A 115,343-nucleotide genomic window follows, 5' to 3' on the forward strand; every position below is an offset into this window, starting at 1 on the left:
CAACTACGGGCCGGCCAGCGTGCACATGCTCGCCTACCTCTTCAACCCGCTCGACGGCGGGATAATCGCGGAGACCGCGCGCATCCGCGACGGTAGGCTGCACCGCGCCGAGCGGATCGTGGAGAAGATCGGCGAGGACTACGACCTCAGCTGGGCCGACGTTCTCGAGCAGTCGAGTGACGGCGGCACTCTCGGTCGACCCCATATCGCGGATGCCCTGGTCGCCCGCGGATTCGTCTCCAGTCGCGAAGAAGCCTTCGAGAGCATCCTCAACTGGCGTGGACCGTATTACGAGAAGTACTACGCGCCGTCCCCGCTCGAGGGTGTGGCGATGATCGTCGGTGCCGGGGGAGTTCCGGTGCTCGCGCATCCCGCCACCCACGGACGGTATCGCGTCATCGAGGAGAGCGCCATTGCCGAACTGGTGGAGGCGGGCCTCGCCGGTCTCGAGATCCATCACCGTGACAACACCGCCGAAGGCAAGCGCTGGCTGTTCGAGCTCGCGGACACCTTCGACCTGATCGTGACCGGGTCGAGCGACTACCACGGCGAGGGCAAGCCGAATCGGCTCGGGGAGCACCGCACCTCGCCAGAGTCCCTCGAGCGCATCATCGCGCTCGGCACCGGCACCACGCCGTTCTCCGGCTGAGCGCGCCGCGCCCGCTCCGCGTGGGCGATTGTGCCCGTTCGCGGCGAGTGTTGCTGCTCGAGCAGGAACAAACGCCACGAACGGGCACAATCGCCGGATGTTGCGGAGCGCGCGCTCCCGCACGCAGGAGCGCCCGCGCGACCGGAGTCGGCGGGGCGTTCGGGCGTTCGTGGCTCGCGGGAGCTGACGGGCTGCTGACTACGCGGCGGGCGGCGGCGTGGGGTTGCCGGCGCCACCACGGCGCGAACGGGTGCGACGGCGACGCGTGGGCGAGGTGCCGTCGTGCGTTCCGCCACCCTCGGCGCTCTCGCGCACGACATCCGTGGTGCCGTGATTGCGCTCGCGCGGCGGGCGCGAGCCGGAGGTGCTGGCGCGGTCGCCGCCGGAGCGGTTGGCGTCGCGGCCCCCACCCGAGCGGTTGCCATCGCGGCCGCCGGAACGACCACCGCGGTCGCCCTCGGTCACGCGGGGCTCGCGCGGACGCACGGGACCCGCGCCGGGCAGGCGACCCTTGGTGCCCTCCGGGATGTCGAGGTCGCTGTAGAGGTGCGGCGAGGAAGAGTAGGTCTCGACCGGCTCCGGCTGCTTCATCTCGAGGGCCCGGTCGATGAGAGCCCACTTGTGCAGGTCATCCCAGTCCACGAAGGTGACCGCGATGCCGGTCTTGCCGGCGCGTCCGGTGCGGCCGGCGCGGTGCAGGTACGTGTCGTGGTCGTCGGGCACGGTGTGGTTGATGACGTGGGTGACGTCATTGACGTCGATGCCGCGAGCCGCGACATCCGTGGCAATGAGGATGTCTTTCTTGCCGGCCTTGAACGCGGCCATGGCCCGCTCGCGCTGGTCCTGGTTGAGATCGCCGTGCACGGCGGCGGCGTTGAAGCCGCGGTCATTGAGCTCTTCGACGAGCTTCGCCGCAGCGCGCTTGGTGCGGGTGAAGATCACGGTCTTGCCGCGACCCTCGGCCTGCAGGATGCGCGAGATGACCTCGTCCTTGTCGAGCGAGTGTGCCCGGTAGACGACGTGCTTGATGTTCGCCTGGGTGAGTCCCTCATTCGGGTCCGTCGCGCGGATGTGAATCGGACGGTTCATGAAGCGACGCGCCAGGGCAACGATCGGGCCCGGCATAGTGGCCGAGAACAGCATGGTGTGGCGGGTCGGGCTGGTCTGCGCGAACAGCTTCTCGATGTCGGCGAGGAAGCCGAGGTCGAGCATCTTGTCGGCCTCGTCGAGCACCATGACCTTGACGTCTTTCAGCGACAGCATGCGCTGGTTGGCGAGGTCGAGGAGGCGACCGGGAGTGCCGACGACGACCTGCGCGCCGGCCTTCAGCTGCTCGACCTGGCCCTCGTAGGCCTTGCCGCCGTAGATCGCGGCGACCTGGGTACCGCGGTTGGATGCAGCAAGGGTGAGGTCTTCGGCGACCTGCACGCACAGCTCGCGGGTCGGAACGACGACGAGGGCTTTCACGCCGGGCTCGGGGTTCAGCCCGAGCTCCTGCAGCAGCGGCAGACCGAAACCGAGCGTCTTACCCGTGCCGGTCTTGGCCTGGCCGATGATGTCCTGGCCTTCGAGGCCGAGCGGGATGGTCTGTTCTTGGATCGGGAAGGGGGAGAGGATCCCCTTGGTGGCGAGTGCGTCCACCATGTCCTGATCGATATTCAGATCGGAAAAAGTAGTGATGATGATGCCCTGTTCTCAAGCGGCGACGCCCGCTTTGACCTGGGGCGTGCTGAACCTCCACCAGAAATGGGAGGTAATTACGGTCAGTTTAGTCATCGAGGCCTGAGGAAGCCCCGCAGTTCGCTTGCAGCGGCCCTCCCGGCGCGCCGCCACTAGGCTTGGCGCGTGGTCAATTGGTTCCGTCGCCAGACGCAGCGCGTCGTAGTGCCGCGGCTGCACTCCCGCAACGAAGCCCTCGCTAATGTCAGCAAAGTCGAGCTGGCAGAGCTGACCCCAGAGCTGCTTCCCTTTCTCGCGCAGGCCGCCTATCTGCAACTGACGGTGTTCGAGACGCTCTCCACTGTTGTCACGGATGCCCCGACCGCCCGTTCGAAAGAAGCAGTCAGCCGAGTCGCGGGTTTTTCCCTCGACAAGCAGCATCGACTGGTCGTCGAGCTGCAGCGCATCAAGGGCACGGACGCCGGGTCGGCGATGCAGCCGTACGCCGAGCGGATCGACGCCTACCGCGACCGAATCCGCGGTGCAACTTGGCCGGAGGCCCTCGCCTGCGCCTACGTGACGGCCGGGCTGCTCGACGATTTCTTCCGCCGGGTCGCGGTGGGACTTCCGTCGGATGCCAGCCGTCGCGTACTCGAGATCTTCGACTCTGAAGACGGCGAATCGATCCTGGTCGACGAGCTGCGCGCTCTCATCGAAGCCGACCCGAAGCTCGCGTCACCCCTTGCGCTCTGGGGTCGCCGCTTGGTGGGCGACACCCTGCTCATCGTCCGTTCCGCCTTGGCATTGCCCGCGGACGGTCACTCGGAGGAGGAGCGGCTCGAGCCGGTCTTCACCGAACTGATCGCCGCACACACTCGCCGCATGGACGCGCTCGGCCTGACCGCCTAGCTGTACTGGTTCGGGCTGCCCTGACTCAGGCGCAGGTTAAGCGCGCTGGAGGCGCTCCAGCATTGCCTGGTCGGAGGCGGTACGCGTGCGACCGAGAACGAGGTCGGCGACCGCGGCGACGAGCGCGGCACCGACCAGGCTGACGACCCAGATCCACCCGCCGTCGAATTTCCAGCCTGCCCAGGTGAGCGCGGCCCAGACCGCAGCGGCGACGGATGCTCCGATGGCGCCGGTGAGCAGCGCCCCCTGGGTGTGACGGCGGGGGAGTACATAGCGCGCCGCGGCACCGAGAATGGCGCCACCGAGGGTCACGAAGAGCAGTTCCATGGCTCTACTGTGCCAGATCCCGGTGGATCGACAGGTTAGGAGACGAAACCGACGCGACGAGCCTCTTCCGAGCCGATCTCGGCGTAGCCGAAGGACTCGGTGGGAACGAGGTACGCGGTACCGCGGTTGTCGACGAGGGTGAAGAGCTTCGCACCGCTCTCGAGGGCGGTCGCGATGGTCTGCTGCACCTCCGCGGCCGACTGCGACGACTCGAAGCTGATCTCACGGGGGCTGTTGGTGATGCCGATACGAATGTCCACGGGGAAAGATTACGACAGTCCCGGGCTCTGCCCGCGCGAGTTTCGCTGTCAGCGGTAACTACTAGCGTTGTGGGCATGGCGATCAAGGGGTTCGTGCGCTCGGGGGAGGCCGCGACATCCGTTCTCCATCCGCTCGACGACTCGCAGCGGTCGGTGCTCACTCTGCCGGACGGCGCCTCCGCCGTGGTTATCGGCGCTCCCGGCACGGGTAAGACCGTGACGCTGATGGAGTTGCTCGCCGACCGCGTGCTCGTCCGCGGGTACGCCCCGGAGAGCGTGCTCGCCCTCACCTCCAGCCGGGTCACTGCTACCCGACTGCGCGACGCGATCTCGCTGCGCCTCGCCGTGCCGACCAACGGGCCGCTCGCCCGCACGGTCAACTCGCTCGCCTTCGAGATCGTGGGCAACGCCGCCCGTGACGCGAACGTTGCCGTTCCGACACTGGTCACCGGTAGCGAACAGGACTTCGACCTCGCCCAGCTCCTGCAGGGCCAACACGATGACGACAGCGGACCGCACTGGCCGCAGCTGCTCGGCCCGCAGGTGCGGCGGCTGCGCGGCTTCCGCACCGAGCTTCGCGAGCTGATGGGGCGGGCGACCGAGTACGGCATCACGCCGCAACGGCTCCGTGCGCTCGGCACCGAGCACGACCGCCCGGAGTGGGTGGCCGCAGCAGACTTCATCGCCGAGTATCTCGCCGTGGTCAGCAGTTCCCGCCCCAGCCAGTTCGACTCGACCGAACTGGTGCAATTCGCGGTCGCCGCGATCGCCCGCGATCAGGCTGGCGCCACCGTCGACCGATTGCGCCTCGTCGTGGTCGACGACCTGCAGGAGGCCACCCGGTCGACCATCTCATTGCTCGCTGCCCTGGCGGCGCGCGGGGTCGCCATCGTCGCTTTCGGGGATCCGGATGTCGCGGCCAACGCCTTCCGCGGTGGCGAGCCCGACGCACTCGCGCGGTTCGGGCGACTCATCGGCATCCCACAGCTGCCGACCATCACGCTGAGCACCGCACACCGCCAGACGCCGCAGCTTCGAGACTTCACCCGCCGGGTCACCGAGCGCATCGGTACCGCCGGCGTCGTCGGACAGCGCGAGGCGGTGTCTATCGCGCCGGACGGGCCGAATCCGGTGCTCCGCATCCTCGCCGAAAGCCCCGCGCGCGAATGGGCCGCGATCGCCCGTCAGTTGCGCGAGCGTCACCTGATCGACGGGGTGCCCTGGCGCGACATGGCTGTCGTCGCGCGGAGCGGTGCTCACGTGCCGATCATCGCCCGGGCGCTCGCACTCGCCGAGGTTCCGACCCGCACCGCGGTCGGCGGCACCGCGCTGCGCGATGACCATTCCGCCCGCAGCCTGCTCACTCTGGTCGACGTCGGTATCGGACGCACACCGCTCGATGCCGAGCTCGCGACCGAACTGTTGCTCGGCCCCTTCGGCGCGCTCGACCGGCTCGCGCTGCGCCGGTTGCGGCTTGCGCTCCGTGCCGAGGAACTCGCCGGCGGCGGAAACCGCGCGGCGGACGACCTCGTCGTCGAGGCCCTCGCAACGCCGGGCCGCTTCGCTACGATCGACCACCGCGTGGGGCGCAATGCCGACCGTCTCTCTCGCACGCTCGATGCCCTGCGGTTGGCAGCATCAGAGGGTTCCACGATCGAAGAACTGCTCTGGCTCGCCTGGGAACGCAGCGGTCTGGCCAAGGAGTGGTTCGCGCAGGCGACCAGCGCCGGCATCGTCGCCGCCGAGGCGAACCGTAACCTTGACGGCGTCGTTGCCCTGTTCACCGCGGCCAAGCGTTTCGTCGAGCGTGAGCCGACCAGCCCCGCCACCGTGTTCCTCGCGAACGTGCTCGAGGCCGAGGTTCCGGAAGACACGCTGTCTCCCCAGTCCACCGGCGACTCGGTTCTGGTCACTACGCCGTCGGGAACCGTCGGGCTCGAGTTCGACACCGTCGTGATCGCGGCGCTGCAGGAGGGCATTTGGCCGAATCTGCGGCTGCGCGGTTCGCTCCTCTATCCGCACCAGCTTGTGCGGGTCGCGACCGGACTCGACGGGGCCGTCATCGACGAGCGACGCCAGGTTCGCGACGACGAGCTGCGGATGTTCGCGCTCGCGGTGTCGCGGGCGCGCCGCCGCGTCATCCTGGCCGCGGTCGACAACGAGGACGAGGCGGCAAGCGTCCTGTTCGCCCTGGCACCCGGCGATGCCCCCCTGGTGGATGCCGCTGCGCTGCGGCCACTCTCCCTCCGGGGTCTGACGGGGAGGTTGCGTCGGGAGCTCGCCCAGCCGAGACGGAGTTCGAGCGAGCGGGAGGCCGCGGCATCCGCTCTCTCCCTGTTGGCACGGGAGCAGGTGCCAGGGGCAGATCCTGGGCAGTGGCACGGGCTGCTCGACCCGTCGACCACAGAGCCGCTGTTCGCCGAGGACGAGCGGGTGCCGGTCTCGCCGTCGCGGCTCGAGGCCTTCGAGAATTCGCCGGTCGACTGGTTTATCGACACGGTCGCCGGGGGCGACGCGACCGTCGCGATGGGGCTCGGCACGATCGTGCACTGGGCGATGGAGACCGCGACCGACCCGTCGGTCGACGCGGTGTGGAGGTCGATAGAAAGCCGCTGGACCGAGCTGACCTTCGAGTCGCCGTGGCTGGCCGAGCAGCAGAAGCGTGCCGCGCGAGTGTTGGCCGGCGGGGTGGCCGAGTATCTCGCCGATTTCACACGCGACGGCAAGACACTGGTCGGTGCCGAGAGTCGGTTCTCGATCGAGTTCGAGCGGGCGACGATCAACGGCTCGATCGACCGGGTGGAGCGCGCGGCTGATGGGTCCGTGGTCATCGTCGACCTGAAGACCGGCAGCCCGATCACTCGACAGGACGTGATCGACGCGCATCCGCAGCTCGGGGCGTATCAACTGGCGTATGTGCACGGCGTGCTCGACGAGTTTCTCGAAGAGCTGGGCTCGCACAGCCCCGGCGGGGCGAAGCTGCTGTACGTGAAGCGTGGCAAGGGCGGCAAGCTGTACCGCGAGGGTCACCAGCCGGCGCTCGATGAGGAGCAGCTGGAGGGGTTCCGCACCCGCATCCGGCAGGCGGCGATCGGGATGGCCGCTGCCGCCTTCGAGGGAGCCGTCGAAATCGACGAGTGGGGCTCGTTCGGCGTTGCGGAGAAGAAACTGCACAGGGTGAGGTCGGTGTCGAGTGACTGATGTAGTTCTGGAACGTGCCGTGAGAGGTGCTTCCCTGGTGAGTGCCGACGACATCGCCGATGCGCTCGGCCGTCCGCGGCCGACGGCGCAGCAGCGTGAGGTGATCGAGTCGCCGCTGTCGCCGGCCCTCGTGGTGGCCGGCGCCGGCAGCGGCAAGACCGAGACCATGGCCAACCGTGTGCTCTGGCTGCTCGCGAACGGGCACGTGCGCGCGGGCGAGATTCTCGGTCTCACCTTCACGCGCAAGGCGGCGGGGGAGCTGTCCGTTCGCATCCGCGAGCGCATCGCCGAACTGAATCGGGTCGGACTGCTGCCGACCGGTGAGGGCATCGAGCCATACGACGAGTTCGATCCGCCGACCGTCGCGACGTACAACTCCTTCTCCAATCGCATCTACCGCGACAACGCGATCCTGCTCGGGCGGGAGAGCGACGGCGCGGTGCTCGGCGAGGCGTCGGCCTGGCAGCAGGTGCGCTCGATCGTGATCGCCTCCACCGACGAGCGGCTGCCCACCCTCGACAAGAATCTCGACACCGTCACTCGCGCCGTGCTCTCGCTGTCCAGAGCGCTCGCCGAGAACCTTGTCGATGCCAGCGAGGTCGAGAGCTTCGCCCGCCGGTTCGCCGCCGTGGCCGAGCTGCCGCCGGGCGGTCGCGGAGCCTACGAGGACGCCGTCAGCCTCGCGAACACCGTCGGTGCCCTGCCCGTGCTGCTCGACCTGGCCACGCGATACGCGGAGACCAAGGCGGCGCGCGGTTTCGTCGAGTACTCCGACCAGGTGGCGCTCGCGCTGCGCATAGTGCGTGAGGTGCCCCGGGTCGCCGACGAGCTTCGTCAGCAATACCGGGTAGTGCTGCTCGACGAGTACCAAGACACAAGCGTCGTGCAGACCTGGCTGCTGTCCGAGCTGTTCGGGGGGATGTCCGTGATGGCCGTCGGCGACCCTAATCAGTCGATCTACGGCTGGCGGGGGGCCTCCGCGTCGAACCTCGACGGCTTCTCGGCCCAGTTCGCCGGGGGTGCGGCGCAGCACTTCGCCCTCACGACGTCGTGGCGCAACGGCCACGACATCCTTGCCGTTGCGAACGGCATCGTGGAGCCGTTCCGGGCCGGCGGAGCATCGTTGGTCGAGCGCCTCGAGGCCGGGCCAGCGGCATCCGCTCTCCCGGTCGAGGTGGCGATCGAGGAGACGCTGTTCGATGAGGCTGAGGCTGCCGCGCGCTGGCTGAAGCAGCGGCTGTCATCGAGCACGCCGCCGACCGCCGCGATGCTGTTCCGTGCGCGAAAGACGCAGCCCGTGTTCATCGCTGCGCTGCGTCGCAACGAGGTGCCGTTTCACGTTCTCGGCATCGGCGGGCTGATGGCCGAGCCGGAGATCGCCGACCTGGTGTCTGCGCTCAGGGTGATCAGCGATCCGAGCGCCGGATCGGAGTTGGTGCGACTGCTCGCCGGGTCGCGCTGGCGCATCGGCGCGAAAGACCTTCACGCGCTCAGCCGTCTCGCCTCCTGGTTGCGCGATCGCGACTATGCGCAGCGCCGCATGGACGATGATGTGCGCGAGAAGCTGCGGGCATCCGTCGCCGAGGGGGAGGGCGGTTCGATCGTCGACGCCCTCGACTTTCTCGCCACCGCCCGAGCAGGGCACGGCGCCCTGGAGAACTTCAGCGCCATCGGGCTCGAACGGATGCGCGAGGCCGGCCGCCTGTTCGCGCGGCTTCGGGCGCGCTCCGGCCTCGATCTGCTCGACTATGTCACCTACGTGGAGCAGGAACTGCTGCTCGACATCGAGGTGGCGGCGAACGAGACGCTGTCGCTGGGGCGCGCGTCGATGGAGGCGTTCTCGGATGCTCTGGGTACCTACCTGAGCGTCGACGACTCCGCGTCGCTGAGCGGGTTTCTCGGCTGGCTGCGCGAGGCGGAGTGGCGGGACAACCTCGCACCGCGCCCCGAGGAGGCGGAGCCGGGAACCGTGCAGCTGCTGACGATCCACGGCTCGAAGGGGCTGGAGTGGGACATCGTGGTCGTGCCGCGCGCGGTCGACGAAGAGCTGCCGGGCACACCGAACGAGGGAACCAATGGGTGGCTGACCTTCGGGTCGCTGCCGTATGTGTTCCGCGGCGACGGCGCGGAGTTGCCCGAATTCGCCTGGGAGGCGGCGACCACGCGCAAGGAGCTGCTCGATGCGCGCACGGTCTTCAAGGCCGCGGTGCGCGCTCGCCACGACGAGGAGGAGCGTCGGCTCGCCTACGTGGCCGTCACCAGAGCCCGGCATGCGCTGCTGGTCACCGCGTCGTTTTGGGCGACCCAGACCAAGCCCCGCCGGCCGAGCATCTTCCTGCGTGAGCTGGAGGCGGCCGGGATCATCGGCGCCCTTCCGATCGCCAGCGAGTTCGAGGAGAACCCGCTTGGTGATGAGGCGAATAGCTATGTCTGGCCGATGGATCCGCTCGGGGATCGTCGTGATCGGGTCGAGCGGGCGGCGGAGCTGGTGCGGTCTGCCGGTCCGGGCGACGCCGGTGTCTGGCAGCCAGAGCTGGAGCTGCTGCTCGAGGAGCGCCGACGCCGCCTGAAGGCGAGCGAGTACGTCGAGGTGCCGACGCGAGTGCCAGCATCCCGGTTCAAGGATTACGTGACCGACCCGGCATCCGTTGCAGCGTCGCTGCGGCGCCCGATGCCGGAGCGCCCGTACCGGGCGACCCGGCTGGGCACGCTGTTTCACGAGTGGGTGGAGAAGCGCTACGGCGTGCATGGCACGGCCGAGCAGCTCGACGCGATGCTAGGCGAGCTGGATCTCGACGAATCCGACGCGGAGAGCGATGCCCTGGCCGTTCTGCAGCGCACCTTCGAGTCGTCGGAGTTCGCGGCTCTGCAGCCGGAGGAGGTGGAGATCGAGATCCACCTGGTGCTCGACGGTGAGGTCATCATCTGCAAGCTCGACGCCGTGTACCTCGTCGACGGACGCTATCGGGTCGTCGACTGGAAGACCGGCAAGGCGCCGAGGGATGCCGCCGACCTCGAGGCGAAACAGCTGCAGCTGGCCCTATACCGGCAGGCGTTCGCGGAGTGGAAGGGGATCGACCCTCAGCTCATCGACGCGGTGTTCTATTACGTGGCGGACGACGCGGTCATCCGTCCGGAGCGCATCTTCGACCGCGACGAGCTGATCGCCCTCTGGCGCGGCGTCGCCTGATCGACCAGCGGCAGTCAGAGCGCGTGCGCTGCTCGACCAGCCGGGGCCTAGACGACGGGAGTCATCGCGTTCTGGCGGCCGACGATCGCGGAGACCAACGCGTCCACCGGTTCGCGGGCCGAGGTGGGGTTGTCGAGCAGGCTGAACTCCACGTCGCCGAGGTCGGGGAGGTCGACGGTCGCGGTCAGATCCACCAGGTCGGGCGGGATGAGGCTCTGCGGAAACGATGCGACGCCCATGCCGGCGCGAGCGGCAGCCACCATCCCGTTGATCTCGCGCACGTTGCAGGTGATGCGCCAGGTGCGGCCCATCGCCTCCAACCCTTCGATCATCAGCGCACGGCTCAGGCTCGGCGCCTGGTAGACGATCAGCGGCACCGCCTGACCGGGCTCGATCGTGAGGCTGCGGTGCCCCACCCAGACCAGACGTTCGCGGCGCACGAGCCTGCCGATTCCGGAGCCGGCGCTCTGCCGCACGAACACCAGATCGAGCTGACCGGCCGTCAGCCGGCGGGTGAGTACCTGGCTCTGGTTGACGGTCAGCTCGAGGTTGATGTGCGGATACAGCTGGCGGAAGTCGCGCAGGATCTGGGGGAGTTGCGTGAGGGCGAGGTCATCCGCAGAGCCGAATCGCAGTCGCCCCCGCATCGCCGACCCGGTGAAGTATGAGCTGGCCTGATCGTTGGCCGCGAGGATGGTGCGAGCGAACCCGAGCATCGCGTCACCGTTGTCGGTGAGGCGCACCTCGCGGGTGTCGCGGCTGACCAGGTTGCGACCGGCGGCCGACTCCAGCTTGCGGACGTGCTGACTGACGGTCGGCTGGCTGAGGCCCAAGAGCTGGCCGGCCTGGGTGAAGTTGAGCGTCTCCGCGACCGTCACGAAGGTCTTGAGCAGAACAGGATCGAACACGCGTCCTCCGATCGATCATTACGAAAACCAATGGTACTTATAGCTGCAATTCTTGCCGCGAATGAATCGCACGCCTCTAGCGTTGTCAGGGACGACGATGCATACGACACCGATTGCGACGCAGTGAGCACCACGACAGAGACCATCAGCCCGCCCACCGAACCCATTCCCGTGCTGCACGAGCGACCACGCTGGCGCGACACCTTCGACGCACTCCGGGTCTTCAACTACCGCCTGTACGTGATCTCCCAGGCCATCGCCAACACCTCCGGGTGGATGCAGAAGATCGCCACCGACTGGCTGGTCAACGAGCTCACCCACAACGTCGCCCTCGTCGGCGTCACCGTCTTTCTGCAGTTCGCCCCCGTGCTCGTGTTCGGCGTCTGGGGCGGAGTGCTGGCCGACCGGGTCGACAAGCGCAAGCTCATGATGACGACGCAGGCGATCACCGTGATCCTCTGCGGAACCCTCGGCGCACTCACCCTCCTCGGCATCGTGACGGTCGCCGAGGTCTGGATCATTGCCTTTCTGCTCGGCTGCGTCGCCGTGGCAGAGGGGCCGGCGCGATCCGCGTTCGTCAACGAGATGGTCGGTCACCGTCGGCTGCGCAACGCGATCAGCCTCAACGCCAGCATCTTCCACCTCGGTGGGCTCCTGGGCCCCGCGATCAGCGGAGTGCTGATCGCCCTGGTCGGTTCGGGCTGGTCGATCAGCGTCAATGCGGTCGCGGCGATCATCGTGGTGATCACGCTCGCCTCGATGCGCGTACGCGACCTGCACCCCTCTCCGAAGGCCAATCGGGCGAAGGGTCAGATCCGTGAGGGGCTGCGGTACGTCGTCTCTAAACCGACCATCTTCTGGCCGATGGTGATGCTCGCTTTCGTCTCCACCTTCGGCATGACACTTCCCGTACTTCTCGTCTCCTTCGCCGACAACGTGTATCAGACCGGCGCGACCGGGTACGGGTTGTATAGCTCCGCCGCCGCGGTGGGAGCTCTCACCGGTGCGGTGCTGTCGACCAGACGGATGACGGTGCGCCTTCGGTCGATCATCACCGCCGCCGCGATCTTCGGCCTGGTCATCGTCTTCGCCGCCCTCTCGCCGTGGGCACCGTTGTTCGTGATCTTCCTCATCGGCATCGGAATCTCGCGGCTGCTGTTCGCCACCGGTGCGGAATCGATCGTGCAGCTCTCCACCAACCGCGTCATCCGCGGTCGGGTCATGTCGATCTACTCGATGATCGTGCTCGGCGGCCAGGCGCTCGGCGGCATCATCACCGGCGCGATGGCGGATGCCTGGGGCGTCCACACCGCGATGATCGTCGACGGTGTGGTGCCGGCACTCGCCGCGCTGACGATCGGCATCATCCTTGCCCGGTCGGGAAAGCTCCGACTGCGCATCGGGCTTCGTCGACGCGGTTTCGTGGAGATCGTGCCGGCGACTACCTGACGGTCAGAGGGCTCGCTTAGCGCTGGAGACGGTCGCGTTCGTCGAGCATCGCCTCGACCTCGTCGACGGCCATCACCGGCATGGTGTTGTGGCTGATCGTGCGGTCGAGGTCGCCGTCGACGCTGTCGACGAGTCCCTGCAGCATCGAGACGGCGTCGTCCACGATCTCGGTCGACCGCTCCTGGGTGCCGTGCAGCAGCCACTTGGCGATCTCGAGCTCGGAGTACAGCGTCGCGCGCTGGCGCACCTGACGGTCGCTCGCGCCCCGGGTCTGGGTGTACGTGTCGAAACCGGCGGAGGCGACATCCGTCGTGCGCGCTCCGAGCAGCCAGTAGAGGTCGCGGGCCGGATCGCCGACGCTGAGATTGTGCCAGCCGATGACGCCGGTGACCGCGCCGTCGCGGGCGAGAAAGGAGGCAGCGCTGAGGGAGCCGTTGACCACGGTGGGTTGAAACTGCCAGAGGGCTGAGTCCTCGGTGGCCCGCTCCCATCGTCCGAGCAGCGCGGCCGGAACGAGGTTGGTGGCGGAGGCTCGGTCCATCACGGTGATGAGCCCGCGAAGGATCTCGATCGGTGTCAGCACCGGCAGTCCTGCATCGGCGACGAAGCTGGTCGGCAGCATGTGGATAGCGGCGGTCGCACGCCCGACCGAGACGGCGAGCTCGTCGTCAAGTCGGCTCAGAGTCACCGTTTCGCCGTCGACCACGTCGTAGACCACGGCCCGCGTGCCCGAGATCGGGGCCTGTCCGGCGAAGGTCGGCACACCGAAGGGCAGTCGCGATCGCACCCCGACGCTCAGGGCGCGCAGCGCGACCAGGTCAGCGGACTGCTCGGACTCCGAGCGCTCCGACGTGGGCACGCGGATGACCCAACGCTTGCCGTCGCGCGCGGTGATCAGCGCCGACTCGAAGTCATCGCCATCCCCGAAACCGGTCGCTGCAATGACGTCGAGACCGGAGACGGCCGCGGTCGCGAGCGCGGCTAGAGTGAGAGGGGATCTGGCCATACCGACAGGCTAAGTCGAAGGCCACGAGCGTCCCGAACGCCACGCTGGTCCCGCCCCCATTAGGTCGATTGGTTGTCTGACGTGACTCGTGAGTTCCTCTCGCTACTTCCCCTTTCCCGCCACGAGCTCGACCGTGATTACCTGAGTCGCAATCGACCAGAACTCCTCGATGAACTGTGGGCGGATGACTCCACCCTCGTGCTGCCCCTGCACAGCGGCGAAGCGCTCCTCGAGGGCGACGATGCACTCCGGCTCCTGCCGCCGTCACGCGTTCCGCGGCCCGACCTTCTCCTGTACCTCGGAAAGTCCCTCGCACCGGAGTCACTCGGCGTCGCGATCGTCGCTGCGGTGCTGTCGGATGAGGCCGCGGACATCCTCGAGCCCGATCCCGCGGGCTGGGCCAACCTCCGCCTGGTCGGCAACAGACTCAGCACGTTGCACGCTGGCCTCTTCACCGCGGCCCTCGCGCTGGCCAATTGGCACCTCTCGCATCCGTTCTCGCCCAAGACGGGCGAGCCCACCGAGCCCGGTCTCGGTGGCTGGGTGCGGGTGCAGTCCGATGGCAAAGAGATCTTCCCGCGCACCGACGCCGCGATCATCGTCGGCATCGTCGACTCGCACGACCGCATCCTGCTCGGGTCGAACGCCATGTGGGCGACCAACCGCTACTCGCTGCTCGCGGGGTTCGTCGAGCCGGGGGAGTCGCTCGAGAACGCGGTGATTCGCGAGGTGTTCGAGGAGTCGGGCATCCGCGTCATCGACCCGGTGTATCTCGGATCGCAGCCGTGGCCGTTTCCGGCGAGCCTCATGGTGGGTTTCCTCGCCACCGTCGATCCTGACGTCGAGTCGACGCTGACCCCCGACGGCAACGAGATCCTCGACCTGCGATGGTTCAGCCGTGACGAGCTCACGGCGGCGCTGGGGGAGATCGGACTGCCCGGTCACACCTCCATTGCCCGCGCCATCCTCGAGCACTGGTACGGCGGCCCCATCAACGACTCCGTTCAGTGGTGACGGCGAGTTCCATGGGGGGAGCAGAATCCCTGCTCGAGGGGCTCGATGAGCAGCAGCGGGTTGCCGCCCAGGCGCTGATCGGCCCGGTGGTCATGCTCGCCGGCGCGGGCACGGGCAAGACCCGGGCGATCACCCACCGCATCGCCTATGGCGTCGCCACGGGCGTCTACGCGCCCGGCCGAGTGATGGCGCTCACGTTCACCTCACGAGCAGCGTCGGAGCTGCGCGGCCGACTGCGCCAGCTCGGTGCCGGCGGGGTTTCCGCCCGCACCTTCCACGCATCCGCGCTGTCGCAGCTGGGGTTTTTCTGGCCGCAGGTCATCGGCGGAACGATGCCGCGCATCCTCGACAGCAAGGGGCGGATGCTCGGCCACGCCGCCGAGACCCTGAAACTGAAGCTCGACACGGCCACCCTGCGCGACCTGGCCGCCGACATCGAATGGCGCAAGGTCTCGCGCCTCACACTCGATCAGTACTCCCGCACGGTCGAGACCCGGCAGCTGCCCGCCGCGCTCGATGCCGAGAAGATGCTTGCGCTGCACGAACGCTACGAGGCTCTGAAGGATGACCGACGCCAGCTGGACTTTGAAGACGTTCTGCTCGCCACCGCGGGGATGATCGAGTCGGAACCCAGGGTCGCCCAGCAGGTTCGCGAGCAATATCGGTTCTTCGTGGTGGATGAATATCAGGACGTCTCTCCGCTGCAGCAGGCCCTACTCGACCTCTGGGTCGGCGACCGGCAGGACCTCTGCGTGGTGGGCGACGCCAGCCAGACCATCTATTCGTTCGCGGGAGCGTCATCCGGCTATCTGCTGGGATTCCCGGCGAAGTACCGCGAGGCGACCGTCGTTCGGCTGGAGCAGAATTACCGCTCGAGCCAGCACATCGTGCACGCGGCGAATCGGTTGATGAAGGCCAGACCCGGGGCGCTCAGCCTGACCGCCGCAACCGAAACCCCCGGCACGGTCGCGCCGACCATCGAGACCTACCCGAGTGAGATGGCGGAGGCGCGGGCGATCGCCCAGAGCATCGCCGAGCAGATCGCGGCGGGAGCCCGGCCCCAAGACATCGCGGTGCTGTACCGCATCAACGGTCAAGCGGCCGCGATCGAGACCGCCCTGAACGACGTGAACGTCAACTTTCAGGTACGTGGCGGTGCGCGGTTCTTCGACCTGCAGGAGGTGAAGCAGTCGCTGATGATGCTGAAGGGTGCCGTGGTCGCCTCCACCCGCGAGCCGCTGTTCAAGACGGTGAGTGATGTGCTCCGTTCACTCGGGTGGACGCAGAGTCCGCCGGAGGTGCGCGGTGCCGTGCGCGACCGCTGGGAGTCGCTCAACGCGATCATGGGTCTGGCCGAGGCGGCCGCCGACGGCACCACCCTCGCCGCATTCGTCGACGAACTGTTCGAGCGATCGGCCTCGCAGCACGAGCCGACCATGGCGGCGGTGACGTTGGCGACCATGCACTCGGCGAAGGGCCTGGAGTGGGACGCGGTCTACATCCTCGGCCTCAGCGAAGGATTCTTGCCGATCACCTACGCGACCACCGAGGAGGCGATCGAGGAGGAACGTCGTCTGCTCTACGTCGGTGTCACGCGCGCGCGGCGGCGGCTGCACCTCTCCTCGGCCCGATCGGGATCGGGGCGCGGGGCTGAGCGGAAGCCGAGTCGTTTTCTGGCCGAGCTGACGTAACCGCGCCGGCCGGTTCCTCCAGCCCGGCACAGCCGCAGCCGGGATGCCGAAACCACCGGCGAATGACACGCTCGCCGGTCAGTGCGTCGAGGCTGAGTTCATCCGGTGCCTCGATGCCGTCCAGACGCTGCAGGACCGCGCGTACGACGATCGCGGCCACCTCGCCCGCTACCAGGGAGGTTTCGGTGCCGGCGGACCGACCCCAGAGTTGCGAGGCGATCGCCGGCCAGGCCGGGTCGGCATCCGTACGGTGTCGCTCGAGGCAATACAGGCACGGCCCGCTACCGGGTTCGATCAGGGGCCCGATGTGCACCAGCTGATCGGAGAACAGCACCGGCAGGTGAGGCACATCGCGGCGCAGCCAGCGGCCGTGCTGCTCGGGGTCGAGCACGAACTGGGCGAGCACGACGGCGAGGTCCGGTCGCAGTTTCGCCTCGTCTTCCGTCGCGTCCGAACAGCGGATGCCCGCCTCGCCGAGTCGCGCTCGAACAAGTTGCGCGGTCACACCCGATCCCTCCACGGCCACCGTCCTTGCCGGATTCTCGCCCGTCTCCGCGAGCACCGGACGCAGCGCGTCGAGCGTCCCATCGAGATCGGCGAGCTCGGCATCGGCGGCGATCATCTCGAGGCCCGAGCGGCTGATGCCGCGAAACAGCACGGCGATGACGCGTTCCTGAGCGGCGGTGACGTCGGTGAGGACCACGCGTGCGCGGTCCACGCCGAACTGGAGATCGCTCGGGCTACGCCAGACGAGCGGGAAACGGGGATCGAGTCGCAGAACCATGCGCGCAATGATGCGCGCTCCCCGAAATCCCCGCGAAATCTATCCACAGGGCGATAAATCGATCGCGTGGTGGGTCTCGATACGCGTCCTCGCGCGGACGCTCGGGCGCTACTCGACCGACGGAAACGGCGATTAGCCCTTCGCGGAGCCGTCCTCGCCCTCGTGCGGGCGGTCGTCTCGGGTGTCGTTCAGCAGGTCTTCGATCGCCTGGTCGATGTCGTCGCGCTCGGGCTCCGCCCCGGTCAGGCGCATGACGAGACCCACCGGGTCGTCGATGTCCTGGGTGGTGGGAACGAGGTCGGGGTGCGACCAGAGGGAGTCGCGCAGGTCGCTGCCCACGTCATCCGTCAGCTTCTGCCACATGGCTGCCGCCTCGCGGAGGCGCCGTGGGCGCAGCTCGAGGCCCACCAGGGTGGAGAAGGCCGATTCGGCCGGCCCCCCGGCGGCGCGGCGCCGGCGAACCGTCTCGGCGATAGCGTCGGACTTGGGCAGACGCGTGGTCGCCTGGGCGGTGACCACATCGACCCAGCCCTCGATGAGGGCGAGCGTCGTCTCCAGCCGGCCGAGAGCAGCGAGCTGGGCATCGGACTTCGGCGGGATGAGCGCTCCGCTCACCATCGCCTCGCGCAGCTCTTCGGGGTTGGACGGGTCGAAGTCGGCCGCCAGCTCTTCGAGCCGGTCGGTGTCGATACGGATGCCCTGGGCGAACTCGGTGATCGAGGTGAGCAGCTGCAGCTTGAGCCACTTGGCGTGACGAAACAGCCGCGCGTGCGCGAGTTCGCGCACCGCCATGTAGAGCTGCACCTGGTCCTGCTCGATGTCGAGCCCCGAGCCGAACTCAGCGAGATTCTGGGGCAGCATCGCGGCCTGCTGCTCGCTGCTCGCCGTGCCTTTCCCGCCTGCGCCGAGCAGCGCGATGCCGATATCACCGCCCGATACGACCTCGCCGGAGAGCTGACCGACCACCTGGCCGAGCTGGATCGCGAACAGGGTGCCGCCGACGTTGCGCATCAGCTTGGACGCGCCCTCGATCATGCCGGACATCTCTTCCGGCGCCTGCTCGCGAAGAACGCTGGTGAGCGAATCGGCGATGCTGGTCGCGACCGGCTCGGCGAGCTGGGTCCAGAACGGCATGGTGGCCGTGATCCACTCGGTGCGCGAGAGCAGCTTGGGGGTCGTGGTCAGCTCGGTGATCTCGGTCGCCTCGTCGAGCCAGAGGGCCGCGACATGGAACGACTGCTCGATGGCGGAGCGCTCCCCGGGCGTGATGGGGCGGACATCCGTCGCCGCGAGGCTCTTCGCCTGGTCGAGGGCCAGAGTCCAGTTGATGCCCTCCTCGCTGGACTGCAGAGCGTTCTGCAGCTGGCCGATCAGGTTCTTGATCATCTCGGGGTCGTTGGGCAGGCCAGCCGCGCTCGCGAGCTTCGCCGGGTCGATCTCCGAGTTGCCGGAGAGGAACTGGTTGAGCATGTCGCGGAACTCGTCTTCAGGGTTCTGCGCCGAATCTTCAGGCATGCCATCTACGCTAGCTGGAACGTCTCCGAGAGGAACGTGAATGGCTTCGGCAGGGCTGCGCCCGTGGCGAACAACCCTGCAAGCAGTTTTCGAAAGGACGAGCGGTGGCTCTCTTTGCCGATGTCCCCGTCGATTCTCGCCGCCCGCGGCGCCGCGGTCGCACGGTAGGGCTCGTGCTGCTCGTGCTCGCGATCATCGCCGGCATTGCGCTCGCGACGGTGCCGACGCCGTACGTGATCGAGCAGCCGGGACCGGTGTTCAACACCCTCGGCACCGTGCAGAACGATGGCAAAGCGGTGCCCCTGATCGAGATCCCCGGTCAGAAGACGTACGCGACGTCCGGCGCGCTCGACCTTCTCACCGTCAACCTGCTCGGCGATCGCCAGAGCCCACCGAGCTGGTTCGAGGTGGCGCAGGCCTGGTTCGACCCGAGCAAGGCGGTCGTGCCGATCGACTCGGTCTACCCGGAGGGCGAGACGGTCGAGCAGTCGAACAAGCAATCCGCTGTCGACATGCAGAACTCGCAGAAGGATGCCGTGGCCGCGGCGCTCACTCAGCTCGGCTACCCGCTCACTGGCACCCTCAACGTCGAGGGCTTTTCCCCCGATTCCCCCTCGAAGGGTGCCCTGCAAAACGGCGACGAGATCCTCGCCGTGAACGGCACCAAGACCGATACCGTCGCTGGCCTCCGCAGCGTCATCGCCAAGACGGGCGCGGGCGTTCCCGTCGAGGTCTCGATCCGGCGAAAGGGCGCCGACTCCACGGTGAGCGTCACTCCGGCGCTCAGCTCAGACGACGGCAAGACGCCGATCCTCGGCATCTACCCCTCGATCAGCTACACCTTCCCGTTCGAGGTGAAAATCCAGTTGGAGAACGTCGGCGGTCCAAGCGCCGGGCAGATGTTCGCCCTCGGCATCATCGACAAGCTCACCCCGGGCAAGCTCAACGGCGGCGCGAAGGTGGCGGGCACGGGCACCATCGACGCAGAGGGCGATGTCGGACCGATCGGCGGCATCCGGCAGAAGCTGTATGGAGCGCGGGATGCTGGCGCGACCTACTTTCTGGCCCCCAAGAGCAACTGCAACGAGGTGACTGGCCACGTCCCCAGCGGTATCAGGGTCTTCGCCGTCACGACCCTCGACGATTCCCTTGCCGCGCTGAAGGCGATCCGCACCGGCGCGAGCACCAGCTCCCTGCCGACCTGCCCGGCAAAGTAGCAAGCGCCAGGTGTCGCCACGATCGTGCCCTTAAGATGATGCCCACAGCATCCATACCCAGCCAGGAGCAGTGTCTTGACCTCCACACCATCTGACGAGCGTCGTCCGGCATCGCGATCACGGGTGACGGTGCTCGTCACGATCGCCGTCCTCGTCGTGCTCGTCGTGCTCTTCTTCATCTTCGCGAGCCTCTACACCGACTGGCTGTGGTTCCAGCAGCTCGGATTCCTCAACGTGCTCACCACGCAATGGGTGGCGAGTGCGGTGATGTTCTTCATCGGATTCTTCGGCATGGCGATCCCGATCTTCGTGAGCATCGAGGTCGCGTTCCGATTCCGCCCGGTCTACGCGAAGCTCAACGCCCAGCTCGACCGTTACCAGCAGGTCGTGGAACCGCTGCGTCGCCTCGCCATGTGGGGAATCCCGGCGGTGATCGGCCTGTTCGCCGGAATCGCGTCGTCGTCTCGCTGGCAGCTGGCGCTGGAATGGTTGAACGGCACGCCGACCGGCAAGGTCGACCCGCAGTTTCACCTCGACGTCTCGTTCTACCTGTTCGCACTGCCCTTCTATCAGGCGGTAGCGGCCTTCGCCTCGGCGACTGTGCTCATCTCCGGCATCGCCGCGATCGCCACCAGCTACCTGTACGGCGCACTCCGCTTCGGCAACCGCGAGGTGCGCATCTCCCGCACCGCTCGCGTGCAGCTCTCGGTGACCGGCGCGGTGTATCTCGCGCTGCAGGCGGGGAGCATCTGGCTCGACCAGTACGCGACACTCAGCACCAACACGTCGAGCAACATCACGAACTTGGTCGGAGCGTCCTACGCCGACGTGCACGCCGTCATCCCGGGCCGGGCTATTCTCGCCGGAGCCGCCGCGATCGTCGCCGTACTGTTCATCATCACCGCGATTATCGGGCGCTGGCGTCTGCCGATCATCGGTACTGCGTTGCTTCTCGTCAGCGGACTGATCATCGGCTCGATCTACCCGTGGATCGTCGAGAAGTTCCAGGTCGAGCCGAGCCAGCGCAGCTTGGAGGCGCCGTACATCGACCGGAACATCAGCGCGACGCGGGATGCCTATGGGGTGAACTCCGTCAAGGAACGCGCGTACGACGCGGTGACGGATGCCGAGCCAGGCACCCTGCGCAACGACGTCGAAACGACCGCGAACATCCGCATCATCGACCCCGCCCTGATCTCGCCGGCATTCGCCCAGCTGCAGCAGATCAAGCAGTACTACACCTTCAATAAGTACCTGGATGTCGACCGCTACACGATCGACGGCAAGGTGCAAGACACGGTGCTCGGAGTTCGCGAGCTCGACCAGTCGAACACCGGCGCCCAGGCGAGCTGGTTCAACAACGTGCTCGTGTACACGCACGGTTACGGTGTGGTCGCCGCCTACGGCAACCAGCGCTCGACCGAAGGCCTGCCGGTATTCCTGGAGTCTGGCATCCCCGACACCGGAAAGCTGGGCAAATTCCAGCCGCGCATCTACTTCGGCGAGAGCTCTCCGTCGTACTCGATCGTCGGTGCTCCGAAGGGCAAGAAGCCCGTCGAACTCGACTACCCGTCGAGCGGTGGTGCGGACAACCAGAACGCGACCACCACGTTCGCCGGCAACGGCGGCCCGAAGCTCGACAACGTATTCAAGCGCCTGGTCTACTCGATCAAATTCCAGTCCGAGCAGATCCTGCTGTCGGATGCGGTGAGCGACAGTTCGCAGATCCTCTACAACCGCGACCCCGCCAAGCGCGTGCAGAAAGCGGCGCCGTACCTCACCCTCGACAGCGACCCGTACCCGGCAGTGGTGGATGGCCGTGTGCAGTGGATCATCGACGGCTACACCACCAGCGACAAGTACCCGTACTCGGCGGTGCTGCAGCTCAGTAGTGCCATCTCAGACACCTACACGCCGACGCCGCAGTTGGCGCTCGACAACGTCAACTACATCCGCAACTCGGTCAAGGCCACGGTCGACGCCTATACCGGCAAGGTGACGCTGTACGCCTGGGATGACAAAGACCCGATCCTGAAGACCTGGCAGAAGATCTTCCCCTCGACGATCAAGCCGCTGAAGGACATGAGCTCGGAGTTGGTGCAGCACGTGCGCTACCCGGCCGACCTGTTCAAGGCCCAGCGCCAGATCCTCGGCACCTACCACGTGACCGACTCGGACACCTGGTTCTCCGGCTCTGACGCCTGGGTCACCCCGAACGATCCGACCAAGCCGTCGGCGACGGCGCGTCTTCAGCCGCCGTACTACCTCACGATGAAGCTGCCCGGACAGAAAGAGTCGGCGTTCTCGCTGTATTCGACGTACATCCCGAAGTCGACGGTTTCTGGCACCCGGAGCATCCTGACCGGATACCTTGCTGCAGACGGTGATGCCGGAAAGACGGCGGGCCAGAAGGCATCGAGCTACGGCAAGCTCACGCTGTTGGCCCTGCCGAAACAGACCAGTGTGCCGGGGCCCGGTCGGGTGGAGACCACCTTCACGACCGACACCGAGGTGGCGAACCAGTTGGCGCTGCTCGCCCGAGGCGACACCAATGTGGAGAAGGGCAACCTGCTCACGGTGCCGGTCGGCGGAGGGCTGCTGTACGTGCAGCCGGTCTATGTTTCCTCGAACGCGGAGACCAGCTTCCCCGTGCTGCGCAAGATCCTGGTGTCGTTCGGTGACAAGATCGCGTTCGAAGACACCCTCGACGGCGCGTTGAACTCGCTGTTCGGTGGCGACTCCGGGGCGACGGCAGGCGACGGGGGAGTGACGACGCCCACGATTCCGAATGTTCCCGACACGGGCACCGGCACGGGTACCGGGACCACGACGCCGACGAATCCGACGAACGACCCGCAGCTCAAGTCCGCGCTCGCCGCCGTGCAGACCGCGCTCACCGAGCGCGCGGCCGCACTCAAGTCGGGTGACCTCGCGGCCTACGCCACAGCGGACGCCAAGCTCGTGGCCGCGCTCAACGCGCTGTTCGCCCTGGAGCAGTAGCCGCGCGCAGTAGTGCGGCTCAGTAACGTGGCTCAGTAACGCGGCTCAGTAACGCGCTTCGTAAGGTAGCTGTGCACCGCGTGTCGCCGGTTGTGCCCGTTTGTGACGGTCGTGCCTGCTCGTGCAGGCACAACCCGCACAAACGGGCACAATCCGATTAACGGGCACAGCTGCGCGCGGCGGCCCCGCGGTCAGGAGCACTCAGAACCCGTGCTAAAGTTGATCTTGTAGCGCGGGGTGGAGCAGTTCGGTAGCTCGCTGGGCTCATAACCCAGAGGTCGCAGGTTCAAATCCTGTCCCCGCAACCAAGGCCTCGGCCAAAGTTCGATACCCAGAAATCCCCTTCGAAAGAAGGGGATTTTTGCGTATCCGGATGTTTTCCCGTTGCCAATCGCCTTCGTCGTCGCGTTGAGTCGAATCAGGATCCGCCGCGCTAGATGCGTGTGAAACCAGTGGCAGCACGGTTGCTGCTGCTCCGATTGCTGCCGCGCTGAGCAAGCCATATCGGTTGGGCCTTCTCCTCGCCGAAGACTGTGATCCCATGGCGGATCTGCCCTCAAAATCTCAGGATTTTTTGAGCTTCCCCAGCTTGAACCGGCCCATTTCGTGGTGTTATTTTTTTGGTGTTGAGTCACTCGGACTCAACTCTCATCGAAGGGAGATTGATTCATTATGGCAATGTCTTACGATCCTTTTGGCGAGCTGGACCGCCTGGCGGGTTCGCTTCTGCAGAACCGCCCCGGCCCCCGTTTCATGCCAGTAGATCTGTACCGTGATGGCGACCGGTACGTTTTGAGCGCCGACCTCCCGGGCGTTGACCCCGGCTCGGTAGACATCGACGTTGACGGGCAGTTGCTGACCATCAGGGCGCAGCGCACCGCCGGGTCGGCCGACGGCGCGAAGTGGCTCGTGCAGGAGCGACCGTCTGGAAGCTACCTGCGGCAGTTCAGCCTCGGAGAGGGCTTGGACATGGAGAAGATCTCGGCCACGTACGACAACGGGGTCTTGAGTGTGATCATCCCGGTGAGCGAGAAGGCAAAGCCCCGGCGGATCCAGGTCCAGAGCAGGGACCACGCCGGGCAGAAGACACTTACCCACAGCTGATACCGCGACTCCGCGAGTGGTGGGAGTGACAATGGTGGGAGTGAGGATGCTGGCGGCAACAGAAACAGCGACAGATCTCGACCTCATCGAGCCGGCCGAAGAGCGGCTCCGTGTCCAGCAGTTGGACCAGGAGTCAGTCGATCTGGTGTTCTGGGACATCGTGAACGCCGATTGGCCCCCTGTAGTGATGACCGGCACCACCATGCCGCCGTGGGGCGGTCCACTCAGAGAGCCAGGACCAGACCGAGGCGCCGATGTTTCACACCCGAGCGGACCAGGTACGGCGGTCACTGTCTCTGAGTGTCAAAGGTCGCCACCGCATCGCGTGTGAGTGACAAGGCCAACAACCACAAAATAATGGCCCGGAGGGAACCCAGGTTCCCTCCGGGCCATTGTTCTGAAATGGCGTTTCCGAAACTACAGCCCGCAGTGGCTCGAGTGCTCGTCACGATTGTGGTCGATGCCGTCGTCGAAGCGGTCGTCGGTGAGTCGCTGATGACCGCTGCGCTGGCGCACGTCGTGCAGCGTGGTCACGCCGAGGCAGGGGATCGCGAGCAGGTCGCCCCCTGCCAGATCCGACGGGAGTTCGACGGCGAGCAGCGAGGTGCCGCTCGGTTGCAGCACCACGGCTCGCGCGTGGGCGGTCGAGCACCGCCCGATTATGCGGGCCTCGGTGACGAGGGGGCGGCATCCGTCGAGTTCCGCGTCGAGCCAGGCCTCGAGGCCGCCGTCAGCGCGCTGCTGCACCGCCGTGACGCGGGTCACCAGCACCGACGCCAGGTCGCTCTCGGAGCGCCGACCGTGGGTGCCCGGGATGACGGCGGCCGCCGTATGCACACACGGCGTGTCGCACCACTCGGCCAACCGCACGAGCGAGACGCCAGCGACGGTGATGTCGGTCGGACTGGCGGCGGTGAACTCGGGCCAACGATCGACGACGACGGGATCGGCGATCGAGCGCCGAAGGGACGGGATGATGTGGGTGAGCGTCAACGGACGCTCGCTAGATCTGCAATCACCCTCAGAGAATCGCTCCATCGGCGCCTCGGTCTCAGAATCCTGACGCGATCCTGACGGCCGCATCCGCCATCCTGACGAGGCCCGTAGGCTGGCGCCATGGCTCTCGACCCCACCGTCGGCATCGCCGTCGCCCAATTCGCTCCCGACGACGACCAGGACGCGAACCTCGTGCGCATCCGTGATCTGGCGACGCTGGCGGTGGAACGCGGCGCCTCACTCGTCGTCTTCCCCGAGTACTCGTCGTTCTTCACCCTGCAGCTGGGCGAGCACACCGTCGCCGCCGCCCAGCCTCTCGACGGCGACTTCGTCTCGGGTCTCGAGGTGATCGCCAAGGTTCTCGGCGTGCACATCGTCGCGGGCATGCTCGAGATCGCTCCGGAGGGCCGCGCCTACAACACCCTGGTCGCGCTCGATCCGCATGGCGCTCTCGTTGCGACCTATCGCAAGCTGCACCTCTACGACGCCTTCGGCCAGCGCGAGAGCGACTGGATCGCCCCCGGCGAGATCGCCGAGCCGCAGACTTTCGCCGTCGGCGACCTCGCCGTGGGCCTGCAGACGTGTTACGACCTGCGCTTTCCCGAGGTCACCCGGCGGCTCGTCGATGCCGGCGCCGACCTGGTGCTGGTGCCGAGCGAGTGGGTGCGCGGGCCGCTCAAAGAGCAGCACTGGCGCACGCTGGTCACTGCTCGCGCGCTAGAGAACACCATCTACGTCGCCGCGGCAGATCAGGCACCACCGGTCGGCGCGGGCAACAGCATGATCGTCGACCCGATGGGGGTCGAGCTCGTCACCATAGGCGAGGAGACGGATGTCGCCGTCGCCCGCTTCTCCGCCGCCCGGGTAGCCCGCGTGCGGGTGACAAACCCCGCGCTCGCCCTGCGTCGCTTCGGAGTTTCGCCACTGTAGCCGCGGGCTCAGCTTCGGAACGGGCTCAGCTTCGGAACGGGCTCAGCTTCGGAACGGGGGAGTGCCGACCTTCTGCGCAGCGTCGTTCACTGCAGTGGCCAGTTCGGTGAGGATCTGCACGATCTTCTTGGAGGAGGTGCCGGTGGAGGCGAGCACGGCGGCGGCTACCGCGTCGTAGTAGGTGTCCTGCACCCATTCGACCACCTGCAGGCCGGCAGGGGAGAGGCGCAGCAGCAGGCTGCGGCGGTCGTTCGGGTTCGGCCTGCGCTCGATCAGGTTGGCGGATTCGAGTCGATCGATCATCGCGGTGACGGCGCCCGTGGTCATATCGAGAGCCTGCGCGAGCTGCTTCGGGGTGAGCTCCACTGCGCGACCGACCCGCATCACCGCACTGTATTCAGAGTCGCTGAGACCGACCGCACTGGCGAATCGGTGACGCATGTCGCGGTGGCCGGCATCGACCTCGGTCAGGGCTGCGGCAAGAGCGCGCACCTGATCGTCCCCGGTGACGGAGCGCGAGGGCACGGCGGCGAGCGGCGGATCGCTGAGGGATGCGGCGGTCATGGGGTCTGCTGTCTGTTGGGTAGGGCACTGCGTCAAGGAGTAGCTCCAGCGTATGGCGAATGCCGGAGCGGAGAGGGATTCGGATGCCCCCCAGTACTGGGGTAGTTACTTCGCTACCGCGTAATAAAACGATCAAGTAGTTTGATGAGCAAGTAATAAATTACTTCATCAACTCGATGACACAAACCACTCTAACCCGGGGGTCCACCGCTATGTCCGCTCACTCCAGTACCGTCAAGTCCGCTCGTCGCCGTTTCGTCCCGCTGGCCATCGCCACCGGCGTCATCGGTGCAGCACTGCTCGCCACATCGATGTCGGGAACGCTCTCCGGTTTCGCCGCCAGCATCACGAACAGCAACAACACGGCGGCGACCGGCGCCCTCGTCATGCAGGAGCAGTCGAGCGACGCCACGCCGATCACCTGCCTCAGCACCGACGGCGGTTCGATCTCGACCAACACCGCGACCTGCTCGACCATCAACAAGTTCGGCGGATCGACCACCATGGTTCCCGGCCAGACGGTCACCACCGCAATCTCCATCAAGAACGTCGGTTCTGTTGCCGCCAGCACCTTCACGCTCACCCCGGGCGCCACCTGCGCCCAGGCCGCGAACGGTTCGCTCAACGGCACCGCCGCCGACCTCTGCGCCAAGCTCAACGTCGTCATCAAGTCGGGTACGGCCACCGTCTTCACCGGTACCGCTGCAACCCTTGCCGGCGCTGTCGCCGGCTCTGGCGCTAACGCGATCGCGATGCCCGCCGCCCCCGCCGCCGGCGTCAGCGTGCCCTTCACCATCGCGGTCACGCTCGCTCTGGCCGCCGGCAACACCTACCAGGGCCTCTCGGCTTCGCTGCCCCTCACCTGGACCTTCGCCAGCTAATTCGCGAAGCATCGCGGCCTCGGTCGGCTCCGTCCTGAGACGGATCCGGCCGAGGTACCAGGTAACACCCGCACCACCACCCGAATAACCCGAATCACCCGAACAGCTCACGTTCCGAATCCCCCAGGAGCACCCATCATGATGACGACCGCCTCCCTCACCCGTGAGTGGACCGTGCCGCAGGGCCGCCACTCTGCCCGTCGGCAGCTGCGCATCCGTTCCCTCATCACCTGGGCGCTCTCGGGCCTCGCCATCCTGCTCGTCGCCCTCGCGCTGGCTTTTCTCGCCACCGGTGGTCGCTGGTTCATCGTGCAGACCCCTTCCATGGGCGAGGTTGCACCGGTCGGAACCCTCATTCTGGATGCGCCGACCACCGCACAGCACGTGGCCGTCGGCGACATCGTCACCTTCCACCCGCCGACCAACCCGAGCCAGGTGTACACCCACCGCGTGGTATCCATCGCGGCCGACGGCGCACTCAGCACTAAGGGCGACGTCAACGGCGCGATCGACCCGTGGAGCCTGAGCGACAAAGACCTCATCGGCAAGACCTTCGCGGTGCTCCCGGTGTTCGGCTGGGTGATACGGGCGGTTCCCTTCGTCGCGGCCGGCTTCGTCGTCTCGTGGTTGCTCTCCTTCGCCTTCCGCTCGCCGTCGGCTCGATCGGCCGTGCGCGTGATCGGCCTGTCGGTCACCACCGCAGTCACCGCCTTTGTGCTCCACCCCTTCGTCGGGGTGGTGGTCGAGACCAGTCGCCTCACGGCAAAGGGCGCCGAAGCCACGCTGGTCTCCACCGGCATCCTGCCGATCACCGTCAGCGCGGTCGGTGGCGGCCACGTCTCGCTTGCGAGCGGTCAGCTCGGCAAGCTCAGCATCCCGACCATGGCCGTGAACGGTCACTATGCGCTGTCATCGGCGCTCGATCTTCCTTTGATCGGCTGGATCGTCTTCGGCCTGGTCTGCTCCACTCCATTGCTCTGGTGCCTTATCGTCGGTTTGCCGCCGAAAACCGAGTCGGTCGATGAGGCCGAGGGGATTGCCGCACAGTGAGTTTCTCGGCCACCGTCCGCAGCCGTTTCCGGTCGAAGCGGTTCGTCGCCGTCGCCATCGCAACCGCGGCGATCGTCGCGCTGTGTGTGACTGCGCAGTTGGTGCCGTCCACCTCGGCAGGGTTCAGCGCGAAGGTCGCTGGCGCGGGTCAAGCGGGAACCGCCCGCGACTTCAGCTGCGCCGACTCGATCACCTCCGAGAAGGCGAGCGCGTTGTTCGCCTATCCGCTGAATGACACCACCGGCACAGCGGTTGCCGACACCAGCGGTAATGCGCGCACCGGCACGCTGTACGGCCCACGCAGCACCTCGAGCGACAAGCCGTGCCCGAGGGATACCGGGGTATCGGCCATCTTCAACGGCACGACTAACTGGATCTCCACGCCGTACAAGTTCGCCGCGGCCCCCAACGTCTTCAGCCTCGAGGCGTGGATCAAGACCACGGTGAAGGGCGGCAAGGTCATCGGCTTCGGCACAGCGCAGACCAGTATCTCGTCGCAGTTCGACCGCCACATCTATATCAACACCTCGGGCCAGGCGGTATTCGGTGTCTACAACAACGGCACCCAGGTGATCACGAGCGCGGCGAGCGTTGCCGATGGCAACTGGCATCACGTGGTCGCAACGCTATCTACCGCTGGCATGTACCTCTACGTCGACGGGGCACAGGTCGCCAGCAATCCGTCGATGACCGCCGGTGAGCCGACCTCCGGCTGGTGGCACGTCGGATACGACAGCCTCTCCAACTGGCCGAACGCCGCCGCGAACTACTACTTCACCGGCAGCATGCGCTACGTCGCGGTCTACACCGCGGCACTCACGGCCGATCAGGTGAAGGCGCACTACATCTCGGGCATCGCCCCGGCCACCACGTAGTACCTCTACAGGGAGGCGAGTTGAGCGGATGCCCGCTCAAGCACCTCGACCCGCTTACAGAAGGCGAATCGCACGAGCGAGGCGTACTCGCCCTTGTTCTCGTCCGAGACGAAGGCACTGATCGGCACCGCGACGACCCCGGCCAGGTCGGGGAGCTGACGGCAGAACGCCGCAGCGTCCGAGAAGCCGAGAGCCGCGGCATCCGCCACCACGAAGTAGGAGCCGCGCGGCTCGCTGACCGTGAAGCCAGCCGCGCGCAGGCCCGCCGAGAGCACGTCACGCTTGTGGGCAAGGTCGAGGGCGATCCCGCGGAAATAGCTGTCGGGCAGCTCGAGCCCTGCGGCGATCGCGGGCTGGAATGGTGCGCCGCCAACGAAGGTGAGGAATTGCTTGACCGCGAGGATGGCCTGCAGGATCTGCTGTGGTGCGGTGAGCCAGCCGATCTTCCACCCGGTCGTGTTAAACGTCTTGCCGCCGCTGGAGATGGTTACGGTGCGATCGAGGGCTCCCGGCAGGCTCGCTATCGGGGTGTGGGAAACGCCGAAGGTGAGATGTTCGTACACCTCGTCGGAGACGATGATCGCGTCGTGCCGGTGTGCCAGCTCGACGATCAGCGCCAGCGTTTCCCGGCTGAGAACCGTGCCGGTCGGGTTGTGCGGGTTGTTGATCAGGATGAGGCGGGTGCGGTCGGTAACCGAACGGCGCAGCTCATCGAGGTCGGGCTGGAAGTCGGGTGCGCGCAAGGCGACGGTGCGATGCTCGGCGCCGGAGAGGGCGATCATCGCCGCGTACGAGTCGTAGAACGGTTCGAATGTGACGACCTCGTCGCCCTGATCGGTCAGCGCCAGGATGGTCGCGGCCAATGCCTCGGTGGCGCCGACGGTGACCAGCACCTCTGTATCGGGATCGGGCGTCAGCCCGTAGAAGCGCGCCTGGTGCGAGGCGATGGCCTCGCGGAGCACCGGCATCCCGATGCCCGGCGGATACTGGTTGAGGCCGGCGTCGATGGCGCGCTTGGCTGCATCGAGCACCTCGACCGGTCCGTCTTCGTCAGGAAAGCCCTGGCCTAGGTTGATCGCGCCGGTCTTTACCGCGAGCGCAGACATCTCCGCAAAAATCGTCGGACTGAGCGCACCATCGGAACCGAGCAGCATCGCCCCGCGAGCCGCCCGCTGCCAAGATCCGGACACCCTCATGCGCGCTGCTCCATCCGTTCAACTTACCGGCTGCCGGTCTTCCGGCCTTCGGTCGCTGAGCTTCTCTTTCGGTCGCTGAGCTTGTCGAAGGGCGCGATCTCCTCTCCTCCACGGGGGCGGATGTCGCGGCTCGGGCAGCTGACCTGTGGATAGATCTGGCCCCCGGACGCCGCAGTGCCCTACCGTTCTGTGCATGCGCAGAACCGCCGCCGTCATCGCGCTGCTGATCGTGCCAGCCCTGGTGCTCAGCGGCTGCACACCGTCGCCACCGCAGAGTCACTCGGATCCGAAGCCGAGCAGCACGCCGCTGTTCGCAAGCGAGGAAGAGGCATTGAAGGCCGCGACGGAGGCGTACGCGGCGTACCTGAAGGTGTCGGACTCAATCACCGCCGATGCCGGTATGAGACCTGAACGAATCGAGCCACTTGTAAGCAAATCGCTTTTGAAGGATGAGTTGACCGGTTTCCTGATATATAGCGAAAAAAAATTGCATACCCAGGGCGAGACCGCTTTCTTCGGCTCATCGCTTGAGCGTTATGATGCCGATTCCGTAGCTGTATATGCATGCGTAGATTTTTCGGCACAACAGCTGATCGACTCTGCGGGACTCGATGTCACGCCGATTAGTCGAGTGAATGTCCAGGCGTTCGAACTGAGCTTCGTGCGAGCGAGCGATTCGGCTTCACTACTTTTAGACGGGAGCGAGCCGTGGGCCGGACCCGGAATTTGCTGATAGCCGGGACGGTAGCGGGCGTGATCGGAGTGCTGATCGGGCCGGCGGGACTAGCGTTTGCGGACTGTACGAGAGCGCAATATTCCGCTGGCCTTTGCCCATCAGTGTCCGGCAGCGTCGGCAACGGCGGCGTCGACCTCTCCGGAACTCAAAACGGTTCCGGGCCCGGTTCGGGGTCAGGAAACGCAGGCAGTGGAAACACGGGTGCCGGCTCGGGCAACTCCGGCAACGGCGCAGGCGGTGGCCCGGGATCCGGCACCATCCCCAAACCCCCGCCGCCTCCGCGTGACGGCTATACGGTGACGATGCCCGGCGAGGAGCTGCCGACCGCTGTCACTCTCGCCGACATCCGAAGCTTCGTGCCGCACGCGGCCGTCGCCCGCATGGAGCCCAACGGCTGGATGGTGATCGGGCTGCACACCAACTTTTATGCGGTCGGCTCGCAGCACATCGTCGACGGCGAGTTGCTGGGGCGGCCGGCATCCGTTCGCTTCACCCCCAGCGCCTACCACTGGGCGTACGGCGACGGATCGACGGCGAACCTCTCCACGAAAGGCTCGACCTGGGCGGCTCAGCGAATAGCGGAGTTCGACCCCACCCCGACCAGTCATATCTTTCGTGCCGCCGGCACCTACACGATCACCCTCACGGTCGACGTAGGGGCCGAGTATCGCTTCGATGGGGGAGGCTGGATCCCGATTGCCGGAACCCTGCCCGTAGCGGCGAATCAGCTGGTCGCCACCGCTGGTCGAGCAGACACCGTGCTGGTCGGGCGGGACTGTCTCGCACACCCCTCCGGCCCCGGTTGTTGACCGCGGGAACGCGCTAAGAAAAAGCGAGGCACGCTTACAGCCTGCGCTTATAAAACGTTCAGGTTGGCACGAGAAGCTTGCTCCGCTTGGAAGGAGCACCCCCTCATGACTGAGAACACCCAGGATCACATTCCCGGCCCAGACGAGTCCCCCATCGACTCGACCGCCGCCGCGAACACCGAGCACACCGACGCAGCAGAGACGGCACCCACAGAAGCCGCCGCGACCGAGAACCTCGCAGCCACCACTCCTCTTTCGGGCACCGCAGCCCCCGCAGCCGAGACGCAGCCGCTCGCCGGGCAGAGTGAGCCTTCCGCCGGAGTCGTTCCCCCGGCCTTCCAGAAGCGCTCCAGTCGTGTCACCCTCGTGGCGGCGCTCGCTGCGGCCGCGCTGATCGGTGGCGTCGTCGGCGGAGGCATCTCCGCCATCGCCGTCTCGTCGAACCAGAGCAATTCGTCGACCGCGACGAACTCGCCGACGGCACAGAACATCACGGTGAACGACACGAAGAGCGTCAACGTCGTGACCGCCGTTGCCGCCAAGGTCGAGCCCTCGGTCGTGACCATTTCCGTCACCGGCGGCTCCGAGGCGGGCACCGGGTCGGGAGTCATCCTCAGCAACGACGGCTACGTGCTCACCAACACCCACGTCGTCACCCTCGACGGGGAGACCGCATCCGGCAAGATCCAGGTCACGACGTCCGACGGTCGCATCTACGACGCCACCGTCGTGGGCACCGACCCGATCGTCGACCTCGCCGTCATCAAGCTGAAGGATGCATCGGGCCTTCAGCCGGCATCCTTCGCCAACTCGAGCAAGCTCAACGTCGGTGAGACCGCCATCGCGATCGGTGCGCCGCTCGGCCTCTCCAACACCGTCACCGACGGAATCGTGAGCTCGCTCAACCGCAGCATCACCATCGCCTCTTCCGCCGTTCCGGACTCGTCGTCCAGCGACAGCTCCGATGGCGGGCAGGGCAACGGCAACGGCCAGGGCGGCAGCAGCCCGTTCGACTTCTGGCAGTTCAACAACGGCCAGGGCCAGACGCAGCAGCAGTCGGCGGCCACCGCCACGATCTCCCTCCCCGTCATCCAGACGGATGCCGCGATCAACCCGGGTAACTCCGGTGGCGCGCTCCTCAACTCCGACGGCAAGGTGATCGGCATCAACGTGGCGATCGCCAGCGCCGGTGACAGCTCCTCCACCGGCTCGCAGGCCGGCAGCATCGGTGTCGGATTCGCCATCCCGTCGAACCTCGCCGAGCGCGTCGCTAACGAGATCATCAAAGACGGCAAGGCAACTCACGGCCTGCTCGGAGCCGGCGTCGCCGACGCCACCAGCACGGCCGGGAGCACCACCGGCGCCCTGATCAAGTCGGTGACCGCGGGCGGCGCGGCAGCCGATGCAGGCATCAAGGAGGGCGACGTCATCACGCAGTTCAACGGCGTGAAGATCACCGGCGCCACCGACCTCACCGCGCAGGTGCGCTTCCTCGCCGCCGGCTCGTCCACCTCGCTGACCTACGTCCGCGACGGCAAGAGCAGCACCGTCGACGTCACGGTCGGCGCACTCAAGTAGTACCCGCTCCCTCCACGCGGCAAGAGGCACGGACCCCCATGGGTTCGTGCCTCTTTCGCGTCTCCCTGGTGACTCGGGGCGGTCCGATGACGGCTGGTAGGCTCGATCGACCGACCCCGAGAACCGTATTGGACGCTATGGCGCAGCAGGCATCATCCCTTCCGGGTGTGTCGTATGTGATCCCCGTTCTCAACGAGGCGGCGTACATCGAGACCGCAGTGCGGTCTGTGCTCGGCCAGGACTGGGTCGGCGAAAAGGAGCTGATTCTTGCGCTCGGTCCCTCCACCGATGCGACGGATGCCGTGGTCGAGAAACTGGCGAAGGAGGACGCCCGCATTGTGGTCGTCCGCAACCCGGCGACGGACATCCCGGTCGGATTGAATCTGGCCATCCGCGCCAGCCGCTTTCCGATCGTCGTGCGGGTAGACGCCCACTCGGAACTGGAGCCCAATTACACCGAGCGGGCGATCGCCGACCTCGAACGTACCGGGGCCGCCAACGTCGGGGGAGTCATGAAGGCCCGCGGGCGCACGCCGTTCCAATCCGCGGTCGCCCGTGCCTACAACAGCCGCTTCGGGCTCGGTGGGGGGAGTTACCACGGTGGCGCCGAGGAGGGCCCGGCGGAGTCGGCGTACCTGGGTGTCTTTCGCCGGGAGGTGCTCGACGAGGTCGATCTCTTCGATGAGACCATCCGCCGCGGCGAGGACTGGGAGCTCAACCTGCGCATCCGCGCGGCGGGCCACTCGGTGTGGTTCGACCCCACCCTCGAAGTGACCTACTGGCCTCGGGAGAGCTGGACCAAGCTGGTGCGGCAGTTTTCCGCCACTGGAACGTGGCGTGGAGAGCTCGTGCGCCGCTATCGCGGGCGCAACCCCTGGCGTTTTTTCGCGCCCCCGGTGTTGGTTCTGGCGTTAGCCCTCTGCCTGGTGCTCGCGCTACTGCAGCTCACCGGCGTGGTTCGCGGCTGGCCGAGCATCGTGCTGTCGCTGCTCTATCTCGCGCCCGCGCTCTACCTGGCCGCGCTCACCCTCATCAGTTTCGGCCGCAGCGGGGGAACGCGCTGGCGTGACCGCTGGCGATTCTTCTACGTGCTGCCCACGATGCACCTCAGTTGGGGTGCCGGATTTATCGGCGGGTTGCTGCGAGGGGCGCGCGACACCGTCGACACCTCCCGCACCGGCATCTGAGCACCTCGAGCGGGTTTCGATACGGCTGCTCGCGCGGGCGCTCGCGGCCTACTCAACCAGCGAACAGCGTCAGCCTCAACCGGCGAACGGCGTCAGCCTCAACCAGCGATCGGCGTCAGCCGACGATGCCCTCGGCGACCAGCCTGGCCACGACGCGATCCGCGGCGTGACCGTCGTCGCGGGGGTTGAATCGTGCTTGCCAGGCCGCGTATCGCTCGCGGAACTCGGGAGGGACATCCGCGGTCTCCCGTACCCGACGGGCGAGCTCCGTCGCGTCGGCGATGACCGGACCGGGCGCGACCGGTAGCAGATCGAAATAAAACCCTCGAAGCGTGCTCCGGTAGTGCTCGAGGTCGGGGGTGAAGAAGAAGATCGGCTTTCCGGTCACCGTGAAGTCGAACATGACCGACGAGTAGTCCGTGATGAGAGCGTCGGCGACAAGGAAGAGCTCGGAGACATCCGGATAGCCGGTCACGTCGATCACCCCCGTCGCGCGCACGTCCTCGCCGGGCAGCAGCGTGCGGGAGTGACCTCGAATCAGCGTGACGTAGTCCGGTCCGAGTTCGCGGGCGAACGCAGCCACGTCGAGGTGGTCGACCTGATCGGGGTGGTCGTCGCGCCAGGTCGGCGCGTACAGCAGCACCTTCGTGTCGTTCGGGATGCCGAGCCGGTCACGCACCGTCGCCGCATCTCCGGTTAGCAGCACGTCATCGCGGGGATAACCGACCTCCCAGACCGGACCGAGAAAGGCATACGCCTTGCGGAATATGCGGCGGCTGTAGTCATTCTGGGCGAGGAGGATGTCCCAGCGTCGACTCTCCAGAATCGTCGCGATGGTCGTGCGCAGGCCGACGCGCCCGCGGCTGAGCGCGAGTTTTTTCAACATGGTGCCGTGCCAGGTCTGCAACACCGTCTGGTGCTTCCGTTTGCGATAGCGTTTGCGCAGCCAATCGTTGACCACCAGCAGCCGGGCAGAGCCGCGGATACGCCACCATTCCGCGCTCCCCTCGACCAGGGCGATCGCCCCGTCTGGCACCGTCACCGACGCATCGGCGACACTCCAATAGCGTTGGATGTCCGGGCGTTGCAGAGCGAACGAGCGGTCGATGGCGAGGGGGTTGCACGACGCGTTGCGGCCGAAGAAACTCTCGAAGAAGACCGCATCGATCGGGGCGTAGTCGGTGGCGCGGTAGTCGGCTTCGAGCGATGCCTGCTGCAGTCGGCCGCGTTCGCGATCGGTGAGCGGCGCGGCGAAGTCGACGGTGAGGGAGCCGTCGTCGTGGCCGAAGCTGATTCGCGTGACGCCCTCGATGAGCTGCGACGCGGGGAGGTCGGCAGCGAGCTCGACAGCGTCCACAACACCGCCCACAGCACCGCCCAGGGTGTAGCGGCCCGAGCGCGGGGGCATCGGCGCGCTCTTCCAGTGCGCGCTGAGAAGGGGAATCGTTGCCGACCAGCGGTCACCCGCGTCGGTCACGGCGCCCACCAACTGCTGACGGGTGCCCGCGAGGGTCAGATGCTGCGGTGCCGTCCCCGGCCCGCCGAGCAGGATGGCGGGGGATGGCTCGGTCTGGACGCCGAGGGTGTCGATGGTGGTCATCCGTTGCCCTCCCTTCGCGTGCTCAGCCGGATCGCCTCGAACACTCTCGCAGTGTTTTCCCCGTCGTGGAACTCGAAATGCCGTGCGGCGATCTCGGCCGTGTGCGCGAGCACGTCGGCGGCCCAGTCTGCATCGGCGGCGAACCGCTCCAGCTGACCGAGCAGAGCCGTCCAGGAGCGCACCTCTCGGCCTCCGCTGTACCGGCGGTACGGCTCATAGAGTCCGCGGGAGGTCGTGTACGTCTCCTGGTCGGGCGCGAAATAGAAGATCGGCCCGCCGGTCAGCGAGTAGTCGAAGGCGATCGAGGAGTAGTCGGTAATGAGGGTGTCGAAGGCCGGGAGCAGCGGGGTGATGTCGGTCTGCAACTCGGCGCCGAGCATCCGTACCCGAGGCGACGCCAGAGGCCCGGCCGCGTAATCGCCGACCCCGAGGTGATGCGGACGCACCACCAGCAGCGCATCGCTCGCATCGAGGAAGCCCACGATCGACTGCCATTCGGCGGCGGTCGGCGCGCCGGGATCGGGTTCACCGTCGCGCCAGGTCGGGGCGAACAAGACAGTGCGCTGTCCGTGATCCGCAACGCCGAGCCGGCTGAACAGCTCGTCGCGCGCCGGGGTAGGGCGTGCGAGCACGTCATCGCGTGGATCTCCGGTGACGACGACTCGGGATTCCGGGAGGCCGAACGCGGTGCGCAGTCGTTGGGCGGAGAGCTCTGACGCGGCCGGCATCAGGCTGATTCCCGCGAATCCTCGGCGGTAGAAGCGCCGAAGGGGGCCACGTAGCCGCCCCGCGCCCGGGATTCCGAGGCTCAGGGTCGCGGGCGAATCCAGCTGGATCAGCTTGAGCGGGATGCCGTGCCAGAGCTGAACGACGAAGGCTCCGCGGGTGCCGTAACGGTTGGCATCACCGAAACCGTGCGTCACGACGATGACCTCGGCCCGCAGGGTCGCCAGCAACCCGCGCGCAGAGGTTTTTACGACCGACCGGATGCCGAGCCCCGCGGCTACGGCGACATCCGTCTCGTCTTTCGCGAGCCAGATTGCGCGAATAGACGGATGTTCGGCACGCACGTAGCGGAACAGTTCGAGTGCCCCCTCGCCGATGCCGGGGCCGGAGCCGAAGACCCAGGCGTCGAGGCGACGCGGGACTACCGCGGCGGCAATGGCCCCCAGCGCGTAGAGCGGGAGGGCCAGCAATTTTCGCGCGTTACCGGCAGAAAAGGTGAACCGGGGCACGATTGGAGCCTAGCAGCGCCCTCCTTCGCAGGAGCGGCGAGGGCCGCGCTGCTTTAATCGGTGGATGCCCCTTCTGAACGACGCTAGAACCGCGATCAAACTCGCGCGCAATCTCTACACCTCGCGTCAGAATCGCAAGCGGGTCGCCGTTCGCGTGGACGAGCAGCCCCCTCTGCCGGCGAAAAGTGTGAAGATCGCCGTCTATTTCGCCGACACCAAGGTGAACCTCTATCAGATTCGTCAATGGTACGAGCCCTTGGCCGAACTCGCGAAGACCCATTCGGTTGCCATCATCGCCCGGTCACCCGGCACGGCGCTGGCCCTGATGGACGAGTCGCCGGTGCCGGTGGTGTATCTGCGGAAGATCGTGGAGTTGGAGGATTTCGTCGCGGCTCAGGACATCCGCATCGTCTTCTATGTCAATCAGAACGCCAAGAACTTTCAGATGTTCCGGTACGGCCGCATGTGGCACGTTTTCATCAACCACGGTGAAAGCGACAAGATGTACATGACCACGAACCAGTTCAAGGCCTACGACTTCAGCCTCATCGCGGGCGAGGCGGCGCGCGACCGCCTTCGCCGCAAACTCTGGGACTTCGATCTCGACCGGCGCACGATCATGATCGGGCGCCCACAGACCGACCACCTCGCCGGCGCTCTGCCGTGGACGCCGGATGAGCGGATGGTGGTGCTCTACTCGCCGACCTGGGAGGGTGATCGGGGGGCCGCGGCCTACGGATCGGTGCCGACCCACGGCGAGGCGTTGGTGGGATCCTTGCTCTCCACCGGGCGGCACCGCGTGATCTACCGCCCCCATCCACGCACCGGGGTGATCGATCCTGCGACACGCACGGCCAACCGGAACATCATCGCCTCAATCGCGGCTGCCAACGCGGCCGATCCCCAGGCCCGGCACCTCTACGACGACGGCGGCCAGCTCGGCTGGCAAGTGGCGGCGGCGGATGTCGCGATCACCGACGTCTCCGCGATGGTCTACGACCGACTGGCCACGGGTAAACCGCTCATCGTCACCCGACCGGTCTCGCCGGACGCCGACATCGACGAAGACGGCTATCTCGGTCAGGCGGACTGGCTCTACGCCGACACCGCGGGCGATATCGTCACCCTCGCCGACCGGGTGCTCGTCGACGAAGAAGCACAGAGCCGCCTGCGTTATTGGGTCGAACGGCACTTCGGAGATACGACACCGGGAGCATCGACCCGTCGCTTCCACGCCGCCGTCGATCAGCTGCTCGCCGAATGGGATCGCAACGCGGAACTGCACGCCAACGACGTCGACGAGGCGGAGGTCGACCCCTTCGAGTCCGACTCGGACGACGACGAAGACTAGGCGCGCGCTCGCGACTGTGCCCGTTCGTGCCTGTACCCGCTAGTGACTGTGCCGGTTCGTGCAGGTTGTGCCTGCTCGAGCGGGCACAATCACCACAAACGGGCCCACGCGCAAAGATCAGCCGATGATGTCGAGCGGCGGGAGTGACTTGACAATGCGGACAGTTTCTACGCTCACGGTCACAATGCTCTTCAGAAGATCGAGGATGTAGCGAGGGTTGCCGTGCTCCTCGCCCCACGCGTTCGGGTCGTTGACGATGCCGCTCGGCTTGTCGGTTTTGACCTGGTAACGCTCGAGAATCCATTCGATTGCCGAGCGCGAACCGAGCATGTACTCGTGCGCTTCGTCGGGGATTCCGCGAAGGGTGATCTGGTCGTTGTAGATAATCGTTGAGCGGTCGATGTTCGGACGCTTGCCCGCGAAGCGCATCTTCGTGACCCGCAGGTCGGGATCGGCGACCGTGGTGACCTCGTCTAACGCGTACGGCTCGACGTCTTCGTAACCGATGTGCAGTTCCGACAGCGAGCGGCCCGCGTCGCTGAACTCGCGGAATTCCGTGACCTTCGGGATGCGCGGGAGCAGTTTCTTGAGGTCCGCGGCAAACCGCTCGCGATAGTCCGAGCTGTGCAGGATGCCATAGACGTAGAAAAAGATGTCGTCTTTGGTGACCTCAGGCCCATAGGTAGTGCGGTAGTCGGACAGGATCTCGTCGGTCACGTTGTCGATGCGGGTGTACTCGTCTGCGACATGGTCTTCGAATCCCGCGAGCTGGTCGACGTCGGTGGCCTGCATTTCGTAGGTGTATCGAGGGAAGAACTGGCCAGTGGCAATTACATGCAAGTCTGGGACGGAAGCGGTCATCAGACTCGCGAAGGGTCCCGATTCTCCAGGTGCTGTGACGAAGAATCCTAGATTCGAATGAGAGGCCACGAAAAACGTTCTGAGCTGCCCGGGGCGATGATTTAGGGACTTGTCGAAGTACAGCCAGCCCTTCTGGAAAGGGCGATAGGCGGCTTCGACAAGTTGACCGCTCTGCGAGTTAATCTTCTGCCGGTTTGCAAGTCGCGCGAGCAGCGAAGAACTCCAGCTAATTCTTTTCGAATCAAGATCAGCTGGGGCACCGAGTGCGTCGGCAAGCTCGACGTTCTCGTTGAATGCCGCGATGGTGGTCGCGATGTTCTTGCTCAAGTTCACGCGGGAGTAGTTGTACACCCACGCGTCTCGGTTCGTCTGAAGCCCGGCGCTGAACTTGTAGAAGAAAGTGAGTTCGTGCCCCCTTCGTACCATGAGAGGCGTTAAATCGTGGAACTCGTCGCTACGCTGGTTCTCCCAGTCACCATTAGTGTTGGGCGTAATCACCGTCCACGGCACCTGTGCGGCAGACTCGAATCCTGCGACCAGCGCTAGCTTTTCCTCGCGACTGAGGTAATCCCCGATGTCGTGGTACCGCAGCTGACCGTGTTCCTCAGAAGATGGATTCTTCACCAGAATCGCTACGGCGACGGTGGTGCGCGTTCCCTGCCCGAACACATTGTCGCGTTCCTTGCGACGCTGCTCTCCGGCAGTTCGAGCGTTGCCCCGCAGATTCAGCACGTACAGGCTGCTGAACTCCTCGACCAGCACCTTGCGCATTCCGTCCGCGGTGTTGCCATCGATGAATCCGCCGTTGGTGACGAATCCGACGATGCCGCTGTCGCCGATCCGCTCGCTCGCCCACCGAATTGCGCGGATGTACGAGTCGTAGAGATTGTTCTTATTCTGCGCCGACGACCGAGCTGCGTAGCTCTTCTTGATGCTGTCGTCGAGGCTTGGATAGCTGACGTTCTGATTGTCGTCGTTGCCAGATTCCTGGCCCTTGGAGTACGGCGGGTTTCCGACGATGACAGAGAACGCCAGGTCCTTCTGTGCGATGACGCCGGCGTTGTTCTCCACGAAGACGCCCTCCGAGTCGAGCTCGTCGCCTTCTTCGTGCATCTGGAACGTGTCGGTCAGCAGGATCCCGTCGAACGGAACGTAGTTGCCGCCCATCCTCGACTGATAGGCGTCCTCGAGGTTCACCGCGGCGACGTAGTAGGCAAGGAGATTGATCTCGTTGGCGTGCAGTTCGTGACGGTATTTGCGGGGGAGATCGGCATCCGAGATCAAGTCGGACTGGATGAGACGCGCAAGGAACGTCCCAGTTCCGGTGAACGGATCGAGGATGTTGACTCCCTCGGCGCCGAGCGAGGAATCGAACTCGGCGCGCAGGATGTCGTCCGCGCTCCGAAGGATGAAATCAACGATCTCTGTCGGGGTGTAGACGATCCCAAGCCGCTCGCTTGCCTTCCTCATAGCTACGGAGAAGAACCGCTGGTAGAGCGTCTTGAGAAAGTCCTGCTTCCCTCGGGGATCGGTAATCTCCCGCATCCGCGCCCGCACGCTGTCGTAGAAGCTCTCGAGACCGCGGGTCTCCGACTCGACATTCGTTCCCTCGAGCACCGCCAACATTCCCTGCATCGCTTTCGCAACGGGGTTGTGCTCCGCGAAACCGAAGCCATCGAACAGCGCTTCCAGCACCGGCTGCGTGATGATGTGCTGCGCCAGCATTTCGAGCGCGTCCTGCTCGCTGACACTCGGATTGAGGTTGTCTTGCAGTCCCTTCAGAAAGCGCTCGAACTCCGCGCGGACTTCCGGGGAGGTGTCGAGCAGTCCTTCGATCCGAAGTGTCTGTGCAGCCGCGACATCCGCAACGCTGCTCGCCCAGTTCTCCCAGTATTCGCGCTCGCCGACCTTCTGCACGATCTTCGCGTAGACGGCTTCACGCCATTCGTCGCCGAGTGGGGTGAAGTCGAGCTGAACCTGCTTGCCGTCGCGCTCTTCGGTCGACGGCCCGAAGTCTTCGATTCCGATGACCTGCAGCTGATCGTCCCGCTTCGACCGATTGAGATCGAGCGACTCGATTTTCGCCTCGAAACGCTCGTCATGCGCACGGAGCGCGCGGAGAACATCCCAGACGACCTTGTACTTCGCGTTGTCGCTGAGCGCGAGCTCTGGCGCGATGCCGGCGGGAACAGCAATCGGAAGGATGATGTAGCCGTAGTCCTTCGCGGCGGACTTTCGCATCACGCGCCCGACGCTCTGCACCACGTCGACCTGGCTGTCGCGGGAGTTGAGGAAGATGACCGCGTCGAGGGATGGCACGTCAACGCCCTCACTCAGACAGCGGGCGTTTGTGAGGATGCGGGTGTGATTTCCCGGGGCGTCCTCCTTCAGCCAGTCGAGCATCCTCGTTCGTTCCAGGACGTTCATCGTGCCGTCGACGTGGCGCGACTGGAGGGTGAGCGAGTCTGCGTCGGCGGTGAACGATGGCGGCAGAGCTGCGTTCTCGTCCAAGAGGGCAGACACTCGTTGGGAGTCCTTAATCGAGCGCGAGAACGCGACCGCTCGCCGCATCGGCGCGCGGTCAGCCGGCCACTCGCCGAGCCCTTCGACGCCGCGCTTCGCCAGTGCGTTGTAGATTCCAGCGATCCGCGCCGCGTCGTCAATGTTGAGCTCGCCGTTCTGCTGGAACTGCTGCTGGAACTCGCCGCTGACGGCCTCCTCGCTCACCGCGAGAACCAGTACGCGGTAGTCGGTGAGGAGTTCGCGCTCGACGGCCTCGCCGAAACCGAGACGGTGGAATTCAGGGCCGAACAACGCGACGTCGTCCATGCTCGCGATCGTCGCCGAACTGTCTTTCGCCTTGGACTTCAGCGCCTCCCCGTAAATCTTGGGAGTAGCGGTCATGTACAGCCGCCGCGATGCCCGGATGAAATCAGCGTCGTGCACCCGCACGAACGCGGAATCGCTGTCGTCGGCGAGCGTGACCCCGGTAGTCCGGTGTGCTTCATCGCAGATGACCAGGTCGAACTCGGGCAGTCCGGCCTTCTGGGCTTCGCTGATGACTGCGATCGACTGGTATGTGGAGAAGTAGACGGTCATGTGCCCCGAGTCCGGGCCCTGCTGCGCCGCGACGATCAGTTTCGTCGCGTCTGTCGTGGCAGGAAACTCGAGGTCACTCAGGCGGAAGTCTTCGGATGACTTTCCGACCTTGGTGTCGGAGCAGACCGCGAAAGCTCGGATTGGCACCTCGCTCTGCGCTGTCCACTCGCGGAGGGTCTGAGAGAGCAACGCGATCGAGGGAACGAGGAAGAGAACTGAACCGCCGGCACCGACCGTGCTTTCCGCGATCTTGAGACTGGTGAACGTCTTGCCCGTGCCGCAAGCCATGATCAGCTTGCCCCGATCAGCCTCGTCGAACCCCGACACGACATCGGCAAGGGCTTCGCGCTGGTGTTTGCGGAGGGTGTTCTGCTCTTTAAGCTCCAATCGCGTCGGGCTTGTCAGGGAGTAGCGGTCCCACTCGACCGGGGAGTCTTCAAATGCATCGAGCCCGATCCGGTGTGTAGGAATCTGTTGTCCATCGAGGGCGTCCTCGGCGTTCTTCGACCACTTGCTTGTCGTGGAAACGACGATTCGCTCGGCGAACGGTTGCTTGCCGGAGGCGGTAAAGAACGAGTCGATGTCGTCCTTCTGCAGCGTGTGGGCCTCGCCAAAGAACTTGCACTGGATCGCCACCAGGTCGCCGGAATACCGTCGGCGTGCAACGAGATCGATGCCGGTGTCCGGCTTTCCATCACGCCCAGGCCAGTCCTGCCATAGCCATACGTCTTCGTAAAGCCCGGCATACACGGGGTCCGCGAGCAGAAACTGCTGAACGAGCTTCTCGAAGTAAAAGCCCTTTGTTCGCATATCGGGTGCAAGGCGGGCGTACTCGTCGAGAAGCTCATGAATGGTCGTCACTGGTGTTCCCCCGGAATGCAGGCGCGAATGGTCCGGTCACACCGGGCATCCGTCCATTAAGGCATGAAACCACGGTGGATATAACACTGGGGTAGACAGCATCTCGCGCTGAACCTACAGGGCAAGTACCAATGAGGCATGGCTCAGCCGATCTCCGAAGCCGCACGCATTCTTGGCGCGCGCATCAAAGAGCGGCGAAAAAAGCTAGGGAACAGTCAGGAGGAGATCGCGCTTCTGGCTGACATGAACGTTTCCAACTACGGGAAAATCGAACGGGGGCTCGGCAACCCGAACTTCCACACCGTCATCGTGATCGCTGCGGTGTTGACCATTGATCCCGCGGACCTGGTTCGGGGCATCGGCAAGAACGATCTGCCTAAGCGCGAGCGGGTGTTCACCGCCGCGGAGTTCATCGCCGAGAAGCGCCGTCGCGCAAATTAGCGACTAAAAGCTCACCCGCCAGAGGTACTCCTCACCGTTCGGGCGGAACCAGCGAACGACCAACACGGTGCTGCGCGCGATGTCCCTGGCCGAAATTGTCACCTCGAGTGACTCACCCGGCTGGATCATGGATGGCGCGCTCGCCGGCATCACGCCGGCTCCGAGCAGGCTCAGCGTGACGCCGTTGAGCGGCTCGCGGCTCCGATTGGTGAGCAGGTAGCGCCTGGGGCCGACGTCCCGATCGATGGAGAACGGGACGGAGTAGGCGGGGTCGGAGTAGGGGGAGCGAGGACCGGTCATGCGGGGAGGCTAAGGGTGGCCTCCGACCTGCGAGGGCCGCAGACATCCGCTCTCCAGGGTCGCTGTGGACGGCTGCGTCAGGGGTGAACCGGGGGAGGAGTGGACTCGCCCTCGTCGTGCTGTTCTGCCGACTCCACCCACCGGCCGGGAAGCGCTCGTTGCGCCCGAGACGCCACCGAACGCGAACCGCTGGCGATCGCCCGACGCCCACCGTCGATGCCGCGACGGGCACGCTCCGCCACGGTCGGTACTGACGGGTCGCGTACGACCGGGTCCAGGATGACCGGGAAGACCTGCGGCGCCGGGCCGAATGCGGTGCGGGCGCTGGTGACGACCTTCCGGCCGAGCAGATGGTTGCCGGTGCCGCCGATCACCGCGCCGATACCGAACGGGATCGCGCGACCGATCACGGTGGCGCCCTGGGTCACGGCGAAGCGCCGCACGAAGGCGCGCCGCACCCGATCGGCGATCTGACCGAACGCGGCCTGCGGCAGGCTCTTGGTGACGACTTCGCCCCAGAACTTGGGCCGCGTCTTGCCGCCCCCCAACGCCTGATCGGCAAATTGTTTCACCAGGTCGGAGCCGGCCGTGCCCAGCATCATCGCCATCACCAGGGTGCGGGCACGCTCGGGATCGTCGACCGCGATGCCGTGCACTTCGGTCACCGACTGGGCGAATAGAGCGCTCGTCTCGAGAAAGCCGGCGGTCTCGGCAGCGGAGAGGGCGATCGAGACACCCGTGCCCACGGCCGGGAGCGCCGCAGCCGCACCCACTGCGGCACCGCCGGTGGTCACCGCGGTGAGGTAGCGCTTCTCGAGGATGCTGATCACCTGGGCCGGCGTCGCACCGGGGTGCCGTTGACGGATGCTGCGGATGTGGGCCAGCACCACCGGCCGCTGCACCGACAGCAACCGCTCCACACCGCGCTCGACCTGCGGACCGCCGGGGACGATGGTCACTTCGTGACGCCGTATTCCGCGTTGTAGCGGTCGAGCACGTCGGCAATCGGAGCGTCCATCACCAGTGCACCCTTGTCGAGGTAGAGCCCGCGGGTGCAGAAACGTCTGAGGTCCTTCTCGCTATGCGACACGAAGAACAACGTACGCCCGCCCGCCAAGAGCTCCTCGATGCGGCGGTAGCACTTCTCGCGGAAGGCCTTGTCGCCGACTGCGAGCACCTCGTCGACCAGGATGATCGGCTCTTCGAGGCGTGAGATGACGGCGAAGGCGATGCGCACCTTCATGCCGCTAGACAGGTGTTTGTAGGGCGTGTCGAGGAAGTCGCCGATCTCGGAGAATTCGATGATCTCGTCGAAGCGAGCGTCGATCTCCGCCCGCTTCATGCCGTGGAGTCCCGCGGTGAGATAGACGTTGTCTCGCACGCTCAGGTCGTCGACGAACCCGCCGGTGATCTCGATCAGCGGCGCGACGCCCTCGTGCACCCCGACCGAACCCTCGTCGGGATAGACGACCTCGGCCACGAGCTTGAGCAGGGTCGACTTGCCCTGCCCGTTGCGCCCGACCACGCCGATGGCCTCGCCGGGCTGCACATCGAACGACACGTCGCGCAGGGCCCAGAACTCGTCGGGGCGAGCGCGGCGGCCGCGTCCGGCGAACAGGTCTTTGAAGCTGCGCCGTGACCGGCGATTGCGCTTGAAACGGATGCCGGCATCTTTTACCTGGATGACCGGGGCAACGATCGACTCGGTCATCAAATCTCCTTCAGCACGGTCGGCACCGTGCGGCGGAACACCACGAAACCGACGATCAGGATGACGACGGTGAAAGCTGCGCTCACCGCGACATCCAGCCAGTTGAGTTCGGCCGGGAAGAACGCGGCGCGGTAGAGCGAGAGGATGCCAGACAGCGGGTTGACCGCGATGAACGGCTTGAGGTGGGCAGGCACCGACTCGAGACCATAGACGATCGGCGACGCGTAGAACAGGAACCTCAGTCCCAGCTTGACGGCACGCTCAAGATCGCGGAAGAACACGACGAGCGGCGCGACGATGAGGGCCACGCCGTACGCCAGCGCCGCCTGCATGACGATGGCGAGCGGGACGAAGACGACCTGCCAGTGCAGTTGTGCCGGGTCTTTCGTGCCCAACGACACCAGCGCGAAGAAGATGATCACCGGAATGCTGATGATGAACTCGATGCCCTTGGAGAGAACCAGTCGCGCCACCCAGATCGTGCGCGGGATCTTGGTGGACCGAATCAGCTTCGCCTCTTTGGTGAAAGCGCGCGTCGCGTCGGAGACCGTGCCGTTGAACCAGGTCCAGGGAAGCAGCGCAGTCAGCAGGAAAACGATGTACGGCTGCTCGGGGCTGTTGGCTCCGCGGTCGAAGATCTGGGTGAAAACGACCCAGTAGATGGCCGCCATCACCAGGGGATCGAGGATCGACCAGAAGTAGCCGAGGAACGACGTGGTGTAGCGGACCTTCAGGTCACGCGTCGTCAGCAGCCACAGTGAGTGGCGGTACCGATTGAAAGCTGTGCTCGGGGCAGGGGACTGCGCGCGCGACTGCACTGATGCGCTCACTGGCCGGGGTCCTTACGTTCAGCACCCCCGCACTACGCCTAGACGAAGAGGTTTGCCCGCTCCAGGTCTTCGGCGAAGTCGACCTCGACGGCGTAGAGGTCGGAGATGTCTACCGGCTCAAAGCGTAGCTTGTCCTGTTCGATCGCCAGCTCGATGCCACGCTCGAAGTAGTCTTGGTCGCCGACCTTGCTCAGCTGGCGCACCAGGGCCGCCTTGTCGGCGCGAGAGACGTAGTTGATACCGACCGCTTCGCCCAGACCGCCGGTGACGGTCTTGGAGAGCTGGTCGATGAAGCCCTCGGCGTCCACGGTGTATTTGACCTCTTCATCGGACACCTTCGCGGTGTTCACCGAGACGAAGGACTGTCCGGCGTCGACCATGGCCTTGGCGCGAACGAGGGCCTCGGGGTCGAAGACGACGTCACCGTTCATCCAGAGCACGCCGCCGTCTTTCGAGGCGCGCAGCGCACGCATGAGGCTCTTCGAAGTGTTGGTCTGGTCGTACTGCTCGTTGTAGACGAAGGAGGCGTCGGGGAATGCCTCGATGATGTGCTCGAGCTTGTAGCCGACGACGATCGACACGTGGGCGTCTTTGCCGAACGCGTGACGGATGTTGTCGAACTGCTGCTGCATGATGGTGCGGCCATCACTGAGCTCAGTCAGCGGTTTCGGCAGCGAGCGACCGAGACGGCTGCCCATGCCGGCGGCCAAAATGACGATCTGCGTGCTCACGATTTGTCTCCCTAGATGACTGTGATCGGACCGGGGGTCGGTGTCAACGTCACCTCGTGAAATTCACGTGCGAATCAGATACGTCACCGAATGTTAATCCCCAGACTCTTGTCTGGACACGTCGTTGTGCTTACCCCACCCTACTCGGCGCCCCAAAATAGGCCCAGGGTTGGGGCGTGCACGTTGTGAATTCGTGACGAAACGCCCAGACTTCGCTCAGGTGATACCACAGGTGTCTCGGGCGCGGCCCCGTGCATCGCTCCGGGAGGAGAGAGGCGGTTGGTAGGTTTGAACGATGGACAACGAACCCGAGGAAAAGCCCGCCCCGACGCGTTCTCCTGCCCCTCGCTCAGCGGCCCAGAAGCCGCGCAATTCTGCAGCCGGAACGACCGGAGCGACCCCGAAGACCCCTGCGCGCACCCGCTCGTCGAGCGCGGCAACCGCCGCGGCGAAACGCGCAGCTGCCACGGGATCGAAGCCGCGCGCGACTCCCGCCGACACGACCGAGGGCGCCGCAGCCCCGCGCGCGCCGAGGGCTGCCGGTGCGGTTCCTCGCGCCTCGAAGCCGGCTGCGCCGCGAACCAGTGCGGCCTCGAAGCCGACTGCTGCGCGCACCACATCCGCCTCGAAGGTCACAGCCCCGCGTACCACGGCCGCGTCGAAAGCGGCTGCCGCCCGGGCGGCGGCCGCGAAGGCGGCAGCCATCGAGAAGACTGCACCGGTAGATCTGCCGGAAACCGAGCTGCCGGAAAGCGAGCTGCCGGAAACCACGATCGAGGTGATCGAGGTGCCTGAGGAGGTGGCGGAGGCCGCCGAGACATCGGTCGTGACGGATGCGGCGGCCGCGACATCCGCTGCCCGCACAGCTCACACTCGGCCGGTCACCACGCGGCCGGTCACCACGCCTCCGCGCGCGCCGAAGAACGCGCCGAAGAAGTCGACGGCACCCGCACCGAGCACCGCGCCGAACGACGGTGTCGTGCTGCGGATCGAGCAGCTCACCAAGCGGTTCGGCGACACGGTGGCGGTGGATCACGTGAGTCTGGCTGTTCCGGCCGGCACGATCTTCGGCCTGGTCGGGCCAAACGGCGCCGGCAAGACGACAACTCTCTCGATGGTGACGGGCTTGCTGCGTCCAGATTCCGGAAATATCACGGTGCACGGGGCGAACGTCTGGACCGATCCGGTCGTCGCGAAGCGCAACATGGGCGTGTTGCCCGACCGGCTGAGACTCTTCGACCGGCTCACCGGCGCCCAACTGCTCTACTACGCGGGCACACTCCGGGGGCTCGATGCCAAGACGGTGAAGAAGCGCACGGCCGACCTGGCCGGTGCCTTCGGCCTCGAGGACGCACTCGATCGTCTGGTGACGGATTACTCGGCGGGCATGACCAAGAAGGTCGCGTTGGCGTGCGCCATGATCCACTCGCCGCGGATCCTGATCCTCGACGAGCCGTTCGAGTCCGTGGACCCCGTGTCGGCGGCGAACGTCACCGAGATTCTGCAGAATTACGTGGCCGCGGGCGGCACCGTGGTGCTGTCAAGCCACAGCATGGACCTCATCCAGCGCATTTGTGACCTCGTCGCCATCGTCGTCTCCGGCAAGGTTCTCGCCGCGGGTACCACCGAAGAGGTGCGCGGCACCGGCAGTCTCGAGGAGAAGTTCGTGGAGCTCGCCGGCGGGCGCAAGACGGCGGAGGGCATGGAGTGGTTGCACAGCTTCTCGGACTGAAACTCCGGCTCCTCGTCAACACGTTCCGGCGCAGCCCGTGGCAGGTCTTCGGCATCATCGTCGCGCTCGTCTATGGGATGGGAACCGCCCTTCTCGCGGTCGTCGGTCTCACCGCGCTGCGCTTTGTGGACGTCGATCTGGCCGGCAGCATCGCGGTCACGGTCGGCGCGATCATCACCCTCGGATTCCTGCTGGTTCCGCTCGCCTTCGGGGTGGATGACACCCTCGATCCGCGCGCGTTCGGACTGTTCGGCATCCCCACCACCAAGCTCGCGACCGGGCTCGCCGTCACCGCGCTGGTTGGGGTGCCAGCGCTCGTCGTGACGATCGTCGCCGTCGCGCAGGTCGTGACCTGGACCCGCACCCCGCTGTCGGCTTTTCTCGCCATACTCGGCGCCGTTCTCATCGTGATCACCTGCACGCTCGGTGCCCGCGTGACCACCTCGATCGCCGCCTTCTTGTTGGCAACGCGGCGCGCGCGGGAGATATCGGCGCTGGTCGCCCTGCTGGTGATCGTGTCGCTCTCGCCACTGCTGGCGATCTCGCTCACCATCGACTGGGGCACCAAGGGCCCCGAGGTACTCGCTGCGGTCGCGAACGTGGCGGGATGGACCCCACTCGGGGCGGCGTGGGCCGCACCGGCGGCGGCGGCGGCCGGGCATCCTGGAACCGCCTTTCTCAAGCTGCTCATCGCGCTCGTCTTCGCCGGAGCGCTGGCGCTCGCCTGGCGGGCCTTGGTCGCCAAGATGCTCGTCACCCCGCAGCGCATCGCCCGCGAGCGCAGTTACGCGGGTCTCGGCTGGTTCCGGCGCATGCCGGCGACCCCGGCCGGTGCGATCGCGGCCCGCAGCATTACGTACTGGATTCGGGATGCCCGCTACCACACGTCTCTGCTCGCGGTTCCCGTCGCGCCGCTCGTGTTCGTGATCGTGCTCGCGGTGGCGGGGGTGCCCTGGAACATCCTGGCGCTGTTGCCGCTGCCGGTGATGTGCCTGTTCCTGTCCTGGTCTGCGCACAACGACATCGCCTACGACAACTCGGCGATGTGGCTGCATATCGCTTCGAACGTCTCCGGTGCGGCCGACCGGTTCGGCCGGGTGGTGCCGGCACTGATCATCGGTATCCCGCTCATCCTCATCGGGGCTCCGATCAGCGTGGCCTTCTACGGCGATTCCTCGGTGCTGCCATCGCTCTACGGCGTGTGCGCCTGCATTCTGCTGGCCGGGCTCGGTCTGTCGAGCGTCATCTCCGCACGGTTCCCCTACCCGGCGGTGCGACCGGGCGACAGCCCCTTCGCGCAGCCGCAGGCCACCGGATCTGCCGCGGGACTCATCCAGTCGCTCGCCTTCTTCGCCGCGTTGCTCATCACCGTGCCCCCGGCTGGGCTAGCCGCGCTCGGCATCCTGTACGGCGAGCACTGGGCGTGGGGCGCGTTCGCCCTGGGTATCGCCCTCGGCGTTGGAGGGCTGGTGGGAGGAGTCGCCGGCGGTGGTGCCATCTTCCGGCGGCGCGGGCCCGAGCTGCTGGCGTTCACGCTGAAGAACTGACCGAGGCATCCGTTCCGGCGTCTAAAATCGACGTATGAGCGGTGACATTCAGCAGGGCGGCGGAGGAACAGACACTCTCGACCGAGAACTCGAGGAGCTCCTGAATCAGGAGCAGATCGAGGAGGGCGACCACGAGCGCTTCTCGCACTATGTGCAGAAAGAGAAGATCCTCGCGAGCGCCCTGAACGGCAAGCCCGTGATCGCGCTCTGCGGCAAGGTCTGGACGCCGGGTCGCGACCCGGAGAAGTTTCCGGTGTGCCCCACGTGTAAAGAGATCTACGAGTCGCTGAAGGGATGACGGTGAGCAGCACAAACCTGGCAGCCCCAGTGTCGGGCCAGCGCATACCGCTCAATACTCTGGCCATTGGATTCGGCGTCGCGGGCGTGGCCGAGCTGTGGACAGTGACGGTCACGGCGCTCGAGTGGCCGTCGTGGATTCCGGAGATCCTGTGGGCAATCACTCTCGTGGTGTGGCTCTGGCTGCTGATCGCCCACACCTATCGGGGCAGCAGGAGTGCTGACACGCTGGCGTCGCAACTGCGGCACCCGGCCCAGGGCCCGATCGCCGCCATTGTGCCGTTGATCGGCATGCTCCTCGGTGAAGACCTCCACCGTTTCGCCCCCGTCCCCGGGCAGATCGTTGTCGCCCTGTCCATTGCTGCAGCAGCGGGCTTTGCGACGTGGCTCATCTCCTATTGGCTGAGCGGTGCACTCGAGTTGACCGCGATTCACGGTGGGTACTTCTTACCGACCGTCGCTGCCGGGTTCGTCGCGTCGGCGACAGCCCAATCTGTGGGATTCCATGCCGTCGCCGTGGGGGCCTTCGCGATTGCCGTCTTCTTCTGGGGCGTCATCTTCACCCTGTTGATTGCCCGTCTCGCGTTCCGGCCTGCTCTGCCGGGCCCCCTGATGCCGACCCTGGCGATCCTGGTCGCGCCGCCCACGGTCGGCGGGTCGGCATGGTTCTCGCTGACCGGTCAGCAACCCGGCACGGTGGCGTACGCGTTCGCGGGTCTCGCCGTGCTGATGATCCTGCTGCAAATCGCGTTAATCCCTCGGTTCAGGGTGTTGTCGTTCTCGCTCGGGTTCTGGTCGTTCACCTTCCCCTACACCGCCGTCAGCAGCTATGCCGTGGAGTGGTTGGAGATCTCCAGACCCGCCGGCTGGGTGGCCTACTGTGTCGCAATTCTCGTCATCTTCACTGGCTTCGTGGTGGCGATCGCGGTACGAACGCTGATGCTCACCATCGCCGGTCGCCGGGCTCAAGAGCACACGGGGGAGCGGCAGTTGCAGCGCGCCAACGATCAGGACGCGGCATCCGTCAGGCGTAACGGGTAGGGATCACGGGGTCGCCGCGGCCGAGGCGGAAGGCCTCCGCCGGTAGCTCAGCGATCGCGGCGGCACGGTGCGCGCGGGCAAGCGCCGTGCCGTCGGCTCCGAGGAACCGGGCCTCGGGTTCACCCTCGACGATCAGCGGTACCAGCAGCGGGCGCTGGCTGCCGGTCGCGAGCTCGGGGGATCCGAGGTGGATGACCTCCGCCGTCGCTGTGCCGGATGCTGACAGCTCCCGCACGGGAAACTTGCGACCGCCGACCGTGGCTTTGTTCGCCGACCTCTTGGCCACCGAGATCCAGGCGCCAGCAGCATCCTGCCTGGCCACCAGCTTGTAGACCATGCCGGCCGCGGGGGACCCGGATCCGGTGACGACCGAGGTGCCGACGCCGTACGAGTCGACGGGGGCGGCCCGCAGGGCGGCGATGGTGAACTCGTCGAGGTCGTTGGTCACCGTGATCTTCGTGTTCTCGGCGCCGAGCCCGTCGAGCTGGCGTCGCACGGCAGCGACCTGCTCGGGCAGATCGCCACTGTCGATGCGCACGGCGCCGAGCTCGGGTCCGGCGATCTTCACCGCCAGGTTCACCGCGGCGGTCACGTCGTAGGTGTCGACCAGCAGCGTGGTTCCCGGTCCCATCGCGGCGACCTGCGCGCGGAAGGCATCCTCTTCGCTGTCGTGAAGCAGGGTGAAGGAGTGCGCGGCCGTTCCCATGGTCGGGATGCCCCACTGGCGTCCGGCCTGCAGATTGCTGGTCGCGGAGAAACCGGCGATGTAGGCGGCACGGGCGGCCGCGACCGCGCTCCACTCGCCGGTGCGGCGGGAACCCATCTCGGCGAGCGGTCGACCGCTTGCGGCTGACACCATCCGCGCTGCCGCGCTCGCGACCGAGCTGTCGTAGTTGAGCACGCTAAGCGCCAGGGTCTCGAGAATGACCGCCTCGGCGAACGAGCCCTCGATGACCAGCAGAGGCGAGCCGGGGAAGTAGACCTCGCCCTCCTGGTATCCCCAGACGGAGCCCGCGAATCGGTAGTCGGCGAGCCAGTCGAGGGTGACCGTGTCGACGACGTTCTCGTTCTCAAGCCAGGTGAGTTCGGCATCCGTGAACCGGAACTCTCCGATGAGCTCGAGCAGCCGGCCGGTGCCGGCGACGACGCCGTAGCGACGGCCACCGGGCAGGCTGCGCGCGAACACCTCGAAGATGCTCGGTCGGTCAGCGGTGCCCGAGCGGATGGCCGCGTCGATCATCGTGAGTTCGTAGCGGTCGGTCAGGAGCGAGCTCGTCACCCGGCAAGCCTAGCGATGGCGCCCGGCGTCCCCGCACGCCGCAGCCCGAGGTCGTCGCCAGCGTAAACTCGAGTTCCGTGAACCCGCACCCGACGAACGCCGATGCCCCGATCGGCATCTTCGATTCGGGTGTCGGCGGCCTCACGGTGGCCCGGGCGATCATTGACCAGTTGCCGAACGAGTCGGTGCTCTATGTCGGAGACACGGCGCACTCGCCGTACGGCCCCAAACCCATCGCCGATGTGCGTCGCTACACCCTCGAGGTGCTCGACGAAATGGTGGCCCAGGGCGTGAAGATGCTGGTCATCGCCTGCAACACCGCGTCGTCAGCGATGCTGCGGGATGCCCGCGAGCGCTACACCCTCGGCCTCGGCATTCCTGTGGTGGAGGTCATCCAGCCCGCCGTCCGTGCGGCAGTGCGTCAGACCCGCAGCGGCCGCGTCGGCGTGATCGGAACGGTGGGCACCATCGGCTCGCGTGCGTATGACGACGCCTTCGCTGCAGCGCCGCAGCTGACGATTACCTCACAGGCGTGTCCGCGCTTCGTGGAATTCGTCGAGGCCGGCGTCACCAGCGGCGATGAGTTGTTCGCAGTGGCCGAGGAATACCTGGCACCGCTGCGGGAGGCCGGCGTCGACACGCTCGTGCTCGGCTGCACCCACTATCCGCTCATGTCCGCCGCGATCCAGCGGGTGATGGGGGAGAGCGTGACGCTGGTCTCGAGTGCGCAGGAGACGGCATCCGACGTCTACAACCTGCTGGTCGAGCACGGACTCGAGCACGACCCCGCCACGCCCCACACGTACGAGTTCGAGGCGACCGGCGACGACAAGACAGACTTCATCCGGCTTGCCCGACGCTTCCTCGGACCCGAGGTCATCAGCGTCGAGCGGTTGGAAACCGGCGTGATTCCCCTCCCCACGAAAGGCCTCTCATGACCCGCATCGACGGACGCACGAACGACCAGCTCCGCCCCATCACCATCGAGCGTGGCTGGAGCGACCAGGCAGAGGGGTCCGCGCTCATCTCGTTCGGTCGCACCAAGGTGCTCTGCACGGCGTCGTTCACCAACGGCGTTCCGCGCTGGATGACCGGCAAAGGCAAGGGCTGGGTCACCGCCGAATATTCGATGCTGCCGCGCTCGACCAACGACCGCATGGACCGCGAGGCGGTCAAGGGCAAGATCGGCGGACGCACCCATGAGATCTCCCGGCTGATCGGTCGTAGCCTCCGCGCCGTGGTCGACATGAAGGCGCTCGGGGAGAACACCATTGTGCTCGACTGCGACGTGCTGCAGGCCGATGGCGGCACCCGGACCGCGGCCATCACGGGCGCCTACGTCGCGCTTGCCGACGCGCTGGAGTGGGGCCGCAGCAAGAACTTCATCGGCAAGAACTCGACCCCGTTGATCGACAGCGTTTCGGCGGTCTCCGTCGGCATCATCGACGGAACGCCCATGCTCGACCTGGCCTACACCGAGGACGTGCGGGCCGAGACCGACATGAACGTGGTCGTCACCGGCCGCGGGCTCTTCGTCGAGGTGCAGGGAACAGCGGAGGGCGCGCCGTTCGATCGTCGTGAACTCGACTCCCTGCTCGACCTCGCGCTCGGCGGAGCGGTCGACCTGTCCCGAATCCAGAAAGACGCGTTGAACCAGGCCTAGCCGTGATTGACCGGCGAGCCGAACGCTGGGACGCTTGAGAGGCGAAACGGCGAGGCCGCGCCGGTAATCTCGGAGGATGACCGCGCAATTAGTTCTGGCAACCCATAACGCCCACAAAGTGGAGGAGCTGCGCAGAATCCTCGGGTCACGCCTCGATGGCATCGAGCTGATCGGCTACGACGGGCCGGAGCCGGTCGAAGACGGCGACACCTTCGCCGCGAACGCCCTGATCAAGGCGCGGGCGGCGGCGGAGTTCACCGGGCTACCGGCGATTGCCGACGATTCCGGCATTTCGGCGGCCGCGCTGGGGGGCGCCCCCGGCATCCACTCGGCGCGGTATGCGCAGCTGAACGGGCGTCCGATCCGCGACGATGTCGAGAACCTCGAGCTTCTTCTGCGCAACCTCGTGGGGGCGGATGACCGCAGCGCCGAGTTCGTCTGCGCCGCGGCGCTGGTGCTGCCTGACGGGTACGAGCACGTCGAACTGGGCATCTGGCCGGGCACGGTGCTCGACGAGGCGGTCGGCGGTGGTGGCTTCGGTTACGACCCGATCTTCAAGCCGGCGGGATACAGCGTCTCGGCGGCGGAACTGACCGCTGACGAGAAGAACGCCGTCAGCCACCGCGCGCAGGCGTTCGAGGCGATCATGCCGATCGTGCGGGAGCGGCTGCTCGGATGACCAGGGCCGCGCCCGCGCTCGTCGCCGCGAAGACTCCGCGGCCGACACTGCGCGGGCTCTTCCTGCTCGGCCCCGCCTTCGTCGCGGCGATCGCCTACGTCGACCCGGGAAACGTCGCGGCAAACCTGTCGGGGGGCGCCCGCTATGGGTACCTGTTGGTCTGGGTGCTTGTCGCGGCGAACCTCATCGCCGCGCTCGTTCAATACCAGTCGGCGAAGCTCGGTCTGGTGAGCGGCAAGAGCGTGCCGGAGCTCCTGGGCGAACGCCTGAGCCCGGCGCCGCGCAGGTTGTTCTGGCTGCAGGCGGAGATCGTCGCAGCGGCGACCGACCTCGCCGAGGTCATCGGCGGCGCGATCGCCCTCAACCTGTTGTTCGGCCTGCCACTGCTGGTCGGCGGTGTGATCGTCGGAGCCGTGTCGATGGCGTTGCTGCTGGTGCAGAGCCGGTTCGGTCAGCGTCCGTTCGAGAGCGTGATCTTCGGACTGCTCGCGATAATCGCGATCGGATTCCTCGCCGGACTGTTCATCACGCCGCCCGACGGGATCGAGGTGCTCGGCGGCCTGGTCCCGCGGTTCGAGGGCACCGACTCGGTGCTGATCGCGGCGAGCATGCTGGGTGCCACGGTGATGCCGCACGCGATCTACGTACACTCGGCGCTCGCCCGCGACCGGCACGGCAAAGCCGTCGGCGACACGGGGCGGCGTCGGCTGCTCCGCGCGACCAAGTGGGATGTCGGCATCGCTCTCGCCCTCGCTGGCGTGGTCAACATCGGCATGCTGCTGCTCGCCGCGGTCAATCTGCGCGGCGTCGGCAGCACAGACACGATCGACGGCGCCTACCGGGCAATCGGCAGCAGCCTCGGCCCGGGAATCGCGCTGGTGTTCGCGATCGGCCTGCTGGCCTCGGGGCTGGCCTCGACATCCGTCGGAAGTTATGCGGGCGGAACCATCATGGCGGGCCTACTGAAGCGTCGCATCCCGGTGTACGTGCGTCGCTCGGTGACTCTGATCCCGGCGCTGCTCATCCTCGGCATCGGCGTCGACCCCACTCAGGCGCTGGTGGTCAGCCAAGTGTTTCTGAGTTTCGGCATCCCGTTCGTGCTCGTTCCGCTGCTTCGCCTGACGGGTGATCGCCGCGTGATGGGCGACTACGTGAACTCTCGACTGATCACGATCGTGCTGACCGCGATCGTCGTTGTCATCGCTGCGCTCAACGTGGGTCTGATCGTGCTCACGGTGACGGGCTGACGACCGCTTAGGGTTGATGGCGCTATGACTTCTGATAACACCAGCCCCGTTCCCCTCGACGACAGCCCCGGAGACCGTATCGCGGCCGCCGTCGCCCTCTATGGCGAGAAGGCGGTAGCCGAGCGCGCCGCCTCCCTGCTGCGCGGCGAGAACGAGGGCGAGGAGTTTCTGCTCTGGGTGGGCGGCCGACACGCACAGGGCGTGCTCGACGGGGCTCCGCCCCTGTACTGGCCGGAGGTCTGGGGTGCGCGGGCGCTCACCTTCGTCTGGGACGACTCTGCGGCATCCGCTGTGCATCGCGGACTCGCCGATCAGGCCTGGCGGGTGCGCGAGATGTCGGCGCGCGTCGTCTTCACCCGCCTGCTGCCAGAGACGGATGCCCTGCTCGCGCTTCTCGACGACGAGGTCGCCCGGGTGCGCGTCGCCGCGGCCCGTGCCCTTGGTGCTGTCGCCGGACTCGAGGTTCGCGACCGCCTGATCGCGCTCCTGCAGGACTCCGAGAAGGAGGTGCGTCGTGCATCACACGATGCGGTGGTGCGGATCGAGAAGCGGCTCGGGTCGAGCTAGCTGGGGTCTGCAGCATCCCGTTCCCTGCGGGCGCGGATCCGGCCCTGCAAGTAGTGGATCAGCACGGGAATCAGGGTGAGCAGCACGACCGCGATCAGTACGACGTCGATGTACTTGATCACGAAGTCGGCGACCGGCTTCACGTTGCCGAGCACGAAACCGATGATGGTGACGCCGGCGCCCCAGATGAATGCGCCGATGGCGTTGTAGAGGGAGTACTTGCGGTAGTTCATCTTGCCCACGCCCGCGGCGATCGGGGCGAAGGTGCGCACCACTGGGACGAAGCGCGCGATGATGACCGCAAGTCCGCCGTACTTGGCGAAGAATTCGTTGGTGCGGCGCACGCTGGCCATGCTGATCAGGCCATCCTCTTTGCGTTCGAAGATGGCCGGCCCGCTCTTCTTGCCGATGTAATAGCCCGCCTCGCCACCGAGGAAGGCCGCGAGTCCGATCGCCAAAGCCACCCAGATGATCGGGACGTCGATGACGTGGCGGAATGTCAGCAGCCCGGTGATCAGCAAGAGCGTGTCACCGGGGAAGACGAAACCGATCAGCAGGCCGGTTTCGGCGAAGATGATCGCGCAGACCACGAGGAGAGCCCACGGGCCGGCGCCGGTGATCAGATGGTTCGGGTCGAGCCAGGGGAGGAGGGCGGAAGGCTGCAAAGCGGAGTACTCCAGTCGTGTGTTAGCCCGTAGAGGTGCTAGCTCAGGGTAGCGCCATGACTCTGGGAGCCGGAGAGCACATCTGTGCGGGAGAAGGGACTCGAACCCTCACGCCTTGCGGCACAGGAACCTAAATCCTGCGTGTATACCAATTTCACCACTCCCGCGGGGAGCGATCTATTGTATGGGAGAGCGGCTCAGAGCCGGTCGACCTCGGCGCTGCGTGCCGGCACGATCGGCACCGCGATCGCGGGGAACAGCGCGACGATGAGGAATGCCAGGGGATAGCCGACGATGGCGATCAGGCCGCCGACAAGCGGGCCGACCGCCGAGGCCGCCACGAACTGGCCGGTGTTCTGGATGCCGAGCGCACGGCCAGACCACCGCGCTCCCGACATCTCTGCGACCGAGGTGAAGGCGAGCCCGTTGTCGGCGACCGTGACGGTCATGGCGATGAGCAGCACCAGCGCCCCAGCCTGCCACCCTGCGGCCCCACTCGCCCCGAGCAGCAGCATGACCGCGACCGCGGACAGGGCGACCCAGCGCAGCGGTCCGACGCGGCTGCCGACCCGATCGCTCAGCACGCCGACCCCGATTCGGCCGACCGCCCCGAGGAACTGCGCGATGCCGACCAGGATTCCCGCGGCCAGCGGCGTCCACTGCAGCTGCGTCACCAGCCAGACCAGCCCGAACGTGGAGAGGGTGAACTGGGGAACGACGAGCAGGATCGAGACGAGGTGGATGCGCCAGAGGAATCCGCTCCCCCGGTAGGGATTGGCGGCCGGACCGGTCGCCGCCGGCGCGGACCCCCGCGGCGGATTCACGACGAAGATTGCGCAGAGCACGGCAAGAAGGGCGGTGAGCGCCAGCGGAATGACGAACGCCGCCGCGATCCCCTCGGTTGCGGCGATCGTCGGCACAGTCAGCGCAGCGACGGTCACACCCAGCGGCTGACACATCTGTCGGATGCCCATGGCAAGACCGCGACGCTCCTTGGCGAACCAGCCGACCACGACCTTGCCGCTCGCGGAGTTGGTGCTGGCGGATGCCGCCCCACCGAGCAGCAGGAAGACGCCGAGCTCCAGATACCCGTGCGCGGTGATCGCGCCGACGGTAGCTAGTGCGGTGAGCGCGAGCCCGCCGGCGATAACCCATTTCTCGCCGACGCGATCCGCGAGCGCCCCCCAGAGCACCAGGGTGAGCACCATTCCCATGGTCGGGGTCGCTGCGAGCAGGCCGGCCTGGGCGAGCGACAGGCCGCGCTCGGTGTGCAGCAGAGGGATGAGGAACGCTGGCGTCGAGACGAAGACGGTGCCGGCGGTCTGCGCGACAACGCCGAGCACGAGGGCGCTCCAGGCCCGGCGGGCGCGGAGTGCGGGAGGCATCGTCTCAAGAGCGGTCACGATTCCACGCTATCGCCGCAGCCGTCTCCGAGCGGACGGATGCCGGACACCATCCGTTCATTCGGCGTTGGCGACACTGCCGCCGAGCGTACTTAGTCTCTCCGGAATGGCTTCGAACCGAAGCCATGAGATCGAGAGGCAAGTCATGAGCGTCGTCGCCGTGATCCCCGCGCGCGGAGGGTCGAAGGGTGTGCCGGGCAAGAACCTGCGCACGGTCGGCGGGGTCGCTCTGGTGGCGCGAGCCGTGGCATCCGCACGGGCCAGTCGGTTCGTCGATCGCGTGATCGTCAGCACTGACGACCCGTTCATCGGCGCGGTCGCGACCGATGCCGGCGCCGAGGTCTTCGGACGCCCCGCCGCTCTCGCCACCGATCACGCGACCTCGGAGTCTGCACTGCTGCACGTGCTCGATGAGTTGCCCACAGATCCGGACGTGCTCGTCTTCATCCAGGCCACGTCACCGTTCATCGACGTGGATGCCCTCGACGAGGCCATCGACCGCGTTCTCAATGGAGGGGAAGACGTCGTCTTCTCTGCGATCGAGAGCCACGCCTTCCTCTGGCGACTCGCGCCGGGCGGGGCGCGCGGGGTGAACCACGATGCGGCCTTCCGGCAGCGCCGCCAGGATCGCACTCCCGAATATCGCGAGACCGGCGCGTTCTACGTGATGCGCGCAGGCGGGTTTCGCCAGAACTCGTTCCGCTTTTTCGGTCGTGTGGGGGTTGCGCTCGTCGACGAGCGCACCGCCATCGAGATCGACACCGAAGACGAATTGGCTCTCGCCGACTCGATGGCACCGCTGCTCGACCCAGTGGTCGTTCGCACGATGAGCCTCCACGACCACAGAAACAGTTACGAAGGGTGGACAGCATGACCGTCACAATTGGACGATCGACAATCGGAGCGGGCCAGCCGGTCTACGTGATCGGCGAGATCGGGCTCAACCACAACGGCGATGTCGACCTCGCGATGCAGCTCATCGACGTGGCGGCAGACGCCGGCGCGCAGGCAGTGAAGTTCCAGAAGCGCACGCCGGAGATCTCGACGCCGGAGCACATGAAGAGCACCCCGCGGGAGACCCCGTGGGGCACCATGACCTATCTCGACTACCGCTACCGCGTCGAGTTCAGCCGCGAGCAGTACGTGGAGATCGGCGACTACGCCACCCTCCGCGGGCTCGACTGGTTCGCCTCCCCGTGGGACGAGCCCTCCGTCGACTTCCTCGAAGACCTCAACGTCGTCGCTCACAAGGTGGCCTCCGCCTCGGTGACCGACCTCGGGATGCTGCGGGCGCTCGCCGCGACCGGCAAGCCGATCATCCTGTCGACCGGCATGTCGACGCTGGAGCAGATCGACGCGGCCGTTGCAGTCTTCGACCCGAGCAAGCTGATCATCTTGCACGCGACGTCCACCTACCCGCTGCCGCCCGAGGAGGCGAACCTGCGGATGATCTCCACGCTGCAGGAGCGCTACCCCGAGATCCCGATCGGCTACTCGGGCCACGAGACCGGCCTGCAGATCTCCGTCGCGGCCGTAGCGCTGGGCGCCACCGTCGTGGAGCGTCACATCACCCTCGACCGGGCGATGTGGGGCAGTGACCACGCCGCGTCGCTCGAGCCTGATGCTTTCGCGCACCTGGTGACGGACATCCGGATTGTCGGCGAAGCGCTCGGCGACGGCGAGAAGCGCATCTACCCGGGGGAGTTGGCGCCCCTGGCGAAGCTCCGTCGCGTGCCGGCATGACCGATCCGGTTCGGATCCTCGCCGTCGCGGATTCGGACTCCTACGTCAAGTGGGGTGCCGCGCTGCTCGCCCACGCCCCCGCCGGGTGGGACCGGCGGATGGTGGTGCTGGCGAGCCCGGTGCTGCCGAGCTCCGACCAGCTCACCGCCGCGCTCGCCACCGCCTCGCGCACGATCGGTCGACCCGCGGTGATCGACCTCGCCGCGCTGGCGGTCCGCGTCGCCAAGAGCAATCCGGATGTCGTGCTGCTGTCGGTGCGCGGCCCGCTGGTCAAGGTGGTGGTTCGTGCCATCCTCGGCGCCTGCCCGAACCGTCCGGTGATCGTGACCGGACTGCCCGGCATCTCGATCCCGGCAACGCGCATGGCGATCGCGCACCGCGCGCAGGCCGACCTGTTCGTCGTGCATTCGCGGCGTGAGATCACGGAGTTCTCGGCCCTGGCCGAGCGCATGCACATCGATCAGCGCTTCGGTCTGGCCAGCCTTCCGTTCATGCCGACCCCGGCCGGACCGCGCTCAGACTCCGGCGACATCATCTTCGCGGCCCAGGCCAAGGTGCCGGCGAGCAAGAGTGAGCGCCTCTCCCTGCTGGGCTGGCTCGCGGAGTCGGCGCGTCGGCATCCGTCACGCCGTGTCGTGGTCAAGGTGCGGGCGGTGCACGGCGAGCAGCAGACCCACGCGGAGACTCACGACTACGCCGATCTGATCGGTGAACTCGATCCACCGGCCCCCGACAATCTGGTCGTCGAGGGCGGTGCCATGGGTGCTCATCTCGCCGCGGCGGGCGGTCTCGTCACGGTTAGTTCCACCGCGTCGATCGAGGCCATCGCGCTCGGGTGCCCGGTTCTGATCCTCGACGACTTCGGCATCCGTCACAGTCTGATCAACACGGTCTTCGAGGGCAGCGGACTGTTCGGCGGGTCGGACGACCTCGTGTCGGCGCGATTTCACCAGCCTCACGCGGCCTGGCTCGAGCAGAACTACTTCCACGGCGCGGCGGCGGATGACTGGGTCGCCCAGGTGCGAGAGCTGCTCGAACAGCGCGCAACGGTGGGCCTGCCGACTCCCGTTCTGCCGCGCGGCGAGACCGGCGGCAAGCTGCGTCGCGCCTGGGACCGCAAGCGCGCGCTTGGCCGGTTCGACCGCAGTTGGTCGGGCACCGTGGCACTCGCGGTCGGGATGCCGGCGCTGGTGCTGTTGCGGTCGACGCGCAGGCTGCGCAAGGCACTGCGTCGCGGACCCGAGCCGGTGGTACTGCCCGAAGACACGCGGGTGGGGGCGTAGCGCGGCGGTCCCTGTGGATAACTCGCGACGCACTTTCGGCGGATCGCGCACACTGTTCGCATGTCGCAGGCGGTCACCCTCATCACCGAGCAGGTGCGTGAGCGCGTGCGCCGCGACGGTGTCGACCTCGGGCGTGACCGCTCGCTCACCGACCGCTATGTGCGGGACGCCGTGCGCAGCTACAGCGAGCGCGCCCTGTCGGGCAGTCTGCCGATGCTCGCCGACGAGAACCAGGCCGCGCGAGAGATCGTCGCATCGATCACCGGCTTCGGCGCCCTCCAACCGTACTTCGACGACGTCGAGGTCGAGGAGATCTGGATAAACCGTCCAGACCGTGTGTTCATCGCTCGCAACGGGGTGTCGGAGCTGACGCGAGTGGAGTTGACCGACTCCGAGGTGCGGGACCTGGTCGAGCGGATGCTGCAGTCATCCGGTCGTCGGGTGGACCTGTCGTCACCGTTCGTTGACGCGTCCCTGCCCGACGGGAGCCGACTCCACGTCGTCATCCCCGACGTGACCCAGAAGTCGTGGTCGGTCAACATCCGTAAGTTCGCCGCGCGCATCAGGGATCTGCAACGTCTGGTCGCGCTCGGGTCGCTGACGCAGCAGTCGGCCGAGTTTCTGCGGATGTGCGTGTTGGCCGGGCAGAACATTTTAGTGTCAGGCGCCACCCAAAGCGGCAAGACGACCATGCTGAACGCCCTGCTCTCCGCCGCGCGGCCGGGGGAGCGCATCATCACGGTCGAGGAGACCTTCGAACTCGATCTCACCGCGCGCGACACGGTGGCGATGCAGTGCCGCCAGCCGAGTCTCGAAGGCACCGGGGAGATCACCCTGCGTCGCCTGATCAAAGAAGCCCTGCGCATGCGGCCCGACCGTCTCGTTGTCGGCGAGGTACGCGAGGCCGAGTCGCTCGACCTGCTGATCGCGTTGAACAGCGGGCTGCCCGGCATGTGTTCGATCCACGCGAACGGCGCTCGCGATGCGCTGGCCAAGCTCTGCACGCTGCCGCTGCTGGCCGGGCGCAATATCGATGCTGCGTTCGTGGTGCCGACGGTGGCGGCATCCATCGACATCGTCGTGCACTGCGAGCTCGCGCGCGGCGGCAGGCGACGGGTGACCGAGATCGTTGCGCCGAGCGGGCAGGTCTCCGCCGGGGTCATCGAGGCGAGCACCATCTTCGCCTCGCCCCGGGGAGCGCTGGAGCCGACCGGAAGCTATCCAACCAAGGCGGCGAAGTTCCGCGCCGCGGGCTTCGACCCGAGCACGATTCTCGCCGGGGGTCTCGGATGATTCTCGTACTCGGTGTGACGCTCGGACTGGGGCTGCTGCTCGTCGTCTCGCCGGTCGTCTGGCCGGCGGGGCGAGGGCGCGAGGCTCGACCGGAGGGGCGGATGTCCGCGGGCCTCCGCGAGCGGCTCGCCCAGGCCGGGCTGCACTCCGTCTCCATCACCGCCCTCGTGCTCGTCTCGGTGATCGCCGCACTTGTCGTAGCAGCACTGTGCTTTGTGCTGGTGCCGGTGGCTGCGATCGCGCTCATCGCCGGGCTCGTCGCGCTCGCGCTGCCGGCCATGGCCGTCACGTGGCGGGCACGAGCCCGTCGCCGGGCCACCCGGGTGCTCTGGCCCGACGTCGTCGACCACCTCGTGTCGGCGGTGCGGTCGGGCTTGGCGCTCCCCGACAGCCTGGTCACCCTGGCGCACTCGGGACCGGTCGCCACTCGGGATGCCTTTGCCGCCTTCGAGCGGGAGTACCGGGCCACCGGCAACTTCGGTCTGTGCGTCGACGACCTCAAGCGTCGCCTGGCGGACCCGGTCGCCGACCGGATTCTGGAGACCCTGCGCATGTCGCGGGAGGTCGGTGGCAGCGAGCTCACCACCGTGCTCCGCGGCCTCGCGGCCTACCTGCGTCAGGAGGCGGCGATCCGCGCGGAGGTCGAGGCCCGGCAGTCCTGGGTGCTGAACGCGGCCAAACTCGGCGTTGCCGCACCGTGGGTGATCCTGCTGCTGCTCGCCACCCGCCCCGAGGCCGCTCGCGCCTACAACTCGCCGGGCGGGGTGACCATCATCGTTGCCGGGCTGGTCGTCACGGTGATCGCCTATCGCGTCATGCTCGGGCTCGGCCGCATCCCCGAGGAGCGCCGATGGTTCAGTTGACGCCGCTGACAGCCTGGAGCATCCTTCTCGGCCTGTCGCTCGGTCTCGGGCTGTGGTCGCTGGCGAGCATGCTGCCGCGCCTGAGCCGACCGCGACTCATCCACCGGGTGGCGCCGTACCTCGTCGATGTGTCGCCGGGTGCGCGCGAACTCCTTGCCCGGCGCAGCGTCGAGCCGCTTCCCGTGGTCGGTGCGCTGTTGTCGCCCCTGACCGGGCGGGCACGAGCACTGCTCGGTCGGCTGCTCGGTGGGCCGACCACGATCGAGCTGCGCTTGCGCCAGTCCGGGACCAGCCTGACGGTGGACGAGTTCCGGGCGCGGCAATTGGTCTGGGGTGTCAGCGGGGCCGGGCTGGGTCTGCTGCTCTCGATCGCGCTCGCTCGCACCAGTGGTCTGCCCTTCGCGATCCACCTGCTGATCGTGGCCGGAGCAGCGGTCGCCGGGGTGGTGCTCCGCGACTATCTGCTGCAGCGCGCGGCGAAGAGGCGCGTCGAACGAATCCGTGAGGAGCTGCCCACCGTGCTGGAGTTTCTCACGCTGAGCCTCTCCGCCGGTGAGGGAATCCTCGACGCCATTCGTCGGGTCGCCGGCGCGAGCCATGGCGAGCTCGCTCAGGAGCTCTCCCGGGTGATCTCCGCGGTCAACACCGGGCTCCCGCTGGCGGAGTCGCTGACCGGTCTGGCCTCCGCCCTGCAGTTGGCACCGTTGTCGCGGGCGGTCGACCACATCACCGGGGCACTCGAACGCGGCACGCCGCTAGCCGAGGTGCTTCGGGCGCAGGCGCAAGATGCGCGCGACGACGCGAAGCGCGAACTGCTCGAGGTCGCCGGCAAAAAGGAGGTCGCCATGATGGTGCCCCTGGTTTTTCTCATCCTGCCGATGACCGTGATTTTCGCGATCTTTCCCGGGATCGCCGTGCTGCAAATGGGTTTCTAGAGAGGGGATGCACATGAACACGATCAGAGGATGGGCGGCTCGCCTGCAGGGCGATCGGGGGGATGTGCCGGGGTGGGTGTTGATCACATTGATGACCGCAGGTCTCGTCGTCATCATCTGGGCTCTTGCCGGTCCGGCGCTGAGTAGCGTCTTCCAGCAGGCGATCGACAAGGTCACCGGCTTCTGATGCTGTCGGCAGTTCGTCGCGACGACCGCGGCTCGGCACCCGCCGAGTTCGCGATGGTCGCCGGACTGCTCACCGTACTGACGCTGTCGGTACTTCAGCTCGGGCTAGCGCTGCACATCCGCAACACGGTGTTGGACTCGGCAGCGGAGGGCGCGCGATACGCGGCGCTGGCCGACAACGGGCTGGCGGATGGGGTGCAGCGCTCGCGCGATCTCATCGCGGCGGCGTTGGGGCCGGACTATGCGCGAAACGTGACGGCCGAGTACGGCGCGTACCTCGGACATCCGTCTACCGTCGTCACGGTGCGCACGCCGCTCCCGTTATTCGGGTTAGTCGGGATCGATGGCGGGCTGGAGGTGAGCGGGCATGCAGCGCTGGAGACTCTGGATCGCTGAGCGGGCGGGCGCCGACACCGGCTCGGCCTCGCTCGAGTTCGTGACGGCCGGACTGATCCTGCTGCTGCCCGTCGTCTACCTGGTTCTCACGATGTCGGCGGTGCAGGGCGCGGCACTCGCAACGGAGGGGGCCGCACGGCAGGCCGTGCGCGTGTTCGTGCAGGCGGACTCGACCGCGCGCGCCCAGGCCGAGGCGCAGCGGGCCGTGGATTTCGCCCTCGCCGATTACGGGCTGAACGGATCGGATGCCCGGGTCGCCATTCGCTGCGCCCCGCATCCATCCGACTGTCTCACCCGCCGCGGCCAGGTCAGCGTGACGGTCGCCGTCTCGGTACCGCTGCCACTCGTGCCGCCCGCCCTCACGGTGCAGGTGCCCCTCGAGGTCCCGCTGGAGGCGACCGCGAGTGAGCAGGTGTCTCGGTTCTGGGGCACGCGATGAGAAACCGCTGGAAAGACGACGACGGCTCCACCCTGCCGCTGATGATCTTCTACGGCTTTCTCTCGCTGGTGCTGATCCTGCTCGTGGTGGCGGCGACCTCGCTCTACCTCGAGCGCAAGCGGTTGTTCACCGTTGCGGACGGCGCTGCGCTCGCCGGAGCCGAGTCGTTCGCCCTCGACCGTGTCGATGTGACGGCGACCGGGCCGAAGCCGAGGTTGGAATCGCCTGAGGTGAGAAAAGCCGTCGACGACTACCTCGCCGTCGCGCCGATTGCGCGATTCGACCAGCTGCATGTGGATCGGGCGGTGAGCGTCGACGGCTCCAGCGCAACGGTCGAGCTCTCCGCGTACTGGCGCCCGCCGGTGGTCGCTGCCTTCGTGCCGCGGGGCATCCGGCTAGAGGTGACCGCGCTCGCCCGGTCAGTGTTGCACTGACCGCGGGTAGCCTGCGCGGCGCGCTCGGGAAACTCCGCCCCCCACGTGAGTTGCACGTTCGAGTGGTTCTGGAGCGGAAATAACCACTCCAACGTGCAATTCGGCGAGGTCGACGCGAGGGCGATCCGCGTTAACCTGAATCGGTGACGGAACGCGAAGACCTGACCGACGGCAAGTGGGATGTCGTGGTCGTCGGCGCGGGGCCGGCCGGCTCATCCGCGGCGCGTGTCGCCGCCGAGCGCGGGGCACGGGTGCTGCTGCTCGACCGGTCCGAGTTTCCGCGCTACAAGACCTGCGGCGGCGGACTGATCGGCATCTCGCTCGATTATGTTCCGGCATCCGTTCGGGCGACGATCGAGCAGCAGGTCACCTCCGTCACGTTCACGCTGCGCGGGCACGCCGCCAACACCCATCGATCGCCGTCGCCGTTTCTCGGCCTGGTGCAGCGCGAACGCTTCGACCAGGCCTTGGTCGACGCCGCGATCGCCGCTGGGGTGACGTTCGCCGACGGGGTGGCTGTGCGGGCGATCGAGACGGATGCCGCAGAACTCGTGACCCTGACGACCGACGTCGGCGACATCCGCGGCTCCGTCATCGTCGGGGCGGACGGCGCCGGCGGCCGCATCGGCCGCTATGTCGGCGTCACTCCGGGCGGCATCGATCTCGCCCTCGAGCGTGAGATCGTGCGGCCGGCCGACGGGCGGAGCTGGGATGATCGCGTCTACCTCGACTGGGGGAGCGAGCCGGGAACGTACGCCTGGATGTTCCCCAAGACGGAGACGCTGACGGTCGGGGTGATCCAGGCGAAAGGATCGCCGGACGCGACGCGCAGTTACCTCGACCGCTACGTCGGCGAACTCGACCTGGCCGATGCCGAGGTCGCCCGCGCCAGTGGACACCTCGCCCAGTGGCGCACGGCCGACTCCCCGCTGCGGCGTGGACCGGTGATCGTCGTCGGCGACGCCGCCGCGCTGCTCGACCCGTTCACGCGCGAGGGGATCTCCTTCGCGCTCCGGTCGGGAAGCTGGGCGGGCGTGGCAGCGGCATCCGCTGTCCGAGGGAATGCGACGGCGCTGGAGGACTACGCCGAGCGGGTGCGAGCAGAGCTGCAGCCCGAGATCGCGGCGGGGTCGCGCGTGCTTCGGCTGTTCGAACGCCGACCCGGGCTCGTTCATGGGCTGATCGGCTACACGGTGGTCGGGGCGCGCCTGTTCATCCGTGTCTGCCGCGGGCAGCTCACGCTTGCCGACCTGTTTCGCCACCGCGTGACGCGCCTAGCGCTGGCGCTCTTCCGCCGCTGAGCCTGCCGACATCCCGTCCTTCCGACATCCGGTCCTTCCGACATCCGTCCTTCCGACATCCGCACTTCCGACATCCGCACTTCCGCACTTCCGAAATGCAGGTAATGCGCGAGCAAGTGCGGAGTGTCGGCGCAGACGCGCCGACATCCAGACAGAATTTCCTTCATTTCGGAACTGAGCGGAGCGGCCGTCTTTTCGGAAGTGCGGGGCGCGCGCAGAGCAGCCGGAGCGGATACCCCTACGCCGGGCGGCGCGTGTGCGGTGAGTACCGCGGAACGTAGCGCAGCAGGATGCCTGCGCCGACCAGCCCGAGCACACCCATCACTCCGCTCGCGAAGGCGATGGACACCAGGGCGGTGAGAGCCGAGAGGGCGAGCGGTGCTCCGGCACCGCCGGAATCCCCGGTGAAGCGCCAGGCGCCGAGGAAGGGCGCGGGGTTGCGCTGGTCGGCGAGGTCAGCGCCCAACGTCATCAGGATGCCGCTGCCCACGCCGTTCGCGATCGACATGAAGAAGGCGGCGATCACGAACCACACGAAGGCGCCGGGCACGTTGTGAGTGAACGCGAGCAGAAGGTGACCGATGCCGAGCCCGATCATCGAGGGCAGGGCGCTCCACAGCCGGCCGAAGCGATCCATGATCTGACCGCTGGCGTAGAAAAGAGCGAAATCGATGGCGCCGGCGATGCCGATCACCAGCGCGGTCTGGGTGTCTTGCACGCCGATGCTGACTGCCCAGAGCGGCAGGATCACCTGGCGGCTCGCCCGCATCGCCCCGATCAGGCCAGCTCCCGTGCCGAGTCGCAGCAGTACGGCACGGCTGTTCCAGATGGTGCGGAACAGCCCGTGGCTCTCGGCCGCGACGAATTTCTCGCCCTCACGGTTCGGCGAGGCGATGCGCTTCTCCACCAGCGCTTCGGTTGGATCCTTGAGCACGAACAGCAGGATCGCGGCACCGATGCAGCCCACGATGTGCACCCAGAACACGGCCTGCGTCGACCCGGTGAGATGGATGATCGCGGCGCTGATGAACGGTCCGATGAAGTACCCCAGCCGGAACGTGCCGCCGAGCGTCGACAGAGATCTGGCGCGAAAGTGGATCGGCACGAAGCTGGTCATGAAGGCATGCCTGGCCAGAGCGAAGACGGCCGTAGAGAGCCCGATCGCGAAGATCCCGATACCGAGAACCAGCGGGTTCGGCGCCACCAGTGCGGTGATCAGTCCGACCACCGAGAGCAGTGCTGCGTAGATCATGGCGTTGCGCTCGCCGATGTGCGCGACGATCCAGCCGCTCGGAATGTCGCCGAAGAGCTGCCCGACCAGGATCATCGAGGCGATGACGCCCGAGATCGCGAGCGTCGCGCCGAGGTTGTCGGCGACCACGGGGATGATCGGGATGATCGCGCCCTCACCGATGGAGAACAGCAGCGTGGGGGCGATCGCGGGGAGGACGATGGAGCGGAAATTGAAGTCATTCTGCGCCTCGCTCATCCCTTCGATGCTATCCCCGCCGAGCTCGCAGCCCCGCTCCGGTAGTCTTGAGCGCGACATGGACGAGCTCGATTTCTCTGAACAGATCGCTTCCCTTCGCTCGACCTTCGCGGACATCCGTTCCGTCATCGGTGTCGACCGTCTCATCGCCGAGATCTCCGACCTGAGCGAGCAGGCCGGCGTGCCCGACCTGTGGGACGACACCGAGAAGGCGCAGAAGGTGACGAGCGCGCTCAGCCACCGACAGGCCGAGCTCGCGAAGGTGAACAGCATCCAGTCGCGACTCGACGACCTCGAGATCATGGTCGAGCTCGCCAACGAAGAGGCGGATGTCGCTGCCGCAGCCGAGGCGCGCACCGAGCTGGAGAGCATTCAGAAGGTGCTCGGCGAGCTCGAGGTGCAGACGCTGCTGAACGGCGAGTGGGACTCCCACCCCGCCGTGATCACCATCCGTGCGGGAGCCGGGGGAGTGGATGCTGCGGACTTCGCGGAAATGCTGCAGCGCATGTACCTCCGCTGGGCCGAACAGCACGGGTATCCCGCGACGATCATGGACACAAGCTACGCGGAGGAGGCCGGCATCAAGTCGACCACCTTCGAGATCAACGCACCCTTCGCCTTCGGAACGCTGGGCGTCGAGGCCGGCACACACCGCCTGGTGCGAATGAGCCCCTTCAACTCGGCGGGCAAGCGTCAGACCAGCTTTGCGGCGGTGGAGGTGATCCCGCTGATCGAGGAGGCCGGAGCGATCGAGGTTCCCGACAACGACATCCGTGTCGATGTGTTCCGCTCCAGCGGCCCCGGCGGCCAGTCGGTCAACACCACCGACTCGGCAGTGCGCATCACCCACCTTCCGACCGGCATCGTCGTCTCGATGCAGAACGAGAAGAGCCAGATTCAGAACCGCGCCGCGGCGATGCGCGTGCTGCAGAGCCGGCTGCTGATCATGCAGCGCGAGCAGGAGGCCGCTGCGAAGAAGGAGCTCGCGGGCAACATCACCGCGAGCTGGGGCGACCAGATGCGCAGCTACGTCTTGGCGCCGTACCAGATGGTCAAAGACCTCCGCACCGACTTCGAGGTCAACAACCCCTCGGCGGTGTTCGACGGCGACCTCGACGGCTTCATCAACGCCGGAATAAAGTGGCGCAAGCGCGACAAGGACTAGGCACGCAGCCACGACTCTGTCGCTCCGTCAGCTGCGGGGTTACGAGCAGGTAGCGCGTTCCTGTGAGTGTCGAGATGCGGCCTGTCGTGCCCCCGATTCCGGGGCGTCATTGCTTAGGGTCGTTCTCGCCATGATTCGGTTTGACCAGGTAACCAAGCTCTATAAGAGCAACGCACGGCCGGCGCTCAACGCGGTCTCCCTCGAGATACTCCGAGGGGAGTTCGTGTTTCTCGTCGGCGCCTCTGGCAGCGGCAAATCGAGCTTCCTCAGGTTGGTGCTCAAGGAGGAGACTCCGAGCCGCGGCCAGATCCACGTGCTCGGGCAGAACCTCGGGCAGCTCTCGAGTCGCAAGGTGCCCTACTTCAGGCGCAACCTCGGGGTGGTGTTCCAAGACTTCCGCCTGCTGCCGCAGAAGTCGGTCTTCGACAACGTCGCGTTCACCCTCCAGGTGATCGGCAAGTCGAAGGGCTTCATCCAGGAAGCTGTTCCGGATGTGTTGCGCATGGTCGGACTCGCCGGCAAGACCAACCGCCTCCCGCACGAACTCTCCGGTGGTGAGCAGCAGCGGGTGGCCATCGCCCGCGCGATCGTGAACAAGCCGGCCATCCTGCTCGCCGATGAGCCGACCGGTAACCTCGACCCGTCGACCAGCGCGGGCATCATGACCCTTCTCGAGCGCATCAGCAAGGGCGGAACGACCGTGCTGATGGCCACCCACGATGCCGGCATCGTCGACCAGATGCAGCGCCGCGTCATCGAGCTCGTCGCCGGCCAGGTGGTGCGCGATGAGCGTCAGGGCGGGTACCAGACCCAGACGGTTCCGATCCAGAGATTCGGCGCACAGCCGGGGTACGGCGACATCGGTATCGCCGGGCAGTCGGAGGCGACGCGATGAGATTCGGACTGATCATGTCCGAGGTCGGCAACGGCCTGCGGCGTAACTTCTCGATGGTGGTCTCGGTGATTCTCGTCACCTTCATCTCGCTGACCTTCGTCGGTGCCGCCATCCTGCTGCAGTTTCAGATCGGCCAGATGAAGGGCTATTGGAACGATCGCGCCCAGGTGGCCGTCTACCTCTGCACCGACAATTCGTCCACCGGCAACTGCAAGCTGACCGAGGCGACGGATGCCCAGAAAGAGCTGATCAAAACCCAGCTCGACACCCCGGCGCTCGCCGATCTGATCAAGTCGGTGAGCTTCCAGAATCACAAACAGGTCTACGCGCAGTACAAGGCCAGCTTCGGTGACACCACCGGCTCCGACTTCATCACCCCCTCCGACCTGCCGGAGACCTACTCGATCAGCCTCAAGGACCCGCAGCAGGCACCGGTGATCTCCGAAAGCCTCTCGAGTCTGGCGGGCGTCGAACAGGTGGTCGACCAGCGTAAATACCTCGACCCGATCTTCAGCGCCCTGAATGCGGCAAGCCTCACGGCGGTGGGCATCGCGGTGCTGATGCTCGTCGCTGCCGTGCTGCTGATCGCCACCACCATCCGGCTCTCCGCCTTCTCGCGGCGGCGCGAGCTGGGAATCATGAGGCTGGTCGGTGCCTCGAACCGCTTCATCCAGACGCCGTTCATCCTCGAGGGGGTGATCGCCGCGCTGATCGGATCGGTGCTGGCGAGCGTCGCCGTGGTGCTGATCGTCAAATTCTTCGTGCGCGGCTATCTGGCCGAGCAATCGCAGGGGTTCCCATTCATCGGCTTCGGCGAGGGACTCATCGTGGTGCCGATCCTGCTGGTGGTGGGGGCGGTGCTCGCGGCGTCCTCGGCCAGCGTGGCGATCGGGCGCTACCTCAAGGTCTAGATCCGTTCGCGAATCGGCGTCTGCACGGATAGACTGATGGGCTGCTCGGACTCGCCGGGCACAGCATCCAGGAGTTGAATCGTGCCCAGGGAACGTGGCCAGAACATCGTGGCCACCAATCGCAAGGCGCGCCACGACTACACCATCGAAGACACCTATGAGGCGGGACTCTCGCTGACAGGCACCGAGGTGAAGTCGTTGCGGGCCGGTCGGGCGTCCCTGGTCGACGGCTACGCGTTCATCGAGAACGGCGAGGCGTGGCTGGATGCCGTGCACATCCCCGAGTACAACCAGGGCACCTGGAACAATCATCCGCCCCGCCGCAAGCGCAAACTGCTGCTGCACAAGGCGCAGATCCTCAAGATCCACAACAAGGTCAAAGAGGGCGGGTACACGATCGTGCCGCTGCAGATCTATTTCAGCGACGGCCGGGCCAAGGTTGAGATCGCGGTGGCCAAGGGCAAGCGCGAGTACGACAAGCGCCAGGCGCTGCGCGAGCGCCAGGACAACCGCGAGGCAGATCGGGCGATGTCGGCCCGCCGCAACCTCGGCGATTAGCTGCCCCTTCTCGCTCCCTCTCTCTCGCTGAGTTGCATGTTTTGGCTGTTCTCAGCGCGTCAAAGCAGCCAAAACATGCAACTCACGGTGGTGGTTGGCGGTGTGGAGAGCGGATGTCGGCGGCTCGCGTGATACTGGAGGGAATCAGCATCCCGTTCCTGATGTTCTATGCTGAATAGCCGCGTGCACGTCGCGTGGTTTTGGAAACTCAACAGTGTGCGATAGCGACCCGGTCTTCACCGACCGCGCTTGGGGATGATCGGTTTCGACATTGCCTGCGTGAGTGTGAGAAGCGGGTCGAGGATGCAGGCTTATCTCGTAAACGATGTCTGCAAACAATAAGTGCGAAATCTAACCGCGCTGACTTCGCTCTCGCTGCCTAAGCAAGAGCACTAATGAAGTCCGTCAGACCGGGGACGCTCTCTAACCGGATCCTGGCGCAATTTAGAGAGATTGCTGTGGTGTTACGCCCTAGGGCACCGCGGGACTCGAACTAGGACTGGGCTCGTCGGATTAGATGCCAGTGGCAAATTCCGGGGCCGAGTAGAACGCTTTCACTGGCTACACCCGTAGAAGGCATATGACCACAGCAGTGGACGGGGGTTCAATTCCCCCCATCTCCACCAACTGGTCGCTATCGCACACTGCCTGAGATGCAGAAAGGGCCGCCCCGAGGGGCGGCCCTTTCTGTGTTCCGAGGTCTTGCTAGGCGAAGACCCGAAAGCTCAGGAGCTTGTAGACGGGCGTCATCAGTGCCAGGAAGGGCACCAGCACCCGCAGGGCGTACACCATGACGGTGATCTGGGCCAGGTCGCCGATCGCGAACAGGGCGATTGCGACGATTCCCATGATCGCGGCGGTGCGCAGTTCGCGCAGGGTGCCCAACGAGGGAGTGGCGAGGGCGATGCTCGCCAAGACGATTCCGATGTCGACCATGAAGCCACGGCCGCCCATGGTGGGCAGCAGGTGGCTAAACGACCAGAGCAGGATGGCGATCACCCAGAAGAGCACGAAGACGAGGCCGACGAGCGACTTCGGGACCGGCCTCTTATCCAATGCGACGGACATGCACGTACTCCTTGTTGCGGGTGGCGACTGACAGAACCAACCCTATCGGTTCGCGTCACCCGACGCCGCGCCCAGCGCGCGGAGTGCCTCGTCGTGGAGTAGCCCATTCGTGGCAAGGGCCGACCCGTGCCACGGGCCCGGTTCGCCGTCCACCGAGGTGAAGGTTCCGCCGGCCTCCTGCACGATCGGAGCCAGTGCCGCCATGTCATAGACCTGTAGATCGAACTCTCCCGATATCTCGAGCTGCCCCTCGGCGACCATCATGTACGGCCACATGTCGCCGTAGTCGCGGGTGCGCCAGACCCGGCTCGACAGGTCGACCAGCTGGTCGAGGCGGCCGGCCTCCACCCAACGGGAGAGTCCGCTGAGACTGGCGGAGGCATCCGCCATGTCCGACACGCCGGAAACATGGATGCGCCGCTCCTCATTCGTGGTGCGCGATCCGAGGCGGTCGTTGACGTACGCACCGAGCCCGGTAGCCGCCCACCAGCGCTTGCCGAGGGCGGGCGCGCTGACCACCCCGAGCACCGGCACGCCGTCTACGGCCAGCGAGATCAGGGTCGCCCAGATGGGCACGCCGCGCACGTAGTTCTTGGTCCCGTCGATCGGGTCGAGGATCCACTGGCGGCGGGTGTCGCCCTCCACGCCGAACTCCTCGCCGAGGATGCCGTCGCCGGGCCGGGAGTCGAGGATCGCGGCACGCAGCGCGGTCTCGACGGCCCGGTCGGCATCCGAGACCGGCGTCATGTCGGGCTTGGTCGTCACGACGAGGTCGGTCGCGCGAAAGCGGTCCATCGAGATCTCGTCTGCCATATCGGCCAGGGAGCGGGCGAGGGCGAGATCGGAGGTGAGCGTGGGGTCAGCGAGAGGTTCGGTCACCGGCCCAGGGTAGCGGGGTGAGGTGACGGCAGAGGTTTCTCAGCCGGTCAGCGAGGCGAGCATCCGCTGGAAGGAGTCGAGTCGTTGCTTGCCCGCCTCACCCAGTTCGTCTTCATCGTTGACCCGCTCGTTGAGCGCGCAGTCCGGAGCATCGGGCAGGTGGGTGCAGCCGCGCGGGCAGTCCTCGGCGATGGCCGCGAGGTCGGTGAAGGCCCGCAGGATGTTGTCGGGGTTGACGTGACCGAGCCCGAACGACCGCACGCCCGGGGTGTCGATGATCCAACCATCGTTTCCCACCCGGTACGAGATGGTCGAGGACGAGGTGTGCCGGCCCCGCCCGGTGACAGTGTTGACCCGTCCGATGGCGCGATTCGCGTCGGGAACGAGGGCGTTGACCAGCGTGGATTTGCCGACGCCGGAGTGTCCGACGGCGACCGTGCTGTGGCCGGAGAGCAGGTCGGTGATCTCTTCGGTGGGCGTCGCGTCGAGGCCGCTGGTGACCGTGCGGATTTCGAGCCCGCTGAAGTTCGCCAGAAAGTCCGTGGGGTCGGCCAGGTCGGTCTTGGTGATGCAGAGGATCGGCGTGATCCCCGCGTCAAAGGCGGCCACGAGATAGCGGTCGACCAGCCGCGGGCGCGGCTCTGGGTTGGCGGCTGCCACCACGATGAGCATCTGGTCGGCATTCGCGACGATGATGCGCTCGACCTCGTCCGAATCGTCAGCGCTACGCCTCAACACCGTGGTGCGCGGCTGGATCCGCACGATCCGGGAGAGCGTTCCCTCGTCGCCGCTGGTGTCGCCCACCAGGTCGACCCGGTCTCCCGTGACGATGGGCTGCTTGCGCAACTCACTGGCGCGGGATGACGTGGCCTCGTGTTCCTCGGGAGTGCCCTCGCCGACCAGCACCGTGTAGCGTCCCCGATCCACCGTCAGCACGCGGCCGGTGACGGCGTCGCTGTGCTCGGGACGGGTCTTGGTGCGGGCGCGGTTGCCCTTGGGGTTCGGGCGATTGCGCGCCTCGTAGTCGGCGTATTTGTCGTCGTCGTCGACGTCGTCCGTGTCGTCGAGCCAGCTCATCAGACCTCACTCATCAGAACAGCTCGATCGGCGTCTTGTCTATGGAGCCGAGCCCGAGCATCCGGTTCCAGAGTTCCACGAACTGGGGGAGGGTCTTTGCCGTGGTGGCGATGTCGTCGACCTCGACGCCGTCGATGGCGAGGCCGATCAGCGCGCCGGCGGTGGCCATGCGGTGGTCTTCGTAGCTGTGCCAGAGTCCGCCGGTGAGAGCGGCCGGGCGAATGATGAGGCCGTCATCCGTTTCGGTCACATCGCCGCCCATGGCGTTGATTTCGGTGGCGAGGGCGGTCAGGCGGTCCGTCTCGTGCCCGCGCAGGTGTGCGATGCCGGTCAGCTCGGTCTCGCTGTCGGCGAGGGCCGCGATCGCGGCGATGGTCGGGGCGAGTTCGCTCGCATTATCGAGACGGATGCCGTGGATCGATCCCGTGCCGCTGACGGTCAGTGACCCTTCCGCTCGCTTCACCTCCGCGCCCATGCGCTCGAGGATGACGGCCAGCTCGTCGCCGACCTGGGTAGTCTCCGCCGGCCACCCGGTGATGGTCACCGAACCGCCAGCGACCAGCGCGGCACCGAGGAATGGCCCGGCGTTGGAGAGATCGGGCTCGATGTCGACCTCGATACCGGCGATCGGCCCGGCCGGCACGATCCACACCCCGGGCTCGGGGTTTTCGACGGTGACGCCGCGGCGGGCGAGGCAGGCGATGGTCATGCGGATGTGCGCGAGGCTCGGGAGCTCGGCACCGGTGTGGCGCAGCTCCAGTCCGGTGTCGAAGCTGGCTCCCGCGAGCAACAGTCCGGAGACGAATTGACTCGACGCGGAGGCATCGATCTCGATCAGACCACCGGTCACCGACCCGGTGCCGTAGAGGCTGAACGGGAGAAGTCCTCGACCATCGTCGGTGACATCCACTCCCAGCGCGCGCAGCGAGTCGACGGTGGTGCGCATCGGACGCTTGCGGGCCGATTCGTCGCCGTCGAAGGCGACCGGTCCGAGGGCGAGCGCTGCGACCGGCGGCAGGAAGCGCATCACCGTGCCGGCCAGGCCGCAGTCGATCGACACTCCGCCGACGAGCTCGGCGGGGGTGATAAGCAGATCGGGGCCGAAACCGCCCTCACCGGGTATTTCGACGATCGACGTGCCGAGAGCGCGAAGAGCTTCAATCATCAGCGCCGTGTCGCGCGAGTGCAATGGGGCGCGAAGAATGGAGGGCGCATCCGCCAGGGCCGAGAGCACGAGTTCGCGGTTGGTGAGCGACTTCGAACCGGGCAGCGAGAGCACCGCGGCGAGCGGCGCGGAGGCGCGGGGCGCTGGCCACGGTCCGGGGTCGCCTCCGGTCACGAGGACGTCGTCGCCGAAGGGATTGAACTCCGGGCCGGAATACTTGAATACCTGCATCGGTTACTTAGGGTATCGGCACTTCAGCTCACGACCCAGAAACCCTCATGACGCTCATCCTCGAACGACCGGCAGTAGCCCGGGTGGCCCCCGCAGGGCTCAGCCGCTCGGCGTCGCGTCGACGCCGAGAAGTACACTTGGCCCCGATGAGCATTTCGAACGAAGACCAGTCCGCACCCGCTGAGGATGCGCTGGAAGTCGCGCCCCCCGCCGCCCTCGACGTGCGCTCGCTGTTTGAAGAGCAAGCTATTCCGTTCATGGACCAGCTGTATGCCGCAGGACTGCGCATGACGCGCAACCCCTCCGATGCCGCCGATCTGGTGCAGGAGACCTTCGCCAAAGCCTTTGCCGCGTTCGGCCAGTTCCAGCAGGGAACCAACCTGAAGGCGTGGCTGTACCGCATCCTCACCAACACCTTCATCAACAGCTATCGCAAGAAGCAGCGTGACCCGTACCAGGGCACGATCGACGACCTCGAGGACTGGCAGCTCGGCGGTGCCGAGTCGATGACCCAGGGGCGCTCCACCCGCTCGGCCGAGGCGGAGGCGATCGACCACCTGCCAGACAGCGCCGTCAAAGATGCTCTGCAAGCCGTGCCGGAAGACTTCCGTATGGCCGTGTACTTCGCCGACGTGGAGGGGTTCTCCTACCAGGAGATCGCCGACATCATGAAAACCCCCGTCGGAACCGTGATGAGCCGCCTGCATCGTGGCAGGAGGATGCTCCGCGATTTGCTCGCTGAGTACGCGCGTGAGCGTGGCATCGTGGTTCCCGACACCGCCACTGCTGGAAGTACGGCTTCCTCGAGGAGAACTGCGAAATGACCGACTGCGGATGCGATAAAGCGAAAGCGGAACTCGAAGAATACCTGCACGACGAACTCGCCAAGGCGGATGCCGCCGACATCGCCGAGCACATGGCGAACTGCGACGACTGCACCGGTGAGGCCCGCATCGGCATCGTGCTCACCCAGGCGGTGCAGCGCGCCTGCCGCGAGACAGCTCCCGCCGATCTGCGCGATCAGGTGCTGCTGAAACTGCGTACGCTCCAGTCGCACTAGCGCTATTCACGCTGGTTGAGTAGCGCCCGAGGAACGAGGACGCGTATCGAAACCCCTCACGTGGTGGGTTTCGATACGGCTGCTCGTTCCTCGTGGCCTACTCAACCGGCGAAATGCTCGGGCTAGATGGTGAGCGCGCGGTCCATGAGGTCGACGAGCTCCTGAGCACTCCGCTTGCTCGACCCGGTGGCCGGCGAAGCGGATGCCGGGCGCGAGGCGACCGTGATGGTGCCGGCCCCCGCGGCGAAGCCCTTCTTGCCGAGCTCGAGGCAGATGAACGGCCACGCTCCCATGTTCTCCGGCTCTTCCTGCGCCCAGACCAGATCGGCGTTCGGGTACTGCGAGAGCACCGAACTGAGCTGAGCGGTCGGAAGCGGGTAGTACTGCTCGAGACGGATGAGCGCGACATCCTTCAGCTGACGCTTGTCGATCTCGGCGGCCAGGTCGTAGTAGATCTTGCCGGAGACCATCACAACTCGCCTCACGGACGACTTCTCGGTGACGTTCGCATCGTCGATCACCGGCTCGAACTTGCCGGTGGTGAAGTCGGAGACCTGACTTGTCGCGCCGCGGAGGCGCAGCATCGCCTTGGGGGTGAAGACGATCAGCGGGCGCCGCGGTCGGGCGTAGGCCTGACGACGGAGCAGGTGGAAGTACGAGGCCGGCGTCGACGGTCGGGCGACCGTCATGTTGTTCTCCGCGCACAGCTGCAGGTAGCGCTCGATCCGTGCCGACGAGTGGTCAGGTCCCTGGCCCTCGTAGCCGTGCGGCAGCAGCAGCACGACGCTGGAGCGCTGGCCCCACTTCTGCTCGGCGCTGGAGATGAACTCGTCGATGATGGTCTGCGCGCCGTCGGCGAAGTCACCGAACTGCGCCTCCCAGAGCACGAGCGCGTCGGCCCGCTCGACCGAGTAGCCGTACTCGAAGCCCATCGCCGCGTACTCGCTGAGCAGGGAGTCGTAGATCCAGAATCGCGCCTGATTGTCGCTGAGGTTGCCGAGCGGCAGCCACTCCTGGCCGTTGAGGCGGTCGTGCAGCACCGCATGACGCTGCACGAAGGTGCCGCGGCGGGTGTCCTGACCGGCCATGCGCACGGGCGTGCCCTCCACCAGGAGCGAGCCGAGGGCGAGGAGCTCACCGAAGGCCCAGTCGATGCCACCGTTGCGGCTCATCTCGAAGCGCTTCTTCATCAGCTGCTGCAGCTTCGGGTGCACCGTGAAGCCGGTGGGCGGGTTGTCGAAGGAATCACCGATCAGCTGGATGACGCCGTCGCTCACGGCGGTCGTGGCCGGTTCGCCGGCACCGTCGTCTTGCTGCGACTCGGGACGCTCGAGGTCGGCGACGGCATTGCCGTCCTGCACGATGACCGGAATCGATCCGGTCTGTGCCGCGTGGGTCTCCGCGAAGGCGCGCTCCAGGCGGTCCTGGAAGTCGGCGTGTGCCGCCTCGTACTCCTCCTGCGAGATGTCGCCGCGACCGACGAGCGCGTCGACGTAGAGCGTGCGCACGGAGCGCTTGGCCTCGATCAGGTTGTACATCAGTGGCTGGGTCATCGAGGGGTCGTCGCCCTCGTTGTGGCCACGACGACGGTAGACGATCAGGTCGATGACGACGTCGCGGTGGAAACGCTGACGGTAGGCGAAGGCGAGCTGCGCGACCCGCACCACGGCCTCGGGGTCGTCACCATTCACATGGAAGATCGGCGCCTGCACGGTCTTGGCGACATCCGTCGAGTAGATCGAGGTGCGACCCTCGCTCGGCGGGGTGGTAAAGCCGACCTGGTTGTTGATGTTGACGTGCACGGTGCCGCCGGTGCGGTAGGCCCGCAGCTGCGACATCTGCAGGATCTCCATGACGATGCCCTGGCCGGCCATCGCCGCGTCGCCGTGCACCATGATCGGCAGCACGGTGAAGGAGCCGATCGGGCGGCGGTCTTGCTTGGCGCGGACGATGCCCTCGAGCACGCCGTCGACGGCCTCGAGGTGGGAGGGGTTGGCCGCGAGGTAGACCGGGATCTGCTCGCCGCCCGCCGCGGTGAAGGTGCCCTCGGTGCCGAGGTGGTACTTCACGTCGCCGGAGCCCTGCACGGTGCGGGGGTCTTGCGTTCCCTCGAACTCGCGGAAGATCTGGCCATACGTCTTGCCGGCGATGTTGGTGAGCACGTTGAGCCGACCGCGGTGCGCCATGCCGATGGCGACCTCGTCGAGCTCGGCCTCCGCCGCTCCCTGGATGACCGCGTCGAGCAGGGCGATGGTGGACTCGCCACCCTCCAGGCTGAACCGCTTCTGGCCGACGTACTTGGTCTGCAGGAAGGTCTCGAAGGCTTCGGCTTCGTTGAGCTTGCCGAGGATGTGCAGCTGCTCGTCTTTGGTCGGCTTGGTGTACGGCTTCTCGACATGCTCCTGGATCCAGCGACGCTGCTCCGGGTCTTGAATGTGCATGTACTCGATGCCGATGGTGCGGCAGTAGGAGTCGCGAAGCACGCCGAGGATGTCGCGGAGCGGCGCCGAGGTGCGACCGCCGAAGCCGCCGGTGACGAACTCGCGATCGAGATCCCAGAAGGTGAGGCCGTGGCTCTCGATGTCGAGGTCGGGGTGGGTGCGTTGCTTGTACTCCAGCGGGTCGATGTCGGCCATGAGGTGTCCGCGCACGCGGAACGAGTTGATGAGCTCCTGCACCCGAGCGACCTTGCCCACCTGATTGGCCAGGTCGACATGGATATCCGTAGCCCAGTGAATGGGCTCATATGGGATGCGGAGATCGGCGAAGATGCTCTGGTAGAAGTCGCGCTGCCCGATGAGCAGCTCGTGGATCTTCTTCAGGAACTCGCCCGAGCCGGCACCCTGGATGACGCGGTGGTCGTAGGTGCTGGTGAGCGTGATGGTCTTGCCGATGCCGAGGTCGACCAGGGTGGTCGGTGACATGCCCTGGAACTCGGCCGGGTATTCGAGCGCACCGGCCCCGACGATGGTGCCAGCGCCGCGCATCAGGCGAGGGACGGAGTGCTCTGTGCCGATGCCGCCCGGGTTGGTGAGCGAGATCGTGTTGCCGGCGTAGTCGGCGGCGGTGAGCTTGTTGGCACGGCCACGTGCCACGACATCCTCGTAGGCGGTGAGGAACTCGCCGAAGTTCATGGTCTCGGTGTGCTTGATACCGGGCACGACGAGTGAGCGCGTGCCGTCGGGCTTCGGGATGTCGATCGCGATCCCGAGGTTGATGTGCGCGGGGGAGACCACCGCCGGCTTGCCGTCGACCTCGTCGTAGAACACGTTCTGGCTGGGGAAGTCTTTGAGCGTCTTCACCATCGCCCAGGCCAGGATGTGCGTGAACGAGACCTTGCCGCCGCGGGCGCGCTTGAGGTGGTTGTTGATCACGATGCGGTTGTCGATCATGAGCTTGGCCGGGATGGTGCGGACGGATGTCGCGGTCGGCACGCTGAGGCTGGCATCCATGTTCGTCGCCAGCGACTTCGCCGCGCCGCGCAACACAGACACCTGATCCTGCGGTTCGTCGGAAGCCGCGTCAGTCGTCGGGGCAGGCGTCTGCGCCTTGGCCGGCGCCTGGGCGGGGATCGGCTGCGGCTTGGGCTGCAGCGACGTGGTGCGGGCGACGGGCTGCGAGCCGGTTGCGGGCTCGGCCGGGGCTGCGGGCGCGGCGGGAGCGGCAGCATCCGTCACTTCGGCGGGGATCTGGGGCTGCTGGCCGGGCACCGCCGACTCCGCTGCGACGTCGCTCGCTTCTGCGTCGGCGTTCGCGGCGGCGGTCGCGGTCTGGTGATAGCTCTCCAGGATCGGCCACCAGGTCTGATCCACCGAGTTCTTGTCGACGAGGAAACGCTCGTACATCTCGTCGACGAGCCATTCGTTGGCTCCGAATTCGCCTGAGGATCCGTCCTCGGGAACAGTTCCGGTTACTTGGCTAGACACAGCCGACCGCCCACTCTCCTGATGCTGTTGACCGTTGCTCTCGGTCCTGATCGCAGATGGTGACCGCCGATGGTCACACATGCCTTCAGCTTAATCGCATCGTCAAATGCTTCGACCCCCCGTCCGAGGTTTAACCTGGAGTACATGGAGTTCTACGAGACCACGCCCCGACATGACCTCACCTACTCGGACGTGTTCCTCGTACCCAGTCATTCCGAGGTCGGCAGTCGGCTTGGCGTGTCGCTCGCCACCTCCGACGGCACAGGCGCGACCATCCCCATCGTCTCCGCGAATATGAACTCGGTCACCGGGCCGCGCCTCTCGGCCGCTCTGGCCCGGCGTGGCGGGCTCGGCGTGCTGCCGCAGGACCTGCATCTGCAAGACCTGGATGCCGCCATCCGCTGGGTAAAAGACCAGCCGGTCGAGTTCGACACGCCCCTCGACTTCCGGCCGGAGCAGACGGTCGCCGACGCGCTGCTTCACGTTCCGCCGGTCGCCGGCCAGGGCATCGTTCTGCACGACGAGAAGGGCGTCTTCCTCGGCTGCATCGAGGCCTCACGTCTTGGCACCGTGCAGCCAGACGCCAAGCTCGGCGATCTGCTGCATGGCCCGCTCGCGTCGATCGATGCCGACAACGTGACCAGCCCGCGCGCGGCCTTCGACCTCATGGTCGCCGCCGACCTCGAGTTCGCCCCGGTGCTGCGGCACGGACAGCTCGTCGGAACCCTCAGCCGCACCGGCGCACTGCGCTCGACGCTCTACCAGCCCGCGCTCGACGCGAACGGCCGTCTGCGGGTCGCCGCAGCGGTCGGCATCAACGGCGACGTGGCCGGCAAGGCGACCGCCCTCGCCGCGGCCGGCGTCGACGTGCTCGTGCTCGATACCGCCCACGGTCACCAGCAGGGAATGCTCCGCGCGATCGAGGCGGTAGCCAAGCTCGGACTGACGGATGCCCGCGGCGCCCGTCTGCCGATCGTGGCCGGCAACGTCGTCACGACCGCTGCCGTGCGTGACCTCGTCGCCGCCGGAGCCAGCGTGATCAAGGTCGGCGTCGGACCCGGCGCCATGTGCACCACTCGCATGATGACCGCCGTCGGTCGTCCACAGTTCTCGGCAGTGCTCGAGACCGCCGCCGCGGCGAAGGAGTTCGGCGCTCACGTCTGGGCGGATGGCGGGGTGCGGTACCCACGGGACGTCGCTCTCGCGCTCGCCGCAGGGGCGGCATCCGTCATGATCGGGTCCTGGTTCGCCGGCACGATCGAGGCACCGGGAGTGTTGCAGACGGACGCGACCGGGCGGCTGTACAAGGAGAGCTGGGGGATGGCCTCGTCGAAGGCCGTGCACGAGCGCTTCGACCGGCTCGACCCGTACGAGCTCGCGCGCAAAGAACTCTTCGCCGAGGGAATCTCGTCGTCGAAGATCTACCTCGACCCGCTGCGGCCCTCGGTGGAGGATCTGCTCGACATGATCACCTCTGGGCTCCGCAGCTCGATGACGTACGCCGGAGCCGCGACCCTCGATCAGTTCCATCAGAACGCGCTCGTGGGCATCCAGTCGGCCGCCGGGTACGAAGAAGGAAAGGCGCTCCCGGTCTCCTGGTAGCGGGCGTCTCGCAGCTAACCGTCCCGTACACTTGTGCGAATAATGGACGACCCTCCCTCTAGGCGCCCTGCCGCCATGATCGCCGTCTCTGCTTCTCCGCTGGCCCGGGGTCAGCATGAATGAGTTGATCTTGCTCGGGATCGGACTGGTCCTGACCGTCGGCACGGGCTTCTTCGTCGCCTCGGAGTTCTCGCTCGTCAATCTCAACCGCTCCGATCTCGAAGCGCGCACCGCGCGTGGCGAGAAGGGGCTCGGGATGACGATCTCGGCGCTCAAGGTCACCTCCACCCACCTCTCCAGTGCGCAGCTCGGCATCACGATCACCACGCTGCTCACCGGCTACACCATGGAGCCGGCGATCGGGCACCTGCTCGAGGTGCCGATCCACGCGATCGGCCTACCGACGGCGATGGCGGGAGTGGTGTCATCCGTCGTCGCCATCGTCGTCGCGACGCTGCTGTCGATGATCATCGGTGAGCTGGTGCCGAAGAATTTTGCCCTCGCGTTGCCGCTGCCGACCGCGAAGCTGGTCATCCCGTTTCAGGTGCTGTTCACTACCGTGTTCCGGCCGTTCGTGGCGCTGCTCAACAACACGGCCAACCTCATCCTGCGAGGCTTCGGCATTGAGCCCAAGGAGGAGCTCACCTCCGCCAGAACCGCCGAAGAGCTGCGGTCGCTGGTGCGACGATCGGCCACGGAGGGCAGCCTCGATCGAGATACCGCCACCCTGCTGGCCCGCACGCTGGTGTTCAGCGAACACATCGCCTCCGACGTCATGACGCCGCGCCCGCGGGTCTCGAGCGTCGAACGCACACAGTCCGCCCAGACCGTGATCGAGCTCGCCCGACAGACCGGGCTCTCCCGCTTTCCGGTGGTCGACGAGGGCATCGACGACGTGGTCGGTCTGGTGCACGTCAAGCAGGCCGTCGCGGTGCCCCGCGAAAAGCGGTCGGATGTCCCGGTGTCGGCCCTGCAGTCCGACGTCGTTCGCGTTCCAGAGACCATGAAGCTCGACCTGCTGCTCGGTGAGCTGCGGGGTCGCGGCTATCAGATGGCGATCGTGGTGGACGAGTACGGCGGAACCGCGGGTGTCGTCACCCTCGAAGACCTGGTGGAGGAACTGGTGGGCGAGGTGGCGGACGAGCACGACCGCACCCGCGCCGGGGTCGTGCGCTCGCGCGACTGGCTCACCTTTCCGGGCAGCCTGCGACCCGACGAACTGCTGGAACGGGCCGAGGTCACGGTTCCGGAGGACGGACCATACGAGACCGTGGGTGGCTACATCATGAGCGAGCTCGGGCGCCTGCCGATCGAGGGCGACACCGTTGCCGTCGAGGGCGGGGAATTTCGCGTGGAGCGCCTCGACGGCCGCCGCATCGACCGGGTGCGGTTCACCCCCACACCGAGCGACCCCACCGAGAGCGGAGCGACCTCATGAATGACTGGGCAGGAATCGCCTGGCTAGTCGTGCTGCTGCTCGTCAACGCCTTCTTCGTCGGTGCCGAATTCGCCGTCATCTCGGCTCGGCGCTCGCAGATCGAGCCGCGCGCCGAGGCCGGAAGCAGGGCGGCGAAGACGACGCTATTCGCCATGGAGCACGCCACCCAGATGCTCGCGACGAGCCAGCTGGGCATCACCGTCGCCTCGCTGCTGATCCTCAACGTGTCGGAGCCGGCCATCCATCACCTGCTCGAGGGGCCGCTCGGACTCACCGGGTTACCCGAGGGCGCGATCACCACGGTCGGCTTCATCATCACGCTGATCCTGGTGTCGTTCCTGCACGTGGTGTTCGGCGAGATGGTGCCGAAAAACCTGTCGTTCTCCGTGCCCGACCGGGCCGCGCTGCTGCTCGCGCCGCCGCTGGTGTTCGTCTCACGCATTTTCCACCCCATCGTGATCTTCCTCAACAAGACCGCCAACGGCGTGCTGCTGCTGTTCCGGGTGCAGCCGAAAGACGAGGCGACCAGCGCGTTCACGGTGGACGAGGTGGCGAATATCGTCGCCGAGTCGACCAAGGAGGGCGTGCTCAACGACGACTACGGGCAGCTCAACGCCGCCTTCGAGTTCAGCGTCAAGAAGGTCAAAGACATCGCCGTCGGCATGGACAACCTGGTGTCGCTGTCCGAGGCCGCGACGCCGGCGGAGGTCGAACGGGCCGTCGCCCAGCACGGCTTTTCGCGATACGTCCTGGTCGCCGACAACGGTGAGCCGACCGGATACCTGCACCTCAAAGATGTCATCGATCTGGAAGACCCGGTCGAGTTCACCGAGCCGGTGCCGCCGCGCCGCATCCGTCAGCTGATCTCGATCTCGCGAACCGCCGACCTCGAAGACGCGCTGGCATCGATGCGCCGATCGGGCGTGCACCTCGCCCGCGTCTTCGACGAGCACGACGCGACCCGCGGCATCCTGTTTCTCGAGGACATCATCGAGGAGCTGGTCGGCGAGGTGCAGGACGCGACCCGCCGCGACTAGTCCGCGCTGGTTTCTCTGTTGTGCAGGAATTGCGGCACAACGGAGTCGGTAGGGGTCGGTACGGTGTTGTGACGGATCTCCGCAGCCCCCGCACTTTCCGAAATGCAGGAAACTCTGCGCGGCGCGCCGGCGCGGTCGCCTGTCACGCGGCGTGTCGAGTCGAGCTTCCTGCATTTCGGAAATGGGGGAGCCGGGCATCCGTAGTTCTGCGAGCCAGCCGCGAACTACAGCGCGCGGGCGTACTGGCTCGGCCAGTACGGCAGCTCGTAGCCGAGCTCCTTGGCCAGCACCATGGGGAGGTTCGGGTCGCGGAGCGCAGCCCGGGCGACCATCACGGCGTCGGCCTGGCCGGAGGTGATGATGTCGTCCGCCTGCTTGCCCTCGGTGATGAGTCCGACCGCGCTGACGTCGACGGATGACTGGTGCTTGACGAAATCGGCGAAGGTGACCTGGTAGCCCGGTCCGACGGGGATGCGGACCCCGGCCACGAGGCCACCGCTGGAGATGTCGAAGAAGTCTGCCCCGGCATCCCTCGCCCATTCGGCGACGATCGCGGTCTGCTCCGGCGTCCAGCCGGTGTCGGAACCGCTGCCATCGACCCAGTCGGTAGCGGAGAAACGCACGAACAGCGGCACTGACGGGCCGACCTCCGCGCGCACCGCGGCGACCACCTCGAGCAGCAGGCGGGCGCGGTTCTCGAGGTTTCCGCCGTACTGGTCTCCGCGCAGGTTCGACAGCGGCGACAAGAACTGGTGAAGCAGGTAGCCGTGCGCGGCGTGCAACTCGAGCACGTCGAAGCCCGCGTCGACGGAGCGGCGCGCTGCGGCGGCGAAGTCCGCGACGACCTGGGCGATTCCCGGGAGGTCGAGCGCGTCTGGCGTTGCGTAGCCCTCGAAGGCGATCGCGGAGGGGGCGACAGTGGGCCAGCCCCCGTCGTCGAGCGGCACCGAGCCGTGTTCGGACGACCAGGGGCGGAAGGTCGAGGCCTTGCGTCCGGCGTGGGCGAGCTGGATGCCGGCGGCAGCCCCCTGGGAGTGAACGAAGTCGACGATCGGGCGCCAGGCATCCCGCTGCTGGTCGTTCCAGATGCCGGTGTCCTGCGGCGAGATGCGGCCCTCGGCGCTGACCGCGCTGGCCTCGGTGATCACGAGGCCGAAGCCGCCTCGGGCCTGCGCTCCGAGATTGACCAGGTGCCACGGGGTGGGCACGCCGTCCCGCTGCTCAACCGAATACTGGCACATCGGCGCGACCCAGAGCCGGTTGCGGAAGGTCACGTCGTGGATGCTGAGCGGGCTGAACAGGGCGGGGGTGGTGTCAGACATAAATTCCTTGCGTCGCGAGAAAGGGTTTGCCGAGGAAGAAGGCACAGTACTGAAAAGGCCCGGACGGGGTGACTCTATTCCCGCACCCGCATATCGTGTGACCCATGAGCACCTTTTCCGAATGGACCCCGGCCGACGCCGGCCGCCACATCCGAGTGCCCGTCGCCGACGACGACAAGTACAGCCGGGGAGTGCTCGGCGTCGTGACCGGTTCGGCCGAATATCCGGGCGCGGCCGTGCTCGGCGTCGAAGCCGCCCTACACACGGGACTCGGGATGCTGCGCTACCTGGGCCCCGCGCGTGCGAGCGACTTCGTGCTGCAACGCCGACCGGAGACCGTCACAGCGCCGGGCCGGGTGCAGGCCTGGCTGCTGGGATCCGGACAGGATGCGGCGGTGCGCGACCCCGAGACCGCCAGCCGGCTCGACGTGGCCCTGCACCAGGGGCTGCCCACCGTGATCGACGCGGGCGCGCTCGATCTGGTGGAGCGCTCCGGCGGACCCACCATCGTCACCCCGCACTTCGGCGAGCTGGCCCGGATCGTCGACGCGAGCAAGGAGCAGGTGGCGGCGAACCCCGCCGCGTGGGCCGTGCGCGGCGCGGAGGCGCTGGGCGTGACGGTGCTGCTCAAAGGGCACTCCACCTATGTGGCGGCGCCCGACGGCACTCGCATCGTCGCCGCCAGTGCTCCGGCCTGGCTCGCGACGGCCGGCGCCGGCGACGCGCTCGGCGGGATCCTCGGCGCACTGGTCGCGACCCACGGCGACGATATCGCCGCCGACAGTGGCGCGCTCGCTCGCCTCGGCGCCACGGCATCCGTCATCCACGGTCTTGCCGCGAAACGGGCAAGCGCTGGCGGACCGTTCACGATCGTCGATCTCATTCGAGCGGTGCCAGCCACCATCGCAGACCTGCTCCGCTGACGCCCTCTAGGCTGGGGCGGTGACCACGCCGCCCTCGCTTCGACCCGCGTGGTACACCGCCCCGGTGCTGCTCTGGTCTGCCTTCGTCATCGTGCACTTCGTGCTCGGCCTGCTCAACCTTCGCGCGCCCGGATACCCGCTCGGCGATGTGAGCTCGGTGTACACCTTCTGGACCGACCAGGCGATCGTCGGCCACTACTGGGTCGGCATCAACGGCCCGTGGGTGTACCCGATTCTCGCCATCGTGCCGATGCTCGCCGCCCGCATGTTCGGGATGTCGGAGTACTCGGGCGTCTGGCTCGCCATGATCATGGTGCTCGATGCCATCGCCTTCGCGGTGATCGTCGGCTGGGGCAAGCGCCGCCAGAACAGCCTGGTCGCCTGGTGGTGGCTGGGCTTCCTGCTGCTGCTCGGGCCGATAGCTCTGGGCCGCATCGACTCGGTCACCGTGCCGCTGGCCATCGTCGGGGTGCTGCTGGTGGCGTCGCGACCCCGGCTGGCCGCATTCATCCTGACGATCGCCACCTGGATCAAGGTCTGGCCGGCGGCGATCATCGTCGCCATCGTGATCTCGGTGCGCGAGCGTGCCGCGGTGGTGGTCACCGGGCTCATCACCAGCGTGCTGATCATCGCCGGCGCGCTCGCCCTCGGCAGCGGTACCAACGTCTTCAGCTTCGTTACGGAGCAGACCGGGCGAGGCCTGCAGGTTGAGGCTCCGATCGCGACGATCTGGCTGTGGGGCGCCACCGCAGGCACCGGAACCACCGTCTACTACGACACCGACCTGCTCACCTGGCAGGTGCGCGGTGCTGGGGTCGATGTCGCCAGCGCCGTGACGACCCCGCTCATGCTGCTGGCGTTTCTGGTGGTGGCGGCCCTGGGGGCGCTGGCCGTGCGGTCGCGGGCGAGGGTGGCGGACATCCTGCCTGCCCTGTCGTTAGGCTTCGTCGCCGCGTTCATCGCCTTCAACAAGGTGGGATCGCCGCAGTACATCACCTGGTTCGCGGTGCCGGTGATCCTGGGGCTGGCGACCACCGCGGCGGGAAGCGGGCGGTCGTTTCGGGTTCCGGCGATCCTGTCGGCGGTGCTGGCCGCGCTCACGCAGGTTATCTATCCGTACCTCTACGGCTATCTGCTGTCGTTGAACCCGCTCATGCTCACCGTGATCACGGCCAAAGACCTGCTGCTGTTCGTGCTGCTCGGCTGGTCGATGTGGGCGCTGTGGCGCGAGTGGCGGCGAACGAATGCCTCCGCCGCAGAGAATCCGGAGTGGCTGCCAGAGGTGTGGCCGTTCTCCGCACTGCCACCCGAAGTCATCCCCAACAAATAAGGAGCCCACCATGCTCGTAGCGTTCTCGGTCGCCCCCAGCGGCGGCGACACCTCCGGTGATTCCGTTCACGATGCGGTGGCTGCCGCGGTGAAGGTGGTGCGCGACTCCGGTCTGCCGAACCACACCGATTCGATGTTCACGACCATCGAGGGCGACTGGGACGAGGTCTTCGCAGTCGTCAAAGCGGCGACGGATGCCGTGGGCGTTTTCGGTACGCGCGTATCGCTGGTACTGAAGGCCGACATCCGCCCCGGCCACACGGGTGAGCTCACCGGCAAGGTCGAGCGGCTCGAGGCGGCGATCGAGCGCGCCGAGGGCTGAGCCCGGGCGGCCGGCGCCGCGCCGCGTCCCGCCCCGCCGCGCCGCGTCGCTCAACAGGCTGAGATCGGCGTTTCTGCGGCCAACAGGATGCATTCGGGATTTCTGGGCCCGCCATCCTGTTGACTGCAGCCTGCCCCGGCGCAATGTGTTCGGCGCAGGCGGAAGAATGATGCGTGAGTGACGCTACGTGGACCGTCCGGCCGGCCACCGTCGATGACATCGAGGCGATTGTCGACCTGCGCATCGCCGGCTGGCGGGTGGCATACGCGCACGTGATGTCGGCGGACTTCCTCGATCGGTTGGCCGCGCGGCGCGACGTCGAGGCAGCGCGGCGTCGAGCACGGTTCGATGACCCGAGCACTCGACAAATCGTCGGGGAGTGCGACGGCAGGATCGTCGGCTGGGGCATGGCCGGACCGAGTACGGATGACGACGCTCCCGCAGCACAGGAGCTCTATGCCCTCTATGTCCACCCCGAACTGCACGGCTCAGGCCTCGCATCCGCCCTGCTCGAAGCGGTGATCGGCCGCAATCCCGCATCGCTGTGGGTGCTCGGCGCCAACCCGCGCGCGAGGGCGTTCTACAGTAGAGAAGGCTTCGTTGCAGACGGAGCGTCCAAGATGCTCGACGGAGAGTTGTCTCACATCCCCGAGATCAGAATGGTCCGCCTCGCCTCATGAACGCTCCTTTCAAAGACGCTGCCGCGTGACGACGCTCACGACACCCCAGCTTTCACCCGCCCGCATCCGGATCGCCCTGCTCGTGCTTGCTCTCGGTGGCTTCGGCATCGGATCGACCGAATTCGTCGCGCTCGGCCTGCTGCCGAACATCGCGCACGACCTGCTGCCTGCCCTGTACGCACGGTCGCCCGAGGACGCCAATGCGCAGGCCGGCCTGCTCGCTTCCGCGTACGCCCTCGGAGTGGTGGTCGGCGCCCCGACCATCGCCGCCGTCGCCGCGCGATTCCCGCGGAAGAAGCTGCTCGTGGTACTCGCTGCCGCGTTCACCTTCTTCACGCTGCTCTCCGCGGTGCTACCGACCTTCGGGCTGGTGCTCGCGGCGCGTTTCCTGGCTGGGCTCCCGCACGGCGCTTACTTCGGCATCGCCTCGCTCGTCGCAGCCTCCCTGATGGGGCCGGGCAAACGCGGTGCGGGCGTTGCCTTCGTGCTCTCGGGGCTCACCATCGCCAACGTGGTCGGGGTGCCGGCGATCACCTTCCTCGGCCAGGCCACCAACTGGCGCATCGCCTACCTCGCGGTCGCGGCCATCTTCGCCCTCACCCTGGTCTCGTTGATCGCCTTTCTTCCCGCACAGCCGGGCGACAAGGCCGCAACGATGAAGCGCGAACTGGGCGCATTCGGCCGAGCGCAGGTCTGGCTCACCCTGCTCACCGGCGCCGTCGGCTTCGGTGGATTCTTCGCCGTGTACACCTACATCTCGCCGATCGCGACCGATGTGAGCCCGCTGCCGCTGCAGGCCGTTCCGCTCGTGCTCGTGGTGGTGGGCCTCGGCATGACGGTGGGAAACATCATCGGCGGGCGTGCGGCCGACCGCGACGTCGTCCGCACGGTCTACGTCTTCTTCGCGCTGTTCCTGGTGAGCCTGGCGGGCCTCGCGCTCACCGCGCAGACCCTGCCCGGGCTCTTCATCTTCGTCTTCCTGGTCGGACTGTCGGCTGCCGGACTCTCGCCGGCCATTCAGACTCGGCTGATGGATGTCGCGGGCGACAGCCAGACGCTCGCTGCGGCCGCCAACCACTCGGCCCTCAATATCGGCAACAGCCTGGGCGCGTACCTGGGCGGCGTGGTCATCGCCGCGAAGTTCGGCTACATCGCCCCGGTGTGGGTGGGGCTTTTTCTCTGCGTTCCGGGCATCGTACTGATCACGGCCAGCGTCATCCTGCAGCGGCGTCGCGGCGGAACCCTGAACGGCGAGCACCGCAGCATCCCGGTGCCGCTGGGCGCCGAGTAGCCGCCACACGAACGCAGAACGGCGCCCGACCACGAGGTCGAGCGCCGTTTCAGCGTTGTGCGGCGAGAAGCGGTTAGAAGCTGTTGGGGGCGTCGGTGGAGATCAGGATGCCGTCTTGGATAGCGCGCTTTCGCAGCGCCACCTTGGTGCCGACGTCGATGCCCGCGACGCGGTACTTCTCGCGGATGCGCTTGAGGTAGCTCTTGGCAGTCTCCTCGGAGATGCCGAGCTGGAAAGCGACAGCCTTGACCGGCTCGCCACCGCCGTAGAGGGCCATGACGCGACGCTCCTGCGCGCTGAGCTTGGGCGAGCCGCCCACATCGCTGGCGTTGATCGCCAGGTCGAGCTCGGCCGAGATGTACGACTCGCCCTTCGACGCGGCGCGAATTGCCTCGACGATCATGTCGGCCTCCTCGCTCTTCACGAGGTAACCGAGCGCACCGGCACCGAGTGCCTCGCGCACGACGTTCGGCTCGGAGTAGGTGCTCATCAGCACGGTCTTCACGCCGGTGGTCTTCAGGGTGGAGATCTTGAGCGAGATCGGGATGTTGTCTTTGAGGTCCACGTCGAGCAGCACCACGTCCACCGGGAACTCGGGGTGGCTGAGCAGCTCCGGCCAGGTCGAGACCGCCGCCACCATGTCGATGTCGGTTGCTGCCCCGCGGATCCACTCCGTGAGTGCGCCGAGCAGCATCTTGTGGTCGTCTACCAGCGCCAGTCTGATTCGATCGTCTGCCACGTTGTTCGTCCGTTTCTCTGTAGTCGCGCTCATCAGGATGGCACGTGGGGAAATGCTATTGGTCTGCCGGGTTGGCGACCATGCAGTCGATCTCGACACGCAGGCTCGAGTTCTGAGTCGAGTCAACGAACCGACCGACCTTGCCGATCGCATCCCAGGTCGCCGGGTCGACACGATTGCGGGCGACCCCGGTGGTGGTCATGACCACCGGCACGGTGATCATCTTGGTGACGGGATCGGGCAGCGCCGTGACGGGCCCGAGGGTGACCTGTGCCGTGGAGGCACCTTTGCGTTTGTCGCTGACCAGCAGCCACACGGCCGACAGCAGGCCGTCGCGCTGCACCGGATTGAGCAGCCCGGCGAGCGAACCGCGGTCAGTCAGGGTGACCGACTTGCCGAGCTGCTCTGACTCCGTGATGGCGTGGTACAGCCAGGTCTCGCGACGCCCCTCGATCAGGTGCAGTCGAAGCTCTGTGGCGAGGGATGCCGCTACCGACGCCGTCTTCGGAGTCAGGGGGAGTTCGGTGCGCCCGGTTGCCACCGAGTCCAGAAGTTCTTCTGCCGCGAGGTCAAGCCGGGCGAGCTCTTCAGAGGCGAGCATTCCGACCGCGAAGCGCGGCGCGGAGACGGTGCTCTGCACCAGAACCCGGTCGAGTTCGAGCTGCACGATCCGCCGGAACCATCTCACGACGTACAGACCGACGATGGAGGGCGCGATGCAGAGCACCACGGCCAGGATCTGGGCGGGAAGAGTCTGATCGTTCAGCGGAGTGTTGAGCACGATGGCGGTGACCATCGCCGCGCCGAGCAGCAGCGCGGCGATCAGGATCTCCAGCCCGCGGCGCAGGGCGAGTGCGACCAGCAGACCGAAACCCACGGAGACGGATGCCGTCGCGAACCGTCCGATGTCATGCATCGGCCAGATCGCGGTGAAGTCGAGCGCGACGACTCCGGCCAGCACGAGCAGGAAGACCGCGAACATCCAATTGGACATCCGCTCGCCGCGAGTGGCGATGGAGATGGCCACGCCCACCAGCGCGAGAGCGTAGAGGAACCAGGCCAAGGCGATGGGCAGTAGACGAGGGTAAGCGCCGGCGTGGCTGAGGAACATCGCGATGCCGTGAACCCCCTGCACGGCGGCGAGCACGCTCGCGCCGGTGCCGAGGTACCCCGTGCCGAGGCTCGCGCCGCGGGCACTCGCCTGGCGCATGGCGCGGCCCGCGGTGGACGCGGTCGGCACGCCCCGACGGTTGCGTCGCCCGAGGATGACGCCGAGGGTGTTCTCCTCCGGCGCGGTCCAACCACTGCTCACTTGGGCACCTCCAGCACGACGGTGGTGCCTGCGCCAGGGGAGGAGAACAGTCGCGCGTTTCCGCCGACCTCCTTCAGCCGGCCGACCACGGAGTCTTTGAAGCCGAGGCGCGCCTCGTCGATGTCTTTCAGGTCGAAGCCGACCCCGGCATCCGTCACCATGGCGCGCACGGTGGACTCGTCATCGGTGATCGTGACGTGGGCGTCGGTGACCCCGGAGTGCCTGCGCACGTTTTCGAGGCACTCGGCGAGGGCGAGCAAAAACGCGTCGAGCACGTCGCTCGGCAGGAGCACCTGCCCGGTGCCGTGCCAGCTGACCTCGAGGCCCATGCGGCCGAAGCGTTGCTTCACCGACTCCAGCGTGGTTCCGAGCGCACTCTCCTCGACTGGCTGCTCCAGGTTGTAGCCGCCGGATGACTGCGGCACCGGCGTCGCCCCCAGTCGCAGTTGGCGCAGCAGACGAGCGTCGTCGTTGGCCTGCTGCTGCAACGCGGATGGCGCGACGCCGACTCCGGAGTGCGCGAGAAGGGTGAGGGTGGCGAGCACTGTGTCATGTAACAGGCGAGCGCCCTGGCGACGCTGCGCCTCGGTCTCGCTGGCCTGCCGCTCGGCGCGGTGGGCGCGCCCGATGCTGTAGATGCGCCGTGCGGCGCGCGGCACACTCGCGCTGAGCCAGTAACCGAGCACCGCGGCCAGAACCCAGCCGAGAGCGACGGATGCCCCCTCCATGGTCGCAATGGTCGGCGCCCCGATCGTGACCTCGGTTGCGAGCACCGAGGTGAGAAAGCCGAGAACGAGCACGACGGTGCGACCGATGGTGGAGGTGAGAAGGATTGCGAAGGAGGCCAGCGATCCCGCGGCGAGCGGAACCATCGCGGTCGAGAGCGCGAAGCTGGCCGACCCGCCGAGCGGCAGCCCGCAGACGATCAGGATGGCGACACCAGAGACGAGTCCGAGGATCACCCAGATCAGCGACATGCTCACGCCCACCCGCACCTGCGAAAAGATGAGCACGACGAAAAGCGGCAGCACGGAGAGCAGAGTCGTCCCTTCGAGAACGCCCGGAATGCTGAAACAGAGCAATGCGACTGCCGACGACCCGAGACCGATGACTCTGGCCGAGCGCTGCAGAAGACGATCGCGCTCTTTGGCGATGAGTTCCACGCTTGCAATAGTCACACAGACCGTGACCTTAAATGGGGGTACATACGACGTGTCGCTAGCCGGAATCCGCTATTCCGGGGCCAGCCAGCCTTCCCGGATGCCGTGGCGGCGGAGCAGGATCTTGGTACCGAGATCGATGCCCAACTCGCGATACTTGCGCCGCCCACGTTTGATGTACGACTTGACCGTCTCCTCGGTCGTCCCCATCTCGGAAGCCACCTCGCGGATCGATCGCCCGGAAGCGTAGAGCACGAGAGCTCGCTGCTCCTGCTTGCCGAGACCCGGGTCTTTCGCGGTCGACATCACCTCGAGCGCAGCGGTCAACGGAGCGTTGCGGTACTGCGCTCCGCTCGCGGCCGATCGGATTGCGCTCACGATCTCGTCCGCTGCCTCGGTCTTCGGTACGAAGGCAAGTGCTCCCGCGCGGATGGCGCCGTGGATGGAGGCCAGGTCGGCGTGCCGACTCATGACGACAACATGAGTGCCGGCGGCCGCAAGGGCACGCACCTTCGCCCCAATGGCGATGTTGTCGTCGAGATTGAGGTCGAGCACCGCGACATCGACCGGGAAGTCGCGGTGCGAGAGCAGACCGGCCCAACTGGTCTCGGCGATCATCACCGCGATTCCGCTGTCGCGCGCACGCAGATGCGCGACGATTCCGTCGACGACGAGGCGATGATCGTCGATTACTGCTGCCGTGATGACGTTCGGGCGCGTCTTCATCAGTGCCAATGAATCCCCTTAGCGCGCGGGAATTCGGGTGCCCGCGCAGACTGCTCTGTCTACCCAGCATAGGAGTAACTCAGTAATCCTTACTAACTGGGGTCGCTGGCATCCGTTCGCGGCGGTCAGCGCGGTGGGGTGACGCACCGCCGAGTCAGCCGGCAAGCAGCCTGGCGACCTCGGGCCCGACGAGTTCGTGTTCGATCAGAAAACCGTCGTGGCCGAATTCCGAGTGGATGACGACGGCCTCATCCCCGTCGATATTGCCGGTCAGCCCGCGCGCGATCAGCTGCTGATCCGGCACGGGGAAGAGTCGGTCGCTGTCGATGCCGAGCACGAGGGCGCGTGCGGTGACCCGGGCGAGTGCCGCCGCGACCCCGCCGCGGTCGCGTCCGATGTCGTGAGAGTTCATCGCCTGCACGAGCAGTACGTAGCTGTTGGCATCGAAGCGCCGGGTGAACTTGTTGCCGTGGAAGTCGAGGTAGCTTTCCACTGCGAAACGGCCGTGGGCGCCCAGGGGGCTGATGCTCGACTGCCAACTGCGCTGGAACCGATCGTTCAGCTCGGTGGGGGAGCGGTAATTGAGGAGTGCCATTCTGCGGGCGAGGGCCAGGCCGCGGTATGGGCCGTCGCCATCCGTCTCGTAGTAGTCCCCGCTCTCGAAGTTCGGGTCCATGTGCACCGCCTCGATCTGCACCGAATTCAGGGCGATCTGGTCGGCGCTGCTGATCGACGGCGCCGCGAGGATGGCGACCCTCTCCACGCGGTCGGGATACCCGATGGCCCACTCCAGCGCGTGCATCCCGCCCATCGATCCGCCGATGACCGCGGCCCACCGCTCGATGCCGAGCTGGTCGGAGAAGGCGGCCTGCGCGGCGACCTGGTCACGGATGGTCAGGTACGGAAAGCGAGCGCCCCACTCCCGACCGTCGGGTGCGAACGAGGCTGGCCCGGTGCTGCCCTGGCATCCGCCGAGCATGTTCGGGGCGACCACGAACCAGCGATCGGTGTCGATCGCCTTGCCCGGTCCGACGAGGTCGGACCACCACCCGGCGGTCGGATGTCCGGGGCCGGGAGTGCCGAGAACGTGGCTGTCCCCGGTGAGGGCGTGCAGCACGAGCACCGCGTTACCGCCGTCGGTGTCGAGCTCGCCCCAGGTCTCGTAGGCGATGCGGGCCGACGGGAGCGACCCGCCCCGCTCGAGCTGGCGTGGCCCGATGGAGACGAAGAGCCGATCGCCGGGCGGATCGCCCTCACGCCAGGCGCCGGTCACCGGAGGCTTGCCGGTGATCGCCCTCGCGTTCGCCTCGGTCACGAAGCTCGCGGGCGCGGTGTCTTCCGGTGTCTGCCAGTCCATGTCCCTGCCAGTATCCCAGCGCCGCTGTCGCCGTGCGGATTTGTTACGGGTTGCAGCCCTATCTCCGGTTGAGGTTGCCGCGACGACCCCTTCGGTGGCCTGGCCCACGCCGCTGGTTGAGCAGGCCGCGACGACTGTCGAGGGCCTGGACCAAGCCGCCGGTTGAGTAGGCCGCGACGAAGGAGCAGCCGTATCGAAACCACCTGGTGTGTCTCGATACGCGTCCTCCTTCGTCGGGCGCTCCTCGACCGGCGATGAACTACGCGGTCGCGGCCTACTCGACCGGCGATGAACTACGCGCTCGCGGCGGCGCGGGTGACCTCGCGGGCGGCCGCCAGACCCTTGTCGAGGTCGGCGATGATGTCGTCGATGTTCTCGAGGCCCACCGAGAGACGCACGAGCCCCGGCGTCACGCCCGAGGTCAGCTGCTGCTCGGGGGTGAGCTGCGAGTGGGTGGTCGACGCCGGGTGGATGATGAGGCTCCGCACATCGCCGATGTTGGCCAGGTGGCTGAACAGCGTGACGCTGTCGACCAGGGCGCGCCCGGCATCCACCCCACCCTTGAGCTCGAACGACAGCACGGCTCCGACGCCGAGGGGGGCGTACTCGTTGGCCTTGGCGTACCAGGGGCTCGACGGGAGGCCGGAGTAGTTGACCGAGGCCACGTCGTCGTTGCTGTCGAGCCACTCGGCGACGGCCTGGGCGTTCTGCACGTGGCGTTCGATGCGCAGGCTCAGGGTCTCGATGCCCTGGATGAGCTGCCACGCGCTCGCCGGGGCGATGGCCGAACCGAGGTCGCGGAGCAACTGCACGCGCGCCTTGATGATGTAGGCGATGCCATCGCCGAGCACGGTGGTGTAGCTGGCGCCGTGGTAGCTCGGGTCGGGCTCGGTGAGTCCGGGGAACTTCTCCACGTTCTTCGACCACTCGAACTTGCCGCCATCGACGATGATGCCGCCGATGACCGTGCCGTGGCCGCCGAGGAATTTGGTCGCGGAGTGCACGATGATGTCGGCGCCATGCTCGAACGGACGGATCAGGTATGGCGTCGCGATCGTGTTGTCGACGATGAGCGGCACCCCGGCCTCATGGGCGACATCGGAGACGAGCTTGATGTCGAGGATGTTGATCTTCGGGTTGCCGATGGTCTCGGCGAAGAAGAGCTTGGTGTTCGGACGTACCGCCGCTGCCCACTCGGCCGCATCATCCTGATCTTCGACGAAGGTCGTCTCGATGCCGAGCTTCGCGAGCGTGTACTTGAACAGGTTGTATGTGCCGCCGTAAATGGACGACGACGAGACGATATGGTCGCCGGCCTGGGCGATGTTGAGCACCGCGAAAGTCTCCGCGGCCTGACCGGAGGCGACCAGGAGTGCGGCGGTGCCGCCTTCCAGCGCGGCCACCCGCTCCTCGACGACGTTCTGCGTCGGGTTCTGGATGCGCGTGTAGATGTTGCCGAACTCGGCGAGAGCGAACAGGTTTTTGGCGTGCTCGGCGTTGTTGAACACGTACGAGGTGGTCTGGTAAATCGGGGTGGCGCGGGCGTTGGTGACCGGATCCGGGGCCGCTCCGGTGTGGATCTGCTTGGTCTCGAACTTCCAGTCGGCTGCGTCGCTCATTGGGTTCTCCTTGCAACAGTCGTGAGTGTGGGTGATGGCTCTCGAGAGCGAGCCTAGGCAGGCCGTTTCCGAGCGGCAATGGACCGCGACACACGACGTAACCGGATGACCGGCCGAATTTGACGACGTCGGACTAGTCATGTGAGAGTAGTCGCGTGTCATCGATCAGATTATTCGTGTTGGGATCCCTCGCTGAGCGGGGCCCGATGCATGGTCGCGCTCTCGTGCACCTGGCTGAGGAAGAGCACATCGACGAATGGACCGACTTCGCCGCCAGCGCGATCTACGGTGCTATCAAGCGTCTTGCGACTGAAGGACTGATCGTCTCGGAGCGCATCGAGAAACAGGGCAATTACCCGGAGCGACAGGTGTACCGGGTGAGCGATGACGGCCGTCGGGTGTTATATGAATTGCGGGAGAAGACTCTCGCCGACATCGTCATCAAACCGGATCCGATCGACCTGGCACTGGCCCGACTCGACCCGGAACGGCTGGATGAGCTGCCCACCGTGCTCGGGGACCGCGCCGAGCGTATCCGCTCCACCCTGGCCGACGAGGAGCAGCACCTCACCGAGATCCGTCAATACCTCACCCTCGCCGAGAGCTGGTCGATGCGACACAAGCTCTCCCGACTGCGCGGAGAGCTCGCCTGGCACGACGACCTGCTCTCCGTGCTTCCCGACATCATCGCCGAAGAAAAACTCCGAACGTCGAAATCCCGAACGTCCGCGAAAGGACACCCAGACTCATGACCGAAACCGTTCCAACCCCGTCGGCGCCGCCGTCCGGCCGGCCCGCCTGGGAAGCCCCGGCCGGCGTGACCGACAAGCGTGCATGGGCGACCCTGGCCGTGCTGCTCGTCGGCATGTTCATGTCCCTCCTCGACACGACCATCGTCAACGTCGCGCTTCCCACCATCCGTGACAGCATCAATGCCGACGAGGCGACGCTCGCCTGGATCATCTCCGGCTACGCGCTCGCATTCGGCCTGGTGCTCATCCCTGCCGGACGCATGGGCGACCGTTTCGGTCACAAGTGGGTCTTCATCATCGGACTCACGCTGTTCACCGTCGCGAGCCTCGCGGCAGGTCTCGCCCAGGATTCGACCACTCTCATCATGGCCCGGGTCGTGCAGGGCCTTGGTGGCGGCATCTTCTTCCCGCCAGTGACCGCGTTCATCCAGCTGCTGTTCCCGCCCATGAAGCGGGGCAAGGCCTTCGCCATCATGGGTGCGGTGATCGGTGTCTCCTCGGCTCTTGGACCCGTGGTCGGCGGCCTCATCATCCAGGCCCTCGGTGAGACGAGTGGCTGGCGCTACATCTTCTTCGTGAACCTGCCGATCGGGATCATCGGCGTCGTTGCGGCGATCTTCGTGCTGCCGAAGCTGGTCGCTGGCGCGAAATCGCGGATGGACTTCTTCGGACTCCTGCTGCTCGCCGGTGCCCTGGTCGCCATCCTGGTTCCGCTGATCCAGGGTCAGGACGAGGGATGGCCCGCCTGGACGTATGTCTCGCTCGCTGGCGGCGTCGTGCTGCTGGTGCTGTTCGCGCTCTGGGAGCGCCGGGTCGCCGCCGGCGGTGGATCGCCGTTGGTGCCGCCGCACCTGTTCTCGCACGCGGCCTTCACCGGGGGTACGATCCTCGCGCTGGTCTACTTCGCCGCGTTCACCAGCATCTTCTTCACGATCTCGCTGCTCTGGCAGGCCGGCCTCGGCCACACTGCCCTCGAGTCTGGACTGGTCTCGATCCCGTTCGCGATCGGCAACATCTTCGCGGCCTCGCAGAGCGACCGGCTGGCGCAGAAGCTCGGACGCGGGGTGCTGGTGCTCGGGACCGTGCTCGTCGCGGTGGGCCTGATCGCGCTCTGGCTGATCCTGCTGAACGTGGAGGCGAAGGACCTCACCAACTGGATACTGCTCGCCCCGCTGTTCATCGCGGGTGTCGGTAACGGATTCTTCATCGCGCCGAACGCGCGCTTCATCGTCGCGACAGTCGACCGCGCCGAGGCCGGAGCGGCGAGCGGTGTCATCGGAACCATGCAGCGCATCGGTAGCGCCATCGGTATCGCCGTCGTGAGCAGCGTGCTGTTCGGTATCGCCAACCTCGGCGGGCTGAAGGACGAGATCGCGGCCAAGGTGACCAAGGCAATCCCGGCGGCGATGCAGTCGGGCGACTATGCCACCCCGGCCGACGCAGCCAAGGCGCTGGGCTCGCAGTTCTCGAAGCAGCTGCTCGCCAGTCACTTCGGCGATGCGGCCACGATGGCGCTGTTCGTCAGCGCGATCTTCGCGATCGTCGCGGTGGCGCTGGTCTTCGTGCTGCCCAAGCGCGTGAGCCTGCACTAGCCACACCACGCAGCACTGGAGCGGGGCGGTCTTCGGGCCGCCCCGCTTCGTCGTTAAGGTGCACTCGGTCTTTCGGCTGCAGTCAACAGGATGGGGCGGCCGAAAGTACCGAATCTGTCCTGTTGGCGGACGAAACCGCGATGTGGTCCTGTTGGCGGACGGAGTGCAGGGGGATGGAGTGCAGGCTGGCGGGGTGCAGCGGCTAGCGCTGGGGGCGGCGGGCGCCGGTCGGGTCGGTGCGCGAGCCCCGCCCCGGCTTGTCGTCGAGCTCGATGAACAGCCAGCGCGGCTTCGGCTCGATCAGCGGGCGGAACACCGTGCGGATGATGGGACTGGCCAGGGCGATCGAAATCGCGATGGCAGCGAGGATCACCGCGGCAAGGAGCCAGTCCGACGGATGCTCGCCCTTCAGTACGCCGGTCTCTCGCAGCGGGTAGAGCACGAAACTGTGCAGCAGGTAGATGTACATCGTCGCCTGACCGAAGCCGGTGATCCAGCTCTGCGATCGGGGAACCAGCACGAAGAACGCCGCGCTCAGGATGGCCGCCAGCGCGAGAAAGGCGAGCCGAACGAATCCGGCCCACCAGGCATCCTGACCGAGCCCGTCGTAGCTGTCGTCGTAGAAGAACCAGTGGACGCTGATCTCCTTCCAGAACCCGATGAAGAAGACGACGCTGAGGGCCCAGGTGATGAGTACCGCTGCCGCGATGAGCCGCACCCAGAGGGCCTGACGGTCGAGCATCCGCCATTTCTCGGCTAGCTTCCATTGCCGCACCTGCCAGCCGAGCACGAAGAACGGGAGGATGCCGATGGCCCGGGAGAGGGAGAACGTGCTGTCGACGTTGCTCAGGTAGCCGACCCCGACCGAGAACACGATCGACCAGAGCAGTGGGAAGCGCAGCAGCACAAGATAGGGCAGCACCAGCCGGAAGACCGCGAGGGCGAGCAGGAACCACAGGGTCCAGTGCGGGGTGGTCGGGTTGAGGCTGGTCGACCCCTCGGCGAGGTACTGAACTACCGTCCAGATGGTCTGCATGATCGCGTACGGCAGCAGGATGTCGGTGATGACCTTGCGCATCTGTCGCGACCCAGGCGGGCTGGCCTTGGAGAAGTAGCCGCTGATGATCGCGAAGGCCGGCATGTGGAACGCGTAGATGAAGACGTAGACCATGAGCGCGTGGTCAGATTGCCCGGTCAGCCGCTGCACGGAGTGGCCGATGACCACGAGCGCGACGCAGAGGAAGCGCGCGTTATCCCAGAGCGGAACGCGGCGCTTGCGGGCTGGCGCAGGGCTCGGCGCTATTGAGGGCGAAACCTCGGCGGTCGCTGACGTCACGGCGACAACCCTAGCCGCGCTAGCGTTTAACCCATCGAATGAGGGAGAGACGTTGACAGCGAGACGAGTGGTGGTAACGGGCGCGAGTTCGGGCATCGGCGCGGCAACAGCGCGCCTGTTCCGGGCGCACGGCTGGGATGTCGTGGCCGTCGCCCGCCGCACCGAACGCCTCGAGGCGCTCGCCGACGAGACCGGCTGCGACATCTTCACCGCCGACCTCACCGATCAACTTCAGGTGGATGCCCTGCGCGACTACGTCCAGGCGCTCGGGCCGGTGCACGCTCTCGTCAACAACGCGGGGGGCGCGTTCGGCCTGGCGTCGGTCGAGGCGGGGGATCCGGAGGACTGGATCCGCATGTTCGACGTGAACGTCGTCGCCGTGAAGCGGGTCACGAGCGCGCTGCTGCCGCTGCTGCGTGCGGCGTCCGTTGACGGGGGCCACGCAGACATCCTCACCGTCACCTCGATCGCCGGCCACGTCGCCTACGAGGGCGGTGGCGGGTACAACGCCGCGAAGTTCGCCGAGCACGCGATGGTGGCGGTGCTGAGGCTGGAGCTCGCGGGCGAGCCGATCCGGGTGCTCGAGGTGGCGCCCGGAATGGTTCACACCGAGGAGTTCTCGCTGGTGCGCTTCGCCGGCGACCAGGCCAAGGCCGATGCGGTCTACGACAACGTGCCGGAGCCGCTCGTGGCGGAGGACATCGCCGAGGCGATCGTGCACGCCATCGAGCTTCCTGGCCACGTGAACCTCGATCTGGTCACGATCAAGCCGGTGGCGCAGGCCGCCCCGTGGAAGGTTATCCGCGGCGAGCTGAAGCCCAAGCTCTAGGCGGGGAGCGCGGCGTCGGCGAAGGCGAGTTTCGGCACGAAGAACAGCAGCACGGCGGCCACGAGCGCGCCCGCACCGCAGATCACCCAGACGGTCATATAGCCGGCGAGGCTGGATGCCGTGCTCGACACGGCCCCGCTCGATACAGCACTGATGACTCCGCCGGCCAGCACGATGCCGAATACGGCGGAGGCGAACGATCCGCCGATCGTCTTGGTGGTGTTCGTCAGAGCGGCCGCGATGCCGGTCTGCCCGAGGGGTGCGGCCGCAGCGGCCGCGGCCGGCATCGCGCCGACCAGAGCGCCGGAGCCGAGGCCGGCGATGAACATGTTCATGAACACCTCCCAGACCTGCAGATGCAGGGGGAGGAAGAGCAGGTACCCGATCGCAACCAGGAAGGCGGCGCCGATCAGGGCCACTCGCGGCGTGAGGCGCCGTGACAGCACGGGGAAGAACAGGGCGCCGATGATCATCGAAATCAGGTAGACGCCGATCAGGGTCGAGCGGTCACCGGAGTCGAGCCCCAGCCCGTAGCCGTTCGCCGGATCCGTTCCCGCGTAGGCACTGAGCGGTGCCTGCGCGCCGAGCAGGCTTATGCCGATCAGCGCCGCGGTGAGCTGCACGGGCCACATGGTGGGCTGCATCAGCACCCGCAGATCGATGGCGGGGTCATCCTGTCGCAGCTCGTAACGGGCGAAGGGCACGAAGGCGGCGATGCCCGCCACGATCAGCAGGTACGCCCACCACGCGGTCATCCCGTTCAGGCGAAGGAAGGTGAGGCCAGAGGTGATGAGCAGCAGGCCGACGGTGAGGATGCTGAAGCCCACGATGTCGAGGCGTCGCCCGGGCAGCGGGGTCGACTCCGGCACGCCGAATAGCACCGCGAAGAACACCAGAGTGACCGCGATCGCCGGGATCATGAGGGTGAGCGGAACGTTGTGATCGAACCATCCGAACACCCGGCCGCCCAGCAGGGCGCCGACGATCGCGCCGGTCTCGAGCGCCACCACCAGGAAGCCGGCGGCACGCCGGGTCTGCGACGGACCGCGACCGGTGCGGCGCCCGCGATCGAAGATGAGCGCGATCTCCAGGGGCAGCCAGACCGTGTAGAAACCCTGAAGCGCCCAGGCGATGAGAAACAGCACGAAGTTGTCGGCGAAGACCAGCGCCCAGGTGGCGAGCCCCGTGAGCACGGTCGAGATCAGCAGGATGCGCTTGTGCCCGAACATGTCGCCGAGCTTGGCGAGCACCGGCACCGTGAGCGCGGCGACGAGCAGTTGCGCAGCCTCGAACCAGTTGAAATCGGCGTCGCGGATGTGCAGGTATTTCACCAGGTCGCTGATCAGCGGCACGTAGTAGCCCTGCAGGATGCCGCTGACGATCTCCACCAGAAACAGAAAGCCGATGAGACCGAACGTCACGCTGCCGGCTCGCGGCACATTCTGTGACGTGCTAGATGCTGGCGCCGTCGTCATGATCGGATGCTAGTGGCAGGAGGGTCATGATCGACACATCCGGGCCTGTACCGTTGTCTCATGGCTGAAGTCGAACGTGAAATTCTGGGTTGGGACGAGTTCGGGAATGCGTCCCGGGAACTCGCGAGAAGCATTCACGGAAGTGGCTTCGAAGCGGATGTCGTGGTCGCCATCGCCCGCGGAGGGCTGCTGCTGGCCGGCGCCGTGGCGTACGCGCTCGACGTGAAGAGCTGCGGAGCACTGAACGCCGAGTTCTACACCGGTGTCGACGCCCGCTTGGACGAGCCGGTCATCCTGGCGCCATACCTCGACGAGGTTTCGCTCTCGGGCAAGAAGGTGTTGCTGGTGGATGACGTCTCGGACTCCGGCCGCACCCTCGCGATGGTGCTCGACCTGATTCGTCTGGCCGGCGCCGACGTGCGCACGGTGTGCCTGTACTCCAAGCCGCAGACCGTGCTCGAGCCAGACTACGTGTGGCGCAAGACCGCGAAGTGGATCGCCTTCCCGTGGTCGTCGAAGCCGCCCGTCACGCTCGAGGCCAACTGACGCGCTGACGCAGCGACAGACCGACGCGACGACACACCGACATAACGACACACTGACGCCGTGGCCAAATCGCTCTCCGAGCTGATCGACCCCGGGTGGGCGGAGGCCCTCGCGCCCGTCGCCGACCAGGTGGCGGCGATGGGAGAGTTTCTGCGCGCCTCCGGGCCCTACCTGCCCGCCGGCGCGCACGTGCTGCGCGCCTTCGAGCGACCGTTCGCGGATGTCCGGGTGCTGATCGTGGGTCAGGACCCGTACCCGACGCCGGGGCACGCCATCGGGCTCTCCTTCGCGGTCGACCGGGCAGTGCGCCCGCTGCCACGCAGCCTGCAGAACATCTACCGCGAGCTGAAGGACGACCTCGGCATCGAGCATCCCGAGCACGGCGACCTGAGCGCATGGGCCGACCAGGGCGTGATGCTGCTCAACCGGGTGCTGACCGTGGCGCCGGGGGAGTCCGCCTCGCACAAGGGCAAGGGCTGGGAGGCGATCACCGCGACCGCCATCCACGCACTGGCGACGCGCGGTGGGCCGCTGGTGGCGATTCTGTGGGGGCGTGATGCCATCGCGTTGGAGCCGATGCTCGGGCAGGTCCCGGTGGTGAAGTCCGTGCATCCGAGCCCACTGTCGGCGTCGCGCGGCTTCTTCGGATCGAAGCCGTTCAGTCGAACGAACGCCCTATTGGTCGCGCAGGGCTCGACACCGATCGATTGGTCCGTACGCTGAGCTTCACCACCTGAAGCATTCCGACCGGACGGGACCGCATGTCGACGCAGACCACCGATGCTCCGGCCAGCACGATCGGCGCGGTCGCGCGCTACGGACTGCTGATCGGTCCGCTGCTCAGCATGATCGACTCGAGCATCGTCAACGTGGCTGTGCCCGACATCGCGACGGAGCTGACAGCGCAGCTCGACGAGGTGCAGTGGGTGGTCAGCGGGTACCTGCTCGCGCTCGGCGTCTCGCTCGCCCTCACCGCCTATCTCGCCAAGCGCTACGGCGTGCTGCGGGTCTACACGGTGAGCATGGTGCTGTTCGTGCTGGCGTCGGCAGCGTGTGCCGTCGCGCCGAACATCGAGTTCCTGATCGCGTTCCGTGCGGTGCAGGGATTCGTCGGTGCTCCGCTCGTTCCACTCGCGCTCAGCATCCTGCTCGGAAAAGACGGGATCGGCGGCGGCAAAGTGCCTATCTCGGCGGCGCTCACTCTGTTCCTCGCGCCCGCGCTCGGTCCGACACTGGGCGGCCTCCTCATCGGTGCGGGGGGTTGGCGCTGGATCTTCATCGTCAACGTGCCGGTCGGGGTGATCGGACTGCTGCTCCTGCTGCGGGTTCCGACGTCGGTCGGTGCTCTCGGGTCGTCATCGGCGCGATTCGATCCGGTCGGCTTCGTGTTGCTCGCTCTCGGGCTGACAGGGGCTCTGTTCGGGGCCACGGAAGGGACATCCGAGGGGTGGGACAGTCCCGTCTCCTGGCTTCCGCTCGGGCTCGGCCTGGCGCTGCTGGTCGGCTACGTGTTCTGGGCGCTCCGTCGCGCCCATCCGGCGGTGGACCTGCAGATGATGCGGCACCGCAACTCGGCGATCGCTCTCGTATTACAGGTGTTCTGTTCCGTGGTCGCGTTCGGCACGGTCTTCTTGCTGCCGGTCTTCACCCAGTCGGTGCAGGGGCACAGCGCCTTCGCGACCGGTATCGCGCTGCTGCCGCAGGGGATTGTGATGGGAGTTGCGACGTTCTTCGGGCAGAAGCTCTCGGTGCGGGTGCCACTCAAGATCTTGGTCGTGTCCGGCTTCGCGATCCTCGCGATCTCGAGCGTGTTCCTGATCACCCTCGAACAAGACACACCACTCTGGGCAACCGCCCTCATCCTGTCCGGACGCGCGATCGCGATCGGTCTGGTCACCGCGCCCCTGCTCGTGGCGATGCTCGCGCCCCTGCCAGAAGATCAGCTCGCCGACGGCAACACGCTGTTCAACATCACCCAGCGGCTCGGCGGGTCGATCGGGGTCAGCATCCTCGGGTCCGTCGTCGCGGGCGGGGCGACCCTCGCGGCCACGATCGATTCCTTCCACCTGGTCGGCGCAATCCTGGTAGCCATCGCGGTGGTCGCGGGTATCGTCTCGCTCTTCCTCACCCAGGATCGCAGCACTCCCGTGCGCTCGGTCAGCCCGCTCGGCGAATAGCAGTCCTCGAAAAGTTAGGCTTGCCCCATGCTCGAGGAGGAATACCTAGCCCACCACCGGCCGTTGCAGGCGCAGCGCAACCTGCCCCCGCTCGAGGTGCCGTTCGTCTACGAAATCCGGGATGCCGTGGAGACCGACCTCCCCGACATTCGCGAGATCTACAACCACTACGTCGCCAACTCCACCGTCACCTTCGACGAGACGCCGATGACGATCCGCGCCTGGCGCACCAAGTTCGCTCACGTGCGCAAGGTGAACATGCCGTTTCTGGTGGCGCAGAGCCCCAGCGGCCAGATACTCGGTTTTGCCTACGTCTACCCGTGGAAAGAGAAGGCCGCGTACCGTTTCACGGTCGAGGACTCGATCTACCTGGGTGCGGCATCCACCGGTAAGGGGCTCGGCCCGGTGCTGATGGAAGCGCTGATCGAGGCGTCGCGCGAGGCCGGCATCAAGGAGATCATCGCCGTGATCGCCGACAAGGGAGCGGATGCCTCGATCGCCATGCACCGCAACTTCGGCTTCAAGGAGATCGGGCACATGGGAAAGGTCGGCTTCAAGTTCGACCGCTGGCTCGGAACCGTGCTCATGCAGAAGTCGTTGAAGGGCTCGGGATCCCGCAAGTAGTCGTGGGCTAGTGCTTGCCACCGAGTTCGAGCAGCACGACGCCGCCGATCACCAACACCATGCCGACGATCTGTAGCCAGGTGAGCGGTTCTTTGAACAGCAGCCAGCTGATCACGACGACGAGCACCACGCCGACCCCGGCCCAGATCGCGTAGGAGATGCCGAGTGGCACACCCCGAGTGAGGGACTGCGAGAGCAGGAAGAACGCTCCGACGTAACCGGCCGTGACGATGATGTACGGCACGACCTTATTGCCCTCGCCGGTGGCGAACTTGAGGGCTGTGGTGGCGATGACCTCGGCGATGATCGCGCCGGCGAGGAAGAGATAGCCCATCACTCGAGCGTACCGGCGGCGGCTACAGTCGAAGCATGCCAGAAGCCCCGCGCACCCGCCCGTCCGGCGCCGTCGTGGTCCACTCCTTCGCCGGTCATCTGAAGGCCCGCCCGAGAGCGGTATTCGAGGCGCTCGACCGGCGGTTCAGCCCAGGTTCGGCGGGACAGAGCCGGTACCTCGCCGACCCCAATGCGTTTCTGATCGTGGCCGAGGGCGGCCGGTGGTACCGCGGCGAATATCGCATGGTGCCCGATGAGCACGGGTCGAACCTCGAGCACATCATGCTCAACATCGCCGGCCAGCAGAAACTTTCGAGGTTCACCGGTCGACGCGAGATCAAGAGCGCCCCCGCCGAGTTCGAGCGCCTGCTGCGGGAGCTGCGGCTCGAACTGCAGTAGCGGTTACCCCTTCGCGCGCTGCCCCTTCGTGCAGGTGTTCTGCGCGGCGGTCTGCCCGTTGACCGAGCTCGGCAAGGCGACGGCACTCGGGGCGGGAGTTGCGGCATCCGTCGGGGCTGCGCTGGTCGTGGCAGGCGTCGTGGGCGACGTGACGGTCGGATTGTTCGGGTCGAGGGTGGTTCCCTCTCCGGTTCCGCCGGTGAGCGCGATCGGCTGGTCGTTTCGGAGGGCTGTGAACAGGATGTCCGCGGCAGCTTTCGAGGGGAGCACCCCATTCTGTCCCGCCGCGGTGCCGTAGCCGGAGGGATACTTCACAAAGACGACATCCTCGAAGCTGATGTCTTTCACCGCGAGCGCCATCGACACCATCGTCGTGAGGTTGCTGAGCGATTCGGAGCGCTTGGTGTTGTCGACCACCGCCTTGGCCAGCTCGTAATCCTTCACCGGATTGCCGAGCACCTCGGGGGTCTTGATCTTGCGGACCAGAGCCGAGAGGAACGACTGCTGATTGCTGATGCGGGCGAGGTCGCTGCCGTCGCCCACTCCGTAGCGCACCCGAAGGAACTGCACCGCATCCTGTCCGACCAGAGTCTGCTGCCCGGCTTCGAGGTCGAAGTGGATCTGCTCGTCGTGAATCGCCTTGGCGATGCAGACCGTGACCCCTCCGACGGCGTTCGACATGCCGACCACGCCCTGAAACTCGGTGAGAGCGGCGAATGGAATGGTCATTCCGGTGAGGTTCTCGACGGTCTTGACGATGCAGGGAAGCCCGCCGTAGGTGAGGGCCACATTGATCTTGTTGACCTGGGCGGGGTAGTTTCCGCCCTTGCCGTTCGGGCAGGAGGCGATCGGGATGATCAGGTCGCGGGGAAAACTCACGACGGTGGCGCTCTGGTGGTCGGCCGAGACGTGCAGCAGCATGGTCACGTCATTGAGGTGCTCGCCACGCTTGCCATAGGCCGGGTCACCCTCGGCGCTGTCGCTGGCGGCGACGAGCACGTTGATCTCACCGTCGTAGGCGCCGAGCCCGGGCGGTGCCTTCGCCACCGGCTGCCCGATCAGCTTCACGCCGCCGGTGGTCACCGTGGTGGACAGGTCATAGACCGCTACCGCGCCGACCGCCGCCGAACTCACGGCGACGACCGCGATCGCCGCGACGACGAACTTCGCCGCGGTGGCCAACGGGCGCGGGTGGGAGAGCCGGCCGTGGCGGGCGAGGGGAGTCTGAGGGCGGCTCGGCATTCTCCGAGCCTACGGGGTTAGCCCACCAAGCGCCGTAGGCTCGGAGGGTGTTCGAACTCCATCACCTCAGTGCCCAGGAGCAGTGGGACTGGCTGCAGCGCGGCGAGATCACCCCGACCGAATTGACCGAGCACTACCTCTCGCGTATCGAGCGGATCGATCCCGAGATCGGCGCCTTCGTGACGGTGACCGCGGATGCCGCGCGCTCACGCTCGGCGTCACTCGACGCCGTTCCGCGCACCGCGGCCCTCTGGGGGCTGCCCTTCGCCGACAAGGATCTCTATGACCGGGCCGGCGTTCCCACTCGCTCCGGCTCGCGCCTGCTGGCCGACTACGTCGCAGCGGACGACCATGACATCGTGCGCACCTTGGACGAGGCCGGCGGGGTGAGCCTCGGCAAGACCGCGACGCCCGAGTTCGGGTTGTCGTCCTCCTCGGAGTTGCTAGCAGGTCAGGTGACCCGCAACCCCTGGGATCTCGGGGTGGGTACCGGTGGGTCGAGCGCGGGGGCTGCGGCGGCAGTGGCCGCGGGGCTACTTCCCTTCGCTCCGGGGTCGGATGGCGGCGGCAGCATCCGTATTCCCGCGGCGGCGACCGGGCTGGTCGGTCTGAAGCCCTCGCGCGGTCGCGTACCGGCGCAGTCGGGAATCGCCAGCATCGCCGGGTTGGCCGTGGGTGGACCGATCGCCCGCACCGTTGCGGATGCCGCCATGCTGCTCGACGCGATGGTCTCGCCGACGGGGCTGCCACCCGAGCATCTCTATGCGTTGCGAGCGCCGGAGAGCTTCGAGGGCGCCTTCCTCGGCGATGCGATGCGCGGGGAGGGACGGTTTCAGATCGCGGTGATGACGACGTCCCCCTGGGACGATGTGCAGCAGATCGAGATCGACCCCGGCATTCGGGCCGCACTCGATGGGACCGTGGACTTTCTGGTCGAGCTCGGTCACGGCATGGAGGAGATCGCGCTGCAGCCGAGTGACTACCCGGCGCTGTTCACTACCGTGTGGAAGGCGAGCGCGGCGGGGATCCCCGCGCGCACACCGGGCGAGCTCGAGCTGCTCGAGCCGATCACCCGCTGGCTGGTCGAACAGGGGCGCGCGATGTCGGCCGAGACGTTGCTTCAGGCGCAGGCCGGATTGTTCGCGTTCGAGCGATCGGTGATCCGCCAGTTCGCCTCGTACGACGCGGTGCTGACCCCGACCCTCGCGCAGTCGTCCCGCCCCATCGGGTGGTACTCGACCGACGACCCGGAGCTGAATTTCGCCCAGCAGGTGGCGTACGCGCCTTTCACGTCGTTCGTGAACGTGGCTGGGCTTCCCGCGATCTCCCTGCCGTTCGCCGTGGATGAGGCAGGCATGCCGGTGGGGGTTCAGCTGATCGGCCGGCCCGGGGGAGAGTCGGCGTTGCTCTCGATCGGTCGGCAGCTGGAGCGTCGGGCCCGGTGGGAGCGGCGGCACCCGCCGCAGTGGTGAGTGTGCCGCGTCGGTAGCTCGTCCGGTCCGTCCTGTCTGGTTCTGTCGTTCCCGTTTCTGGTTCTGTCGTTCCCGTTTCTGGTTCTGTCGTCCCCGCTCTGGTTTTGTCGTCCCCGCTCTCTTCCGAAATGACGGAGATTCTGCGAAAACCGTCCCGGATCCCGGTGTTCTCTGCCGGATGGTCGAAATCTCCGCCATTTCGGAACGGGGGAGTTTCGTTTGCGTCATGTCAGTTCGGGCTGACATTGGCGGGAACTGACATTGGGCCGGCCGTGATGTCAGTTCGGGCTGGTGTTAGCGCGAACTAACAACACGAAATCGACGAGCCTTACAGCGGCAGCGGCAGCGGCAGCGGCAGCGCGGTCGCGCGGCTCACTCTGCCGCGCCGGTCGAGGCGTCAAGCGACGGCACCGCGGCAATCAACTGCCGGGTGTACGGATGCTGCGGATCCTCCAGCACCGCGAGCGTGGGCCCGCTCTCGACCACGATCCCATCCTTCATCACCATGATCCGTTCGCACAGGTGGTAGACCAGCCCGATGTCGTGCGACACCAGGATCATGCTCAGCCCGAGGTCGCGACGCAGGTCGCGCAGCAGCTCCAGAATCTGCGCGCGCACAGTCACGTCGAGTGCGCTCAGCGGTTCGTCGCCGACCAGTAGCCGCGGGCCATGAACCAGCGCGCGAGACAGGGCTATGCGCTGTCGCTGTCCGCCCGAGAATTCGTGCGGATAGCGGTCGACGCTGTCGGCCTCGAGCCCCACCCGCTCCAGGATGCGCGCCACCATCGCGTGGTGATCGCCCGCGATGCCGAGCGCTTGCAGCGGTTCCGCGATGATCGCGCCCACCGACATCCGCGGGTCGAGCGAGGCGTACGGATCTTGCAGCACAATGCCGGTCTCCCGCCGAAGCCAGCGCAGGGAGCGGGCCGTGCCCCTCATCACAGGGCGGCCCTCGAACTCGATCGTGCCCGCGGTCGGTGTGTCGAGGGCCAGCAGCAGCCGCATCAGCGTCGACTTGCCCGAGCCGGATTCACCGATGATCGCGAGCGCCTCACCGTGGTCGATCGTAAGGTCGACATCGCGCAGCGCAGGCTTCACCAGCGGGCGGGCGAAGATGCCCTCGCGCGGCAGGTGGTAATCGCGGCTCAGTCGCGTCGCGGTCAGCAGTGGGGCAGCCGACAGTGCGGTCATGCGACACCGCCCGGAGTCCAGGAGGTGGCGCGGGCCGCGGCGAGCAGACCCTGCGTGACGGGATGCTGCGGCGCCCGCACGATGTCGGCGACCGGCCCCGACTCGACCGCCGCGCCGTGCGAGAGCACCACGACATCCGTCGCCACCTCGGCGAGCACAGCGAGATCGTGGGTGACAAAGATCAGCGAGGCGCCGGTCGTGGTCACCAGCTCGTCGAACAGCTCGAGGATCTCGGCCTGGATGGTCACGTCGAGCGCCGTGGTCGGTTCGTCTGCGATGATCAGCGACGGGGAGCGGGCGATGGCCATGGCGATCGCGACCCGCTGCCGCTGACCGCCGGACAGCTCGTGCGGGTAGCGCTTCAGCAGCCGCTCCGGCTCTGGCAGCAGAACGTCGCGCGCCAGCTCGATTGCCCTCTGGTCGGCCTCTCGCTTCGAGAGCCGATCGTGGATGCGCAGGGGTTCGCCGATCTGCCGACCGACTCGGCGCAGCGGATTCAGGGCGGTGCGGGGCTCCTGGAAGACCATGCCGATCTCGCTGCCCCGGATGTGCGCGAGCTCGCGGTCGTCACGCCCGAGCAGCTCGATCTCTTCCCCTCCATCGATGGTCAGCAGGATGCTCCCGGTGGCGGTCGCGGCATCCGGGAGAAGGCCGAGCACGGCCAGCGCGGTGAGCGACTTTCCGGAGCCGGACTCGCCGATGATGCCGAATCGGGCGCCGTCGGCAACGCGGAAGCTCAGGTGATCGACCACCGTGCGGCCGCCGATCTTGATGCTGAGGTCGGTGACGGTCAGGCTCATCGGGCAAGCCCCCGTCGTCGTGACCGCGCCGCCCGAGAGACCTTGAGCCGCGGGTCCGTCGCCTCGCGGAGGGCATCGCCCAGCAGGTTGAGGCCGAGCACGGTGATCGTGATGGTGAGCCCGGGCCAGAGCACCGACCACGGGTGGATGGTGATGTAGCGCTGCAGGGAGCTGAGCAGTCGGCCCCAGGAAGCGGTCGACGACGGTGCTCCGTAGCCGAGGAACGACAGCCCGGCCTCGGAGAGGATCGACACCGCAGCCGCGAGCGACAGTTGAACGATGAACACCGGGGCCACGTTCGGGAGAATGTGCCGGATCAGGATGCGCCAGGAGCCCGCGCCGCTCGCCTTGGCGGCGAGCACGTAGTCGGTGCCGAGGGCACCGCGCACCTCACCGCGGGCGACCCGCGCGAGGTTTACGCCGAATCCGATGCCGACAGCGATGATCACGACGGTGAGCGAGCCGCCGAAGACCGCAGACAGCAGCATGGCAATCAGCAGGATCGGGAAGGCGATCAGCACATCGATCAGCACCGCGACCGGCTCGCGCACCCAGTGCGAGGTGAGCGAACCGAGGGCGGTCAGCCCGACGCCGA

At 66.7% G+C, this 115,343-nt stretch carries 104 protein-coding genes, 2 tRNA genes and 1 other RNA gene (2 of these 107 cut by a window edge); 65 read left to right on the top strand and 42 right to left on the bottom strand.

What is annotated here, in order from left to right:
• A protein-coding gene (locus IV501_RS06875; protein WP_200555709.1) for a PHP domain-containing protein crosses the window boundary here: on the top strand, window positions 1-649 show its 3' portion. The gene continues 218 nt to the left of window position 1, outside the view; 649 of the gene's 867 nt are visible here — the last part of the coding sequence; its start codon lies beyond the left edge, outside the window; it ends in the stop codon at window positions 647-649.
• 198 nt (window positions 650-847) lie between these two features.
• Here the strand turns inward: IV501_RS06875 and IV501_RS06880 are convergent, their stop codons facing one another.
• On the bottom strand, window positions 848-2,293 hold the full coding sequence (locus tag IV501_RS06880) for a DEAD/DEAH box helicase (RefSeq protein ID WP_200555710.1): 1,446 nt from the start codon (window positions 2,291-2,293) through the stop codon (window positions 848-850).
• A gap of 201 nt (window positions 2,294-2,494) precedes the next feature.
• Between IV501_RS06880 and IV501_RS06885 the strand changes: the two genes are divergently transcribed.
• Window positions 2,495-3,217, top strand: a complete 723-nt coding sequence (locus IV501_RS06885) for a ferritin-like fold-containing protein (RefSeq protein WP_200555711.1) — start codon at window positions 2,495-2,497, stop codon at window positions 3,215-3,217.
• Between the two features lie 36 nt (window positions 3,218-3,253).
• Here IV501_RS06885 and IV501_RS06890 read toward each other — a convergent pair whose 3' ends face one another.
• Window positions 3,254-3,544, bottom strand: a complete 291-nt coding sequence (locus tag IV501_RS06890; RefSeq protein ID WP_200555712.1) for a hypothetical protein — start codon at window positions 3,542-3,544, stop codon at window positions 3,254-3,256.
• 35 nt (window positions 3,545-3,579) lie between these two features.
• On the bottom strand, window positions 3,580-3,804 hold the full coding sequence (locus tag IV501_RS06895; protein WP_200555713.1) for a DUF3107 domain-containing protein: 225 nt from the start codon (window positions 3,802-3,804) through the stop codon (window positions 3,580-3,582).
• 75 nt (window positions 3,805-3,879) lie between these two features.
• Here IV501_RS06895 and IV501_RS06900 point away from each other — a divergent pair, with 75 nt between their 5' ends.
• Together IV501_RS06900 and IV501_RS06905 are read left to right on the top strand one after the other, a co-directional pair.
• Window positions 3,880-7,005, top strand: coding sequence for an ATP-dependent helicase (locus tag IV501_RS06900; protein WP_200555714.1), 3,126 nt, complete (start codon window positions 3,880-3,882; stop codon window positions 7,003-7,005).
• Window positions 7,006-7,042: 37 nt separating this feature from the next.
• Window positions 7,043-10,195, top strand: coding sequence for an ATP-dependent helicase (locus tag IV501_RS06905; RefSeq protein WP_307812218.1), 3,153 nt, complete (start codon window positions 7,043-7,045; stop codon window positions 10,193-10,195).
• A 47-nt stretch (window positions 10,196-10,242) separates the two neighbouring features.
• Here the strand turns inward: IV501_RS06905 and IV501_RS06910 are convergent, their stop codons facing one another.
• Window positions 10,243-11,103 carry a LysR substrate-binding domain-containing protein gene (locus tag IV501_RS06910; protein ID WP_200555716.1) on the bottom strand — a complete coding sequence of 287 codons (861 nt, stop codon included), beginning with the start codon at window positions 11,101-11,103 and terminating at the stop codon, window positions 10,243-10,245.
• Window positions 11,104-11,226: 123 nt separating this feature from the next.
• On the opposite strand from IV501_RS06910, the gene IV501_RS06915 reads away from it, so the two are divergent.
• Window positions 11,227-12,552, top strand: a complete 1,326-nt coding sequence (locus IV501_RS06915) for an MFS transporter (RefSeq protein ID WP_307812219.1) — start codon at window positions 11,227-11,229, stop codon at window positions 12,550-12,552.
• Window positions 12,553-12,568: 16 nt separating this feature from the next.
• On the opposite strand, the gene IV501_RS06920 is transcribed toward IV501_RS06915, so the two are convergent.
• On the bottom strand, window positions 12,569-13,558 hold the full coding sequence (locus IV501_RS06920) for a phosphotransferase (RefSeq protein WP_200555718.1): 990 nt from the start codon (window positions 13,556-13,558) through the stop codon (window positions 12,569-12,571).
• 81 nt (window positions 13,559-13,639) lie between these two features.
• Between IV501_RS06920 and nudC the strand changes: the two genes are divergently transcribed.
• Both nudC and IV501_RS06930 read left to right on the top strand, forming a co-directional pair.
• The gene (gene nudC / locus IV501_RS06925; protein WP_200556132.1) at window positions 13,640-14,572 is read left to right on the top strand and encodes an NAD(+) diphosphatase; all 933 of its coding nucleotides are present in this window, start codon (window positions 13,640-13,642) and stop codon (window positions 14,570-14,572) included.
• A gap of 11 nt (window positions 14,573-14,583) precedes the next feature.
• On the top strand, window positions 14,584-16,263 hold the full coding sequence (locus tag IV501_RS06930) for an ATP-dependent helicase (RefSeq protein WP_200555719.1): 1,680 nt from the start codon (window positions 14,584-14,586) through the stop codon (window positions 16,261-16,263).
• On the opposite strand, the gene IV501_RS06935 is transcribed toward IV501_RS06930, so the two are convergent.
• A complete protein-coding gene (locus tag IV501_RS06935) occupies window positions 16,163-17,047 on the bottom strand; it encodes a hypothetical protein (RefSeq protein ID WP_200555720.1) in 885 nt (294 codons plus the stop codon). The genes IV501_RS06930 and IV501_RS06935 overlap by 101 nt on opposite strands.
• 132 nt (window positions 17,048-17,179) lie before the next feature.
• Window positions 17,180-18,562 (bottom strand): zinc-dependent metalloprotease, encoded by a 1,383-nt coding sequence (locus IV501_RS06940; RefSeq protein ID WP_200555721.1) that lies wholly within the window; start codon window positions 18,560-18,562, stop codon window positions 17,180-17,182.
• A 104-nt stretch (window positions 18,563-18,666) separates the two neighbouring features.
• Here IV501_RS06940 and IV501_RS06945 point away from each other — a divergent pair, with 104 nt between their 5' ends.
• The 4 genes from IV501_RS06945 (at window position 18,667) to IV501_RS06960 (ending at window position 23,883) form a co-directional block, all read left to right on the top strand.
• Complete coding sequence (locus IV501_RS06945) at window positions 18,667-19,779, top strand: YlbL family protein (RefSeq protein WP_200555722.1); 1,113 nt, start codon at window positions 18,667-18,669, stop codon at window positions 19,777-19,779.
• Window positions 19,780-19,854: 75 nt separating this feature from the next.
• Window positions 19,855-22,779 (top strand): UPF0182 family membrane protein, encoded by a 2,925-nt coding sequence (locus IV501_RS06950; RefSeq protein WP_200555723.1) that lies wholly within the window; start codon window positions 19,855-19,857, stop codon window positions 22,777-22,779.
• Between the two features lie 231 nt (window positions 22,780-23,010).
• Window positions 23,011-23,087 (top strand) — tRNA-Met (locus IV501_RS06955).
• A 364-nt stretch (window positions 23,088-23,451) separates the two neighbouring features.
• On the top strand, window positions 23,452-23,883 hold the full coding sequence (locus IV501_RS06960) for an Hsp20/alpha crystallin family protein (protein ID WP_200555724.1): 432 nt from the start codon (window positions 23,452-23,454) through the stop codon (window positions 23,881-23,883).
• A gap of 417 nt (window positions 23,884-24,300) precedes the next feature.
• On the opposite strand, the gene IV501_RS06965 is transcribed toward IV501_RS06960, so the two are convergent.
• Window positions 24,301-24,876, bottom strand: a complete 576-nt coding sequence (locus IV501_RS06965; RefSeq protein ID WP_200555725.1) for a hypothetical protein — start codon at window positions 24,874-24,876, stop codon at window positions 24,301-24,303.
• 123 nt (window positions 24,877-24,999) lie between these two features.
• On the opposite strand from IV501_RS06965, the gene IV501_RS06970 reads away from it, so the two are divergent.
• Window positions 25,000-25,809 (top strand): carbon-nitrogen hydrolase family protein, encoded by an 810-nt coding sequence (locus IV501_RS06970; protein ID WP_200555726.1) that lies wholly within the window; start codon window positions 25,000-25,002, stop codon window positions 25,807-25,809.
• Between the two features lie 42 nt (window positions 25,810-25,851).
• Here IV501_RS06970 and IV501_RS06975 read toward each other — a convergent pair whose 3' ends face one another.
• On the bottom strand, window positions 25,852-26,373 hold the full coding sequence (locus IV501_RS06975) for a MarR family winged helix-turn-helix transcriptional regulator (RefSeq protein WP_200555727.1): 522 nt from the start codon (window positions 26,371-26,373) through the stop codon (window positions 25,852-25,854).
• A gap of 212 nt (window positions 26,374-26,585) precedes the next feature.
• Here IV501_RS06975 and IV501_RS06980 point away from each other — a divergent pair, with 212 nt between their 5' ends.
• From IV501_RS06980 to IV501_RS06990, 3 genes are all read left to right on the top strand, one after another.
• Entirely contained in the window at window positions 26,586-27,254 is a 669-nt protein-coding gene (locus IV501_RS06980) for a hypothetical protein (RefSeq protein WP_200555728.1), read from the top strand.
• Between the two features lie 138 nt (window positions 27,255-27,392).
• Window positions 27,393-28,304 carry a S26 family signal peptidase gene (locus IV501_RS06985; RefSeq protein WP_200555729.1) on the top strand — a complete coding sequence of 304 codons (912 nt, stop codon included), beginning with the start codon at window positions 27,393-27,395 and terminating at the stop codon, window positions 28,302-28,304.
• Window positions 28,301-29,179, top strand: coding sequence for a LamG domain-containing protein (locus tag IV501_RS06990; protein WP_200555730.1), 879 nt, complete (start codon window positions 28,301-28,303; stop codon window positions 29,177-29,179). Before IV501_RS06985 ends, IV501_RS06990 begins: the two co-directional genes overlap by 4 nt.
• 5 nt (window positions 29,180-29,184) lie before the next feature.
• Here IV501_RS06990 and IV501_RS06995 read toward each other — a convergent pair whose 3' ends face one another.
• The gene (locus tag IV501_RS06995; RefSeq protein ID WP_200555731.1) at window positions 29,185-30,375 is read right to left on the bottom strand and encodes an aminotransferase class I/II-fold pyridoxal phosphate-dependent enzyme; all 1,191 of its coding nucleotides are present in this window, start codon (window positions 30,373-30,375) and stop codon (window positions 29,185-29,187) included.
• 193 nt (window positions 30,376-30,568) lie between these two features.
• Between IV501_RS06995 and IV501_RS07000 the strand changes: the two genes are divergently transcribed.
• From IV501_RS07000 to IV501_RS07015, 4 genes are all read left to right on the top strand, one after another.
• On the top strand, window positions 30,569-31,108 hold the full coding sequence (locus tag IV501_RS07000) for a hypothetical protein (protein WP_200555732.1): 540 nt from the start codon (window positions 30,569-30,571) through the stop codon (window positions 31,106-31,108).
• 104 nt (window positions 31,109-31,212) lie between these two features.
• Window positions 31,213-31,920: a PKD domain-containing protein gene (locus IV501_RS07005; protein ID WP_200555733.1), complete on the top strand. Its 708-nt coding sequence runs from the start codon at window positions 31,213-31,215 to the stop codon at window positions 31,918-31,920.
• Window positions 31,921-32,025: 105 nt separating this feature from the next.
• Window positions 32,026-33,498, top strand: coding sequence for a S1C family serine protease (locus IV501_RS07010; RefSeq protein WP_200555734.1), 1,473 nt, complete (start codon window positions 32,026-32,028; stop codon window positions 33,496-33,498).
• A gap of 137 nt (window positions 33,499-33,635) precedes the next feature.
• Complete coding sequence (locus tag IV501_RS07015) at window positions 33,636-34,685, top strand: glycosyltransferase family 2 protein (protein ID WP_200555735.1); 1,050 nt, start codon at window positions 33,636-33,638, stop codon at window positions 34,683-34,685.
• Window positions 34,686-34,800: 115 nt separating this feature from the next.
• Here the strand turns inward: IV501_RS07015 and IV501_RS07020 are convergent, their stop codons facing one another.
• Together IV501_RS07020 and IV501_RS07025 are read right to left on the bottom strand one after the other, a co-directional pair.
• Window positions 34,801-36,285, bottom strand: coding sequence for a CDP-glycerol glycerophosphotransferase family protein (locus IV501_RS07020; RefSeq protein WP_200555736.1), 1,485 nt, complete (start codon window positions 36,283-36,285; stop codon window positions 34,801-34,803).
• The gene (locus IV501_RS07025) at window positions 36,282-37,520 is read right to left on the bottom strand and encodes a CDP-glycerol glycerophosphotransferase family protein (RefSeq protein WP_200555737.1); all 1,239 of its coding nucleotides are present in this window, start codon (window positions 37,518-37,520) and stop codon (window positions 36,282-36,284) included. The genes IV501_RS07020 and IV501_RS07025 overlap by 4 nt, the downstream gene beginning before the upstream one ends.
• A gap of 64 nt (window positions 37,521-37,584) precedes the next feature.
• Between IV501_RS07025 and IV501_RS07030 the strand changes: the two genes are divergently transcribed.
• Window positions 37,585-38,871 carry a CDP-glycerol glycerophosphotransferase family protein gene (locus IV501_RS07030; protein ID WP_200555738.1) on the top strand — a complete coding sequence of 429 codons (1,287 nt, stop codon included), beginning with the start codon at window positions 37,585-37,587 and terminating at the stop codon, window positions 38,869-38,871.
• Between the two features lie 117 nt (window positions 38,872-38,988).
• Here the strand turns inward: IV501_RS07030 and IV501_RS07035 are convergent, their stop codons facing one another.
• Window positions 38,989-43,692, bottom strand: a complete 4,704-nt coding sequence (locus tag IV501_RS07035) for a DEAD/DEAH box helicase (protein ID WP_307812220.1) — start codon at window positions 43,690-43,692, stop codon at window positions 38,989-38,991.
• A 138-nt stretch (window positions 43,693-43,830) separates the two neighbouring features.
• Between IV501_RS07035 and IV501_RS07040 the strand changes: the two genes are divergently transcribed.
• Window positions 43,831-44,133, top strand: a complete 303-nt coding sequence (locus IV501_RS07040) for a helix-turn-helix domain-containing protein (protein ID WP_200555739.1) — start codon at window positions 43,831-43,833, stop codon at window positions 44,131-44,133.
• A gap of 3 nt (window positions 44,134-44,136) precedes the next feature.
• Here IV501_RS07040 and IV501_RS07045 read toward each other — a convergent pair whose 3' ends face one another.
• From IV501_RS07045 to IV501_RS07065, 5 genes are all read right to left on the bottom strand, one after another.
• Window positions 44,137-44,433, bottom strand: a complete 297-nt coding sequence (locus tag IV501_RS07045) for a hypothetical protein (protein WP_200555740.1) — start codon at window positions 44,431-44,433, stop codon at window positions 44,137-44,139.
• A gap of 77 nt (window positions 44,434-44,510) precedes the next feature.
• A complete protein-coding gene (locus tag IV501_RS07050; protein ID WP_200555741.1) occupies window positions 44,511-45,392 on the bottom strand; it encodes a hypothetical protein in 882 nt (293 codons plus the stop codon).
• On the bottom strand, window positions 45,389-46,144 hold the full coding sequence (locus IV501_RS07055; protein WP_200555742.1) for an ABC transporter ATP-binding protein: 756 nt from the start codon (window positions 46,142-46,144) through the stop codon (window positions 45,389-45,391). The genes IV501_RS07050 and IV501_RS07055 overlap by 4 nt, the downstream gene beginning before the upstream one ends.
• On the bottom strand, window positions 46,144-46,974 hold the full coding sequence (locus IV501_RS07060) for an ABC transporter permease (protein WP_307812221.1): 831 nt from the start codon (window positions 46,972-46,974) through the stop codon (window positions 46,144-46,146). Before IV501_RS07060 ends, IV501_RS07055 begins: the two co-directional genes overlap by 1 nt.
• A 38-nt stretch (window positions 46,975-47,012) precedes the next feature.
• Window positions 47,013-47,705, bottom strand: a complete 693-nt coding sequence (locus IV501_RS07065; RefSeq protein WP_200555743.1) for a phosphocholine cytidylyltransferase family protein — start codon at window positions 47,703-47,705, stop codon at window positions 47,013-47,015.
• A 295-nt stretch (window positions 47,706-48,000) separates the two neighbouring features.
• Between IV501_RS07065 and IV501_RS07070 the strand changes: the two genes are divergently transcribed.
• Genes IV501_RS07070 through IV501_RS07085 form a run of 4 tightly spaced genes read left to right on the top strand, consistent with a single transcriptional unit; the run spans window position 48,001 to window position 52,322 of the window.
• Window positions 48,001-49,437, top strand: coding sequence for an ABC transporter ATP-binding protein (locus IV501_RS07070; protein WP_200555744.1), 1,437 nt, complete (start codon window positions 48,001-48,003; stop codon window positions 49,435-49,437).
• Entirely contained in the window at window positions 49,413-50,984 is a 1,572-nt protein-coding gene (locus IV501_RS07075; protein WP_200555745.1) for a hypothetical protein, read from the top strand. The genes IV501_RS07070 and IV501_RS07075 overlap by 25 nt, the downstream gene beginning before the upstream one ends.
• A gap of 34 nt (window positions 50,985-51,018) precedes the next feature.
• Window positions 51,019-51,282, top strand: a complete 264-nt coding sequence (locus tag IV501_RS07080) for a DUF3039 domain-containing protein (protein WP_200555746.1) — start codon at window positions 51,019-51,021, stop codon at window positions 51,280-51,282.
• Between the two features lie 2 nt (window positions 51,283-51,284).
• Entirely contained in the window at window positions 51,285-52,322 is a 1,038-nt protein-coding gene (locus IV501_RS07085; RefSeq protein WP_200555747.1) for an SLAC1 family transporter, read from the top strand.
• Here IV501_RS07085 and IV501_RS07090 read toward each other — a convergent pair.
• Complete coding sequence (locus tag IV501_RS07090; RefSeq protein WP_307812222.1) at window positions 52,306-53,601, bottom strand: nicotinate phosphoribosyltransferase; 1,296 nt, start codon at window positions 53,599-53,601, stop codon at window positions 52,306-52,308. The two genes, IV501_RS07085 and IV501_RS07090, sit on opposite strands and share 17 nt — an antisense overlap.
• Window positions 53,602-53,678: 77 nt before the next feature.
• Between IV501_RS07090 and murI the strand changes: the two genes are divergently transcribed.
• The 5 genes from murI to IV501_RS07115 all read left to right on the top strand — a co-directional run bounded on the left by murI (window position 53,679) and on the right by IV501_RS07115 (window position 57,757).
• Window positions 53,679-54,539 carry a glutamate racemase gene (murI, locus tag IV501_RS07095; protein WP_200555748.1) on the top strand — a complete coding sequence of 287 codons (861 nt, stop codon included), beginning with the start codon at window positions 53,679-53,681 and terminating at the stop codon, window positions 54,537-54,539.
• Window positions 54,536-55,264 (top strand): ribonuclease PH, encoded by a 729-nt coding sequence (gene rph, locus IV501_RS07100; RefSeq protein WP_200555749.1) that lies wholly within the window; start codon window positions 54,536-54,538, stop codon window positions 55,262-55,264. Before murI ends, rph begins: the two co-directional genes overlap by 4 nt.
• 76 nt (window positions 55,265-55,340) lie before the next feature.
• A complete protein-coding gene (gene rdgB, locus IV501_RS07105; RefSeq protein WP_200555750.1) occupies window positions 55,341-55,943 on the top strand; it encodes an RdgB/HAM1 family non-canonical purine NTP pyrophosphatase in 603 nt (200 codons plus the stop codon).
• Window positions 55,940-57,190 carry an Nramp family divalent metal transporter gene (locus tag IV501_RS07110; protein WP_200555751.1) on the top strand — a complete coding sequence of 417 codons (1,251 nt, stop codon included), beginning with the start codon at window positions 55,940-55,942 and terminating at the stop codon, window positions 57,188-57,190. Before rdgB ends, IV501_RS07110 begins: the two co-directional genes overlap by 4 nt.
• A 24-nt stretch (window positions 57,191-57,214) precedes the next feature.
• Window positions 57,215-57,757, top strand: a complete 543-nt coding sequence (locus tag IV501_RS07115) for a HEAT repeat domain-containing protein (protein ID WP_200555752.1) — start codon at window positions 57,215-57,217, stop codon at window positions 57,755-57,757.
• On the opposite strand, the gene IV501_RS07120 is transcribed toward IV501_RS07115, so the two are convergent.
• The 3 genes from IV501_RS07120 to IV501_RS07130 all read right to left on the bottom strand — a co-directional run bounded on the left by IV501_RS07120 (window position 57,754) and on the right by IV501_RS07130 (window position 59,807).
• Window positions 57,754-58,422 carry a DedA family protein gene (locus tag IV501_RS07120; protein ID WP_200555753.1) on the bottom strand — a complete coding sequence of 223 codons (669 nt, stop codon included), beginning with the start codon at window positions 58,420-58,422 and terminating at the stop codon, window positions 57,754-57,756. The genes IV501_RS07115 and IV501_RS07120 overlap by 4 nt on opposite strands.
• A gap of 85 nt (window positions 58,423-58,507) precedes the next feature.
• A tRNA-Leu gene (locus IV501_RS07125) sits at window positions 58,508-58,589 on the bottom strand.
• A 30-nt stretch (window positions 58,590-58,619) separates the two neighbouring features.
• Window positions 58,620-59,807 carry an MFS transporter gene (locus IV501_RS07130; protein WP_200556139.1) on the bottom strand — a complete coding sequence of 396 codons (1,188 nt, stop codon included), beginning with the start codon at window positions 59,805-59,807 and terminating at the stop codon, window positions 58,620-58,622.
• Between the two features lie 163 nt (window positions 59,808-59,970).
• Here IV501_RS07130 and IV501_RS07135 point away from each other — a divergent pair, with 163 nt between their 5' ends.
• The 11 genes from IV501_RS07135 to IV501_RS07185 all read left to right on the top strand — a co-directional run bounded on the left by IV501_RS07135 (window position 59,971) and on the right by IV501_RS07185 (window position 68,698).
• Window positions 59,971-60,699: an acylneuraminate cytidylyltransferase family protein gene (locus IV501_RS07135; protein ID WP_234698349.1), complete on the top strand. Its 729-nt coding sequence runs from the start codon at window positions 59,971-59,973 to the stop codon at window positions 60,697-60,699.
• Entirely contained in the window at window positions 60,696-61,568 is an 873-nt protein-coding gene (locus IV501_RS07140; RefSeq protein ID WP_200555755.1) for an N-acetylneuraminate synthase family protein, read from the top strand. Before IV501_RS07135 ends, IV501_RS07140 begins: the two co-directional genes overlap by 4 nt.
• Window positions 61,565-62,851: a DUF6716 putative glycosyltransferase gene (locus tag IV501_RS07145; protein ID WP_200555756.1), complete on the top strand. Its 1,287-nt coding sequence runs from the start codon at window positions 61,565-61,567 to the stop codon at window positions 62,849-62,851. Before IV501_RS07140 ends, IV501_RS07145 begins: the two co-directional genes overlap by 4 nt.
• A 60-nt stretch (window positions 62,852-62,911) precedes the next feature.
• Entirely contained in the window at window positions 62,912-64,144 is a 1,233-nt protein-coding gene (locus IV501_RS07150) for a TadA family conjugal transfer-associated ATPase (RefSeq protein WP_200555757.1), read from the top strand.
• Window positions 64,141-65,007, top strand: a complete 867-nt coding sequence (locus tag IV501_RS07155; RefSeq protein ID WP_200555758.1) for a type II secretion system F family protein — start codon at window positions 64,141-64,143, stop codon at window positions 65,005-65,007. The genes IV501_RS07150 and IV501_RS07155 overlap by 4 nt, the downstream gene beginning before the upstream one ends.
• Entirely contained in the window at window positions 64,995-65,942 is a 948-nt protein-coding gene (locus IV501_RS07160; protein WP_234698350.1) for a type II secretion system F family protein, read from the top strand. The genes IV501_RS07155 and IV501_RS07160 overlap by 13 nt, the downstream gene beginning before the upstream one ends.
• Before the next feature lie 13 nt (window positions 65,943-65,955).
• Window positions 65,956-66,129 carry a hypothetical protein gene (locus IV501_RS07165; RefSeq protein WP_307812224.1) on the top strand — a complete coding sequence of 58 codons (174 nt, stop codon included), beginning with the start codon at window positions 65,956-65,958 and terminating at the stop codon, window positions 66,127-66,129.
• A complete protein-coding gene (locus IV501_RS07170; RefSeq protein ID WP_200555760.1) occupies window positions 66,129-66,524 on the top strand; it encodes a TadE/TadG family type IV pilus assembly protein in 396 nt (131 codons plus the stop codon). The genes IV501_RS07165 and IV501_RS07170 overlap by 1 nt, the downstream gene beginning before the upstream one ends.
• A complete protein-coding gene (locus tag IV501_RS07175) occupies window positions 66,496-66,963 on the top strand; it encodes a hypothetical protein (RefSeq protein WP_200555761.1) in 468 nt (155 codons plus the stop codon). Before IV501_RS07170 ends, IV501_RS07175 begins: the two co-directional genes overlap by 29 nt.
• Complete coding sequence (locus tag IV501_RS07180) at window positions 66,960-67,397, top strand: pilus assembly protein TadG-related protein (protein ID WP_200555762.1); 438 nt, start codon at window positions 66,960-66,962, stop codon at window positions 67,395-67,397. Before IV501_RS07175 ends, IV501_RS07180 begins: the two co-directional genes overlap by 4 nt.
• A gap of 143 nt (window positions 67,398-67,540) precedes the next feature.
• Window positions 67,541-68,698 (top strand): geranylgeranyl reductase family protein, encoded by a 1,158-nt coding sequence (locus IV501_RS07185; protein WP_200555763.1) that lies wholly within the window; start codon window positions 67,541-67,543, stop codon window positions 68,696-68,698.
• 238 nt (window positions 68,699-68,936) lie between these two features.
• On the opposite strand, the gene IV501_RS07190 is transcribed toward IV501_RS07185, so the two are convergent.
• Window positions 68,937-70,187, bottom strand: a complete 1,251-nt coding sequence (locus IV501_RS07190; protein WP_200555764.1) for an MFS transporter — start codon at window positions 70,185-70,187, stop codon at window positions 68,937-68,939.
• A 58-nt stretch (window positions 70,188-70,245) separates the two neighbouring features.
• Between IV501_RS07190 and prfB the strand changes: the two genes are divergently transcribed.
• The 5 genes from prfB (at window position 70,246) to ssrA (ending at window position 74,342) form a co-directional block, all read left to right on the top strand.
• On the top strand, window positions 70,246-71,352 hold the full coding sequence (prfB, locus tag IV501_RS07195) for a peptide chain release factor 2 (protein WP_200555765.1): 1,107 nt from the start codon (window positions 70,246-70,248) through the stop codon (window positions 71,350-71,352).
• Between the two features lie 130 nt (window positions 71,353-71,482).
• A complete protein-coding gene (gene ftsE, locus IV501_RS07200; RefSeq protein WP_200555766.1) occupies window positions 71,483-72,247 on the top strand; it encodes a cell division ATP-binding protein FtsE in 765 nt (254 codons plus the stop codon).
• Window positions 72,244-73,158: a permease-like cell division protein FtsX gene (gene ftsX, locus IV501_RS07205; RefSeq protein ID WP_200555767.1), complete on the top strand. Its 915-nt coding sequence runs from the start codon at window positions 72,244-72,246 to the stop codon at window positions 73,156-73,158. Before ftsE ends, ftsX begins: the two co-directional genes overlap by 4 nt.
• An 81-nt stretch (window positions 73,159-73,239) precedes the next feature.
• Window positions 73,240-73,716 (top strand): SsrA-binding protein SmpB, encoded by a 477-nt coding sequence (gene smpB / locus IV501_RS07210; RefSeq protein WP_200555768.1) that lies wholly within the window; start codon window positions 73,240-73,242, stop codon window positions 73,714-73,716.
• 251 nt (window positions 73,717-73,967) lie between these two features.
• Window positions 73,968-74,342, top strand: a transfer-messenger RNA (tmRNA) gene (ssrA, locus tag IV501_RS07215).
• Window positions 74,343-74,421: 79 nt separating this feature from the next.
• Here the strand turns inward: ssrA and IV501_RS07220 are convergent.
• Genes IV501_RS07220 through aroA form a run of 4 tightly spaced genes read right to left on the bottom strand, consistent with a single transcriptional unit; the run spans window position 74,422 to window position 78,136 of the window.
• Window positions 74,422-74,784: a hypothetical protein gene (locus tag IV501_RS07220; RefSeq protein ID WP_200555769.1), complete on the bottom strand. Its 363-nt coding sequence runs from the start codon at window positions 74,782-74,784 to the stop codon at window positions 74,422-74,424.
• Window positions 74,785-74,826: 42 nt separating this feature from the next.
• Complete coding sequence (locus IV501_RS07225) at window positions 74,827-75,663, bottom strand: inositol monophosphatase family protein (protein ID WP_200555770.1); 837 nt, start codon at window positions 75,661-75,663, stop codon at window positions 74,827-74,829.
• A 39-nt stretch (window positions 75,664-75,702) separates the two neighbouring features.
• A complete protein-coding gene (gene rsgA / locus IV501_RS07230; RefSeq protein WP_200555771.1) occupies window positions 75,703-76,740 on the bottom strand; it encodes a ribosome small subunit-dependent GTPase A in 1,038 nt (345 codons plus the stop codon).
• Between the two features lie 13 nt (window positions 76,741-76,753).
• Complete coding sequence (gene aroA / locus IV501_RS07235; protein ID WP_200555772.1) at window positions 76,754-78,136, bottom strand: 3-phosphoshikimate 1-carboxyvinyltransferase; 1,383 nt, start codon at window positions 78,134-78,136, stop codon at window positions 76,754-76,756.
• 146 nt (window positions 78,137-78,282) lie between these two features.
• Between aroA and IV501_RS07240 the strand changes: the two genes are divergently transcribed.
• Both IV501_RS07240 and IV501_RS07245 read left to right on the top strand, forming a co-directional pair.
• Window positions 78,283-78,960, top strand: a complete 678-nt coding sequence (locus tag IV501_RS07240; protein ID WP_200555773.1) for a sigma-70 family RNA polymerase sigma factor — start codon at window positions 78,283-78,285, stop codon at window positions 78,958-78,960.
• Entirely contained in the window at window positions 78,957-79,196 is a 240-nt protein-coding gene (locus IV501_RS07245; protein ID WP_200555774.1) for an anti-sigma factor family protein, read from the top strand. The genes IV501_RS07240 and IV501_RS07245 overlap by 4 nt, the downstream gene beginning before the upstream one ends.
• Before the next feature lie 122 nt (window positions 79,197-79,318).
• Here the strand turns inward: IV501_RS07245 and IV501_RS07250 are convergent, their stop codons facing one another.
• Entirely contained in the window at window positions 79,319-83,122 is a 3,804-nt protein-coding gene (locus tag IV501_RS07250; RefSeq protein ID WP_200555775.1) for a multifunctional oxoglutarate decarboxylase/oxoglutarate dehydrogenase thiamine pyrophosphate-binding subunit/dihydrolipoyllysine-residue succinyltransferase subunit, read from the bottom strand.
• Between the two features lie 144 nt (window positions 83,123-83,266).
• Here IV501_RS07250 and guaB1 point away from each other — a divergent pair, with 144 nt between their 5' ends.
• The 3 genes from guaB1 (at window position 83,267) to IV501_RS07265 (ending at window position 87,199) form a co-directional block, all read left to right on the top strand.
• The gene (gene guaB1 / locus IV501_RS07255; RefSeq protein WP_200555776.1) at window positions 83,267-84,724 is read left to right on the top strand and encodes a GMP reductase; all 1,458 of its coding nucleotides are present in this window, start codon (window positions 83,267-83,269) and stop codon (window positions 84,722-84,724) included.
• A gap of 115 nt (window positions 84,725-84,839) precedes the next feature.
• The gene (locus IV501_RS07260) at window positions 84,840-86,162 is read left to right on the top strand and encodes a hemolysin family protein (protein ID WP_200555777.1); all 1,323 of its coding nucleotides are present in this window, start codon (window positions 84,840-84,842) and stop codon (window positions 86,160-86,162) included.
• Window positions 86,159-87,199, top strand: a complete 1,041-nt coding sequence (locus IV501_RS07265; protein WP_200555778.1) for a hemolysin family protein — start codon at window positions 86,159-86,161, stop codon at window positions 87,197-87,199. Before IV501_RS07260 ends, IV501_RS07265 begins: the two co-directional genes overlap by 4 nt.
• Before the next feature lie 224 nt (window positions 87,200-87,423).
• On the opposite strand, the gene IV501_RS07270 is transcribed toward IV501_RS07265, so the two are convergent.
• Window positions 87,424-88,521: an NADH:flavin oxidoreductase/NADH oxidase gene (locus tag IV501_RS07270; protein WP_200555779.1), complete on the bottom strand. Its 1,098-nt coding sequence runs from the start codon at window positions 88,519-88,521 to the stop codon at window positions 87,424-87,426.
• 104 nt (window positions 88,522-88,625) lie between these two features.
• Here IV501_RS07270 and IV501_RS07275 point away from each other — a divergent pair, with 104 nt between their 5' ends.
• The 5 genes from IV501_RS07275 (at window position 88,626) to IV501_RS07295 (ending at window position 93,067) form a co-directional block, all read left to right on the top strand.
• Window positions 88,626-89,444: an ADP-dependent NAD(P)H-hydrate dehydratase gene (locus tag IV501_RS07275; protein ID WP_200555780.1), complete on the top strand. Its 819-nt coding sequence runs from the start codon at window positions 88,626-88,628 to the stop codon at window positions 89,442-89,444.
• Window positions 89,445-89,463: 19 nt separating this feature from the next.
• A complete protein-coding gene (locus IV501_RS07280) occupies window positions 89,464-90,774 on the top strand; it encodes a glycosyltransferase family protein (protein ID WP_200555781.1) in 1,311 nt (436 codons plus the stop codon).
• 10 nt (window positions 90,775-90,784) lie between these two features.
• The gene (locus IV501_RS07285) at window positions 90,785-91,096 is read left to right on the top strand and encodes a thiamine-binding protein (RefSeq protein ID WP_200555782.1); all 312 of its coding nucleotides are present in this window, start codon (window positions 90,785-90,787) and stop codon (window positions 91,094-91,096) included.
• A gap of 173 nt (window positions 91,097-91,269) precedes the next feature.
• Window positions 91,270-91,776 carry a GNAT family N-acetyltransferase gene (locus tag IV501_RS07290; protein WP_200555783.1) on the top strand — a complete coding sequence of 169 codons (507 nt, stop codon included), beginning with the start codon at window positions 91,270-91,272 and terminating at the stop codon, window positions 91,774-91,776.
• A 25-nt stretch (window positions 91,777-91,801) separates the two neighbouring features.
• Window positions 91,802-93,067, top strand: coding sequence for an MFS transporter (locus IV501_RS07295; protein WP_200555784.1), 1,266 nt, complete (start codon window positions 91,802-91,804; stop codon window positions 93,065-93,067).
• A gap of 73 nt (window positions 93,068-93,140) precedes the next feature.
• On the opposite strand, the gene IV501_RS07300 is transcribed toward IV501_RS07295, so the two are convergent.
• From IV501_RS07300 to IV501_RS07325, 6 genes are all read right to left on the bottom strand, one after another.
• On the bottom strand, window positions 93,141-93,806 hold the full coding sequence (locus IV501_RS07300; protein WP_307812225.1) for a response regulator: 666 nt from the start codon (window positions 93,804-93,806) through the stop codon (window positions 93,141-93,143).
• Between the two features lie 55 nt (window positions 93,807-93,861).
• Entirely contained in the window at window positions 93,862-95,118 is a 1,257-nt protein-coding gene (locus IV501_RS07305; protein ID WP_200555786.1) for a hypothetical protein, read from the bottom strand.
• A complete protein-coding gene (locus IV501_RS07310; protein ID WP_200556143.1) occupies window positions 95,115-96,281 on the bottom strand; it encodes a sensor histidine kinase in 1,167 nt (388 codons plus the stop codon). Before IV501_RS07310 ends, IV501_RS07305 begins: the two co-directional genes overlap by 4 nt.
• A 69-nt stretch (window positions 96,282-96,350) precedes the next feature.
• Window positions 96,351-97,004: a response regulator transcription factor gene (locus IV501_RS07315; protein WP_200555787.1), complete on the bottom strand. Its 654-nt coding sequence runs from the start codon at window positions 97,002-97,004 to the stop codon at window positions 96,351-96,353.
• Window positions 97,005-97,158: 154 nt separating this feature from the next.
• Complete coding sequence (gene metX / locus IV501_RS07320; protein WP_200555788.1) at window positions 97,159-98,361, bottom strand: homoserine O-acetyltransferase MetX; 1,203 nt, start codon at window positions 98,359-98,361, stop codon at window positions 97,159-97,161.
• Window positions 98,362-98,654: 293 nt separating this feature from the next.
• Window positions 98,655-99,980: a bifunctional o-acetylhomoserine/o-acetylserine sulfhydrylase gene (locus IV501_RS07325; protein WP_200555789.1), complete on the bottom strand. Its 1,326-nt coding sequence runs from the start codon at window positions 99,978-99,980 to the stop codon at window positions 98,655-98,657.
• A gap of 155 nt (window positions 99,981-100,135) precedes the next feature.
• Between IV501_RS07325 and IV501_RS07330 the strand changes: the two genes are divergently transcribed.
• Window positions 100,136-100,732, top strand: coding sequence for a PadR family transcriptional regulator (locus IV501_RS07330; protein WP_200555790.1), 597 nt, complete (start codon window positions 100,136-100,138; stop codon window positions 100,730-100,732).
• Complete coding sequence (locus tag IV501_RS07335; protein ID WP_200555791.1) at window positions 100,729-102,324, top strand: MFS transporter; 1,596 nt, start codon at window positions 100,729-100,731, stop codon at window positions 102,322-102,324. The genes IV501_RS07330 and IV501_RS07335 overlap by 4 nt, the downstream gene beginning before the upstream one ends.
• A 202-nt stretch (window positions 102,325-102,526) precedes the next feature.
• Here the strand turns inward: IV501_RS07335 and IV501_RS07340 are convergent, their stop codons facing one another.
• Window positions 102,527-103,660, bottom strand: coding sequence for an acyltransferase family protein (locus tag IV501_RS07340; RefSeq protein ID WP_200556180.1), 1,134 nt, complete (start codon window positions 103,658-103,660; stop codon window positions 102,527-102,529).
• Between the two features lie 52 nt (window positions 103,661-103,712).
• On the opposite strand from IV501_RS07340, the gene IV501_RS07345 reads away from it, so the two are divergent.
• Window positions 103,713-104,489 carry an SDR family NAD(P)-dependent oxidoreductase gene (locus tag IV501_RS07345; protein ID WP_234698351.1) on the top strand — a complete coding sequence of 259 codons (777 nt, stop codon included), beginning with the start codon at window positions 103,713-103,715 and terminating at the stop codon, window positions 104,487-104,489.
• On the opposite strand, the gene IV501_RS07350 is transcribed toward IV501_RS07345, so the two are convergent.
• On the bottom strand, window positions 104,486-105,964 hold the full coding sequence (locus IV501_RS07350; protein ID WP_200555793.1) for an MFS transporter: 1,479 nt from the start codon (window positions 105,962-105,964) through the stop codon (window positions 104,486-104,488). The genes IV501_RS07345 and IV501_RS07350 overlap by 4 nt on opposite strands.
• A gap of 60 nt (window positions 105,965-106,024) precedes the next feature.
• Here IV501_RS07350 and IV501_RS07355 point away from each other — a divergent pair, with 60 nt between their 5' ends.
• The 4 genes from IV501_RS07355 to IV501_RS07370 are packed head-to-tail and all read left to right on the top strand — an operon-like array spanning window position 106,025 to window position 109,311.
• Complete coding sequence (locus IV501_RS07355; RefSeq protein WP_200555794.1) at window positions 106,025-106,510, top strand: phosphoribosyltransferase; 486 nt, start codon at window positions 106,025-106,027, stop codon at window positions 106,508-106,510.
• Between the two features lie 60 nt (window positions 106,511-106,570).
• On the top strand, window positions 106,571-107,233 hold the full coding sequence (locus IV501_RS07360) for a uracil-DNA glycosylase (RefSeq protein ID WP_200555795.1): 663 nt from the start codon (window positions 106,571-106,573) through the stop codon (window positions 107,231-107,233).
• A 38-nt stretch (window positions 107,234-107,271) separates the two neighbouring features.
• Window positions 107,272-108,687: a DHA2 family efflux MFS transporter permease subunit gene (locus IV501_RS07365; protein ID WP_200555796.1), complete on the top strand. Its 1,416-nt coding sequence runs from the start codon at window positions 107,272-107,274 to the stop codon at window positions 108,685-108,687.
• Between the two features lie 27 nt (window positions 108,688-108,714).
• Complete coding sequence (locus IV501_RS07370; RefSeq protein WP_200555797.1) at window positions 108,715-109,311, top strand: GNAT family N-acetyltransferase; 597 nt, start codon at window positions 108,715-108,717, stop codon at window positions 109,309-109,311.
• A gap of 7 nt (window positions 109,312-109,318) precedes the next feature.
• Here IV501_RS07370 and IV501_RS07375 read toward each other — a convergent pair whose 3' ends face one another.
• Entirely contained in the window at window positions 109,319-109,645 is a 327-nt protein-coding gene (locus IV501_RS07375; RefSeq protein WP_200555798.1) for a DMT family transporter, read from the bottom strand.
• 35 nt (window positions 109,646-109,680) lie between these two features.
• On the opposite strand from IV501_RS07375, the gene IV501_RS07380 reads away from it, so the two are divergent.
• On the top strand, window positions 109,681-110,043 hold the full coding sequence (locus IV501_RS07380) for a hypothetical protein (RefSeq protein WP_200555799.1): 363 nt from the start codon (window positions 109,681-109,683) through the stop codon (window positions 110,041-110,043).
• 3 nt (window positions 110,044-110,046) lie between these two features.
• On the opposite strand, the gene IV501_RS07385 is transcribed toward IV501_RS07380, so the two are convergent.
• Window positions 110,047-111,285, bottom strand: a complete 1,239-nt coding sequence (locus IV501_RS07385; protein ID WP_200555800.1) for an LCP family protein — start codon at window positions 111,283-111,285, stop codon at window positions 110,047-110,049.
• Window positions 111,286-111,332: 47 nt separating this feature from the next.
• Between IV501_RS07385 and IV501_RS07390 the strand changes: the two genes are divergently transcribed.
• Complete coding sequence (locus IV501_RS07390; protein ID WP_200555801.1) at window positions 111,333-112,757, top strand: amidase; 1,425 nt, start codon at window positions 111,333-111,335, stop codon at window positions 112,755-112,757.
• Window positions 112,758-113,129: 372 nt separating this feature from the next.
• Here IV501_RS07390 and IV501_RS07395 read toward each other — a convergent pair whose 3' ends face one another.
• The 3 genes in view from IV501_RS07395 to IV501_RS07405 are tightly spaced (each overlapping or abutting the next) and all read right to left on the bottom strand, a layout consistent with a single transcriptional unit that may run on beyond the window.
• Window positions 113,130-113,948: an ABC transporter ATP-binding protein gene (locus IV501_RS07395; RefSeq protein WP_200555802.1), complete on the bottom strand. Its 819-nt coding sequence runs from the start codon at window positions 113,946-113,948 to the stop codon at window positions 113,130-113,132.
• Window positions 113,945-114,748: an ABC transporter ATP-binding protein gene (locus IV501_RS07400; RefSeq protein ID WP_200555803.1), complete on the bottom strand. Its 804-nt coding sequence runs from the start codon at window positions 114,746-114,748 to the stop codon at window positions 113,945-113,947. The genes IV501_RS07395 and IV501_RS07400 overlap by 4 nt, the downstream gene beginning before the upstream one ends.
• Window positions 114,745-115,343: the 3' portion of an ABC transporter permease gene (locus IV501_RS07405; protein WP_200555804.1), read on the bottom strand. It continues 274 nt past the right edge of the window; only the last 599 of its 873 coding nucleotides appear in the window; its start codon lies off the right edge, out of view — the gene reads right to left on this strand; its stop codon occupies window positions 114,745-114,747. Before IV501_RS07405 ends, IV501_RS07400 begins: the two co-directional genes overlap by 4 nt.

The organism is Lacisediminihabitans changchengi (assembly GCF_016634425.1).
In the GTDB taxonomy this organism is placed as follows: Bacteria; Actinomycetota; Actinomycetes; order Actinomycetales; family Microbacteriaceae; genus Lacisediminihabitans; species Lacisediminihabitans changchengi.

Coding starts and splice junctions, on each gene's coding strand:
- IV501_RS06880 (WP_200555710.1), bottom strand. CDS start 2,293: ATGGTGGACGCACTCGCCACCAAGGGGATCCTCTCCCCCTTCCCGATC.
- IV501_RS06890 (WP_200555712.1), bottom strand. CDS start 3,544: ATGGAACTGCTCTTCGTGACCCTCGGTGGCGCCATTCTCGGTGCCGCG.
- IV501_RS06900 (WP_200555714.1), top strand. CDS start 3,880: ATGGCGATCAAGGGGTTCGTGCGCTCGGGGGAGGCCGCGACATCCGTT.
- IV501_RS06920 (WP_200555718.1), bottom strand. CDS start 13,558: ATGGCCAGATCCCCTCTCACTCTAGCCGCGCTCGCGACCGCGGCCGTC.
- IV501_RS06930 (WP_200555719.1), top strand. CDS start 14,584: ATGGGGGGAGCAGAATCCCTGCTCGAGGGGCTCGATGAGCAGCAGCGG.
- IV501_RS06935 (WP_200555720.1), bottom strand. CDS start 17,047: ATGGTTCTGCGACTCGATCCCCGTTTCCCGCTCGTCTGGCGTAGCCCG.
- IV501_RS06940 (WP_200555721.1), bottom strand. CDS start 18,562: ATGCCTGAAGATTCGGCGCAGAACCCTGAAGACGAGTTCCGCGACATG.
- IV501_RS06960 (WP_200555724.1), top strand. CDS start 23,452: ATGGCAATGTCTTACGATCCTTTTGGCGAGCTGGACCGCCTGGCGGGT.
- IV501_RS06970 (WP_200555726.1), top strand. CDS start 25,000: ATGGCTCTCGACCCCACCGTCGGCATCGCCGTCGCCCAATTCGCTCCC.
- IV501_RS06975 (WP_200555727.1), bottom strand. CDS start 26,373: ATGACCGCCGCATCCCTCAGCGATCCGCCGCTCGCCGCCGTGCCCTCG.
- IV501_RS06980 (WP_200555728.1), top strand. CDS start 26,586: ATGTCCGCTCACTCCAGTACCGTCAAGTCCGCTCGTCGCCGTTTCGTC.
- IV501_RS06985 (WP_200555729.1), top strand. CDS start 27,393: ATGATGACGACCGCCTCCCTCACCCGTGAGTGGACCGTGCCGCAGGGC.
- IV501_RS06995 (WP_200555731.1), bottom strand. CDS start 30,375: ATGAGGGTGTCCGGATCTTGGCAGCGGGCGGCTCGCGGGGCGATGCTG.
- IV501_RS07000 (WP_200555732.1), top strand. CDS start 30,569: ATGCGCAGAACCGCCGCCGTCATCGCGCTGCTGATCGTGCCAGCCCTG.
- IV501_RS07010 (WP_200555734.1), top strand. CDS start 32,026: ATGACTGAGAACACCCAGGATCACATTCCCGGCCCAGACGAGTCCCCC.
- IV501_RS07015 (WP_200555735.1), top strand. CDS start 33,636: ATGGCGCAGCAGGCATCATCCCTTCCGGGTGTGTCGTATGTGATCCCC.
- IV501_RS07020 (WP_200555736.1), bottom strand. CDS start 36,285: ATGACCACCATCGACACCCTCGGCGTCCAGACCGAGCCATCCCCCGCC.
- IV501_RS07030 (WP_200555738.1), top strand. CDS start 37,585: ATGCCCCTTCTGAACGACGCTAGAACCGCGATCAAACTCGCGCGCAAT.
- IV501_RS07040 (WP_200555739.1), top strand. CDS start 43,831: ATGGCTCAGCCGATCTCCGAAGCCGCACGCATTCTTGGCGCGCGCATC.
- IV501_RS07045 (WP_200555740.1), bottom strand. CDS start 44,433: ATGACCGGTCCTCGCTCCCCCTACTCCGACCCCGCCTACTCCGTCCCG.
- IV501_RS07055 (WP_200555742.1), bottom strand. CDS start 46,144: ATGACCGAGTCGATCGTTGCCCCGGTCATCCAGGTAAAAGATGCCGGC.
- IV501_RS07070 (WP_200555744.1), top strand. CDS start 48,001: ATGGACAACGAACCCGAGGAAAAGCCCGCCCCGACGCGTTCTCCTGCC.
- IV501_RS07080 (WP_200555746.1), top strand. CDS start 51,019: ATGAGCGGTGACATTCAGCAGGGCGGCGGAGGAACAGACACTCTCGAC.
- rph (WP_200555749.1), top strand. CDS start 54,536: ATGACCCGCATCGACGGACGCACGAACGACCAGCTCCGCCCCATCACC.
- rdgB (WP_200555750.1), top strand. CDS start 55,341: ATGACCGCGCAATTAGTTCTGGCAACCCATAACGCCCACAAAGTGGAG.
- IV501_RS07110 (WP_200555751.1), top strand. CDS start 55,940: ATGACCAGGGCCGCGCCCGCGCTCGTCGCCGCGAAGACTCCGCGGCCG.
- IV501_RS07115 (WP_200555752.1), top strand. CDS start 57,215: ATGACTTCTGATAACACCAGCCCCGTTCCCCTCGACGACAGCCCCGGA.
- IV501_RS07130 (WP_200556139.1), bottom strand. CDS start 59,807: ATGCCTCCCGCACTCCGCGCCCGCCGGGCCTGGAGCGCCCTCGTGCTC.
- IV501_RS07135 (WP_234698349.1), top strand. CDS start 59,971: ATGAGCGTCGTCGCCGTGATCCCCGCGCGCGGAGGGTCGAAGGGTGTG.
- IV501_RS07140 (WP_200555755.1), top strand. CDS start 60,696: ATGACCGTCACAATTGGACGATCGACAATCGGAGCGGGCCAGCCGGTC.
- IV501_RS07145 (WP_200555756.1), top strand. CDS start 61,565: ATGACCGATCCGGTTCGGATCCTCGCCGTCGCGGATTCGGACTCCTAC.
- IV501_RS07150 (WP_200555757.1), top strand. CDS start 62,912: ATGTCGCAGGCGGTCACCCTCATCACCGAGCAGGTGCGTGAGCGCGTG.
- IV501_RS07155 (WP_200555758.1), top strand. CDS start 64,141: ATGATTCTCGTACTCGGTGTGACGCTCGGACTGGGGCTGCTGCTCGTC.
- IV501_RS07160 (WP_234698350.1), top strand. CDS start 64,995: ATGGTTCAGTTGACGCCGCTGACAGCCTGGAGCATCCTTCTCGGCCTG.
- IV501_RS07165 (WP_307812224.1), top strand. CDS start 65,956: ATGAACACGATCAGAGGATGGGCGGCTCGCCTGCAGGGCGATCGGGGG.
- IV501_RS07170 (WP_200555760.1), top strand. CDS start 66,129: ATGCTGTCGGCAGTTCGTCGCGACGACCGCGGCTCGGCACCCGCCGAG.
- IV501_RS07175 (WP_200555761.1), top strand. CDS start 66,496: ATGCAGCGCTGGAGACTCTGGATCGCTGAGCGGGCGGGCGCCGACACC.
- IV501_RS07180 (WP_200555762.1), top strand. CDS start 66,960: ATGAGAAACCGCTGGAAAGACGACGACGGCTCCACCCTGCCGCTGATG.
- IV501_RS07190 (WP_200555764.1), bottom strand. CDS start 70,187: ATGAGCGAGGCGCAGAATGACTTCAATTTCCGCTCCATCGTCCTCCCC.
- prfB (WP_200555765.1), top strand. CDS start 70,246: ATGGACGAGCTCGATTTCTCTGAACAGATCGCTTCCCTTCGCTCGACC.
- ftsE (WP_200555766.1), top strand. CDS start 71,483: ATGATTCGGTTTGACCAGGTAACCAAGCTCTATAAGAGCAACGCACGG.
- ftsX (WP_200555767.1), top strand. CDS start 72,244: ATGAGATTCGGACTGATCATGTCCGAGGTCGGCAACGGCCTGCGGCGT.
- IV501_RS07220 (WP_200555769.1), bottom strand. CDS start 74,784: ATGTCCGTCGCATTGGATAAGAGGCCGGTCCCGAAGTCGCTCGTCGGC.
- rsgA (WP_200555771.1), bottom strand. CDS start 76,740: ATGAGCTGGCTCGACGACACGGACGACGTCGACGACGACGACAAATAC.
- aroA (WP_200555772.1), bottom strand. CDS start 78,136: ATGCAGGTATTCAAGTATTCCGGCCCGGAGTTCAATCCCTTCGGCGAC.
- IV501_RS07240 (WP_200555773.1), top strand. CDS start 78,283: ATGAGCATTTCGAACGAAGACCAGTCCGCACCCGCTGAGGATGCGCTG.
- IV501_RS07245 (WP_200555774.1), top strand. CDS start 78,957: ATGACCGACTGCGGATGCGATAAAGCGAAAGCGGAACTCGAAGAATAC.
- guaB1 (WP_200555776.1), top strand. CDS start 83,267: ATGGAGTTCTACGAGACCACGCCCCGACATGACCTCACCTACTCGGAC.
- IV501_RS07260 (WP_200555777.1), top strand. CDS start 84,840: ATGAATGAGTTGATCTTGCTCGGGATCGGACTGGTCCTGACCGTCGGC.
- IV501_RS07265 (WP_200555778.1), top strand. CDS start 86,159: ATGAATGACTGGGCAGGAATCGCCTGGCTAGTCGTGCTGCTGCTCGTC.
- IV501_RS07270 (WP_200555779.1), bottom strand. CDS start 88,521: ATGTCTGACACCACCCCCGCCCTGTTCAGCCCGCTCAGCATCCACGAC.
- IV501_RS07275 (WP_200555780.1), top strand. CDS start 88,626: ATGAGCACCTTTTCCGAATGGACCCCGGCCGACGCCGGCCGCCACATC.
- IV501_RS07285 (WP_200555782.1), top strand. CDS start 90,785: ATGCTCGTAGCGTTCTCGGTCGCCCCCAGCGGCGGCGACACCTCCGGT.
- IV501_RS07315 (WP_200555787.1), bottom strand. CDS start 97,004: ATGAAGACGCGCCCGAACGTCATCACGGCAGCAGTAATCGACGATCAT.
- metX (WP_200555788.1), bottom strand. CDS start 98,361: ATGGACTGGCAGACACCGGAAGACACCGCGCCCGCGAGCTTCGTGACC.
- IV501_RS07325 (WP_200555789.1), bottom strand. CDS start 99,980: ATGAGCGACGCAGCCGACTGGAAGTTCGAGACCAAGCAGATCCACACC.
- IV501_RS07335 (WP_200555791.1), top strand. CDS start 100,729: ATGACCGAAACCGTTCCAACCCCGTCGGCGCCGCCGTCCGGCCGGCCC.
- IV501_RS07350 (WP_200555793.1), bottom strand. CDS start 105,964: ATGACGACGGCGCCAGCATCTAGCACGTCACAGAATGTGCCGCGAGCC.
- IV501_RS07355 (WP_200555794.1), top strand. CDS start 106,025: ATGGCTGAAGTCGAACGTGAAATTCTGGGTTGGGACGAGTTCGGGAAT.
- IV501_RS07365 (WP_200555796.1), top strand. CDS start 107,272: ATGTCGACGCAGACCACCGATGCTCCGGCCAGCACGATCGGCGCGGTC.
- IV501_RS07370 (WP_200555797.1), top strand. CDS start 108,715: ATGCTCGAGGAGGAATACCTAGCCCACCACCGGCCGTTGCAGGCGCAG.
- IV501_RS07375 (WP_200555798.1), bottom strand. CDS start 109,645: ATGGGCTATCTCTTCCTCGCCGGCGCGATCATCGCCGAGGTCATCGCC.
- IV501_RS07380 (WP_200555799.1), top strand. CDS start 109,681: ATGCCAGAAGCCCCGCGCACCCGCCCGTCCGGCGCCGTCGTGGTCCAC.
- IV501_RS07385 (WP_200555800.1), bottom strand. CDS start 111,285: ATGCCGAGCCGCCCTCAGACTCCCCTCGCCCGCCACGGCCGGCTCTCC.
- IV501_RS07395 (WP_200555802.1), bottom strand. CDS start 113,948: ATGACCGCACTGTCGGCTGCCCCACTGCTGACCGCGACGCGACTGAGC.
- IV501_RS07400 (WP_200555803.1), bottom strand. CDS start 114,748: ATGAGCCTGACCGTCACCGACCTCAGCATCAAGATCGGCGGCCGCACG.